Origin of the sequence: Streptomyces sp. NPDC021224, assembly GCF_044332905.1 — a bacterium.
GTDB lineage: Bacteria > Actinomycetota > Actinomycetes > Streptomycetales > Streptomycetaceae > Actinacidiphila.
On record NZ_JBIRPW010000022.1, the window covers coordinates 1 to 109,349 of the forward strand.

Sequence of the window (109,349 nt, forward strand, 5' to 3'; positions counted from 1 at the left end):
ATTCCGAACCCGGAAGCTAAGCCTTTCAGCGCCGATGGTACTGCAGGGGGGACCCTGTGGGAGAGTAGGACACCGCCGAACAAATATTGATGAAGCGTCAGCCCCCGTGCCCAGCACGGGGGCTGACGCTTTTCTGCGTTCAGAACCGCCGAGCGGCGACAGTTTTCCGTGGCGGCCGGTGTCCGTACAGGCGAGGGCGGACGCGCGCGGTGAGGAGGGTCCGGAGATGGCGGCGGAGACGTGGCGGGACGGCGAGGCGGTGCTCGCGCGGGCGCGGGCGGGGGACGGGGACGCCTTCCGGGAGCTGACCGAGCCCTACCGGCGGGAGCTCCAGCTGCACTGCTACCGCATCCTCGGCTCCCTCCAGGACGCGGAGGACCTGCTCCAGGAGACGCTGCTCGCGGCGTGGCGCGGGCTCGACGGCTACCAGGAGCGGGCGTCGGTACGGACGTGGCTCTACCGGATCGCCACCAACCGCTGTCTGAACGCGCTGCGTGCGGGGGAGCGGCGGTGGGCGCGGCCGGAGGTGACGGTCGTGCTGCCCGAGCCGTCGCGGCGGCCCGCGGAACCCGCATGGCTGGAGCCGTACCCGGAGCCGCTGCTGGCGGCACTGCCGGACCGGGAGCCAGGACCGGAGGCGCGGTACGAGGCGCGGGAGGCGGTGTCGCTCGCGTTCGTCGTGGGGTTGCAGCAGCTCGTACCGCGGCAGCGGGCGGTGCTCGTGCTGCGGGACGTGCTGGGCTTCCGGGCCGCGGAGGTCGCGGTGATGCTCGGGACGACCGCGAACGCCGTGCACCTGGCGCTGCGGCGGGCCCGGGCCGTACTCGACGCGGCGCTGCCGGGGCGGGACCGGGAGGGGGCGCCGCTGCCGGGGTCGGCGGAGGAGCGGCGGGTGGTGGACGCGTTCGCGCGGGCCTTCGAGGCGGGGGACGTCGCGGCGCTCGTGGAGCTGCTCACGGCGGACGCGCGGCTCACGATGCCGCCGCTGGAGGCGACGTACGAGGGGGTGCCGGCGGTCGCGGACTTCCTGCGGACGGTCGTCTTCGCGGACGGGCGCGGCTATGTGCTCCGGCCGGTGCGGGCGAACGGGCAGCCGGCGTTCGCGCTCTACCGCCGGGACCGGGGTTCGTCGATCGCACACGCGCACGGCGTGATGGTGCTGGGTCTCGCCGGTGGCCGGGTGGCGGACATGACGCGGTTCGTCGACACCGGGCTGCTCGGAGCCTTCGGGATGGCACGGTCCCTGCGCGAGAGGTGACCTGCGGGACGGGGGCCGTCAGGGCAGGCGGCGGACGCTGGAGCGCAGGACGGAGTGGGTGCCGAGCAGGTGGCGGGACTGGGCGGTGGAGCGGGGGCCCGCGGACTCCTCGGCGAGAGCGAGGCGGACGGACTCGCGGCCGAGTTCGTAGGCGGGGATGTTGACCGTGGTCAGCGGGGGGTTGAGGTCCTGGGCGAGGCCGTCGTTGTTGTAGCCGACGACGGAGATGTCCTCGGGTGTGCGCAGGCCGTACTCGCGCATCGCGGCCATCGCGCCGGCCGCGGCCTGGTCGTCCCCGGCGAAGACCGCGGTGAAGTCGGGCCGTCCGGCGCAGTCGGCGAGGATCTGCCGCATGTTGGCGTAGCCGTGGGCGCGGCCGACGCCGATGCCCTCGACGCGTTCGGCGGACGGCGGCAGGCCGTGGTCGGCGAGTGCCCGGCGGTACCCGGCGATGCGCGGCTCGATGGTGGTGTGGCCGGGCATGGTGCCGAAGAAGAGGATGTCGCGGTGCCCGGCGGACAGCAGGTGGCTGGTAATGGCGTAGGCGCCGGCCTCGTTGTCGTACTCGACGACCAGGACGGGCATGTCGGGGCTGGGCGCGGGGCGGCCGCACAGCACGAGGCGGGAGCCGGCCGCGGCCAGGCCGTGGGCGTACTCGCCGAGCCGGGCCTGGTAGCGCTCGTCCTCGACGGCGCCGCCGACCAGGACGACGAACTCGCAGCGCTGCTCGCGCATCATCTGGACGAGGGCCAGTTCGCGTGCCTCGTCGCCGCCGTGGCTGCACACCATGCACAGGCGGCCGCGGGCGGCGGCCTCCTGCTCGACGCCCTGGGCGACGGAGGCGTAGAAGGCGCTGTCGACGGAGGAGACGATGACGGCGATGGTCTTGGGCCCGGTGCCGGCGAGGGCGCGGGCGCGGCCGTCGATGACGTAGTCGAGGTCCTTGACGGCCCGCAGCACCTTGGCGCGTGCCGCGGCCGACGTCGGGTAGTTCCCGGCGAGGACGCGGGAGACGGTGGCGACCGAGACGCCCGCGCGGTCAGCGACGTCGCGGATGGTGACGCGGCGCGTGCCGTTGCCGCCTGCCGTGCTGCCCGGTCCTGCCGTGCTGCCCGGCCCTGGTGAAGTCTCCGCCATCCCCGCCATCCGATGTCCCCGGCGCACCGGTGTGCCCGGTGCTGCCGGTGTCCGCCCCGGCCGTGCGCCGCCGCCCCAGCGTAGTGGGCCGGGTGCGGCGGCGCGGGGCCGGTGCGCGTCCGTGGTCGTCCGTGGTCTGCTGCCCGTCCCGGCGGTGTGCCGGGTGCGGGTGTCAGTGGTTCGAGGCGTAGTCCTTCGCGTAGTCCTCGGCGATCTGGTCCAGGCCCTGGTTGCGCATCTTCTTCACGGTGTCGTCCCAGGCGCTCAGGGGCTTGCGACCGCTGACGATGTCGCCGATCGTGTCGGTGCGCAGCTGGTCGACGGCGGCGCCGACGCGGCTGACGGTCTGGGACTGGAGGCCGAAGCGCGGGTTCTTCACCAGCATCGGGGCGACCTTGAGCTGCCAGGCGTGGTTGCGCTGGACGACGTCCGGGCGGCCGGGCAGGTAGAGGACCTGCGGGGCGTCGCACAGGTACTTGATCGGCAGCTGCACCGGGTTCTCGACCTGCCCCAGCTCGGTGGGGATGGGCGAGCCGTTCTTGTCGCGGGTGAAGTGGGTGCCCTCGACGCCGAAGTGGTTGAGCTCGTACTCCTTGGTGCCGAACGGCGAGGCGAGGTAGTCCAGGACGCGCAGGATGAGCTTGATGCGGTCGGGCGTGGTCTTCTTCAGCACCGTGTAGCCCCACGCGCCCTTCGCCCGCTGCATGCCGGGCTTGGCGCCGTTGGAGGGGATGTACGGGACGGCCGCGTCGAGCACGAAGGCGTCCTTGATGCTGGGGATGGAGGTGCTGAGCGCCCCGAAGCCGTCCACCATGGAGCCGACGGTGCCGTTGTAGAAGAAGGTCTTGCAGTCGACCGTCGAGGTGCCCAGGACGTTGGGGTTGTAGAGGTTGGCCTGGCGCAGCTTGAGCATGTACTCGATGGAGGCGCGGTACTCGTCGGTGGTGTACGCGCTGACGAAGGCGCCGCCGTCGAGCTTCCACTCCTGCGGGGCGCCCCACGCCATGGAGTGCATGGTCTCGCCGAACAGCAGCGGCGCCGACGAGCCGAGGCCGTACTTCCTGCCGTGCGTGGCGGCCTTGGCGACCTCCAGGAAGTCGTCCGAGGTCCAGCCGTCCTTCATCCCGGCGGCGGTGAAGACGTCGTTGTTGATCCACAGGCAGTTGCCGGGCGCCGAGCGCTGGACGGGGATGCCCCACAGCCGGCCGCTGATGTGGCCCATGTCCTGCCAGACGTACGTGGGCAGGTTCGCCAGGTTCGGGTAGGCCTTGATGGCGTCGCCGGAGATGTAGTCGGACAGGTCGGCGCACTTGGAGACGACGAAGTCGGCCTCGCGGGGGAGGGTGTGGCCGCCGCCGAAGTTGATGACGTCGGGCAGGTCGTTGCCCGCCATCATGGTGGCCATCTTGGTCATGTAGTCGGAGTCCGGGACGACCGTGAACTCCAGCTTGATGCCCAGCGCCTCGTTGATCGCCGTCCAGAACTTGTTCTCGCCGGCCGGCTTGGGCGGGGTGCCGTAGGTGATCGTCATCACCTTGATCGTCTCGCCCTTGCCGGGCTTGTCGTGGACGGCGGTGGCGAGTTCCTTGGGGTAGCTCAGGTAGCCGGGCTGGATGCCGTCGGCGGTGCCGGGCAGGTCGGGGGCGGGCCCGGAGAAGGGCACGTACGCGGGCCAGGGGGCGAGCTTCTTGCCGGCGTTGCCCACGTCGTGCTTCTTGCCCGAGGTGGAGCAGGCGGCGAGAACGGACGGCGCGGCCACGGCGGCACCACTTGCGGCGATCGAGCGCAGGAGGGAGCGCCGCGAGAACGACGGGGTACTCACGGGAGGTCCTTTCGGAGAGGGGTTTGTTGCTCTAGCTCTTGATGGCGCCGGTGAGCACGCCCTTGGTGAAGTACTTCTGGAGGAAGGGGTAGACGAGCAGGATCGGTACGGTCGCCACGACCAGCACCGCCATCTGGATCGTCTGCGGCGCGGCGACCTGCGAGGCGTCGCCGACACCGGAGTCCGCGAGCTGCGCGCCGCCGATGACGTACGTGCGCAGCACCTGCTGGAGCGGCCACTTGCCGGAGTCGAGGTAGATCGAGGCGTAGAACCAGGCGTTCCAGTACGACACCGCGTAGAACAGGCCCACCACGGCGAGCGCGGCCTTGGACAGCGGCAGCACGATGCGGCGCAGGATCAGCCACTCGCTCGCGCCGTCCAGCCGGGCGGCCTCGTACAGCTCCTCGGGCAGCGACTGGAAGAAGCCGCGCAGCACGACCAGGTTGAAGACGTTGATGAGCACCGGGGCGACCAGCGAGCTGTAGCCGTTGAGCAGGTGCAGGCCCTTGACCAGCAGGAACGAGGGGATCATGCCGGGCGGGAAGAGGAAGGTGAAGAGGATCAGCAGCAGGATCGGCCGGCCGCCGAAGACATCGCGGCGGCTGAGCGCGTAGGCCAGGCCGATCGTGCAGACCATGCTCGCCGCGGTGCCGACGATCGTGATGCCGGCGCTGACCCACAGGGCGTGGGTGACGATGCCGCCGTCGAAGAGCTGGTGGTAGGCGCGCAGCGTGGGGTGCTGCGGCCACAGCACCCAGCCGCCGTTGGCGACGACCTCGTCGGTCGAGGCCAGGCTCGTCGCGACGATGATCAGGAAGGGCACGCACACCAGCAGCACGACCGCGACCAGCGCGACGGCCTTCGCGGCCTGCGTGACCGGGCGCGGGCGCTCCATCCACGCCGGGCGGGCGGGGCGGCGGGCCGCCGGACGCGGCCGGCGGCGGCCCTGGGCGAAGCTGCTCACTGGTAGACCCCCTGCTCGCCGAGGCGGTGCGCGACCTTGTTCGCGGCGAAGACGAGTGCGGCGCCGACGACGCCCTTGAACAGGCCGGCCGCGGCGGCGTACCCGTAGTCGCCGCCGACCAGGCCCTTGAAGTAGACGAAGGTGTCGATGACCTCGGCCGCGCCGGTGCCGACGGAGGCGCGCTGCAGCAGCATCTGCTCGAAGCCGACCGACAGGATGTCGCCGAGCCGCATGATCAGCAGCAGCACGATGATCGGCCGGATCGCGGGCAGCGTGACGTTCCAGAACCGCCGCCACGGGCCCGCCCCGTCGAGCGCGGCGGCCTCGTACTGCTGCTCGTCGACCTGGCCGAGCGCGGCCAGGAAGATGATCGTGCCCCAGCCGCAGTCCTTCCAGATGACCTGGGCGATGACCAGCGGCTTGAACGCCTCGGGGTTGCCGATGACGTTCACGGTGTGCAGGTGCGCGTCGCCGAGGACGTTGTTGAGCAGGCCCGTCTCGCCGAGCACCTGCTGGAAGACCGCCACGACGATCACCCAGGACAGGAAGTGCGGCAGGTAGGCGACCGACTGCACGAAGCGCCGGACGCTGTCCCGGGTGAGGCTGTGCAGCAGCAGCGCCAGCGCGATCGGCACCGGGAAGAAGAAGACCAGCTGGAGCAGCGCGATCACCACGGTGTTGAGCAGCGCGTGCCAGAAGTCCGGGTCGCCGAACATGGTCTGGAAGTTGTCGAAGCCCACCCATGCGCTGGCCCACAGGCCGTCGAAGGGGACGTAGTCCTTGAACGCGATGACGTTGCCCGCCAGCGCGCCGTAGTGGAAGACCAGGAAGTACGCCACGCCCGGGGCCATCAGCACCAGCAGTGCCCAGTCCCTGCGCAGCCGTTTGAGGCGCGTCCCACGCCCCGCCCGTCCGGCCCGTCCGTCTGCACCGGACGCACCCGCCGCCCCTGTGCGGCCGGTGGCGTCCCGTTCGGCTATCGCCATTGCGTCCTCCTCGACGCCTTGAGGTGGGGGGAACCTAAACCGGTTACTACGACAGGGTCAAGCCCTTGTGCACGGGAAAGCGTTGACCCATGGGGTTCACGCACTTAATGTGAGTGCATCAGGAAGTAACCGATTACACGGCGATCACACGCAAGGGGCAGACATGGCGGAGCGTCCGAAGCTGGTGCTGGCGATGCAGCAGGACATCGTGGACCTCGTCCTCCCGGCACCGCTGCGCGCCCGGCTCGACACGCTCGCCGACGTCCACCCGCTGCTCGTCACCGACGCCGCCGACCCCGCCTCCGACACGGCCCTCACCGCAGCGGAGATCCTCCTCACCGGATGGGGCGCCCCCCGGATCGACACCGCGCTGCTCGCCCGCACCCCGCACCTCGCCGCCGTCATCCACGCCGCCGGAACGGTCAAGCACCACGTAGGGCCCGAGGTGTGGGAACGCGGCATCGCCGTCTCCTCCGCCGCCGACGCCAACGCCGCACCCGTCATCGAATTCACCATGGCCGCGGTCACCCTCGCCGCCCGCCGCACCCTCGGCTACGCCGCCGGCTACCACCACGGGCAGCAGCCCGCCCACGCCGAACGACGCGGCGCCGACGGAGCCGTCGTCGGCGTCATCGGCGCCTCCCGCATCGGCCGCGGCGTCATCGCCCGGCTGCGCGCCGCCGACGCGCACTTCCAGATCCTCCTCGCCGACCCGTACGTCACGCCCGACGACGCCCAGACCCTCGGCGTACGGCTCGTCGACCTCGACGAACTCTGCGCCGCCTCCGACATCGTCACCATCCACGCCCCCGACCTGCCCGAGACCCACCACCTCCTCGACGCCCGCCGCCTGCGCACCCTGCGCGACGGCGCCGCCGTCATCAACACCGCACGCGGCCGCCTCCTCGACACGGAAGCGCTGGCGCGCGAATGCGAGAGCGGGCGGATCGAGGCGTACCTCGACGTGACCGACCCCGAGCCGCTGCCGGAGGAGCACGTGCTCCACCGGCTCCGCAACGTGCTGCTCACCCCGCACATCGCCGGCTGCCAGGGCTCCGAGGTCGCCCGCCTCGGCGCGTACGCGGTGGACGAGGTCGAACGCTTCCTCTCCGGCGCCCCTTTGCGCGGCGCTGTCGCCGCGGAAGACCTCGCGCGTATCGCTTGACCTCCCCCTTGCCGGGGGCTGAGCGCGCAGTCCCCGCGCCCCTTTGCGCCAGGGGGTGCCTGTTGCGGTAGGCGTCGCGATCGTCCGCCCGGTGGGGGCTTGTCGCTCCGTTCTCCCCCAGAGCTGCGCCTGGGGGTACCCCCACGCAGCCCCTAAAAACGGGTGCTCTCCCACGCAGCCGCGCCCCGAGAAACGGGAACTCTCTCCCGGCGGGCAGCCGCTGAACCGGCCTGGAGGGGGACGGTGCGGGGTGCCCCCGCAGGAATGCGCTGGGAGTAGCTCACCGACTCGGTACGAGGGTGAAGGCGCATTCCGAGGAGGTGCCCCGTGGCGGCCCCCGACCCGCCCACCGGCGCGCCGCGAAAAGGGGCGCGTGGGGGTACCTCCCAGGCGAAGCTCTGGGGGAGAACGGAGCGCTCAGCCCCCACCGCAGGGAAGGTCGCACACCGCACCGCACCACGCAGAACGGAGCGCCCCCTCCGCTAGCGCAGCGGCAGCGCGTCGGGGACCACGGACGCCGTCGACGACGGGTCGAGGGTGAGGCGGAGATCGGCCGCGGGCCAGAGCGGGGTGGGCCAGCGGGCGGCGGCCTGCTCGGGGGAGCGGAGGACGGCCAGCGTGGGGAGGCCCGCCGCGGTGCCCTCCGCGAGGAGGACGGGGAGGTCGGGCGCCGGCGCGAGCGCCGCGACGTCGTCGAGGACGAACGTCAGTGGTGGGTCGAGCCGGCCGGCGGGTGACCCTGCGGCCATGCGCCGGCCGTGCTCGACCACGCTGGAGACGAGTGCGGTGAGCAGGGGCATCGCACCCAGATGGGCCCGCGGGTCCTCGACCCGCTCACCCACCACGTAGAGCGTTCCCAATTCCGCGGCCCACGACTCCACGTCGAGCCCCCCGGTCCGCGGCGGATTGCAGGCGTCGCGGATGTGCACGGAGCCCAGCGGCTCCAGGATCTGCCGGATGAGCGCCTGCGCGGCGTCCCGCCGGTCGGGGTGCGCGTGCAGCACCGACTCCAGTTCGCCGCTCCAGCCGGAGGCCGCGCGCGGGTCGGAGCGCAGGATGCGCACCGCGTCGGCCGCGGCCTGGCCACCCGCCGCCCAGCGGTGGACCTGGCGGAAGGGTCGGCCGTCGACCGCGGCGGCGTGCAGCCAGCAGCGCAGCAGCGTCACGGCGGTGGAGTGCACGATGGCCTCGTCGGCGCGCGACGTACGCAGCGGGGCGAGCAGCGCGGCCGCCCGTGTCCCCGCGGTCGCGGGCTGCTCGCAGCCGCCGTGCGGCGCCCACCGCAGCCGTCCGGGCACGTCCAGCAGGTGCGCGGGGTCGTAGACGTGGACGGGCCCGAGCTTGCTGCGGTTGCCGACCGTCTGGTGGTACGTGTCGGGGTCCGCCGTGGTGACCAGGACCGGGCCCGCGGCTGCGAGGACGGCCGGCTGCACGACGCGCTTGGCCTGGTCGCCGCGCGGCCCGGCGAACAGCGCGTAGGTGCGCGTCACCTCGCCGCCGTCCAGGGCCGCCGGGCGCGGCTCGGGCGCGGCGGCGACCGGGGGCAGTTCGGCGGTGACGGGGTCGGCGGCGCGCGGCGGCGCCGCCTGCGGCACCGTACGGAACCACGCGTCCAGCCCGTCGCCCTTGCCGTGCGCGTCGCCCGGTGTGCGGCCGCGGCGGCGCGGCGCGGGCACGTCCCCCGGGGCCTCCGCCGGGCCTGCGACCGGCTCGGGCGCGGGCCCCGGCTCGGCGGCGGCCACGGGCACCGGCCTGGGGACGGGGCGGCGGCCCTTGCCGCGCAGCCGGGCCGTCACGTTCATCGTCCACACCGCGACCGTGAACAGCACCATGAACTGCCCGACGAAGATGCCCCAGAACAGCCCCGGGCCCGAGAGCCCGCCCGCTTCGGTGTCCGGCCACGCGGCGGGGATGTCGTGCGGTTGGCCGACCAGCGCCCGCATCGCCCGCGGGGTGCGGGTGAAGTGCAGCCCCGCGGGCCACGAGCCGTGCGCCAGCAGCCCCGCGATACCGGTGGCCGTCCACACCAGCAGCGTGACGCCCAGCAGGAACGCGATGATGCCGACGACCAGCCCGTCCGGCAGGCCGCCGCCGTTCTGCTCCCGCTTCTGCGCCGCCATGCCCCCGCCTCACGCCACCGCGTCGTCGGCCATTTGCTTGGCGAGGGCGACCTGGGCGGCGGCGTGCGCCTCCGCCCGTGCCTCGGCCTCGGCTTCCGCCTCCGCCATGTCGGCGGCGTGCTCCGAGGAGGACTGGGTCATGGCGCGGTCGGTGAAGACCAGGGGGCGTTCGGCCTCGGTGATCAGATGTTTGACGACCTGTACGTTGCCGTTGACGTCCCACACCGCGATGCCCGGCGTCAGCGTCGGGATGATCTCGACCGCCCACCGCGGCAGCCCCAGCACCCGTCCCGTCGCGCGCGCCTCGTCGGCCTTCTGGGCGTAGATCGTGCGGGTCGAGGCCATCTTCAGGATCGCCGCGGCCTCCTTGGCCGCGGCCCCGTCCACGACGTCCGACAGGTGGTGCACGACCGCGACGAAGGACAGGCCGAGGCGACGGCCGAACTTCAGCAGCCGCTGGAAGAGCTGCGCGACGAAGGGGGAGTTGATGATGTGCCAGGCCTCCTCGACCAGGAAGATGCGTTTCTTCCGGTCGGGCCTGATCCAGGTGTGCTCCAGCCACACGCCGACGATCGCCATCAGGATCGGCATCGCGATCGAGTTGCGGTCGATGTGCGAGAGGTCGAAGACGATGAGCGGCGAATCCAGGTCGATGCCCGCGCTCGTCGGCCCGTCGAACATGCCGCGCAGGTCGCCGTCCACCAGCCGGTCGAGCACCAGCGCCACGTCCAGGCCCCAGGCCCGTACGTCGTCCAGGTCGACGTTCATCGCCTCGGCGGACTCCGGCATCGGGTGCCGCAGCCGCTCGACGATGTCGGTCAGGATGGGCTGGCGGTCCGTCACCGTGTCGGCCACGTAGGCGTGCGCGACCTTCAGCGCGAAGCCCGAGCGCTCGTCCAGGCCGCGGCCCATCGCGACCTCGATGATGGTGCGCAGCAGCGCCAGCTGGCCGGTCACGGTGATCGCCGGGTCCAGCGGGTTGAGCTTGATGCCGCCGTCCAGCGCGGCCATCGGGTCCAGCCGGATCGGGGTCAGGCCCATCGCCTGCGCGATGAGGTTCCACTCGCCGACGCCGTCCTCGCCCTGTGCGTCCAGCACGACCACCTGGCGGTCCCGGAAGCGCAGCTGGCGCAGCACGTACGTCTTCTCCAGCGCCGACTTGCCGTTGCCGGACTCGCCCAGCACCAGCCAGTGCGGCGCGGGCAGCTGCTGGCCGTAGAGCTGGAAGGGGTCGTAGATGTAGCCCTTGCCCGAGTAGACCTCGCGGCCGATGATCACCCCGGAGTCGCCCAGGCCCGGCGCCGCCGTCGGCAGGTAGACCGCCTGCGCCTGCCCCGTCGAGGTGCGCACCGGCAGCCGGGTGGTCTCGACACGGCCGAACAGGAAGCTGGTGAACGCCTCGGTGAGCGCCGCGAGCGGATCCAGCATGGGCATGGCGACGGCCTCCTCAGGACGGCGACTAGCGGCGGATGCCGGTGGCGAACGGCAACGTATTGACGAATGCCCGGTGGTGCTCACGATCGCACCACTCAAGCTTCAAATACGACTTACCGGCGGAAGCGCGGATGGTGCGCTTGTCGCGCGCCAGCGCTTCCGGGGAGCGCGAGGACACCGTGAGGTAGCCCACCAGGTTCACCCCGGCCGCACCGCTCGCCAGGTCCTCGCCGCGCTGGTCGATCCGGCCGTGGTGCGCGATGTCGCGCGGGTCCACGGTGCGGTTCATCTTCGCGGCGCGGCTCGCCTCGGCGTCGTCGTTGGTCTTCTCCGTCAGCATCCGCTCGATCGCGACATCGGTCGGCTCCAGGTCCATCGTCACCGCGACCGTACGGATCACGTCCGGGGTGTGGACCAGCAGCGGCGCCAGGAAGTTGACGCCCACCGGGGTCATCGGCCACTCCTTGACCCACGCCGTGGAGTGGTGCCAGGGCGCTCGCGTCGTCGACTCGCGCGTCTTGGCCTGGAGGAACGTCGGCTCGGTCGCGTCCAGTTCGGCCGGCCACGCGTTGCGCCGGGTCATCGCCTGGATGTGGTCGATGGGGTGGTCCGGGTCGTACATCGAGTGGATGAGCGACGCCAGCCGGGCCTGGCCCAGCGGCTGCCGCACCCGGATGTCGGCCTCCGCCAGCCGCGCACAGATGTCGTTGAGCTCGCGCGCCATGACCGCCGCGAGCCCCGCGTCCTTGTCGACCTTGCGGCCGCGCCCGCTCGACGCCCGAGCCAGCGCGTTGCCCTCGGCCGCCAGTTCACGGGTGAAGTGCATGCACGCCACTAGGTAGGCGCGGTGCTGCTCGGAGGACGTCGACACCATCGACTGGAGCTGGTCGTAGGAGTCCTTGAGCCACCGCTCGGCCTCCGGGTCGCCGCGCTGGGCCACGTCCTTGGCGTGCGCGTCCGGATCGGCGGGCAGCGTACGGGCCAGCATCTGCAGCCGGGTGACGAAACCGTCGCCGTTGGCCACATGCTTCAGCAGCGTGCCGAACCGCTCGACCAGGGCCTCCTGGTCCTCGCTGTCCCGCAGGCCCACGCCGGGGCCCTCGATCTCGATCGCCGCCGTCACCGTCCGCCGGTCCACGTGCAGCAGCACCGCGATCTCGTCCGGCCCGAAGGGCGCCGCGAGCCAGCTGATCCGTCCGATCCCCGGCGGCGGCCCCACCTCGACCTCCCGCCCGTCCAACGCCGTGCCCGCCTCCTGCACCGACGAGCGGTACGTCGGCGCGACGCGCAGCGTACGGCGGTAGGTGCGGTTGATCTCGAACCAGCGGTAGAACGTCCGCCTGCGGTACGGCAGGAAGACCGCGGCCAGCGCCAGCACCGGCCAGCCGATCAGACCGACGATGCGCAGCAGCAGGAACGGCACCAGCAGCCCGTTGAGCATGCCGAGCCCCGCGCCGAGCACGATCAGCACGATCTCACCGGTCTCGCGGTTCTTGCCCACGATCGCGTTGGGCCGCGCCTTGCCGATCAGATACGTGCGCCGCGGCTGGGTGAAGGACTGGGTCGTCACCCGCGATCACCTCCCTGCGAAGTGCCGTTGTCCGTTCCCCGGTTCGCCCGGAAAGGCGCCCCCAAGCCGCCGCCCCCGCCACCCGGGCGGGGTGGCGTCGCGCCGCCACCGCCCTGGCCGCCGCCGCGCGCGCTGTGCGCCGCGATGCCGCCCGCCACCGGGTTCGACGGCTGCGGGCCACCGCCCTGGGCCTGCTCCTGCGGGCCGCCGCGGGCGCTGTGCGTCTTGATGCCCTGCTTGACGAGCGCGGCCGGCGACGAGATCACCGCGGCCGCCTGGCTCTGGCCGCTCGCCTTGCGGCTGTTGCGCAGGTTGACCACGTCGTCGCCGAAGCCCGGCACGAAGCGGTAGATCATGAAGCTCGCGAAGATCGCCAGCAGGATGATCGCCAGACCCGACACCACGGCCGAGAACGAGTCCGGCCCGTTGTCCGACGAGGACAGCGCGCCCGCCAGGCCAAGCACGATCACGATCACCGGCTTGACCAGGATGACCGCGATCATCACCCCCGCCCAGCGCCTGACGTGGTGCCACATGTTCTTGTCCACCAGCCCCGCGTACACCGCGGTGCCCAGCATCGCGCCCACGTACAGCAGCGCCGCCCGGATCACCAGCTCCAGCCACAGCACACCCGCCGCCAGCACCGACACCATCGACACCACGATCAGCATGATCGGACCGCCGCCGATGTCCGTGCCCTTGGTAAGCGCGGCGGAGAAGGAGCCGAAGAACACGTCGGTGTCGGACTTCGTGCCCGACGACATCACATCCGTGACGGCGTCGGTCGCCGACACCACGGTGTAGAGGATCAGCGGCGTGAACGCGGACGCCAGCACCGTCAGCCACAGGAAGCCGACCGCCTCGGTCAGCGCCTCCGTCATCGGCACCCCGCGCACCGCCCGCTTGGCCACCGCGAGCAGCCACAGGATGAGCGTCAGGATCGTGGACGCGGCGAAGACGACGGCGTACTGGCGGAGGAAGGAGGTGTTGGTGAAGTCGACCGCGGTCGTCTTCGTCACCGCGGCCGACAGCTTGTCGATCGTCCACCCGGCGGCGTTGCCGCAGCCCTTGGCGAGGGAGGAGAGGGGGTCGAGGGAGTCGGTGATGCCGTTGGAGCCGCCGCTCCCGCTCCCGCTGCCCTTGTTGTCCTTCTCGCAGAAGTCCTTGGCGGAACCGACCAGGAGCCGGCATTTCTCGTTGCCGGCGGCGGCCGTCGCTGTCGCGCTCGGGGTGGCTGTCGCCGTCGCCCCCGGCGTCGGCGTGTCGGCCAGGGCCGCGGAGACGGGGCCGAGGCTCAGTGCGAGGACGGCGGCGGTCACGAGGGACCGGCGCAGGAGGCGGCTACCTGGCATACGTGAACCCTCCGTAGTCCCGGACCGCGCCGGCGATTTCGTCGGCGGAGGCGGCCTGGTTGTCGGCGGCGACGGGGGCGGGGCCGTCCTTCTGGGAGGAGGAACGGAGCTTCCAGTCGCCGCCCGACCAGACCAGCTGCTCGGTGATGGTGAACCAGGCGGTGCTGACCGGCTTGGTGGAGCCCGTGCCGGCGAGGCCGACGAGGTCGGTGCACCAGACCTCGACGGTCGTGGTGCCGGAGCCGGCGGCGCCGCCCGCGGTGACCTTGGTGCCGATCGGGACGGTGCGGGAGACGAAGGTGAGGCCGTCCGGGGCGGTGCCGTCGGCGTCGAGGCCGAGGTTCTTGAGCGCGTCGCCGGAGTAGGCGCTGTCCAGGTCGTGCTGGAGGGTGGCGCGGACGGACGGGTCGTAGATGGCGGTGACGATGGCGTGCCGCCGGGTGGCGTTGAACATGTCGGCGGAGCCGAGCGCGACCGCGTAGTTGGCCGCCGCGGACTGGGCGCCCTGCTCGGTGTGGGCGAAGCCGGCCGGGATGCCGGCGGCGCTCTTGCCCTGGACGGGCTGCTGCCCGGTCGGATCGGTGGGCGCGGTCTTGGCCCCGTGGCTGCCGGTCGCGGTGCCCGTGGAGCTGCCCGTGGAGCCGCTCGAGGAACTGCCCGGGGTGCCGCCGCTGCCGTCCGCGTTGTCGTGCGCCGCGGACGGGTGGTCGCCGCGGTTGGCGAAGGCGAGCGCGGCGATCAGCAGGACGACGATGCCGACGACGGTGACCAGCGCGCGCCGCGGCTGCGGGCGGCGGGTGCCGCCGTGCGCGGAGTGGCCTTCCGGCAGCCGGGTCCTGGTCGGGGGTCCGTCCTGGCCGAGACTCATCGCGCGACCGCCCCTCGGAGCGTTGCGGGCGTGCGGATGCCACGGTTCGGGCGGACGGCTCCGCTGCTTGGTCGAGTGGGCATCAGCACGCAGCCTCGGGTGGGAAGTGGAGCCGGGACGGGCTCCGCGGGACGTTGCTCGGATCGGACGGGAGAGGCGGGAGGAACCGGCGGGAGGGAGGAGGCGAGAACGGAACGGGGCCCGGATCCGGCGCTGCGGGGCCGGGCGCGTGAGCGGGCTACACGGCCATGCCGTAGACGATGGTGAACAGCGTGCCGAGCGAGCCGATGATGAACACGCCGGTCAGTCCGGCGATGATCAGTCCCTTGCCCTGCTCGGCGCTGAAGGTGTCGCGCAGCGCCGTCGCACCGATCCGCTGCTTGGCCGCACCCCAGATCGCCATGGCCAGGCACAGCAGGATCGCCACCGCCATGACCACCTCGATCATCACACGGGCTTCCTGGCCCAGTGACCCGAAGGGTCCCCAGTCGGGCGCGATGCCGCCGATGATGGTGTTGATATCGCCCTTGGGGGCTGCCACGAACATGTAACTCACCACCCCGCTCTGTCAGTTGGCTCCCCTGCCGGGGCGCAAGGGGCCAGCATCTATCTTGACGGACGTTTCCGCTGTTGCGCGTCGCTCGGCAACTTTCTCGGCGGATCGTCCGTGTGATCCGGCCCGGAGCCGTCAGACTGGTGGACGGACCGGTGTTCGATGGGACATGCTTGACTACTCTGTGTATCACGAGCATAACCGCTGGGCAACGAGGGGAACGCACGTTCCCGCGTGGTGCGGCGGCGGACGTCCGAGAAGATGACGGGGCGACGATCTGACGAGCTGACAGAAGGGGTCCGGCGAAGGGCCGGAGGCCGGTGACCGGCGGAAGGGGAGGGGTGACTGATGGGGCGTAAGCTCTGGATGGGCTTCGGCATCGGCGCCGGCCTGTTCTTCTCCTTCCTGGCCCTGCTGGTCGTGGGCACCTTCTCGGCGGCCGCGGGCCTGGCGAGCCGCGGGACGAACGCGGTGGGCCTGGCCAAGGGCGCGGTGCCGGACGTCTACCAGTCGCTGGTGCGCGACTGGGGCGATCTGTGCCCGGCGCTCAACCCGGCGCTGCTGGCCGCCCAGCTCTACCAGGAGAGCGGCTGGAACCCGCGCGCCCAGAGCGGGGCGAACGCCCAGGGCATCGCCCAGTTCATCCCCGGCACCTGGGCCACCCACGGCATCGACGGCAACGGCGACGGCAAGGCCGACGTGTGGGACCCGCAGGACGCGATCCCGTCGGCCGCGCAGTACGACTGCGACCTGGCGTCGTACGTGAAGAACGTGCCGGGCGACGTCACCGACAACATGCTCGCGGCGTACAACGCGGGCGCCTACGCCGTCATCAAGGCCGGCGGGGTGCCGCCGTACGCGGAGACACAGAACTACGTCAAGCGCATCCGCACGCTGGAGAAGAGCTTCGCCGCGCCGATCGGGGCGGTCGCGCCGTCGCAGCAGGCGGCGGGGGCGATCTACTTCGCGCAGCAGCGCCTCGGCACCCCCTATCTGTGGGGCGGTGAGGGCACGGCGGCGCAGGACGGGCGGTTCGACTGCTCCGGGCTCACGCAGGCCGCGTACGCGTCGGTGGGCATCACGCTGCCGCGGGTGGCCGCCGACCAGTGGAACGCCGGGCCGCACCCGGCGCGGGACGAGCTGCTGCCGGGCGACCTGGTCTTCTTCGCCACCAACCTGAGCGACCCGCGCACCATCCACCACGTGGGGATCTACGTCGGCGGCGGCCATATGATCAACGCCCCGCACACCGGCGCGCTCATCCGGTTCGACCCGATCGACGGAGCCGACTACATCGGCGCGACCCGGGTCACCCAGGACGGCGCGCGGGCGCTGCCGGCGGCCGCCACGTCCTGACCCCCGGACGGCGCCCCGGTTCCTGAAGGCTGCTGACGGCTACAAACAGCTGCTGATGGCTCCTGACGGTTCCCGACGGCTCCTGACGCAGAGTGTCCGGCGGGTGGACAGGGCTGCCGCCGGGGCCCGCGGGTTCGCTCGCCCGTCATCTGAGCGTCACCCTCTGGCCTACGGTCGGCCGTCAAACGGCCTGCGCGGTCACCCTTGCATAACAGCATGGTGATCTTCTGGCGAAGACCGGAACGCTACGTACAGTGCCGGGCGTTGTACGGGCGACAATGGCCTGGTACGCAAGCGACGGGGGTTGCAGACGTGCCGTGCCGCTGAGACACGGTCAGTTGCTAGTTGTTAGAGGGGCACCACCGCCATGGCACAGGGCGCCAACGACAGCGCGAACCCCGACGTCTCCCTGCTCCGATCGATCAACGACCTCGCCAAGCAGGCCCCGCACGGTGTGGACCGGGCCGTGGCGTTCGCCGGCGAGTACGGGCTGGTGGCGCTGGCGCTGCTGCTCGCCGGGTGGTGCTGGTGGCGGGTGGCCCGGCGGTCGGCCGACGCCCCGGCCGCGGTCGCCGGCGTGCTGTGGGCGGTCCTCGCCGCGGGCCTCGCGGTGCTGCTGGACTTCCCCGTGCGCGCGCTGGTCCGGCGCCCCGGCCCGTATGCCGACCACGACGGCATCGACGTGCTCGTCTCCGGCCACCACGGCACGTCCTTCGTGAGCGACCACACCGCGCTGGCCGCGGCGGTCGCGGTCGGGCTGTTCATGGTGAGCCGCAAGGCGGGGGCGGCCGCCCTCGTGGTCGCGCTCGCCGAGGGCTTCACCCGGGTCTACCTGGGCACGCACTACCCGACCGACGTCATCGGCGGCTTCGCCCTCGGGGCCGCGACCGTGCTGCTGCCGGCGCCCCTCGCGCTCGTCGGCCTCACCGCGCTGACCCGGCGGGTGGCCGCGACACGGGCCCGGTTCCTGGTGGTGGCGCCGCGCCGCGAGCCGCACCGCCGGACGCGGGCGGCCGCCGCGCACCACCACCGGCACCGCGCGGACGACAAGGACCTCGCCGCCTGACCCCGCCCTGACCCGGCGTCAAGGCGCTTTCCGGCCGCCTCCGGCCCGGGATCCGCCCCGCCGCCCTCCCGCAGGGGCGGTCTCACACCGCCTGCGGGAAGTCGAAGAGCCGGTCCGGGTCCAGGCGGCGCTTGAGGGCGGACAGCCGGTCGGCGTTCGGCCCGTAGTAGGCGGTGCGCCAGTCGGTGAGGGCCGGGTCGGTGTAGTTCTGATAGGCCGCGCCCGAGGCGTAGCGGCGCATCGCGTCGTGCGTCGTGTTCAGCCAGCCGGCCGTCGACAGGGCGCCGGAGGCCAGGTACTGGGCGAGGAAGCGCGAGCGGCGGTGGCTGAAGGCGGTCGCCGTCGGGTCCACCCGGTTGACGGCGCCGCCCAGCGCGGTCAGGGCGACGCTGCCCGCCCCGCCGCCCTTCGTCCCGGCCAGCCGCTGGACCTGTGAGAGCAGCGCGCTGATCCCGGCCGCGGACAGGTCGGTGTCGTAGAAGTCGGAGCGCGCGGTGTACGTGTCGCGCCCGAGCCGCCCCGCGGGGGCCAGGTGGCACTGGGCGGCGGACCAGGAGCCGCAGCCCGCGTAGGAGAACATCGCGTCGTGGTAGCTGTGCTGGTGCAGTGACACGGAGGAGGCGTCCGCGCCCACGGCCGAGGCGAGCTTGTCGGCCGCGGCGGCGAGGTCGGCGCGCGAGCCGCTGGAGAGCATCGGCACGGACACCGTGGGGGAGCCGCCGGGCGCGCAGTCCAGGTGCAGCGCCGACCATATGTGGTCGGGCTGGTCCGGGCCCCAGCCCTGCCAGCCGGCCACCACGTCGGCGGCCCGGCTCCACGGCCAGGTCAGGTACCCGGTGACGACCGCGGGCGCGGGGTGGGTGGTGAAGCGCAGCGAGGTGACGACGCCGAAGTTGCCGCAGCCGCCGCCGCGCAGCGCCCACAGCACGTCGGGCTCGCTGTCCTCGGAGATCTCGTGGACGGTGCCGTCCGCCGTCACCAGGGTCGCGCCGATCAGGTTGTCGCACGTCAGGCCCATGGAGCGGCTCATGACGCCGTGACCGCCGCCGAGCGCGAGACCGGACACGCCGACGGTGGGGCAGGAACCGGCCGGGACGGTCCGGCCCTGCCGCCCGAGCGTGTCGTAGACGTCGATGAGCTTGGCGCCCGCGGCGGCGGTCGCGACCGTGCCGTCCAGCCGGACGGACTTCAGCCGCGAGACGTCGACGACGAGCCGCCCGTCGCCGGAGGAGTAGCCCGCGTACGAGTGGCCGCCGCTGCGGATCGCCGGGGTCTTGCCGGTGCTGCGGGCGAAGTCCAGGCAGCGGGCGATGTCGTCGGTGCCGGTGACGTACGCGATCGCCGCCGGGCGCAGGTTGTCGAAGCGGGTGTTGTACAGCCGCCGGTCGGTCGCGTAGGCGCTGTCCTTGGGGAGCACCAGGGTGCCCCGGAGGGCCGAGCCGAGCGCGGACCAGTCCGCGGCGGACGGCGGGCGGACGCTCGCGGACGGGGTGGCGGGCGTGGCCGTGGTGGTGGCGGGGGTCGCGGACGGGGTGCCGGTGCCCGTGCTGCCGCTCGCCTTGCCGTCGTCGGAGGGGCCGCAGCCGCTGAGCCAGGCCGCGGCGAGGGCGCCGCCGGCCGCGAGCGCGCTACGCCGCCGCAGTTGCCGGGAGCCGGGGACCGGGTCGTTCACGCGATTCACCGCCGCATCCCGCCGGGGTCGCCGGCGACCGGAACTGATCAAGGGCTGTCTGCACAGTCCTAGACGTGACCGGGCGGGCGCCGGTTGCGGTCGGCGGCGGGCGGTACGCGATCAGCCGTCGGTGTGCTCCCGGGCGTCGCGCCGGGCCCGGTCGCGCGACCTTCGGGCGGGGCCGTGCCAGCCGCACGTGCAGCGCGCGGTGGCGAACGAGCCGCGCTCGGTGACCGACGTCCGGTGGCCCTCGGCGGCGTGTGTCTCGTCGTGGGTACGAAGCTGCGGCACCCCACCACGGTAACGGGCGTGACGGGCCCCTTCCGACCGTCGTTACGGAGAAGGGGCCGAGGCGACGACGGGGATGGTTGAGGGATGACGGCGGCGAAGTCCACGGCGCTGCGGACGCTGACCGCGGTGGCCGTGGCCTGGTGCGCGACGGTGCTGCCGGCCGGCTGCGGCGCCGCCCACGGCGACACCGGCCGGGCCGCCCCGGCCCCGGCCGCCGACCCCGCGGCGGTGGTCCGGGGCGCCGCGGACGCGCTGGTACGGGCGGGCGGCTCGCTCGTCGGCACGTCCCTGCGGATGGCCAGCGGCGGCACCTGGGTCACCGTCACCGGCAGCGGCCGGTACGACTACGCGCAGGCGCGGGGCACGCTCACCCTGGTCCTGCCGCGCGACGCGGCCGGGGCGCAGGAGCACGCGCCGGTCACCGAGCTGCTCACGCCGGGCGCGCTCTACATGAAGAACCGGGGCGCGGGTGTGCCCGCGGACAAGTGGGTACGCGTCGACGTCGCCGCGCTGCCCGACGGCGATCTCGTCACCGGCGGCGCCACCGACCCGCTCGCCGCGGCGCAGCTGCTCCGCGGGGTGCTCACCGCGCGGCTCGCGGGGGAGCGGACGCTCGACGGGGTGCCCGTACGGCGTCTGACCGGGACCCTCGCCATCGCGCGGGCGGCGCGCGCGTACGGGCCCCGGCCGCCGGTCGCGCTGTCCGCCGCCGCGAAGGGCTTCGCGGTGGGGCGGGTGCCCTTCGAGGTGTGGGTCGACGCGGAGGGCCGGCCGGCCCGGGTGACGCTGCGGTACGCGTACGGGCCGGCCCGGCACACGGTGGAGGTCGTCTCCACGACCACGTACTCCGGGTTCGGCGCGGCCGTCCCGCCCCTGGGGCTTCCGCCGGCGGCGGACATCTGGGCCGGCAAGATCGTTTCTCCCCCCGCGTCCGGCTGACCCGGCGGTCGCGCCGCGGGCTGCCCCGGGGGTGCGTTGCGCGGCCTTCCGCCGGTGGTGGGCTTGTCGCGCAGTTCCCCGCGCCCCCAGAAAACGCTGACCCTCCGCGCAGAGGGCGCCCCCGGCGGAACCGCCCACCCGGCGGGAGGTCGCGCGGGTCACCGCAGCAGGCACCCCGGCGCGCCCCCGGAAATGGTCATTACGTGCCATGCGGCGGGGCAAGGAGTGTCCCTACGCTGGAGGACGGCCGCATGTGCGGCCGCAGGCATGCGCGGCCGCAACAGGACGCACACCCGGCGAGGAGGGGGAATGGTGCCGTCGCCCGGCGCTACGCTCCAGGACGATCCGGTGGCTCTCGCCGAGATCGAGCTGACCTGCGAGCTGATGATCGCCGCGTCCACCGCCGTCGAGGACCGGCTGAGCTTCGCCCGGATCGACGAGGTCCTGGGCGTCCACCGCCCGTAGCAGGCGGCTGCGTGCGGCTAGGTGCGGCTATGTGCGGAGCAGCCGCGCTATCGCCGCCGTCGCCTCGGCGACCTTCTCGTCGATCTCCGGTCCGCCGCCGACCGCCGCGGCGGCGACGCAGTGCCGCAGGTGCTCCTCCAGGAGCTGGAGCGCGAAGGACTGGAGCCCCTTCGTGCTGGCGGACACCTGGGTGAGGATGTCGATGCAGTAGACGTCCTGCTCGACCATCCGCTGGAGTCCGCGGATCTGGCCCTCGATGCGGCGCAGCCGCTTCAGGTGCGACTCTTTGTCATGGCTATAGCCATGCGGGCCCTGCGGCGCCACAATCTCGTCTGCTGCCGAAGCCGCTGGTTCCGCCACCGGTTCCGTCACCGCCGCCCGTTCCGTCGTCGCGTCCGTCATCCCGCCATCCGCCCTCTCTGTCCCCTTATACCCCTAGAGGGTATATCTTACCGAATCGATATCGTGTGCGAGGCATCCCCCGTCCGGGGGACTGTGTCCCATGGGCGACACTGGATGCGCCGGTTAGCTGTGGCCGGATGTTGCGCCTAGCATCAATGAGACGACTCCCATGTATCCCGAGGAACCCACGTGCGCTTTCGTCTGACCCCCAGGGAGACGAGCTTCTACGACATGTTCGCCGCCTCCGCGGACAACATCGTCACCGGTTCGAAGCTCCTCATGGAACTGCTGGGAGCCGATTCGGCCACCCGCGTCGAGATCGCCGAGCGCATGCGGGCGGCGGAGCACGCGGGGGACGACGCGACCCACGCGATCTTCCACCAGCTGAACTCCTCGTTCATCACGCCCTTCGACCGGGAGGACATCTACACTCTCGCCGGTTCGCTGGACGACATCATGGACTACATGGAGGAAGCCGTTGACCTGGTCGTCCTCTACAACGTGGAGGAGCTGCCGAAGGGCGTCGAGCAGCAGATCGAGGTGCTGGCGAGGGCCGCGGAGCTGACCGCGGAGGCGATGCCCAACCTGCGCACGATGTCCAACCTCACCGAGTACTGGATCGAGGTCAACCGGCTGGAGAACCAGGCCGACCAGATCCACCGCAAGCTGCTCGCACAGCTCTTCAACGGCAAGTACGAGGCCATCGAGGTGCTCAAGCTCAAGCAGATCGTGGACGTCCTGGAAGAGGCGGCGGACGCGTTCGAGCACGTGGCCAACACCGTGGAGACCATCGCGGTCAAGGAGTCCTGACCCACGTGGACACCTTCGTGCTGGTCGTCACCATCGCGGTGGCGCTCTTCTTCACGTACACCAACGGCTTCCACGACTCCGCGAACGCCATCGCCACCTCCGTGTCGACCCGGGCGCTGACCCCCAGGGCGGCGCTGGCGATGGCCGCGGTGATGAACCTGGCGGGCGCCTTCCTGGGCAGCGGCGTCGCCAAGACGGTCAGCAAGGGCCTGATCGACACCCCCGAGGGCCGCTCCGGGATGGGCATCCTGTTCGCCGCGCTCGCCGGGGCGATCGTATGGAATCTGGTCACGTGGTATTTCGGTCTGCCGTCGAGTTCCAGCCATGCGCTGTTCGGCGGTCTGGTGGGCGCGGCGCTCGCCGGGGGCATCGCGGTGCACTGGTCGGGAGTGGTCGACAAGGTCGTCATCCCGATGTTCGTGTCGCCCGCGGTCGGCCTGGTGCTGGGCTATCTGGTGATGCTGACGATCCTGTGGTTCTTCCGGCGTGCCAACCCGCACAAGGCCAAGCGCGGCTTCCGGATCGCGCAGACGGTGTCGGCGGCCGGAATGGCCCTCGGCCACGGCCTGCAGGACGCGCAGAAGACCATGGGCGTCGTGGTGCTGGCGCTGGTGATCCACGACCCGGGCAAGGGCTTCGGCATTCCCATCTGGGTCAAGCTGGTGTGCGCGGCGATGATGTCGCTGGGCACGTACGCGGGCGGCTGGCGCATCATGCGCACGCTGGGCCGCCGGATCATCGACCTGGACCCGCCGCAGGGCTTCGCGGCCGAGACGACCTCGGCGTCGATCCTCTACGCGACCTCGTACATCTTCCAGGCGCCGATCTCCACGACCCACGTCATCACCTCGTCGATCATGGGTGTCGGCGCGACCCGCCGGGTCAAGGCGGTGCGCTGGGGCGTGGCCAAGAACATCGTCGCGGGCTGGTTCATCACGATGCCGGCCGCGGCGCTCGTCGCTGCCGGGTGCTACTGGATCGTCGCGCTGGTCTTCGGCTGACGCACGGCGCCCGGCCCGCAGCACGGATCAGGCCCCGCCCCCCTTCGGGGAGCGGGGCCTGCGCCTTGCGGTGGCACCGCCATGCAGCACCGCACGGCGGTCTTGATCACCCGAAGCGGCCCGAGATGTAGTCCTCGGTGGCCTGCACTGACGGGTTGGAGAAGATCCGCTCGGTCTCGTCGATCTCGATGAGCTTGCCGGGCTGCCCCACGGCCGCCAGGTTGAAGAAGGCGGTGCGGTCGGAGACGCGCGCGGCCTGCTGCATGTTGTGCGTCACGATGACGATGGTGAAACGGTTCTTGAGCTCGCCGATCAGGTCCTCGATGGCGAGGGTGGAGATCGGGTCGAGGGCCGAGCAGGGCTCGTCCATCAGCAGCACCTCGGGCTCGACCGCGATGGCGCGGGCGATGCACAGCCGCTGCTGCTGGCCGCCGGACAGGCCCGAGCCGGGCTTGTTCAGCCGGTCCTTGACCTCGTTCCACAGGTTGGCGCCCTTGAGGGAGCGCTCGACGATGGTGTCCAGCTCGCCCTTCCTGCGGATGCCGTTGAGCCGGAGGCCCGCCGCCACGTTGTCGTAGATCGACATGGTGGGGAACGGGTTGGGGCGCTGGAAGACCATGCCGACGGTGCGCCGGACGGTGACCGGGTCGACGCCCGAGCCGTACAGGTTCTCGTCGTCCAGCAGCACCTTGCCCTCGACCCGGCCGCCGGGGGTGACCTCGTGCATACGGTTGAGGGTGCGCAGGAAGGTGGACTTGCCGCAGCCGGAGGGGCCGATGAAGGCCGTCACCGAGCCGGGCTCGATGGTCATGGAGATGTCGTCGATCGCCTTGTGGGCGGAGTAGTACGCGGACAGGCCGCTGACGTCGATGCGCTTGGCCATGGCTTGGATCACTTCTCTTCTGGGACGGTCTGGCTGACTGGTTGCGTGGCCGCGTCAGCGACCGGCCTTCGGCGCCTTCCATCGGGCGACGGCCCGGGCGACGAGGTTCAGGATCATCACGAAGGCGATGAGCACCAGGGCGGCCCCCCAGGCCCGCTGGTAGCTGGGGTCGTTGCCGTTCTGGTACTGCTCGTAGATGTAGTACGGCAGCGACGACTGCGGGTCGTGGAACGGGTCGGTGTTGATCAGGTTGCTGCCGAAGACCAGCAGCGCGATCGGGGCGCTCTCACCGGCGATACGGGCGACGGCCAGCATCACACCGGTGGTGATACCGCCGATCGACGTCGGCACGACGACCTTGACGATCGTGCGCCACTTGGGCACGCCGAGCGCGAGCGAGGCCTCGCGCAGCTCGTTCGGGACGAGCTTGAGCATCTCCTCGGTCGAGCGCACCACGACCGGCAGCATCAGGATCGCCAGCGCGAGCGAGCCCGCGAAGCCGTTCGCCGGCGCCTTGCCCAGCAGCACGAACCAGATCGACAGGATGAACAGACCGGCCACGATCGACGGGACGCCGGTCATGACGTCGACGAAGAAGGTCACCCACTTCGCGAGCGCGCCCTTGCCGTACTCCACCAGGTAGACGGCGGTCAGCAGGCCGAGGGGGGCCGCGATGACGGTCGCGATGCCGACCTGCTCCAGGGTGCCGATGATGGCGTGGTAGACGCCGCCGCCGGGCTGGATGGTCAGCACGTTGTTCATGGAGTGGCTCAGGAAGGTGCCGTCGATGACGCCGGCGCCCTTGCTGATCGTCGTCTCCACCAGGGAGTACAGCGGGATGACGGCCAGCACGAAGCTGGACCACACCAGGCTGGTGGCCACCCGGTCCTTGGCCTGGCGGCGGCCCTCGACCCGGGCGGTGATGACGTAGGAGCCCAGCACGAACAGCAGCAGGGCGATCAGACCCCACTGGATGTGGCTGCTCAGCCCGGCGCCGGCGCCGATGCCGCAGCCGACCGCGATGGCGCCCGCGGCGATGGCCAGCGGGGTCCAGCGGGGCAGGTGTCGGGTGGACAGGCGGACGGGGGCGGGACGGGCGGCGGGCGCCTCGTCGATGGTCGCGTCGGTCATGCGTTGGCCCCCGAGTACTCCTTGCGCCGCTGGATGATGATCCGCGCGGCACCGTTGACCAGCAGGGTGATGAGGAACAGCACCAGACCGGAGGCGATCAGGGCGTCCCGGCCGAATTCGTCGGCCTCGCCGAACTTCGACACGATGTTCTGCGAGAAGGTGCCGCCGACCGGGTCGAGGATGTGCGCCGACAGCTCGGGCGAGGCGGACAGCACGGTCGCAACCGCCATGGTCTCGCCGAGCGCCCGGCCCAGGCCGAGCATGGAGGCGCTGATGATGCCGGAGCGCGCGAAGGGCAGCACCGACAGCCGGATGACCTCCCAGCGGGTCGCGCCGAGCGCGAGCGCCGCCTCCTGGTGCATCCTGGGCACCTGGTTGATCACCTCGCGGCTGACGTTGGTGATGATCGGCAGCACCATGACCGCCAGCAGGATGCCCACGGTGAACAGCGAGCGGGCCGCAGAGCTGGGGTCCTCCTTGTGGAAGACGACCGTCCAGCCGAGGTAGTCGTCCAGCCAGAGGTTGAGCCCGCGCAGGTGCGGCACCAGGAAGAGGGCGCCCCACAGGCCGTAGATGATGCTGGGCACGGCGGCGAGCAGGTCGATCACGAAGGCGATCGGGCCGCCGAGCCTGCGCGGCGCGTAGTGCGTGATGAACAGGGCGATGCCGAGCGCGATCGGCACCGCGATGAGCATCGCGATGACCGCGCTGACGACCGTGCCGTAGGCCAGGACGGCGATACCGAAGACCGGCGGGTTGAGGCTCGGCGTCCACTCGAAGGTGGTCAGGAAGTTTCCGTGGTCCTTGGAGATCGCGTGGACCGCGCGGGTGGTGAGGAAGAGTGCTATCGCGGCCATCACCGCGAGGAGCAGGATGCCGGAGCCGCGGGCGAGCCCCGCGAAGATCCGGTCGCCCGGCCGCGTCACGGGCCCGGTGGCCCGGTGCGGCTCGGGTTTGGTGGGGGGTGGGGCGGTGGTTGTCATGTGATCGTTTCTCCGGTCTGGGTGGGGGACGCGGTACGGGCGTCCCCCGGCGGCGGTGCACCGGATACGCGACAGGCCCCGCGACCTCAGGGCCGCGGGACCCGTCGCGCGAGGTCAGGAGAGCGAACCGATGGTGGTGCGCACCTTGGTCGCGATCTCCGTCGGGAGCGGGGCGTAGCCGGCGGCGGACAGCTTCTGCTGGCCCTGCTCGCTGGCTATGTAGTTCAGGAAGGACTTGGTCAGCGCGAGCGTGTCGGCCTTGTTGCCCTTGTCGCAGGCGATCTCGTAGGTCACCAGGACGATCGGGTAGGCGTTCGGCTCCTTGGTGGTGTACGCGGCGCTCAGGTCCAGGGCCAGGTCGGAGCCCGTGCCGACGACCTTCGCGGCACCGATGCCCGCGGAGGCGTTGGCCGTGGTGGCCTCGACCGGCTGCGGGGCGCCGGTGTTGATCTTGACGGTGGGGATGCTGTTGGCGGTCGCGTAGGACAGCTCGAAGTAACCGATCGAACCCTCGGTCTGCTTCACCAGCGCGGCGACACCGGAGGACTTCGGGGCGGCCTGGCCGCCCTTGGCCGCCCACGCCTTGGCGTGCTCGTACGGCCAGTCGGCGGGGGCGGAGCCCTTGAGGAACTTGGTCAGGTTGTCGGTGGTGCCGGAGTCGTCCTGGCGGTGCACCGACTGGATCTTGGTGCTCGGGAGCTTGGCGCCCGGGTTGAGCTTGGCGATGGCCGCGTCGTTCCAGGTGGTGACCTTGCCGTTGAAGATCTTCGCCAGGGTCGAGCCGTCCAGGACCAGGTTGTCCACGCCGGGCAGGTTGTAACCGATGGCGATCGGGCCGCCGACCATCGGGATGTTGATGCCCTGGCCGCCGGTGCAGACCTTCTTCGACGCGTCGACCTCTTCCGGCTTCAGCGGCGAGTCGGAGCCCGCGAAGGCGTCCGTGCCCTGGTTGAAGTCGACGATGCCCTCGCCGGACGACGACGTCTTGTAGTTGATCGTCGCGCCCTTGCAGGACTGCTGGTAGTCCTTGACCCAGGCCTCGATCGCGTTCTGCTGGGCGCTGGAGCCGGACGCCTTGATCTGGCCGGTGGCGCAGGTGATGCCCAGCGCGTTGGCGTCACCGCCCGAGCCGCCGGTGGTGCTGGCCGCCGAGGTCGACGTGTCCGAACCGCTGCTGTCGCTGTTGTCGTCCGAGCCGCAGGCGGACAGGACCAGCGCACCGGTAATCGCGACCGCGCCGACGGTCAGGGCCCGCAGCCCGCTCTTACGCTGAAGCTTCACCTTCGTGTGTTCCTTCCGAGAGCCCGCCGGTGCACGGCGAAGCAGAGGGTTGGTGTTTCCGCGTTGGCGGCCGATGGCCGCCGGTAAGGCCGAAATTAGGCAGATCAGGTGAAGCGACCTGCGGGGGCGAGTGAACGCCGGGTGAACCTCACCCGTCAGCCCGGTGATGCCCCTTTGTGCCCCTGAGGGCACGCCCCTCCAGCCGCGCCGGGCGCCCGTTTGTTCTTTCAGGGGCGCGGGGAACTGCGCGAGCAACCCACCACCGGCCGGTGGTCCGGATCGGACCGAAGAGACCCTTTGGGTCGGTATCCGACCCGCGCCCCGGTGGGGGCTGGGGGCGCAGTTCCCCGCGCCCCTGAAAACGGGTGCTGGGCGGCGCAGGCGTGCCGTGACGGGCCCCGCGGCGCAGGCGCGGGCTAGGGGTGCTCGCCCCGTGGGGGGAGGTCAGCTCTCGGGGAGGCCAGCGCCAGCAGCAGTGCATCGATGAGCGGGCGGTCCCGGTCGTGGGTGAGGCGGTGGCGGGCGGCGGCCGGGGGGAGCCACACCATCGCGTCCACCTCCGCGTTCGCGGCGAAGCCGCCCGCGTCCGCCGCGCGGGCCGCCCAGTAGCGGACCTCCTTGGGGCGCCCGGCGACGAGGTAGTGGCGGGCGGGCAGCGCAGCGCCGAGTTCGCAGTCGAGGCCGGTCTCCTCGCGGGTCTCGCGCAGTGCCGCCGCCGCGTAGCCCTCCCCGCGTTTGAGCTTGCCCTTGGGCAGGCTCCAGTCGTCGTAGCGGGGGCGGTGGATGAGCGCGATCTCGATGCCGCCCGGCGTGGCGCGCCACAGGACGGTGCCCGCCGCGCGTACGGCGGGGCTGTCCTGGCCGGGAGGGGGCGTGGTCATTCCCGGCGCGCCCCCGGGAGGGAGGGCTGCCACAGCCGGGAGAAGGCGAAGCGCGCGGCCTCGACCTCGTGCCGCTGGTCGGCGTGCAGGACGCCGAGGGCGTACGCGGTCGCCGGCGCTATGCGCGGGGTGCGGGCCGCGGAGGCGACGGCCGCGGCGGACTCGGCGGCCTCGCGGTGGCGTTCGAGCAGCCGGGCGGCGTCGGCGAGCCGCTGCCGGTCGGTGCCGTCGTCCTCGGGGCCGGACACCTCGGCGGCGTAGCGGCTGAGCCGCAGCAGGATGCGGACCTGGTGCCAGGGCGCGTCCTGGAGGTCGGCGGTCAGCTCGGCGCCGAGGGAGGCCTGGACGGCGTCGGCGTTGTACGGGTGGGCGGCGCGGTGCAGCGGCAGTGCGCCGACGGCGTCGGTGAGCCGCAGGTAGGCCTGCCCGGAGAGCTGCGGCAGCACGTTCGTCGCGGGTCCGGCGGCGGCGGGCGAGAGCGGCACCTCGGAGACGAGTACGGCGATGGCGTCGGCCAGCGCGTGGAACCGGCTGGAGCCCATGGCCTGCAGGGACGCCGAGTGGGCGCGGGTGCGGGCCAGGGTGAGCTGGCGTTCCAGCAGCGCGCCGGCGCGGGCGGCGCCCAGCGCGAGCGGCCCGCCGCCCGCGGCGGGTGCGGCCGGTGGCGCGGACGGCCCGGCCTTGGCGGTCCTGGTGGCGCCGGAGCCCCCCGCGAGCACCGGCTCCTGCCCCTCGGGCGCGGTGATGGACAGCCGGCGTAGCGCGTCGAGCAGTCGGGCCAGCCGCCCGGCGTGCTGCGGCTCGCGGCCGAGCGTGCTGGACAGCCAGGCCAGCTCGGCGCGCAGCGGCTCGGCCCACGCCGGGTCGGTGAGCGACCCGAAGGTGTGCAGGGCCCCGCCGATCCGCCGGGCGTTGCCGCGCAGCAGCGCGTCGGCCTCGGCCTCGTTCTCGCCGCGCAGGCTGAGCCCGCGCAGGAAGCCCGCGGCGCGTTCGTGCAGGTAGCGGGTCAGCACCTCGCCGGCGGTGGCATCGGCCTGCGGCATGACGTCGTACGGTTCGGCGTTCATGATGGTGCTGGTCCCCGTGTCCCCGTTGTCTGCCGGTGCCCTGCCGCCACGGGCGGACAGCAGGCGCGGTTGCCTGTTCCTGCTCGGTGCTGCCGCCGCCTGTTCAGGCGGCGGATGCGTCGCCGACTCACCGGCCGCGGGTGCGCCCGCGCGCCGTGCGGCCTGCGGTCCCGTCCCACCGGTGCTCCCGCCGTGGCCGGGGTCCGCGTGGCCGGGGTCGGCGGCGCCCGGCGCGGCAGGGGCCGGGGGGACGCGGTCAGGTTGCTGCTGACGGGCCACGCCGGCGCCTCCGGGCGTCGATGAGCATCTCCTGGACGTTGCGCAGCGGGCGCCCTTCGGCGTCGGCGCTGTGCCGGGTCCAGTTCCCGTCGGCCGCCAGGTGCCAGGACGCCGTGGTGTCGGACATCCCGGTTTCCAGCAGGCGGTTCAGGGTGGCGCGGTGGGCCGGGTCGGCGACCCGGACGAGCGCCTCGATGCGGCGGTCGAGGTTGCGGTGCATCATGTCGGCGCTGCCGAACCACACCTCGGGCTCGCCGCCGTTGCCGAAGGCGAAGATCCGGGAGTGTTCCAGGAAGCGCCCGAGCACGCTGCGTACCCGGATGTTCTCCGAGAGCCCCGGCACCCCGGGGCGTACCGCGCAGATGCCGCGGACCCAGATGTCCACCGGGACACCGGCCTGCGAGGCGCGGTAGAGCGAGTCGATCACGGCCTCGTCGACGATCGAGTTGACCTTGATCCGGACGAAGGCCGGGTGGCCCGCCCTGTGGTGCTCGATCTCGGCCATGATGCGGGTGACCAGGCCGTCGCGCAGGCTGCGCGGGGCCACCAGCAGCCGGTTGTACGTGGCCCGGCGCGAGTAGCCGGACAGCCGGTTGAACAGGTGCGAGAGGTCCGCCCCGACCTGCGGGTCCGCGGTCAGCAGGCCCAGGTCCTCGTAGAGCCGGGCCGTCTTGGGGTGGTAGTTGCCGGTGCCGACGTGGCTGTAGCGGCGCAGCGTGTCGCCCTCCTGCCGGACGACCAGCGAGAGCTTGCAGTGCGTCTTGAGGCCGACCAGCCCGTAGACGACATGGCAGCCGGCTTCCTCCAGCTTCCTGGCCCATTTGATGTTGGCCTGCTCGTCGAAGCGGGCCTTGATCTCGACCAGCACCAGGACCTGCTTGCCGGCCTCGGCGGCGTCGATGAGCGCGTCGACGATCGGTGAGTCGCCGGAGGTGCGGTACAGGGTCTGCTTGATGGCCAGGACATTCGGGTCGGCGGCGGCCTGGTCCAGGAAGGCCTGCACGGACGTCGAGAAGGAGTCGTACGGGTGGTGCAGCAGGATGTCGCGCTCGCGCATCGCCGCGAAGATGTCCGGCGCGGACGCCGACTCGACCTCCGCGAGGTCGCGGTGCGTGCCCGCGATGAAGCGCGGGTACTTCAGCTCCGGCCGGTCCAGCCCGGCTATGGCGAACAGCCCGGTCAGGTCCAGCGGGCCGGGCAGCGGGTAGACCTCGGTGTGCTTCATCTTCAGCTCGTGCACCAGCAGGTCCAGCACGCGCGGCGCGATCGACTCCTCGACCTCCAGCCGCACCGGCGGGCCGAAGCGGCGCCGCATGAGCTCCTTCTCCAGGGCCTGGAGCAGGTTCTCCGCGTCGTCCTCCTCGACCTCCAGGTCCTCGTTCCTGGTGACGCGGAACATGTGGTGGTCCAGCACGTCCATGCCCGGGAACAGCTCTTCCAGATGCGCCGCGATCACGTCCTCCAGCGGCACGTACCGCTGCGGGCCCGCCTCCAGGAAGCGCGACAGGATCGGCGGCACCTTGACCCGCGCGAAGTGCTCGTGCCCGGACACCGGGTTGCGCACCACGACCGCGAGGTTCAGCGACAGGCCGGAGATGTACGGGAAGGGGTGCGCCGGGTCCACCGCCAGCGGGGTGAGCACCGGGAAGATCTGCTGGCGGAAGAGCGTCGCGAGCCGCGCCTGCTCCTTGTCGGTCAGCTCGCCCCAGCGGATGACGTGGATGCCCTCGTCGGCGAGCTGCGGGGCGACGTCGTTCTGGAAGCAGGCGGCGTGCCGGGCCATGAGCTCGCGGGAGCGGGTGAGGATCAGGTCCAGCACGTCCCGGGGCTGGAGGCCGGACGCGGAGCGGGTCGCGACGCCCGTCGCCATCCGGCGCTTGAGGCCCGCGACGCGGACCATGAAGAACTCGTCCAGGTTGCTCGCGAATATCGCCAGGAAGTTCGCCCGCTCCAGCAGCGGGGTCGACGGGTCCTCGGCGAGCTCCAGCACCCGCTCGTTGAACGCGAGCCAGCTGCGCTCGCGGTCCAGGAAACGGCCCTCCGGGAGGGCCTCGCCGAACTCGCCCTCTCCGGCGATGCCGCTCGCCTCCGGGTCGGGTTCCAGATCCGGTACGACCCGGGGGCGGAAGGCGCCGAAGCCGTCGGTGTCGTCCTCGCCCTGCCCCGGCTGGGGCTGGACGGGGACGCTGGGATGATTCGTCTGGGCCATGATGTGCGAGCCCTCCTCCGGATCCGGCACGTGGTACGCGCGGCCGACACCCCCCGTCAGGCGGCCTCCAGCCGTCGCTCCATTGTCTCGTGCGGAGGTGCCTTCCGGCAGGTCGGGGGAGTTCGGCCGGTGGGGGGCGGCGGGTTGCATCCTGCGATGCTGGCGGTTGCGGTTGAACCGCTGGTAACGAGAGTCTTGCCGTCAGGCAAGCGCAGCGCCTCCGGCGGGGTTGCCGTCACTGCGCGGGGTGACCCCCTCGGACCTCCGTTCCCTTACGCCGGGAGGGTGACGCTCCGCCCTGCCGGGCGGGGGGTACGCCGCGACCGTCCGCCGGTGGGGGCTTGTCGCGCAGTTCCCCGCGCCCCTGAAAAACGAGTGCCCTCGCCCGCAAAGCCTGCCCCCGCAGGGGCTCTCGCACGTGCCGCGCAGGGCGACACCCCAGAGGCGCGTGGGGGTACCCCCAGGCGAAGCTCTGGGGGAGAACGGAGCGCTCAGCCCCCACCGGGCGGACAGGCGGCATGTCACGCCAGGTGGCGATCACCTGGGGGCGCGGGGAACTGCGCGACCAGCCACAGCGCGCGGAAGATCGCGTAAAGCACCCCCGGGGGGCAGCCCGGGGCGGACCCCGCCGGCCGGCGGTCAGCTTTCCGTGCGGTACATGAGGTCGACCTCGTGGGTGGTGAAGCCGAGGCGTTCGTAGACGGAGACGGCCGCGGTGTTGTCCGCGTCGACGTAGAGGAGGACGCCGGGGAGGCCGCGGTCCGCGGCAAGGTGGCGCAGTCCGATCGTGGTGAGGGCGCGGCCGAGGCCGCCGCCCTGCTCGCCGGGGGCGACGGCCACGACGTACACCTCGCCGAGGCCCAGGTCGGCGTGCACCTTCGTCCAGTGGAAGCCCACGAGGCGGTCGCCGCGGAAGGCGAGGAAGAAGCCGTCGGGGTCGAACCAGGACTCGGCCTTGCGGTCGTCGAGGTCGCGCTGGGTGAGGGAGCCCTGCTCGGGGTGGTGGGCGAAGGCGGCGGCGTTGACGGCGAGCCATGCCGCGTCGTCCTCGCCGGGGCGGAACGTGCGGACGGTGACGCCCTCGGGCAGCACGGGTGCGGCGAGCCCGGACAGCTCCGCGTCCAGGGACCTGCGCATCTGCCGCAGCTCGCGGAAGAGCTGGAGGCCGAGCTGGACGGACAGGTGCCGGGCGGCGGGGTGGCCGCCGTGCGCCCAGACCCGCAGCCGCCGGGCGGTCGCGCCGAGCAGCGCCTCGCCGAGGGCCCGCCCGTGGCCGTGCAGCCGGTGCCGCGGGTGGACGAGGAATTCCGCGGCGGGTGCCTCGACGGGGTCGGTGTCCTCGATCTGCGCGTATCCGGCGAGTACGTCCTGTCCGCCGTCGCCCTCGGGCGCCCACAGCAGCAGGTGGCGCACCCCGGGGCGGCCGGGGTGGCGTACGTGCAGCCGGCCCTGTTCGGACACCGCGGGCTGGCCGTCGGCCGTCGCGGCGTCCGCGATCAGGTCCAGCACCGCGCGCGCGGTGCCGGCGGGCAGTTCGGTCAGGGTGTCGATCCGCCGGGCGCTCATGCGGGAATCGTACGGGGCCGGTCCGCGCGGTCCGCGGCGGGCACGGCTCGGGCCACCGGAATCAGCCCGGCGGAGGCGCATGTGGCGGCCGCGGCGAGGGCGAAGCCGGGCCAGTAGCCGGCGGCGCTGATGAGCGCGGCCATGAGCGGCGGTACGACGGCGGCGGTGAAGTTCTGCCCGGTGTTGTGGACGCCCAGCGCGCGGCCGGACCACGCGGGCCCGGCGTGCTCGGCGGTGGAGGTGAAGGACAGCCCGTTGGTGCTGGAGGTGATGGCGATCGACACGACCAGCAGCGCGGGGGTGAGCGGCGAGGGGAAGGCGATGCCCAGTGTGGTGGCGGCCACGACGGCCCCGGTCACCAGCGCCAGCTGCCGCATGGGCCGCAGCCTGCTGCCGACCCGGTCCGACCAGCGCCCGACCAGGATGCGCGACAGCGCCCCCAGGGCCTGTCCGGCGGCGATGAGCTGCCCGGCGTGCACGGGTGTCCAGCCGCGTACGTCCACCAGCAGCACCAGTGCGAAGGCACCGGCGGTGAACTGCGGGACGACCAGCAGGGCGGCGGAGCCGTGGATGCGCCACAGCAGGCTGGACCCGCGGTAGGGGTTGGGCGCGGGCTCGGCGGCTGCGGCCTGCGGGCGGGCCGGGTCGGCGGCGAAGACGGCGATCAGGACGGCGATGACCCCGCACGTGACGGCCAGGAAGCCGAAGGCGCCGGTCAGCCCGTGTCCGCTCGCCAGCGGCGGCATCGCGAGCGCGGCCACGCCCATGCCCAGGGGCGTGGAGGTCTGCCGGATACCCATGGCGAGCCCGCGCTGCTCCTTGCCGAACCAGCCCATGACCAGCCGTCCGCTCGCGGAGTAGACGGACGCCCCGGCGGCCCCGGCGAGCGCCAGCAGCGCCCCGAGGGCGACCATGCCGTGCACGCCCCACGCGGCGGCGGCCAGTGCCCCGGCGGCTCCGCCGAGTCCGGCGGCGATGACCACCCGCTCGCCCCAGCGGTCGGCGGCGGCGCCCCACCCGTACAGCGCGAGCACCAGGCCCACGGTGGGGCAGGCGACGAGCACGCCGACCTGCGTGAGTGTGAGCCCCTCGCGTCCGCGCAGCTCGTCGGCGAGGTAGGGCACCCCGTAGACGAAGGCGCAGGCCGCGGTCTGCGCGGCGGTCCCCAGGCCCAGCATGATCCAACGCCGCATGTCCGGCGCACCTCCCTGATGTGGACGGTGCGACCGAGTATTCTCCGTCCGCCGGGATGTGAGACGGGTATTTCGTATGGTGAGACGGCTCAGGTGTCCGGAAGCGTCTCCGGCGGGGCCGTGGGGGCGCCGGGGAGCTGGACGGTGGCGAGCGTGCCGCCGCCCTCGGCGGGGGCCAGGGTGATGGTGCCGCCCGCCTGCTGGACGGTGCGGGCCACGATCGACAGCCCGAGCCCGCTGCCCGGCAGCGAGCGCGCGGTGGGGGAGCGCCAGAAGCGCTCGAAGACGTGCGGCAGCTCCTCCGCCGGGATGCCCGGCCCGTGGTCGCGCACGGTGAGCCGCCCCTCGTGCAGGGCCACGTCGACCGCGCCCGACGGCGGGCTGAACTTCACCGCGTTGTCCAGCAGGTTGACGATGGCCCGCTCCAGCGCCGCCGGCTCGCCCCGGACGTACCAGGGCGCGAGGTCCGCGCCGATCGTCAGGCCGGGGCCGCGCAGCCGGGCGCGCCGCAGCGCCGTCCCGGCGATCTCGTGCAGCGGCACCACGGTGAGGGAGGGCGTGGCGGAGTCGGGCCGGTTCAGCTCCTGGAGGTCGCCGATGAGCGCGGCCAGCTCCGTCATCTGCGCCTTGACGGACGCGAGCAGCTCCCGGCGGTCCTCGGGCGGCAGCGGCCTGCCGGTCGCCTCGCTGCGCTCCAGCAGCTCGATGTTGGTGCGCAGCGACGTCAGCGGGGTGCGCAGTTCGTGCCCGGCGTCGGCGATGAGCTGCCGCTGGCGGTCCCGCGAGGAGGCGAGCGCCGCGGTCATCGCGTTGAAGGACTGCCCGAGCCGGGCGATCTCGTCCTCGCCCTCGACGGGCAGCCGGACGTTCAGGTCCTCGGTGGCGGCGACGTGCTCGACGGCCTCGGTCAGCCGGTCCACCGGCCGCAGCCCGGTCCGCGCGACCCACAGCCCCGCGGTCGCGGCGCCGACGACGCCGATCCCGGCGACGGCCAGCAGCAGCCAGGCGAGGTGGTCCAGGGTCCGGTCGATCTCGTCCAGCGGACGGGACACCGTAATCGCGAGGTTCGTCCGGGTGTTGCCCTGGAGCAGCGGCAGCGTCACGGCCCGCACGTGCTGCCCGCTGTCGGTGCGGGCGTTGTGCTTCGCGGCGTCCCGGGTGCCCTCGGCCACCTGCACGTCGGCGTGCTGCACCTTGAGCGCCACGGCTCCCGCGCCCACGCAGCGCTGCCCGTGGGAGTCGACGATCTGCACGCTGGTCAGGCCGGGCGGCAGGTTGCTGTTGCTGGGCGCGTTGGTCTGGCAGCGGGCGAGGATGGAGTCGATGTACGCGCTGCCGTCGCGCGGGGTGAGCTGGTTCTCCAACTGGGAGGTCAGCGTGGAGTCCAGCTGCGCGACGAGCTGGTCGCGCGTGATGAACCAGCACGCGAACGCCGCCGCCGCGACCGCGACGGCCACCGCCGCGGCCGTCAGCAGGGCCAGCCGCGAGCGCAGCGGGAGCCGTCTCACGCGTGACCGCCGTCCGGCGCGCGCAGCACGTAGCCGACACCGCGCACGGTGTGGACCAGCCGCGGCATGCCGCCGGCCTCGGTCTTGCGGCGCAGGTACATGACGTAGACGTCCAGGGAGTTCGAGGACGGCTCGAAGTCGAAGCCCCAGACGGCCTTGAGGATCTGCTCGCGGGTGAGGACCTGCCGCGGGTGCGTGAGGAACAGCTCCAGCAGGGTGTATTCGGTGCGGGTCAGCTCGACGGGGGCGCCGCCGCGGGTGACCTCGCGGGTCGTGACGTCCATCCGCAGGTCGGCGAAGGACAGCGCCTGCTCGGCGCCGCCGCCCGCGGCGGCCGCGGTGGCGTAGGAGCTGCGGCGCAGCAGGGCGCGCAGCCGGGCGAGCAGCTCGTCCAGCTCGAAGGGTTTGACGAGGTAGTCGTCGGCGCCCGCGTCGAGGCCGGTGACCCGGTCGCCGACGGTGTCGCGGGCGGTGAGCATGAGGATGGGCGTGGTCACCCCGGTCGCGCGCAGCCGCCGGGCGGTGGTCAGCCCGTCCATCCGCGGCATGAGCACGTCCAGCACGATCGCGTCCGGGTGGTAGGTGTCGACGGCGTCGAGCGCGGCCAGGCCGTCGGCGGCCAGCGCGGTGTCGTAGCCCTCGAAGGCCAGGCTCCGGCGCAGTGCCTCGCGGACGGCGGGTTCGTCGTCGACGACCAGGACGCGGGCGGCGGTCTCGCCGGCGTCGGCGGTACCGGGGGCGGTGCCGGGACCAGGGTTCATCTGCATCCTCGCGAGGGGAACGGGGCCGGGTCGGGGGAGGGCGGTGCGGGGGCGGGGCCGGCTCGGGGGGAGCCGGATCCCCAGCCTCGCACGCCGCCGCGGGCGTCAGCTCGTGCCGGTCGTCCCGCTCGTGCTGTCGGTGCCGCCCGCGCGCAGCGTCGGCAGGTCGGCCTTGACGGTGTTGACGGGGATCGCGAAGCCCAGGCCGACGCTGCCCGACGACGACGAGGAGGAGCCGTCAGAGGAGGAGTCGGAGTACATGGCCGAGTTGATGCCGATGATCTGCCCGGACATGTTGATGAGGGCGCCGCCGGAGTTGCCGGGGTTGAGCGAGGCGTCGGTCTGGATCGCCTTGTACGTCGTGGTGGAGCTGCCGGTGTCGCCGTTGTACTGGTTGCCGCCGAAGGAGAAGGGCCACTGGTCGCCGCCGCGGCCGCCGTTGCCGCCCTGGCCGAAGCCCTGGCTGTTCTGGTTCTGGCCGGTCTCGACCGGGACGGTGACCTCGCGGTTGAGCGCGGAGACGATGCCGCTGGTCACGGTGTTGCTCAGGCCCTCGGGGGAGCCGATGGCGACGACCTGGTCGCCGATGGCCACCGAGGAGGAGTCGCCGAGGCTCGCGGCGGGCAGGTTCGAGGCGCCCTGGATCTGGATGAGCGCGAGGTCCTTCTTGGCGTCGGTGCCGACCACCCTCGCGGTGGCCGACTTGCCCGAGGCGTACGTGACGCTGATCTGCTGGGCGCCGGCGACGACGTGGTTGTTGGTGACGACCTGGCCGTCCGCGGTGATGATGACGCCCGAGCCGGTCGCCTTGCCCTGGCCGGAGGTGGCGGTGATCTCGACGACGCTGGGGTCGACGGCCTTCACGACGCCCGCCACGGTGCCGTCCAGCGCGGCGGCGTTGACGGCGGCGGAGCTGGTGGCGCTGACGTGCGCCGCGCTGCTCGCGGAGTCGTCGGTGGCGTGCCCGATGAAGGCGCCGACGCCGCCGCCGATCAGCCCGGCGGCGACGGCCGCGGTCGCCATGAGCGCGACGGGCCGCCGTACCCGGCGCCGCCGTCCCGCCGCCTCGCCGGGCGCGCCCGGGGCGGGGTGCCCGGCGGCGGCCTGGGCGTAGGGGTCGTACGGGGGCGGCGGCGGGAAGCCCGCGTGGCCGCCGGGGTGGACCGTGCCGGACAGGACCGGGTTCTCCGGCGCCGGGGGCCCGTACGGTGCCGGGGCGCCCTGCGGGTGCGGCGCGGACGGGGTGGCGTCCGGTGCCTGGGACTCGGAGTAGAGCGGAAGCTGCGGGTCGTGCGGGTGCTGGGGGTCGCCGTTGCGGCTGCTCTCGTCGGTCATGTCTACGACTGTGCGGCCGGATTATGAGAGCGGGCTGAGCACACGCTGAGAAGCCCGACAGAACCCCGTATGCCCGATATAAAGATGAGCGCCCGGCCGAGCGGGGTCGCCCCGAGCGGACGCCCCCGGACCACCGGGGCCCGTCACGTATCCCCGGGGTCAGTGGCAGCCGCAGGACTGCCGGACGACCAGCCGGGACGGGAACTGCCGCAGCCGCTCGCGGCGCGCCCCCGGCACCCGCAGCGAGTCGTCCAGCACCGCGTCCACCGCCGCGCGCGCCATGCCCTGCCGGTCGGAGGCGACCGTGGTCAGCGGCGGGTCGGCGAGCGCGGCCTCCTTGACGTCGTCGAAGCCCGCGACGGCGAGCTGCTCGGGCACCTCGATGCGCAGCTCCCGCGCGGCCCGCAGCACACCGAGCGCCTGGTCGTCGGTCGCGCAGAAGATCGCCGGCGGCCGGTCCGGGCCGGACAGCAGGCCGAGCGCGACCTGGTAGGCGTCGTAACGGTTGTAGGGGGCCTGGAAGAGCCGGCCCTCGGTGCTGCGCCCGGCCTCCTCCATCGCCCGCCGCCAGCCCTCGACATGGTCGGTGACCGGGTCGCCGACCATGGGCGTGACCTCGGTGCCGCCCAGGCACGCCACGTACGGGTGGCCGTGCTCCAGCAGGTGCCGCACGGCGAGCTGCGCGCCGCCGATGTCGTCGGTGCGCACCGCGATGTCGTCGATCGCCTCGGGCCGCTCGTGCAGCAGCACCACCCGGGCGTCCCACGCGTCGATCTCGGTGGCCGCGTTGTCGCTGAGGCCCTGGCTGATGAGGATCAGCCCGGAGACCCGCATGCCGAGGAAGGCCCGCAGGTAGTGCGTCTCGCGCTCGTCGAGGTAGTCGGAGTTGCCGACCAGCACCATCTTGCCGCGCTCGGAGGCGGCCTGTTCGACGGCGTGCGCCATCTCCGCGAAGAAGGGCTGGCGCGCGTCCGGCACGATCAGGCCGATCAGGTCGGTACGGCGGCTGGCCATCGCCTGGGCCACACGGTCCGGGCGGTAGCCGAGCTGCTTGATGGCCGCGAGCACGCGCTCGCGGGTGGCCGGGGCAACCGGCCGGGGTCCGTTGTTGATGACGTAGCTGACGACCGCGGTGGAGGTCCCCGCCAGCCTGGCCACGTCGTCGCGCGTCACCTTGGGCACGACGGGAAGTCTACGCGTGTCTATCCGTTCGTCACACGGATTGTCATACCGTCTGCTCTGTGGACGAACGACTCCCGCGCCGGACCGCCGGTTCGGACGTCCCGGACGGCTCCTCGGCCGTCCGCTCCGCCTTCTCCGGGGTGACGAAACGGTAGCCCACGTTGCGCACCGTACCGATCAACGACTCGTGCTCGACGCCGAGTTTCGCCCGCAGCCGCCGTACGTGCACGTCCACCGTGCGGGTGCCGCCGAAGTAGTCGTAGCCCCACACCTCCTGGAGCAGCTGCGCGCGGGTGAAGACCCGGCCCGGGTGCTGGGCGAGGTACTTCAGCAGCTCGAACTCCTTGAAGGTCAGGTCCAGGACCCGGCCCTTGAGCTTGGCGCTGTAGGTGGCCTCGTCGACCGACAGGTCGCCGTTGCGGATCTCCATCGGGCTGTCGTCCCCGGCGATCTGCTGGCGCCCCATGGCGAGCCGCAGCCGCGCCTCGACCTCGGCGGGCCCCGCGGTGTCCAGCAGCACGTCGTCGATGCCCCAGTCCGCGGTCACCGCGGCCAGGCCGCCCTCGGTGACGACGAGCACGAGCGGGCAGCCCGGTCCCGTCGAGCGCAGCAGCTGGCACAGGCTGCGGACCTGCGGCAGGTCGCGGCGCCCGTCGATGAGGATGACGTCGGCGCCCGGGGTGTCGACGAGGGCGGGGCCCTCGGCGGGAGCGACCCGCACGTTGTGCAGCAGCAGCCCGAGCGCGGGCAGCACCTCGGTGGACGGCTGGAGTGCGTTCGTCAGCAGCAGCAGAGAACTCACACGGATCTCCCGTCGGTCGGACTGGTGCGAAAAAGCACGAAAGGACCCGGGGGCGGCATTGCCCAGGTCCTCTTGCACGGAAGAATAGCCGACATGACCACCGCTGCCGAGACCGACGACCGGCGTTTGTGTGTTTCCGCGCTCACTTCGGGTGGCCGGCGTGCCGTTCTGTTGACGTCCGACGGTATTCCGATCGAAGCCGAACACCGTCCGGCGCCGGGCGGGGCGAAGGACCTCGCGGTGGTCGTCGCACACGGGTTCACCGGCGCCCTGGAGCGTCCCGCGGTGCGCCGGGCGGCGGGCGTACTGGGCGCCGAGGGCGGTGTCGTGACCTTCTCCTTCCGCGGCCACGGCGGCTCGGGCGGGCGTTCCACAGTCGGCGACCGGGAGGTCCTGGACCTCGACGCGGCCGTGGGCTGGGCCCGCCGGATGGGCTACGCGCGGATCGCCACGGTCGGCTTCTCGATGGGCGGCTCCGTGGTGCTGCGGCACGCCGGGGCGGGCTCGGGCGCCGGACTGCGGCCGGTCGACGCGGTCGTGTCGGTCAGTTCGCCCGCCCGCTGGTACTACCGCGGGACGGCGCCGATGCGGCGGGTGCACTGGGTCATCACCCGGCCCGCCGGGCGGCTGGTCTCGCGGGTCGGCCTCGGCACCCGCATCCACACCCGCGACTGGGACCCGGTGCCGCGCTCGCCCGTCGAGTCCGTGCCGTACATCGCGCCCGTGCCGCTGCTGATCGTGCACGGCGACCAGGACACGTACTTCCCGCTCGACCACCCGCTCTCGCTCGCCGACGCGGCCGGCGAGGGCGGCGCCGAGCTGTGGATCGAACGCGGCTTCGGGCACGCCGAGAACGCCGCCGACGCCGCGCTGCTCGGCCGCGTCGGCGCCTGGATCACCGCGCACGGCGCGGGCCGGTGAGCGGCCGGTGGGCACGCCGGGCGGCGCGAAGGGCCATCATGGACGGCGCCGCACCCCGCACGGGACCGCGGTGACGTACCAGCGACACCCGCACCACGACGCACGATGAGGGACGGAGCCCCGATGGCCGCAACCGACACGGCCGCTCGCCCGGCGGCGGGCACGATCCGCTACTGGGCCGCCGCCAAGGCCGCCGCGGGCACGGCGGAGGAGGACTACCACGCGGCGACGCTCGCGGACGCGCTGGACGCCGCCCGGCAGCGGCACGCCGCCCGGCCGGACTTCGCGCACGTGCTGCGCCGCTGCTCCTTCCTCGTCGACGGCCGCCCCGTGGGCACCCGCGACCACGCCGAGGTGCCGCTCCCGGACGGCGCGACCGTCGAGGTGCTGCCGCCCTTCGCGGGAGGCTCGGCATGAGCGACCACCGCGACGGCGTCCCGTACGGCTACGGGTACGGCCAGGGCGACGCGCAGGGCCGCGGCCACGACGAGCAGGCCCACGGCGCCCCCGCCCCTTACCCCGCGGACGGCGCCTACGTGCCCGAGCCGCTGCCCACCGGCCTGCCCCCGAACGCGGACCAGGGCGGCACGCCCTTCGGCGCCCCGCCGCCCGGCGACGACTGGTCGGCCCACGCCCCGGGCCCGGACGGCGCCGCCTACGGCGTACCCGCCGCGGGCGACGGCTGGGGCTCCACCCCGCCCTCCGCCCACCCGTGGACGACCTCGCAGCCCCCGTACCCGGACGGCCGGGCGGGCTACCCGGAGGCGGGCTACCCGGAGGGCGGCTACGGCACCACGCCGGACTACGGCACCACGCCGGACTACGGCACCGCGCCGGACTACGGCACCACGCCGGACTACGGCACGCCCGGCTACACCGGCGCCGGCTACGGCACCTCCGGCTACGGCCCCGACCCCGCCGCCGGCCACGCCCCCGGTTACGGCGCCGACCCCGGCTACGGCCCGGACCAGGTCACCCCCGGGCACGCCGTCGGCCACGGCCCGCTCGGCTACGACGCCACCGGCGTGGACACCGGCGCCCCCTGGCAGCCGCAGTCCCCGCACCCCCACCAGCAGGCGGCCCCGCACGCGTACGCCACCGCGCCCGCCGAGGCCGAGCCGTACGCGGCCGAGCACACCGCCGTGCTGCCCCCGGTCCCGGCCGAGGGCTCCGACGCCCCCGGCCCCCGGGCCTCCCGGCGCGGCGGGTCCGCACCCGTGCGGCCGGACGGGCGGACCGGTTCGCCGATCATCGCGCCCGGCATCCAGCCCGCCGCCCTCACCGCGGCGCTCGGCCTGCTGCTCGCGGGCGGCGCGGCGGTCGGCAAGCCGGGGCTCGCGGTCGTGCTGGTGCTGCTCCAGGCGGTCACGGCCGCCGGGTGGTTCCGGCTCAACGGCATGTGGCCCGCCCGGCAGGGCATCGTGCTGGCCTTCCTCGCGGGGGTGACCGCCGACGTCGGCATGCTCGCCGCGGACGGCGGCCACGCGCCCGCCGTGGTGCTGGGCACGCTCGGGGTGTGGCTGCTGCTCGTGCTCGTGCTGCAACTGCGCCACCACGGCAGTGCCGACGAGCGCCTGTCGTCCCTCACCGCGACCTCGGCCTCGACCCTGATCACTGTGCTGGCCTGCGGCTATCTCGCGACCCAGGTGTCGGACGCGGGCCACGGCCCGGTCGTCGCGGGCGCGGTCGCGGTGGCCGCCGCGACGCTGGTGCGGGCCCTGCCGCTGCCGGGCGGCGAGCCGGTCTCGCTCGGTGCCGCGCTGGCCGTGGCCGCGGCGACGGGCGCGCTGACCGGCCCGGCGGTGGACCTGGGCGCCGGGAAGGGCGTGCTGCTCGCGGTCGCGGCCGGGGCGTGCGCGCTGGTCGGGCTGCGGGTGGCGAGCTACGACTTCCCGTCGCGCTTCGTGCACTTCACCGCCGGGGTGGCCCTGCCGCTCACCGCCGCCGCACCCGTCGTCTACGCTCTGGGCCGCGCGCTGACCTGAGGTAACGGTTCGGAGCCGGGGGGAACCGCGGCACCCCCCTGGCCCGTCAGGCGATGCGGGAAGTGTCAGGGGCGGGACCGAGTGGGGAGTGTGGCGGGCGCATGGGTTCGTGGCGGGTATGGCGGACGATCCTGATCATCGTGGTGATACTCGGCGGCCTGTTCTACGCCGCCGACTGGTTCGCGGTGCGCGTGGTGGAGGACCGGGCCGCGGAGAAGGCCCGTACGTCCGAGGGCCTGGAGCACAAGCCGAAGCTGTCGATAGACCACTTCCCGCGGCCGTTCCTGACGCAGGTGCTCTTCGGCAAGATCAAGCACGTCTCGATCAAGGCCGAGGACGTCAACGCGGACGGCGGCCGCCAGGACGTCCGCATCACGACCTTCACCGCCGACCTGTACGGGGTGAAGCTCACCGACAACTTCTCCAGGGCGACCGCCGACCGGGCCACGGGCGACGCCTTCGTGAGCTACGACGACCTGTCGAAGTCGGCGCCCCCCGGGGTCAAGGTGAGCGCGGCCCCGCCGGCCGCCGACGGCACCGCGCGGGTCAAGCTGTCCGCGTCGCTGCCCGGCCTGGGCAGCGGTGGCCTCAGCGTCTTCAGCCGGGTCCAGGTGAGCGGCCAGAAGATCACCCTGCACGCCGAGAGCATGCCCAAGGAGATCACCGCGCTGGGCCTGGAGAAGTCCGTCCGCGCCGGGATCGACTTCGACACGAACCTGACCCACCTGCCGTCCGGCATCTCGCTGACCAAGGCGGTGGGCACCGCGACCGGGATGGACATCAAGGCCGCGGGGCGGAACGTGGAGCTGGTGTCGGGCTGAGCGGCGGGTCCGGCCGGGTCCGCCCGGGCCGGGGACGATCACCGCGGAGGCGGGCGGGACGCTGTGGCGCCCGCCCGTTTTCCACTATATGGACAATCTTGTCTCGTCATGTGACACGCCGGTGACACTCGCGGGTCCGCTTCCCTACGATCGGGACCATGAAGCGACAGGCGGATCTCACGAAGCGGCGGGCAGTCGATCTGTGCCGCGTCGCCGCCATGCTCTGTCGCATGCCCTGAGGGGCGGCAGCTCTCCCGCACCGCGCGTCCGGCCGCAAGGCGTCAGCGCCCCTGCCTGCCCCGCGCCGTGTCGCGCGCCCACGGAGCCGCCGGCCGTACCGCACCCCCGCACCTCGCACCGCAACCGCATCGCGCGCCGCGTACCGCGCGGCCACCGCACCATCCGCACTGCCCCGGAGGAGAACAGCATGAGCCGCAGTGACGTCCTGGTCGACGCCGACTGGGTCGAGGCCCACATCGACGACCCGAAGGTGGTCATCGTCGAGGTGGACGAGGACACCTCGGCGTACGACAAGAACCACATCAAGAACGCCGTCCGCATCGACTGGAAGCAGGACCTCCAGGACCCGGTCCGCCGCGACTTCGTGGACCAGGCCGGCTTCGAGGCGCTGCTGTCCGCCAAGGGCATCGCCAACGACGACACGGTCGTCCTCTACGGCGGCAACAACAACTGGTTCGCTTCCTACGCCTACTGGTACTTCAAGCTCTACGGCCACGACTCGGTCAAGCTGCTCGACGGCGGCCGCAAGAAGTGGGAGCTGGACTCCCGCGACCTGGTCGCCGCCGTGCCCGAGCGCGCCGCGACCGAGTACAAGGCCAAGGCCCAGAACACCGCGATCCGCGCCTTCCGCGACGACGTCGTGGCCGCGATCGGCTCGCTGAACCTGGTCGACGTGCGCTCGCCCGACGAGTTCTCCGGCAAGCTGCTCGCCCCGGCCCACCTCCCGCAGGAGCAGTCGCAGCGCCCCGGCCACGTGCCGAGCGCCCGCAACATCCCGTGGTCGAAGAACGCCAACGACGACGGCACGTTCAAGTCCGACGACGAGCTGAAGAAGCTCTACGAGGACGAGAACGTCGACCTGGCCAAGGACACCATCGCGTACTGCCGCATCGGTGAGCGCTCCGCGCTCACCTGGTTCGTGCTGCACGAGCTGCTCGACCAGGGCAACGTCAAGAACTACGACGGCTCGTGGACCGAGTACGGCTCGCTGGTCGGCGTGCCGATCGAGCTCGGCGCCAACTGACCCCGGAACCGATCGACCCCCAGCGACAAGGCGAGGACTGAACGTTATGTGTGGAGCGAAGGCCGGCGGCCCGGAACTGGCGGGCATCGACGTGGCCAAGGAGACCATCATCCAGGGCTCCGTCACCCGTGACGGCGAGCCCGTCAGCGGGTACGTGCGACTCCTGGACGGCGGCGGCGAGTTCACCGCCGAGGTGCCGACCTCGGCGACCGGGCAGTTCCGCTTCTTCGCGGCGCCCGGCACCTGGACGCTGCGCGCGCTCGTTCCCGGCGCGACGGTGGACCGCACGGTCGTGGCCCAGCAGGGCACCCCGTCCGAGGTGGCCATCGCCGTCTGAGACGGCGTGACCGGCATACGGTCGCTGTACGGCGGAGGGCCGCATCCCGCGCGGATGCGGCCCTCCGCCGTGTCCCCGTACGGGCGCGGTCCGTTCCGTCCGTTCTGTTTCGGTATCCGCGTGGCGGACGTACCGTTGAGTTGTGGACGCACACCGCCGTCACTGGTACTTCGCCATGATGGGCACCTGCGTGGTGCTGTTCGTCATGGCGTGGGCGGTGGTGCGCCTGTGGTCCGTGCCCGCGGCGATCGTGATGTGCCTGGTGGCGATGACGATCCCGCCCTTCGCCGCGATCGTCGCCAACAAGCGCCGCCCCGGCGAGCGGTGGTTCGACGAGCAGGACGGCGACGAGGACGACCAGGGCGCGGACGGCCCCCACGCGAAAGGCCGCGGGGGCGACCCCGCCCACACCGGGGACCCGGAGTCGGACGCCTGGTGGAACGAACTGGAGGGGCGGGGCCGCAAGGACCACCGCAGATGAGACCGGGGCCGCGAGGCCCCGTTTTTTACGCGCCCCCGGCGGACGTCAGTAGACGAGGGCCTGCACGCCGTCCGGCATGATCTCGCTGACGAAGACCTGCGCGCCCGCGATGCGGACACCCTCCAGGACATCGCGCTCGCCGATGTCGCGGCGGGCGGCGCACTGGCTGCACAGGGTCACCTGCCCGGCCCCGATCACCGCGTCGAGCAGGTCGGGCAGCGGCGCCGCGTGCGGGAGTTCGAACTCCGCGGCCCTTCCCGGCAGCGCGAACCAGGCCGACTCGCCCGTCAGCCACAGCGACACCTCCACGCCGCTCGCCACCGCGACCGCCGCCACCGTGAAGGCCTGCGAGCACCGCTCGGGCGCGTCCGCGCCCGCCGTCACTTTGATCACCAGCTTGTTCGCCATCCGACCAGCGTAGGCGCCGCGCGTATGTGGCACACGTCACGTCGGGCCTGTGCATATTCGGTGGGGACGCGGTGTGGCGGCTGGACATAATACGAGTCCGTGTGTGATCGGTCGCACACGTGTGCGTTCACATGCCTGGGGGGGCATTCATGGAAGAAGCGGGCGGCGACGTGCGCCGCGACGACGGCGAAGCCGTCGGGGACCCGGCCCCGCACCTCACACCGGAACCGGCACCTGAACCAACATCTGAACCGGCGCCGGAATCGACACCCGAGCCGACGGAGGCCCCGGTCGCGGCGCCCGCGGCCGCCGAGCGGCCCTACCGGCCGATGGCCCGCCGCAAGCTCACCCTCGTTCTCGCCGCCGCCCTCGTGCTCGGCGTGCTGGCGGGCGGCGGCGCGGGCTACGCCGTGCAGAGCGGCCGGCCGGCCACGCCGCTGCCGCCGCTCGTCGCCGCGGGCCCGACCCAGCCCGCGGGCCCCGGGCCCACCGCGCCCGCGCCCCAGGCCGCCGACGACCGCGACGCGGTCTACGAGGGCAACCTGCTGAAGCTGCTGGTCCCGGTCCCCGCCGGGGCGAAGAACGGCGAGCGCGGCTGGCTCACCCAGTCCGAGCTGGCCGACCAGCTCGGCACCTACCGCGCCTTCGAGAACCTCAACGAACGCGGCTTCCGGCGCGCGGTCGAGGCCACCTGGGACACCGGGCACGACGAGGCGGTCAACACCGACGTCACGCTCACCCAGTACCGGGACGACACCAGCATCTACACCGAGCAGGCGCTCCGCGACGCCGCCGGCTCGACCGACCACGGCCACCAGCAGCACGGCGTGCCGCTGCCCGGCACCGTCGACGGCACGGTCATGGCCTCGGCGGAGCCCTACGACGAGGACGACATCCGGGTCTACGTCGGCCAGGCCTTCGCCCGGGTCGGCAACATCTTCGTCGAGGTCTACATCTCCTCGCTGGACCCGGTGCACGAGAAGGACCTCCGGACCGTGATCACCGAGCAGCTGGAGCGGCTGTGAGCGACGAGACCCCGCGCCCCGCGCAGCCCACCCCGCCCGCAGAACCGGCCTCCGCGCCCGAGGTGCCCGCGGTGCCCGCGCCGCAGGAGCCCGCGGTGGACGTGCTTCCCGTGCAGCCCGCGGCCGTACCGCCGCCCCCTTCCGCGTACGGCTACCCGGGCGCGCAGCCGTACGCCCACCCGGCGTGGGGGGCGCCGGTGCCGCCGGTGCCGCCCGCGCGGAGGAAGCGGCGTACCGCGCTGCTCGTGGCCGGTGTCCTCGTGGTGGTCGCCGCGGCCGGCGGGGGCTACGCGCTCACCCGGGACGGCGACGGCAAGAGCACACCCCTGGCGAAGCCCTCGGCGACGGCCACCCCGACACCGACCCGCACGTACGCGGTGACCGCGGGCGGCACGCACGTCGGCGACCTCGGCCAGATGCTGCTGCCGATGCCGCAGGGCATGCGGCCCGGCCCGGACCTCGAACAGTTCGGCAACGACACCGTGCTGGACGCAGCGGGGGCGAAGAAGCTGCTCATGGGCGGCGACACCGGCTCCCGCTTCCCGTCCGCGCAGCGCCGTGCGCTCGAATCCCAGATCGACGCGATGCACGTCAAGGGCGCCGCCGTGCGCACCTACCGCACCGCGGACAACAGGCAGACGTACCAGATGGTGCTCGTCCAGGTCGGCAACAAGACGGCCGCGGGCGCCCAGCCCGAGGCCTTCCGCGGCCTGACGGCGGACTCGAAATACCTCTCCAAGGGCCCGGAGGTGCCCGGCTACCCGCACGCGGTGTGCGTGCAGCCCACGGCGCCCGACGACTCGGACGACTCCAGCGGTGACGACTCCTACGACGACTCCTACGACGACCCGTCCGTCGACATGATGTTCTGCCAGGCCACGGAGGGCGACCTGATGGTGCAGTTCCAGGCGGTCGGGGAGGGCTCGGTGGACTGGGACGAGATCCCCGCACTGCTGCGTCGCCAGCTCGACCGCGTCAAGGCACCGGGGGAGGGCGTCTGATGTCCGACCTCTCCGCGACCCCCGCCGCAGAACAGCCCACCGCGCCGCCGCCTCCCGGGTACGCGCCGGCCGCCGGGCCCGGCCACCCGTCGCCCGGCTACCCGCAGCCCGGCTACCCGCAGCCCGGCTACCCGCCGGTGCCGGTCGTCGCGCCGCGGCGGATGAGCCCGCGGACGCGGGTGACGCTGCGCTGGACCGCCGTCCTGCTGGTCTTCGCCGTCTTCGGCGCCGGTACGGCCTACGCCGTGACGCGCCCGGAGCGTACGAAGATCCCCGGCCTCGGGACGCCCGACGACGGCCGCTGGACGTACCCCGCGCTCGCGCTGCCGCGGCTGCCGGGCGGCAGGCCGCGCCCCTTCGACACCCCGCGCAACCCCGCGGCCGTGCACTACGCCGACCTGCGGGCCCTGCTCCTGCCCGAGCCGGAGGGCGCGGTGGATGACACCGCGTTCCCGGGCGCGAAGGGCTGGCTGCCGACGGCCGCGTACCTCGCGACGCGCCCGGGCGGCGACGGCCCGCAGCAGGAGGCCGCGCTCAAGGAGGGCGGTCTGCGGCACATCGCGGCCCGCGGCTGGACGATGCCGGACGGCACCCGCGGACAGGTCTACCTGCTCCAGTTCATCTCCCGGGCCTACGCGGACCGCTACCTGCAGAACCAGGGGGCGACGCCTCCCCAGGGCGTGTCCGCGGGCGAGAAGGACACCGCGCCGAGCGACCTCGCCCATCCCCAGGGCACGGCCGTCCACGCGTTCGCCGAGAAGACGCCCTACGGCCCCGAGATGACGCGGTACGCCGCGGTGGGCGGGGGCGACACCGTCGCGGTCGTGATGCTGACCCGTAAGGGCGGCGCCGCCCCGGAGCAGGCCTTCGCGCAGACCGTCGCCCTCCAGGCGCAGCTGCTCGGCTGACCCTTCCCCCGCCCGTCCCCACGGGAACCCCGGCCCCCGCGCCCCGCCCGGCGCGGGGGCCGGTGCGCTTCCCGCCGCGTCCCACGTCAGACGGCCTGCCCGCGCCCGCGCGGGGCCGCGCACTAGACTTGGCGGCGGCCCTGCCCGATGCCCTCACGAGGAGCACGTCCCGTGCACATTGAGTACTACTTCGACGCCCTGCTCGTGCTGGTGTGCGTCGCCGTCGCCGCGTTCGCGCTCTACGCGGTCAAGAAGCTCTACCAGGGCCAGCGCTGACATGATCGAGATCCCGTCCGACCTGCACCCCGACCTCGTGCCGCTGGCCTTCCTGCTCGGCCGCTGGGAGGGCGCGGGGGTGTTCGACTTCCCCGGTGCCGAGAAGTGCAACTTCGGGCAGGAGGTCGTCTTCCGCCACGACGGCCGGCCGTTCCTGGAGTACGCCTCGCACACCTGGGTGCTGGACGCCGAGGGCAAGAAGACCCGCCCGCTGGAGAGCGAGACCGGCTACTGGCGGATCGGCGCCGACCGCAAGGTCGATGTCACGACCACCCGTGACGAGGGTGTCGTCGAGATCTGGACCGGCGAGCTGGCCGAGGGCAAGCCGCAGATCGACCTGGTCACGGACGCGGTCGCCCGGCTGCCCGTCGCCCCGGAGTACAGCGGCGGCAAGCGGCTCTACGGTTATGTGAACAGCGACCTGATGTGGGTCGGCGAGAAGGCCACCCCGTCCGTCCCGCTGCGCGCCTACATGTCCGCGCACCTGAAGAAGGTCGTGGACCCGCGCGAGTGGGCCGCCGACCTCAAGGACCTCCCGGACGACGGGATCGCCTTCTTCAAGTAGCGGCGGGCCGCGGTCCTGGCGGGCGTCCGGGTAGGGGTCACACCCCTGTCCGCGGGTCCGGAGCGGCGGCGCACGGGTGCCTCCGCCCTACACTGGCCCCGTGGTCACCACCGACTGGAAGAGCGACCTGCGCCGCCGCGGCTACCGTCTCACGCCGCAGCGGCAGCTGGTGCTGGAAGCGGTCGACACCCTGGAGCACGCCACCCCCGACGGCATCCTGAGCGAGGTGCGCAGGACCGCCTCGGGGATCAACATCTCCACCGTCTACCGCACCCTGGAGCTGCTGGAGGAGCTGGGCCTGGTCAGCCACGCCCACCTGGGCCACGGCGCTCCCACCTACCACCTCGCGGACCGGCACGACCACATGCACCTGGTGTGCCGCGACTGCGACGTGGTCACCGAGGCCGACGTCTCGCTCGCCGCGCCGCTCGGCGAGGGCCTGCGCGAACACTTCGGCTTCGAGACGGACATGAAGCACTTCGCCATCTTCGGCCGCTGCCGGGACTGCGCGGCCAAGGCCGCGGCCCGGCAGGCGGCGGAGGACGCCGCGGAGTCCGCGCGGGGCGGGTCGTAGTCTTGACGGCATGACGACGAAGAGCCCTTTGCTGTCGCTGCCCGGCGCTGTTCCGGCGGAAGGCCCCGACGAAGGCGTGGCCGCGCACTACGGCGACCTCTTCCGCGAGCAGCGCGCGCTCGCCGACGGCCGCGGATTCGTGGACCTCTCGCACCGCGGTGTCGTCACCGTCACCGGCGACGACCGGCTCCCGTGGCTGCACCTGCTGCTCACCCAGCACGTCGAGCAGCTCCCGCCCGGACAGGCCACCGAGGCGCTCATCCTCTCCCCGAACGGGCACATCGAGCACGCGCTCTACCTCGTCGACGACGGCACGACGACGTGGATCCACGTCGAGCCCGGCACGCAGGGCGACCTGCTCGCGTACCTGGAGAGCATGAAGTTCTTCTACCGGGTCGAGACCGCCGACGCGACGGAGCGCTTCGCCCTCGTCCACCTCCCCGCGGGCTCCATCGTCCCCGTCCCGGACGACTGGGCGGTGCGCGAGACGCCGTACGGGCGGGACGTGTTCGTGCCGCGCGAGAGCCTGGAGGAGTTCGCCGTCCAGGCCGGACCGCCCGCCGGGGTGCTCGCCCACGAGGCGCTGCGCATCGAGGCGCACCGGCCGCGGCTCGGCCTGGAGACCGACCACCGCACCATCCCGCACGAGCTGGGCTGGCTGGAGACCGCCGTCCACCTGCACAAGGGCTGCTACCGCGGCCAGGAGACGGTGGCCCGCGTGCAGAACCTCGGCCGCCCGCCGCGCCGCCTGGTCTTCCTGCACCTGGACGGCAGCGAGGTCCGGCTGCCCGGCCACGGCACCCCGCTGCGGGTCGCGGAGGAGGGCGGCGAGGGCCGCGTCGTCGGCACCGTCACGTCGTCCGCGCGGCACTGGGAGCTGGGGCCGATCGCCCTCGCCGTCGTCAAGCGCAACACCCCCGAGGGCGCGACGCTCGTCGCCGACGAGACCGCCGCGACACAGGAGACCGTCGTCGCGCCCTGAGCGGCCCCGGGCGCTCACATCTCCAGGACGACGGTGAAGGGTCCGTCGTTGGTGAGCGACACCTTCATGTCGGCGCCGAACACGCCCGTCTCCACGGTCGCGCCGAGCACCCGCAGCTCGGCCACCACCGCGTCCACGAGCGGCTCGGCGACCGCCCCGGGCGCGGCCGCGTTCCACGTCGGGCGGCGGCCCTTGCGCGCGTCGCCGTACAGCGTGAACTGGCTGATCACCAGCAGCGGCGCGCCGATGTCCGAGCACGACGTCTCGTCCGGGAGGATGCGCAGCGTCCACAGCTTGCGGGCGAGCTGGGCCGCCTTCTCCTTGGTGTCGTCGTGCGTCACCCCCACCAGCACGCACAGGCCGGGCCCCGCGACGGCCCCGACCGTCCGCCCGTCGACCACGACCTTCGCCTCGCTCACCCGCTGGGCCACCGCACGCATGCGGCCATTGTGACGTGCGCGCCGGGGGCGCCGAGCCGGGGGTGGGGCGTACGCGAGGGGGCGCGCGGCACCTGCTCCCTGCGCCGGGGCAGCGGCTTCGCACAACTGTTGCGAGGTCCGTTCGGGTGCAGAGTCGCTGCGGGGCGTCGGGCCCAGGTGGCAGCATCGACGCAGGGATCCCGGCCCGCGGCAGCCCGTCGCGTACCGGGGAACGACCCGCACCCGGCGTACGCGGCGGCCCGTTGGCGTACCGGGGCACCCGCGCACCGCGCGTGCCCCGGCCGCAGCGGGGCGTTCGCACCGCGCGTGTGCTGCGTGCGGGGGACGACACGCATGACCGCAACCGACGCCGGACAGACTCCCGGCACCGCCGCGCACACCGGCCGGCGGCGCCCAGGAAGCCCACGCCCACCAGGAAGGGCCACCCCATGCTCAAGGCCGACGCACCCGGGCCGTCCGGCCCGCCCGCGCCCCGTGCCCCGCTCGCCGACACCGCCGAGCCCGACCTGGGCGCCCTCGACCTGCCCGCGCTGCGCGCCCTGCGCCGCGAAGCCCAGCGCGAGGAGGCCGACCTGTCCTACCTGCGCCGCCTGCTGCACGGACGGATCGACATCCTGCGGGCCGAACTGCGCGGACGCGCCCCCGCCGGGACCCCCGGGCAGGAGCCCGGCCCGGACGCGCCCGTACCCGTCCTCGACCGCCTCCCCGAGATCCTCGCGGACGGCCCCTCCCGGGTCCGCACCTCCGCCCGCCACGTCACCCTCGGCACACCGCTCACGCCGCGCGTGCAGCGCCTCGCCGAGGAGATACTCGCCGAGGTGGAACTCTCCGACCTGGAGGCGCGCACGGACGCCGAACTCGACGAGGCGATGGCGCGCCTGGCGCGCCACGAGCAGGAGGTGTCGGGGCGCCGACAGCGCCTCCAGCACACCGTCGACGGCTGCTCCGCCGAGATCACCCGCCGCTACCGCGAGGGTGAGGCCCGCATCGACGATCTCCTCTGCGACGGCTGAGGGGGTGCGCTCCGGGGTGCCCCCGCCGGGTGCTTTGCGCGACCGTCCGCCGGTGGGCGGTCGCGCGAGCAGTTCTCCCCCAGAGCTTCGCCTGGGAGGTACCCCCACGCGCCCCTGGTGGGTGCCCTCTGCGCGCAGGGTGAGCGTTTTTAGGGGCGCGGGGGAAACTGCGCGAGCAACCACCCACCGGCGGGAGGCCCGGCGACCGCCGTCATCGTTCACCCCGGGCGGCAGCCCGATCGCGGCGGGCGTTTAACCGGATGCGGCGCCCTGCACGGAGTGCATACCGTGCACCGATGGGGACAGAGATTCGTACGTTGGGCGACGACGACGTCGCAGAGTGGCTGAACGCACTGAACACCGGGTTCCACCGGGCGGTGGAGGTCACCCCGGAAGAGGTGCCGCTGCGCCGCGCGACGCTGGAGCTCGACCGTACGCGCGGCGCCTTCGAGGGCGGCAGATGCGTCGCGACCTTCCGCAGCATGCCGCGTGAGCTGACCGTGCCGGGCGGCGGCACCGTCAGCGCCGACGCGGTCACCAACGTGTCGGTCACACCGACGCACCGGCGGCGCGGGCTGGCCAGCGCGATGATGGCCGCCGACCTCGCCGCGGCGAAGGACCGCGGGGACGCGGTGGCGATCCTGGTCGCCGCGGAGTACCCGATCTACGGCCGCTTCGGCTTCGGGCCCGCGACCTGGGTCACGGACTTCGAGGTGGAGATCCACCGGGCGGGGCTGGACCGGCGCTACGCCGGGCCGGACCCGGCGCAGGGCACGGTCGAGCTGGTGGACGGCGCCGGGGTGCGGGCCGTCGGGCCCGCCCTGCACGAGCGGGTGCGGCGCGCGACGCCGGGCGCGATCAGCCGCAGCAAGGCCTGGTGGGACCAGAACACGGGCGCGGTGGTCTATCCGTCGAGCGGCTACAGCGCCCCCTTCTTCGCCGCCTACCGCGACACCGCGACGGGCGAGGTGGACGGCCTGGTGGCGTACCGCGTCAATGACCCGCACTGGCCGAACAAGCTGCCGCACGCGGACGTGACGGTGGTGAGCCTGACCGCCGCGACGCCCGCGGCGGAGGCGGCCCTGTGGCGGCACGTGCTGTCCCTGGACTGGCTCAGGAAGCTCACCACGGACCACCGCCCGCCGGACGACGTGCTGCCGCTGCTGCTGGGCGACCCGCGCGCCGCGAGCGTCGAGACGTACGCGGACTTCATGTGGCTGCGCGTGCTGGACGTGCCCGTGGCCCTGAGCGCCCGCGAATACGCCCCGCTCGCCGCGGACCTGGTGCTGGAGGTGCGCGACCCGGCGGGCCTGGCGGGCGGCACCTTCCGGCTGGAGACCGCGCCGGACGCGGCGGCGCGCTGCACGCCCGCGCCGGGTGCCGCGCCCGATCTGAGCCTGGACGTCGCCGACCTCGGGCGGCTCTACCTCGGCGACGAGTCCGCGCTGCGGCTGGTCACGCTGGGCCTGCTGGCCGAGCACCGTCCGGGCGCGGCCGCCACGGCGGACGTGCTCTTCCGCACCGCACGCCGCCCGTGGTGCCCCGAGGTGTTCTGACATCTCACATCTGCTTAACGGTGTACCCGAGAACATTTCACTGGACCTACCACGTTGTTCCGGGTGAGACTCGGGGCATGACCGCAGCCCCGCCCGTGTACGTCCCCCTCGTGACCCCCTTCACCGCCTCCGGCGCCGTCGCCCTCGACGCGCTGGAGGCGCTGGCCCGCGGGCTGCTCGCGGACGGGGCGGCCGGTCTCCTCGCGCTCGGCACCACGGGGGAGCCGGAGAGCCTGGAGCCGGACGAGCGCGTCGCCGTCGCCGAGCTGGTCGGACGGGTCTGCCGCGAGGCGGGCGCGTACTTCGCCCTCGGCGTCGGCGGCGGGCGCGACCTCGGGCCGTGGCCGGTCGAGCCGGACGCGCTGCTCGCGACCGTCCCGGCGTTCGTCCGGCCCGGCGAGGCGGGCGTGGTCGCGCACTTCACCGCGCTCGCCGCGCGCAGCCCGCTGCCGCTGCTCGTCTACCACGTGCCCTACCGCACCGGGCAGCCGCTCACCGCCCGCGCACTGCGCGCCCTCGCCGCGATCCCCGGCGTCACCGGAGTGAAGTACGCGGCCGGCGGCATCGACGCCGACACCGTCGACCTGCTGGGCGACCGCCCCGCGGGCTTCGACGTCCTCGCCGGGGACGACGTCTTCGCGCCCGCGCTGCTCGCCCTCGGCGCGACCGGCGTGATCGCCGCCTCGGCCCACCTGGACACCGCCGCCTGGGTGCGCCTGGCCGCCACCGGCGACCGCGCCCTCGGCCACCGGCTCGCCGCCCGCGCCGCCGCGCTCTTCCGCGAGCCCAACCCCACCGTCATCAAGGCCGCCCTGCACGCGGAGGGCCGTATCCCGACCGCGGACGTACGGCTGCCGCTGCTGCCCGCGAGCGCCGCGTCGCTGGCCGCGCTGCCGCCCGCGGTACGTACCTCCGGACGTCTCGGCACCTGAAACCATTCGCCGCCCGCCACCGCCTGCGGTGATACTCGAACGGCGGGCACCCCCACAGACCACGACAGCCCCCGAGAGCGGAGAGTAGCGGCCATGAGGATCGGAATCGTCGGAGCGACCGGACAGGTCGGCGGAGTCGTACGCCAGGTGCTGGCCGAGCGGAAGTTCCCGGTGGACGAGCTGCGGCTGTTCGCGTCCGCGCGCTCCGCGGGCCGCACCCTGCCCTGGAACGGCACCGAGGTCACCGTCGAGGACGCCGGCACCGCCGACTTCTCCGGCCTCGACATCGTCATCTTCTCCGCGGGCGGCGCCACCAGCCGCGCCATCGCCGAGAAGGTCGCCGCGCAGGGCGCCGTCGTCATCGACAACTCCTCCGCCTGGCGCCGCGACCCCGAGGTCCCGCTCGTCGTCTCCGAGGTCAACCCGCACGCCCTCGCCGACCGCCCCAAGGGCATCATCGCCAACCCCAACTGCACGACGATGGCCGCGATGCCCGTGCTCAAGGCGCTGCACGCCGAGGCCGGGCTCGTCTCGCTGGTCGCCACGACCTACCAGGCCGTCTCCGGCTCCGGGCTCTCCGGCGTCGCCGAGCTGCACGGGCAGGCCCGCGCGGTCGTCGAGTCCGCGGACAAGCTCACGTTCGACGGCTCCGCCGTCGCCTTCCCCGAGCCCGCGGTGTACGCCCGCCCCATCGCCTTCAACGTCCTCCCGCTCGCCGGGAACCTCGTCGACGACGGCAGCTTCGAGACCGACGAGGAGCAGAAGCTGCGGAACGAGTCCCGCAAGATCCTGGAGATCCCCGAGCTCAAGGTCTCCGGCACGTGCGTGCGGGTGCCCGTCTTCTCCGGGCACTCGCTCCAGCTGAACGCCCGCTTCGAGCGGCCGCTCGGTGTGGAGCGCGCGTACGAGGTGCTCGCGGGCGCGCCCGGCGTGGAGATCTCGGAGATCCCCACGCCGCTGCAGGCCGCGGGCGGTGACGTGTCGTACGTCGGCCGGATCCGCGTCGACGAGACGGTCGAGAACGGGCTCGCGCTCTTCGTGTCGGGGGACAACCTCCGCAAGGGCGCTGCGCTGAACGCGGTGCAGCTCGCGGAGTTGGTTGCGGCGGCGCTCTGAGGGGTCGCTCCGGGGTGCCTTGTTGCGGTTCGCCGCGCGACCTTCTGCCGGTGGGGGTTGCTCGCGCCGTTCCTCGCGCCCCTTTCGCGGCGCGCCGCGGGGTGGGGCGGGGGCCGCCACGGGGCACCTCCTCGGAATGCGCGTTCGGCCTCTTGCCGTGTTGGTGAGCCACCGACAGCGCATTCCTGCGGGGGCACCCCGCACCGTCCCCCTCCCGGCGTTTCGTCGGCGGCTGCCTGCCGGTGGGGTGGATGTGTGAGGGACTGCGGTTCGCCCCCGACGGCGGCGCACCCCCACAGGAAGGCGTGCACACGCCCACTAATCTGCACGGGTGACTGGGGGTGGGAAACACCCCGCGCCGCCAGGCGCGGGAACCCCCCCCACCGGCGGGGAGCCGGAAAGCGGGCTCAGTCGAGGAGGAGGCGGGCCGTGGCCAGGACGGATTCGGACTGGGTGTCGACCTGGGTCGGGACCGGGAGCCACCGGGTGGCGTGGGCCGTGGCGAGGTCGGCGGACCAGGTGGTGAGGAGCCGGTCCGCCTCCTCCGCGAGGGCGCCCCGCGCGGGGGTGAGGCGGCGGAGGGTGCCCGCGGCGCGCAGGGGCATGCGGCGTGCGGCGATGTCGAGCGCGGCGACGTGCGCGCGGGTCAGGGGGACGGGCGGCGCGGCCTCCAGCGCCTCCCATTCGTCGGCGACCCGCGGGGCCATGGTGACGAGGCTTTCGGTGATGCGCAGGAGCTGGGGGTCGTCCGCGGTGGCGCGGGCGCGGTCGAGGAGTGCGGCGGTCGTGCGGTTCTGGGCGCGCAGCCGTGCGGCGGCGGCGGTGAGGGCCCGTCCGGGGTCGGGGTGCGGGGTGGAGTCGGCGATGCCCGCGCTCGCCCACATGGGCACTTCGAAGAGTGCGGTCATGCCGCCGTACGCGTGCGGCCGTATCCATGTGGAGCCGGCGACGTCCTCGGGCAGGCTGTCGAACTGGCTGCGTTCGCCGGGGCCGGGCATCGCGTAGACGCCGGGTCCTGACACCCGCCAGTACAGCGCGTCGTACGTGCCGGTCTGGACGGGGACGTCGCGTTCCGCGCAGATCTTGCCGAGTGCTTCGGACAAGCCGGGCAGTTCGCGGGTGACCTGTGCCCAGGCGCCGCCGATGTCGTTGCCGTGCAGGGAGCACTGGAGGGCGGGCCGCAGGTCGTCGATGAGGGCGAGGAGGGCCTCGGACTCGGGGAGCGGGTCGTGGGCGGGGCGGATGGACGGCGCCCATTCGGGCTGCTCGTCGGCGGGCGGCCGGTAGGCGTACCGGAAGTGGTCGGCGGGGGTGCGGCGGACGGCGGGGCCGTCCTCGGTACGCAGGGCGCCGTCCGGGTCGAGGCAGAGGACGAAGTGCCAGGCGGCTCCGGCTCCGGCGTGCAACTGCGGGTCGCGGGCGACGCGTTCGGCGATCCGCAGGGCGCTCGCGCCGCCGATCCGTTCGTCGGCGTGGGCCCCGGCGACGACGAGGATGTTGCGGACCCGGGGCCGGTCGTGCCCGACGGTGAGGACGTAGAGGGGCCGTCCGTCGCGGGAGCGGCCCGCGACGCGCAGCGTGCACAGTCCGGGCCGGAAGCGGACGAACGCGGAGGCCGCCGCAACGACCCCCGCGACGCCCGGATACGCGTCGACCGTGGGATGGCTCACGTTCCGTTGGAGTTGCTGGCGCCGGTGGTTTCCTTCTTGTTCAGCCGTCGTACGACGAGGCGTTTCGTCATGGTGGCTCCCCCTTTTCTCGTGCTCACTGGCACTAGCGCACGGGAGTCGAGCACTCACCCCGGGTGACTCCCGCGTCCTGTCAGATTCCGGCGGACCCGAGGGGCTGTCAAGGCGCCCGGCAGCAACGGTTTGCGGCTCTTGTCCGGGGCCGGGTTCCGGTTCGTCCGGCGCGGGTGTCACAGCAGCCGGTCCACCGTGGCCAGGACGGTGCGGGCCTGGAGTTCGACCTGTTCGTAGACCGGGACCCAGCGCGCGTCCGTGCCCATGACCAGCTCGCGGGCGCCCGCGTCCAGGCGGCGTTCGAGCCGGGCGCGCAGCCGGCCGGGTTCGGCGACCGGGTCGGGGTCGGTGAGCGGCTGCGCGTCGAGCAGCCGCAGCAGCATTCCGGCGGCGCGCAGCGGCAGGCGGCGGGCGGCGAGGTCGAGGGCGGCGAGGTGCGCCACGGTGAGCGGTACGGGGGTGTCGGCGGCGAGCGCGTCGTAGTCCGCGGCGAGCGCCGCGAAGGCGCCGACGGCCTGTTCGACGCCGCGCAGCAGCAGTGCGGCGCAGCCGTCCGGTGCGTCGGGGGCGGCCGCGTCGCCGAGCAGCGGCAGCGCGCGGTCCAGGCTGCCGGTGAGCGCGGTGCCGTCCTTGCGCAGCCGGTCGGCGAGCGCGTGCAGGGCGGTCGCGGGCTCGGGGTGCGGCGCCGGGTCGGCGACGAGCCGGGTGGCCCACATCGGCACCTCGACGGCGGCGGTGAGCCCGCCGTGCCGGTGCGGGCGCGACCAGGTGGAGCCGTCGAGCCGCTCTCGCCCGGGGCCGTCCGGGAGCTGGTTGACGCCGGGGCCGGCGCAGTCCCAGAAGAGCGCGTCGTAGCTGCCGGTCTGCACGGGCACGTCCAGCTCGGCCGCGTACTTCCCGAACGGCTCGGCCAGGCCCGGCACTTCCCCGGTCAGCTGCACCCGGGCGCCGCCCACGTCCGTGCCGTGCAGGGTGCACTGCACGAAGGGCCGCAGTTCGTCGATGAGGTCCAGGAGCGCGTGGGTCTCGGGGAGTTCGTCGCCGGGGGCGCGGAAGGTGCTCGCCCATTCCGGCTGGTCGCGGGCGGCGGGGCGGTAGGTGTGCCGGAAGTGGACGGCGGGCGGGCGGCGCCCGGCCGGTCCGGTCTGGTTGAGCACGGTGCCGTCCGGGTCGAGGCACAGCAGCAGGTCCCAGGTCAGGTCGGCGTCGGCGAGGCGTTCCCGGTCGGCGACGGCCTGCTCGGCGAGCCACAGCGCGGTGCCGCCGCCGGCCTGTTCGTCCGCGTGCGGCCCGGCCACGACGAGCGCGTGCCGCCGCCCGTGCCCCACCGACAGCAGCCACAGCGGGCGGCCGGTCCGCGACTCCCCGGCCAGCCGCATCCGGACCAGGTCGGGGTGCCGTGCGCTGAGCAGTCGCGCCGCCGCCGCGACTCCTGAGACGGTCGGATACGCGTCTGGCCCGCGCATGACGGCTCCTCCTCGGCTGTGCGGCTCCGCGGCGGCCCGCCCGCCCGCGGTGCGGCTCCGCGCGGCCTTCCCCCGAGCACCGCCCGAACCCCCCTGGCGCGCGCCGGATGTGATGCTGCGCCGGCTCATGCGCCCCGGGGCACGCCCTGCTCAGACTCTGCGGCCACCCGCCACGTGTCAAGGCCGCCCCCTGCCGCGCGGCACGCTCCGGGAAGCCGCTGCGGGCGCCCCCGCGTCCGGGGGCGTTCGCCTCAGTGGCCCGCCGAGCGGACCTGGCGCACCGCTTCCTGCGTGCCGCCGTTCCAGGGGGTGCCGTGACCCGGGAGGACCCAGGTGGCGTCCAGGGCGGCGAGGCGGTCGAGGGAGGTGAGGGCCTGGTCGGGCTCGTCGGTGAAGGGGGCCGGCTGGGGGCCGTGCTGTCCGGTGAGGACGTGGCGGGTCGTCAGGCCGTCGCCGACGAAGACCGCGTCGGCGAGGGGCACGTGGACGGCGATGCTGCCGGGCGAGTGGCCGGGCATGCCGACGATCCGGGGGGAGCCGGGCAGGTCCAGCACGTCGCCGTCGGCGACCTCCGTGACCTCGGTCAGGTACGTCGTGCGCAGGCTGCCCTTGCGGGCCGCGTACCAGAGGAAGCCCGCGGTGGCGCCGACCTTGGCGTGCCCCCATTCCGGCTTGGTCTTGACCTCGCCGCGGGCGCGGGCGGCGTCGGCGGCGTGCACGTACACCGGGACGCCGTGGTCGCGGCGCAGGCGCTCGGCGAAGCCGATGTGGTCGGTGTCGCCGTGGGTGAGGACGAGGCCGCGGATGTCGTCGGGGGTGCGGCCGAGGGTGGCCAGTTCGGCGGTCAGCTCCCCCCAGTGGCCGGCCAGCCCGGCGTCGACGACCGTGACGCCCTCGTCGGTGACGACCAGATAGACGGCCACGATGTCGTTGCCGATGCGGTGCAGGTGCTGACCGAGCTTCATGTGCGTCTCCTCGTGAGCCGTTCTTGATGGCTACGATACATAGCCATCATGGCTACTGTCCATAGCTATGATGGAGAGCACACGACGGGCGGGCCGCACGGGCGCGGCCCCGCCGGAAGGAGCAGCACGCATGCCGACACCCGAACGCACCTCGCTCGACGCCATCGTCGCGGCGGCCCGCGACATCCTGGAGACGCAGGGCCTCGACCGGCTCACCATGCAGGCCGTCGCCGAGCGGGTCGGCGTCCGCGCGCCCTCCCTCTACAAGCGCGTCCGCAACCGCGACGCCCTCGTCCGGCTCGTCACCGAGGCCACGCTCGCCGACCTGGAACGCACACTCCAGGCCGTGCTGCCCGCCGCCGACCCCCGCGAGACCCTCGCCGCGCTGCTGCGCGCCTTCCGGGCGTTCGCCCACGCCCGCCCCGCCGCCTACCGGCTGGTCTTCGCCGACACCCCGGCGCCCGCCCGCCCCGACGTCGCCCTGCTGGCCCGCGCCGCCGCCCCCGTCCTCCAGGTCACCGAGGTCCTGGCGGGCCCCGAGTACTCCCTGGAGGCGGCCCGTACCGTCACCGCGTGGGCGCACGGCTTCATCAGCATGGAGCTGGCCGACGCCTTCAACCTCGGCGGCGACGTCGACCGCTCCTTCTCCTACGGCATGTCCCGGCTGGCCGCCGCACTCACCCCCTGAGCGCGTCGGCCGCACCCGCCAGGCGGGAGCGCTCGATGTCGGGGCCGCGGTACATCCGCTCCGGGATGCGCGCGAGCGTGGACTCGCGCAGCCGCGGCCCCAGCCCGTACAGCTGCTGGAAGCTCATGATCAGCGGGCGCCAGCGGTCGGGGTCGATGTGGTCGTCGGTGCCGGGGACACGGATCGCGTCGTGCACCAGCACCCGCTGGATCCGCACCTCGAAGACGAGGATGCCGCCGCGCTGCTCCGGGTCGTCCTCGGCGAGCGGGTGCACGGCCTCCACCACGGCCTCCATCGCGACCGGGCACTCCGCGGCCCGCGGCGGCGCGACCGTCTCCGAGGGCACCGGGGTCAGCCCCGCGCGCCCGAACTTGTCGCCCTCGTGGCGGTATCCGCGCAGCGCCTTGCCCTCCGGTACGGGATTCCGCCCGGTGGTCAGCGCCAGCCGGTCCACCGCGTCGGCGAGCGTGTCGTCCGGCAGGTTCAGTACGCACTCCCGCTCCCGTAGCAGGTTCATCGACGTGTGGGACCGCGCCCCGAGCCCCAGCATCCCCCGCCAGCCCAGCCAGAAGGCCGACGACATCGGCGCGAGGTTCGCCGTCCCGTCCTCGTTGCGGGTGGAGAGCAGCACGACCGGCGTGCCGCAGTAGAGGATGCCGGGCTCGATCCGCCCGTGCAGGTCAGTGCGTGTGTCATCAGTGCTCATGCCCTCCACCCTGCCGTCGCGGAAGCCCGCTTTCCGGCGGCTTTCGGACACCGCGATGGGACCGGGCGGCGCGCCCGACGGGGGAGTGGGAACGCGCCGCCCGGCCGTCCGGGGGAAGCTGGGCGCCTGGGGCGACCGGCCGTGGTCCGACAGTAGGACCATGCGTACGGCATATGCCAGCGACACGGGAAAGGATCACCCGGCGGGGTGGTGCTGGGTCACTCCCGGCGCGGACAGGGGGCGCCCGGTGACGCCGTGCGCGCCCCCTCGGACGGTCGGCCCAGGGCGCCGGCGGCGCGTTTCGCGGTCGCGGCCGGGCCGCGTCACGGGGTACGGAGCCGTGGCCGCGCCCTGGCGGCTGCGGGCGCTCCGGCCGGCCCTGTTCCCCGTGGACGCGGCCCGAGGGCCGGACCGCGCGGCCTCAGCGCACCAGTTCGGCCAGGAAGTCCTCCCACGTGCGGGTGCCGAGGTCGGCGCCCTCCAGGGTGAGGTTGACGCCGTCGCGGTAGGCGCGGCCCGCCTTGCCCGGCATCGGCGCCGGAAGGACCAGCCGGCGCTTGCCCGTCGCCCTGAGGTAGTCGCGCAGCAGGTCGTTCAGCGGGTGCACGGCCGGACCCGCGAGGTCGGGGGCGCGGCCCGCGGGCTCGCCCAGCGCGAGGGCCGCGACACGCTCGGCGCAGTCGCGTACGTCCACGGTCTGCGCGCGCATGATGCCCGGCAGCGGGATGACCGGCGACTTCGCCAGCGTCTTGAACATGTTCGTCGCGAAGTCGTGGAACTGCGCGGCCCGCAGGATCGTGTACGGCAGCCCCGAGGCGATGACCGCCTCCTCCGCCGCGATCTTGCTGCGGAAGTAGCCGAACGGGACCTGGTCCGCGCCGATGACCGACATGTACAGGAAGTGCCGCACCCCGCCCGCCGCGACCGCGGCCTTCAGCAGGTGACCGGTCGTCACCTCGTCGCCCTTCGGGTTGCCCGCGAGGTGCACGACGGTCTCCACACCCTCCAGGGCCCCGGCCGTCCCCGGGTCGCCGTCCTGCGACAGGTCGCCGGTCACGTACACGACGCCGTCGTCGTCCGACGCGTGCGCCGACCGGCTCAGGACGCGCACGGTACGCCCCGCCTCACGCAGCAGCGGCAGTACGTGCCGCCCCAGGTTGCCGGTCCCGCCGGTCAGCAGGATCGGGGCCGCGGGGGTCTTCTCGGTGTTCGACATGTGGACGTCACTCCTCTTCGGTGGGCCGCCGTGCGGCAGGTTACCGTGATGACCCGCGGCAGAAGGGGAATGTGACCGATGGACCAAAGCGCCCTGTCGGCCGAGCAGTTCGAGGCGGAGCGGCCCCGGCTGCGGAGCGTCGCCTACCGCATGCTCGGCTCCGCCGCGGAAGCCGACGACGCCGTGCAGGAGGCGTGGCTGCGGCTGAGCCGTGCGGGCGCGGACGGCATCGACAGTCTGCCCGCGTGGCTGACCACCGTCGTCGGCCGGATCTGCCTCAACGTACTGCGCTCGCGCGCCACCCACCGCGAGGACCCGCTCGACGACGCGCTGCTGCGGGAGCCCGCGGCGGCCGGTGACGAGGCGCGCGACCCCGAGGAGGAGGCGGTCCTCGCCGACTCCGTCGGCCTGGCCATGATGGTCGTGCTCGACACGCTCACGCCGCCGGAGCGGGTCGCGTTCGTGCTGCACGACATGTTCGCCGTGCCCTTCGACGAGATCGGCGCGCTCACGGAGCGGACACCGGCCGCGGCCCGGCAGCTCGCGAGCCGCGCCCGGCGCCGGGTCCGCGGCGCGTCCACGCCGCCGCCCGCGACCGGCGGGCAGCAGCGGCTCGTCGAGGCGTTCCGCGCCGCCTCCCGTGGCGGCGACCTGCAAGGCCTCCTCGCGGTCCTCGACCCCGACGTCGTCCTGCACGCCGACCGTGCCGCGGGCCCCACGCCCGAGCCGGTCCACATCCGGGGCCGCGAGCGCGTCGCCCACGGCGCCTCCGCGGCCGCCGCGCGCGTCGCCTTCACGGAGATCGCCCTCGTCGACGGCCGCCCCGGCCTCGTCATGGCCCCCGCGGGGCGGCTGCGCCTGGTGCTCGCCTTCTCCTTCACGGAGGAGGACGCGACGGGCCCGGCCCGCATCACATCCATCGACGTGATCGCCGACCCCACCCGCCTCCACGAGGTGACGATCACGCTCCTGTGAGCCCACCCCTCCCCGCGGAGGGCCTGCGGCCCGCCCCCACCGGCCGGTGGTCCGGATCGGACCGAACTGCTCCCCCGGGTCGGTTGACTACCCGCGCCCCGGTGGGGGCTGGGGGCACCTCCCAGGCGAAGCTCTGGGGGAGCGCAGTTCCCCGCGCCCCTGAAAACGAGGGCCCCGCGCGGCGGCGCGACGCTCATCCCTGGGCGAGGGTGTCGCCCAGGGGGGTGCGGCGGTAGTGGACCTCGTGGTGGTGGCGGGTGGAGGTGACGAGCCCGGTCGCGCGGAGGACGGCGAGGTGCTCGGAAACCGTCGCGGCAGCGACCCCGTGGTGGTGGGCGAGCCACGCCGTGGAGGCGGGTTCGGTGAGGGCGGTCAGGAGGCGCGCGCGGGTGCGCCCGATGAGGCGGCCGAGCGCGGCGGCCGCGTCCGCCGAGGTGCCCGGCGGCTGCCACAGCGTGCCGATGCCGCGCGCGGGGTAGATGAGGGTGGGCTGCCAGGGCGGGTCCAGGACGATCACGACCTGGTCCCATTTGAAGGCGCTGGGCACGAGGACGAGGCCTTCGCCCACGAGGTCGCGGTGGTCGGACCCGCCGTGTTCGCGGGTGAGCACACCGTCGTGCCAGCGCACGGACGGGTGAAGTTCGGCGAAGAGCCGGTCCAGGCCTCCGGCGGCGAGCCGTCCGCTCTGGTAGGCGATGTCCGCCTGGAGCAGCGCCCGGGTCCGGGCCCAGTACGGCTCGACGAGGGCCTGCCACGCCGCCCGGACGGTGTCCGCGAGCATGCGGACGACGTCGGCGGGCTCGCCTCCGAGCAGCAGTCGGCCGGTGGCGGTGCGGGCGGCGCCCGGGGTGTCGGCGAGGGAGCGGGCGATCTCGGTGCGGGCCTGCTCGGGCGGGGTCGCGGCGATACGGGCGAGGTCGGCGGCGAAGGAGTCGACGCCGGCGTCGGGTGGTGGGGAGAGGAAGTCGGGGGTGTAGCCGCGGCGCGGCTGGAGGAGGGTGAGGGGGCGCAGGTCGAGTCCGGCGAGGCGGGGTGCGGTCTCGGCGAGCCAGCGTGCGTGGTGCCCGGGGGGCTGCGGCCCGGTCGCGACGCGTACGGCGGCGAGCGTCTCGAAGGCGGGGGAGTAGGCGAAGCGGCACCGCAGCAGGTCGTCGGGTCCGAAGCGGAGGGTGGTCACGGCGGGCACCTCCTCGGGTGTGCGGTGGGCCCGGGTCGGGCGGGGACCCCGGAGGGCCCCGCGCGGCGGCGGCAGGGAACCGGCGCGCGGACGGGGACGGCGCTCCTACCGTACAAGAAGTGATTCGGCGAGGGCCGAATGAGTGGTGGGCCGTGCGGGCGGGCTCGCAGGATGGCGGCGCCGGGCCCGGTGAGGGGCGGCGGACACCGTGAACTGGAGTGTGAGCAGCGATGAACGACTACCCGGGCAGCCCCGCCCCCGCGCCTGCCGAGGAGTGGGAGCGGCGGGACGTCGCGTTGTGGGCGGAGATCGACGGCTACCCGTCGGCGGAGGACTTCCGGGCGGCGGTGGACGCGCTCGTCGCCGAGCTGCCGGACGGCGATCCCACGGGGCTCTTCGAGCGGGCCGCGGCCTGGGACTCCACCGGGCACTCCGACAAGGCGGTCCCGCTCTACCGTGCCGCGCTCGCGGGCGGTGTGCCCGGGGAGCGCCGCCGCCGGGCGGTGATCCAGATGGCCAGCTCGCTGCGGAACCTCGGCCGCGCCGAGGAGAGCGTCGCGCTGCTGACCGAGGAGCGCGAGCGCACCAGCGACCACCTGGACGACGCTGTCGTGTGCGTTCTCGCCCTCTCCCTCACGGAGGTGGGGCGGGCCCGGGAGGCGGTCTCGCTCACGGTCGGCGCGCTCGCGCCCCATCTGCCGCGCTACCAGCGCTCGATGGGCGTCTACGCACGGCTGCTGGTGGAGGACGAGGGCTGACGGGGAGCTGCGGGGCCCTCCGCGCACGCGCGGAGGGCCCCGTCGTTCAGCCGAACACCTGCATCTCGTAGAGCGAGTAGCCCCACTGCCCAGACAACTGGCTGCCCTGCATGCGGACGTAGCGTGCCTGCCCGCTGACGGGGATCTTCTCCGTTCCGCCGCCCGAGGTGGGCTGGCTGTAGAGGGTGTGCCAGGTCGTGCCGTCCGTGGAGCCCTGGATCGTGTAGGACTTGGCGTAGGACGCCTCCCACGACAGATCCACCTCGGACAGGTTCTGCGTGCTGCCGAGGTCCACCTGGATCCAGCTGTTGGGGTCCTGGTTGGCGCTCCACCGTGTGGCCTGGTCGCCGTCGAAGGCCTTCGCCGCGGACTGGTCGGCGCTGGACTGCGACGACGCCGAAGCGGGCTTGTTCAGCGCCAGATTGGCCCTGGGCGCGGCCATCGTGAGGTTGACGGTGACCTGCTTGCCCGCCTGGAGCGGCAGCACCCGGGCGATGGTCCCGAGCGGCGAGTTCTGCACGGTCGTGCCGGTCGCCGTGATCGAGGTGATGCCCGCGCGCTGGATGAGCGTGAGGTTCTGGTCGATCTTCGAGGTGAGCGTGACCTTCGCGGTGTGCGCGGCGGTGTCCCACGTCAGGTTGTCGATCGTGAACTGGCTCTTGCCGAGCATCCCGGAGATGGAGCCCTTGTCGAGGCCCTTGGGCAGGGCGGGCAGCAGTTCCAGGGTGCCGGGGCTGGTGGCGGCCAGCATCTCCATCATCACCGTGGGCACGGAGTTGACGACGTCCGTGGCGAAGGTGTTGTGGCCGTTGTAGTGGGAGGTGGCCATGCTGCTGTAGTAGTAGTCGTCCTTGGCGAAGCGCAGCAGCTTGGCGCCGACGGAGTCGGCCTGGTCGAGGTCGGCGGCGATGAGCGCGCCGTGCAGCAGTCCGTGCCCGGCGTTCTCGTAAGCGCCCTGGTCCTTCTTCGCCAGGAAGACCTGTGCGGCCTTGAACTGGGCGGGGTTGGACTCCGGGGTGATCTCGCGGTAGGGCCACACCGGCATGAGGCCGCTGCTGTGCCGGTGCTGGTAGTTGTTCTTGTTCTCCAGGTCGGGCCATGCCCATTCGGCGAGCGCGCCGTCGTTGTTGATCAGGTACGGCGGCAGGTGGTCGAGCTTCTCCTGCCACACCGGGATCTTGTCGGCGTCGCGGCCGAGGGTCTTCGCGGTCTGGATGAGCGTGCTGAGCGCGAACTTGGCGCCGGAGATGTCGTAGACGGAGTTGACGGCGAGCGGTGTCCCGCCGGGCGGGGTGTTCTCGGGCGAGATGGACCCGGCGAAGATGTACTTGCCGTTCGCGTCCTTCTTGACGAGGAAGTCCTCGTAGAAGTCGCCCATGTCGCGGATCAGCGGGTAGTACTTGTCGGCGAGGAAGGTCTTGTCGCCGGTGACCTCGTAGTACTCCCAGAAGGGTTCCAGCAGCCAGGACTCCCCGCCGGTCACGTACTGGTAGGGGTAGTCGTAGTTGATGTTGGAGATCAGGCCTTCCCCGTTGGGGGTGTTGCCGCCGGTGAGCATGCCGCGGGTGCCGAGCAGCTTCTTGGCGTTGGTCTCGAAGTCCTTCTGCCACTGCTGGTTGAGCCAGAAGTAACCGGCCATCGCCTCGGGCATGTTGCCGATGTTGCCGCTGGAGATCTGCAGGTTGAGGTTGGCGTCGAGGTGGTAGTAGCCGTCCCAGCCGACGTTGCTGTCGCCCGTCCAGTTGCCGAGCAGGTCGGGGGCCTCGGTGGGGCCGCTGGAGCCGAGCAGGTGGTAGCGCCCGGCGTAGAACATCCGCTCGTAGAGGGCGGGGATCGGCGTCGCGGACGACTTCTGCTCGGCGAGCAGCTGCTCGGTGGACTTGGCGCGGTCGGCGGGGGTGGCGCCGAAGTCGATCGAGACGCGGCCGAAGACCGAACTGTGCGCGCCGGTGTGGCGGTTGAGGAGTGTCGGGTAGTCGGTGCTCAGCCCGGCCAGCTTCTGCTGGAGCAGGTTCCGGTTCCACTCCTGCTCGGCCGGGACCCCGCCGTTGTAGGTGCCGTTGTAGCGCTGGGTGAGCGACAGCAGCAGCACATAGCTGGCGTTGGCGACCGTCACCTGGCCGTTGCTGATGCTGCGGGTGCCGTCGCTGACGATGCGGGTGACGCCCTCGTAGCCCGCGTTGTAGCTGCCGCTGGGGTACTTGGCGCGGATGTCGAGGTAGTCGGTGGTGGAGTTGTCGGTGAAGGTGACGCCCTTGTCGAGCAGGTGCATGCCCGGGTCGACGGACAGCCCCAGCGTCATCGTCTCCTTCTGGCCGGGCGGGGCCGCCTGGTACTGGACGGTGGCGCCGTCGGTGCGGGAGACGAACGAGTCCCGCTCCCACGCGCCCTTGCTGTCGCTCCAGTTGACCTTGACCACGCCCGCGCTGTAGTCGGTGGAGCGGACGTAGTTGCTGATCGCCCCGGCGTCGGGCATCTGGATGGTCATCTTGTAGCCGGGGTGTTTGCTGCCCTCGCCGCCGCCCTGGTAGCCCTGCACGTTCGCGGCGAGCGTGTTGGCCTGCTGGTACTGCCCGGCGATCAGCTCGTTGCGGATCGTGTCGATGTCGCCCTGGCTGACGGTGTTGAAGGTGCGGTGCGGGTGGGCCTCCGTCCGCGCCATGAAGAAGTCCTTGTCGTCGAAGACGACGGTGTCGTTGCGCGGGTTGCCGAAGACGATGACCCCCTGCTTGCCGTTGCCGGCGAGCAGCCCGTCCTGCCAGTCGTCGTAACTGGCCGGGTAGGTCGTGGAGGGCGCGACGGTCGGCGAGCCCACGGCGCCGGAGCCGCCGGTGGTGGCGGTGCCGTAGACGGCGAACTCCCACAGCGAGTAGCCGTACGAGGTGGCCGGGGTGACGCCCTGCATCCGGACGTAGCGGGCGCTTCTGTTGACGGCCGCGGTCTCGGTGCCGCCGTGGCCGCTCGTGGTGGAGTAGGCGTCCGTCCAGTGCACGGAGTCGTCCGAGACCTGGACCCTGTACGCGCTCGCGTAGGCCGCCTCCCAGTTGAGGGTCACGGACGTGACGGCGTAACTGCCCGCCAGGTCCACGTAGATCCAGGCGTTCGGGTCGTTGCTGTGGTCGCTGGACCAGCGGGTGGCGGTGCTGCCGTCGATGGCGTTCGCGGCGGTGTAGGCGCCGTCCTGGTAGGAGGCGACGGCCCGGGTGCCCGGGTTGCGGGAGAGGTTGACGGGGGAGTCGGCGTGCGAGACGGACGCCTGGAGGGCGAGCGCCAGCAGCAGGAAAAAGAAGGTCACGGCGACGCCGAGCAGCCTTCTCCCGCCGGGCGTCCGGTGGGCGGGTGGGGGATTCATGGGGGGCTCGCTCCTCAGCTGCCGGAGGTGACGCGCAGGGACGAGATGAGGTCGTTGTTGCCGGTCGCGGTGAGGTCGGGGGTGTCGGCGGTGAAGGTCCACGCGGTGCCGGAGAAGCCCGCGTCCGCGTAGCCGGTCACGGTGCTGCCCGCGGGGACGCGGATCGAGGAGATGCTGTCGTTGCCGATGCCCCTGGCCTGGAGGGCGGCGAGGTCGTAGCTGCCGGGGGCGAGGACGGCGGACGGGCCGCCGTAGTTGGCGTCCCCGTAGACGGTGGCGCCGCCCGCGGCTCCCGTGACGGGGGTGCCGTAGACCGCGAACTCGTAGAGGGAGTAGCCGTACTGGGTCGCCGGGGTGACGCCTTGCATGCGGACGTAGCGGGCGTTGCGGTTGACGGTGGCGGTCTCGGTGCCGCCCTGGCCGGTGGTGGTGGAGTACGCGTCCGTCCAGTGGCTCCCGTCGTCCGAGACCTGGATCTTGTACGCCTTCCCGTACGCCGCCTCCCAGTCCAGCCGCGCGGTCGTGACCGCGTACTCCGCGCCGAGATCGACCTGCAGCCAGGCGTTGGGGTCGTTGCTGTGGTCGCTGGACCAGCGCGAGGCGCTGTTGCCGTCGATGGCGTTGGCGGCCAGGTAGGTGCCGTCCTGGTAGGAGGCGGTGGCCTTGGCGTTCGCGCCGAGCGAGAGGTTCACCGGGGTCCCGGCCGGCGGTGCGGGCGGGGTCGGGACGGTCTGCCCGGCGGGCGGCCACAGGGTGAAGGTGTTGCTGCCGCCGTGCGCGGCGGCGAAGGGCCCGGCCATGGTGTTGGTGGAGGCGACGGGCTTGCCGAAGAAGTCGGTCGTCACGTCGGCGGCGATCTGCTGGTTGGCGAGCGGGATGGTGCCCACCCGGGCCCGGGTGACCGGGGTGTTGCCCTGGATGCCGGACGCGTCGAGGTCGAAGCTCAGCGACATGCCGGTGTTGGTGGCCGTGTAGTGGACGTTGCTGAGCGTCCCGGTCGAATTGCCCTCCTTCACCTGGGTCTTGTCGGCGGCGTTGTCCGGGAGGGCCGAGCCCTGGACGAGGTTGTTGAGCCAGAAGAACTTCTCCGGCGAGGTGAGCGCGGTCGTCTCGTTCATCGTGCCGGGCTGGAAGTAGTACGCGTCGCGGCCGCTTCCGTCGTTGTGGATGGTGCCGTTGTCGAGGAAGAGGTTGTTCGCGAAGACGACGCCGGTCGCGTCGAGGGTGCGGATGTCGCTGTTGCCGATGAAGACGTTGTTGTCGACGAGGACGGGGCCGAACACCGCCTCGGCGTAGTAGCCCCAGGGGCTGTTCATCACGACATTGCCGGTGATGCGGACGTTCTGGTTGCCCCAGTCGGTCCAGATGCCCGCGGAGTTGCTGCCCTTGGAGTTCTTGACGTAATTCCCCTTGATCAGGCCCTCGTTCATGTAATGGACCTTGATCGGGGCCGTCTCCGCGCCGCTGAACTCGTTGCGGTAGTCGGTGTCCTCGATCATGTTGTAGAGGATCTGCGAATGCCACGAGAAGACGCCCGCGATACCCGACTGCCCGCATTTGGCGATGTAGTTGTTGCGCACGATGTGCGAGCCGTAGGCGCTGGTGTTGTGGAAGTCGGTGCGCGGGGTGCCCGGCCGGTTTCCGGCCCAGGTGTCGTTGCTCAGGCCGATGTCGATGCCGATGGTGCGGGCGTTGATCACGATGTTGTTCTCGATGATCCACTTCAGCCCGCCGTAGACGCTGATCGCGCCCGCCTGGCGGCGGTCGGGGCTGTCGGGGAAGTCCGAGTAGGTGTTGGCGGCGTGCTTGATCGTGAAGCCGTTCACCGTGATGTAGCCGAGGCCCCACACGTCCGGGGCGAAGACCTGCCGCCGGACGTTGATCTCGGCCAGGCGCGCGTTGGGGTCGGCGCCGCTGAAGTTGGCCCAGACGGTGGTGCTGGACGAGCCGACCTCGGAGTACCAGGTGCCGGGCGCGCTCTGCACGTTCGCGAGCGAGGGCTTCTCGTAGTACGCGGTCTCGTCGAGGTAGACGTCACCGGCGGTGTAGCCCGCGAAGGTGCCCCCGCCGCCGCCGTTGGGCTGGCCCTGGGCGTACGGGTTCCAGTCGCCGAAGTAGCTGTTGGGCAGCGTCACGCTCCACACGTCACCGCTGCCGTGCGTCCAGGAGTTGATCTCCTCGGAGCCCTTGACGGTGACCTCGCCGTCGCCCGCGTCGGTGTACGTGATGCGGTGCTGCTCGTCGGTGCCGCCGCGGGCGGGCTTGACCGTCTCGCGGTAGAGCCCGGCGTGCACCACGACGGTGTCGCCGGGCTGGGCGACCTGCGCGGCGTGGTTGATCGTCAGATACGGCGACGTCTGCGTGCCCGCGTTGCCGTCGTTGCCGTTCTTGGCGACGTGGATGACGCGCGGGGCGTCGGCGGCGTGCGCGGGGCTCGCGGCGGGCAGCGCGAGCACGGCGAGGGCGGCTGCCCCGAGCGTCGCGCATATCCGGGTGAGGGTCCTGACCAGGCCCCCGGCCTGGTGTTTCCTGCGGGTGCGTCCCGTTCTCACAGGAACTCCTGACTTAGTTTCTTAATTAATCTATTGAAGTCACGGCCGTCGTCCGGCGGCAACGTCTGGCGGTCGTGCACCGTACCGGCGCCCCGAAGGCGCGGCAATACATCGGACGAAAGTGCCCGCTGTTGGGGGGCTGCGGGGATACGGCCGCGGTCTGCGCGGGGGGTACGGCCGTGATCCGCGCGGGGATACGGCCGCGGTCTACGCCTGGCCGCGCGCGGCCAGTTGCGGCCCGTGGCCCGGCGCCACCGAACCCTGGAGCACCAGCGCGGCCCCGCCGATCGCGGCGGCGTCCCGCGGGTTGCTCGACAGATGGACCCCCACCCCGTGCACGTCCCGGGTGTACGCCCGCTCCGCCAGCCGCTGCCGGATCGCGCTCACGTAGATCGACCCGGCGACCGCGAAACCGGGCCCGGCCAGCACCAGGGTGTCCAGGTCCCAGAGGTTGGCGAGCGCCACCGCGCCCTCGGCGAGCAGCGCCGCCGACTCGTCGACGAGTGCGCGGGCCGGCTCGTCCCCGTAGATCGCCGCCCGCGCCAGGACGTCGAAGGCGCGCGCGTCCGGGTCGCCGGCCCGGATCCGCAGCCGCTCCGCCAGCTCCGGCACCGCGCGGGCCCGTGCGACGACCGCCCGCGGTGCCGCGTACAGCTCCAGGCAGCCGCGGTTGCCGCACGGGCAGGGTTCGCCGTCCCGCTGGACGGCCACATGTCCGATCTTTCCCGCGTTGGAGCTGGCCCCGCGGTGCAGCGAGCCGTCCAGTACGACACCGGAGCCGATGCCGGAGTTCATGTAGAGGCAGCCGAAGGTGCGCTCCCGGGAGACCTGCCGCCCCCAGAACTCGCCGACCGTCGCGGCCGCCGCGTCGCTGTCGACCAGCACCGGCACGCCCAGCTCGCCCGCCAGCGCGCCCGCGAGGTCCAGCCCCGCCCACTGCGGCAGGCCGGGCGGTGCGAGGAAGCCGCCGCGCGCCACGTCCACCGGCCCCGGTCCGACGACCGCGAGCCCGGCCACGCTCTGCGGCTCCAGCCCGAGCCCCTCGGTGACGTCCCGGTAGAGCCCGGCGAGCCGCCCGGCCGCGTCGCCGCCCTCCCCCTCCGGCGCCGCGCCCGGTCCCGCGACGAGCTGGCGCCCGACCGTCCCGCCCCGCGTGTCGGTGACGACGCAGGTCAGCGCGTCAGCCCCGACGTGGATGCCGACGCCGTACGCGGCCCGGGAGTTGATGACCAGCATCGCGCGCGGCTTGCCGCGGGTCGCGACCGTGTCGCCGGTCTCGCGCACCACACCGTCGTCGATGAGCCGCCGCACGATGTTGGAGATGGTCGGCTGGGTGAGGCCGGTGGCGTTCACCAGCTCCACCCTGCTGATCGGGCCGGACGACCTGATGAGGTCGACGATGAGCGCGCGGCTGCCGGGACCCGCGGCCGCCGACTCCCGTCGGGCCACCCTCGACCACCTCTCGCCTCGCCGTACGCTGTCGCACGACTACGTTACCGGCGAGGTTATCCGTGCCGGAGGGGCCGACCGACCAGGAGGACGCCATGGCCGCCGACGCGGAGCGCACGGAAGAGCCCCGGGGGCCGCGGCGCGGGGTGCCGGTGGGCCTGGCGCTCGTGCGGGACGCCGAGGTGCTGGGCGCCGAGCCGTTCTTCCACGAGTTCATCGCCGGGATCGAGCGCGTGCTCGTCCCGCTCGGGGTGCCGGTGCTGCTCCAGGTCGTCGCCACCGTGCAGCAGGCCGCCGACCGGATGCGGGCGTGGGCGCGGCTGGGCCAGGTGCAGGGCGTGGTCCTCATCGACCTGCTGCCCGGCGACGAGCGGGTGGAGCTGGTGCGCGAGCTGGGCCTGCCGTGCGTCGTGATCGGCGACCCGGTCACCGCGGGCGGGCTGCCCGCGGTGTGGACGCAGGACGACGTGGCGATGCGGGGCGTGGTCGCCGAACTGGTCGGGGCGGGGCACACCCACCTCGGGCACGTCGCCGGGCCCGCGCCCATGGCGCACACGATCATCCGCCGCCGTACCTTCGAGGCCGCGGCCGCCGAGCACGGGGTGCGCACCACCGCCTTCGAGGGCGACTACTCGCAGGGCGCGGGGGTGCGGGCGCTGGCGGCCGTGGCCGCGCTGGAGGACCGGCCGACCGCGGTGGTCTTCGACAACGACGTGATGGCGCTCGGCGCGCTGCACGAGGCCGCCCGCCTCGGCCTCGCCGTCCCCGCGGACCTGTCCCTGGTGGCGTGGGACGACTCCGCGCTGTGCCAGCTCGCCGCCCCGCCGCTGAGCGCGGTCAGCCATGACGTGCAGGAGCTGGGGGAGCTGGTCGGGGCGACGCTCGCGGGCGCGCTGGCGGGGGAGCCCGCGACGACGGTACGGGCCGCGCCCGCGCGCCTGGTGGTCCGCGGCCGCCTCTGAGGCTCCCTTACGCGGCGGCACGCAGCGTTCCCTGTGTTCACCTGCGGGTATCCGGCTCTTTAATAGATTACTAATCTTTCTTATTGACACCGCCCCCGGCCTCCGCGACTCTGTGGGTCAGCCCGGCCGCCGCAGGCCGCGCACGCTCGTACGTTCCCAGCAAAGGAAAGCTCTATGGACCACCGCACCAGGCCCCGGGCCGCCGTGCGCGTCGTGGCCGCGTCCGTCGTCAGCGCCCTCGCCCTCGCCCTGAGCGCGTGCGGCACGAGCGGCGACCAGGCGGGCGGCGACACCGGCAAAAGCAACTCGATCGACGTCGTCACCCGCTGGACGGCGGGCAACTCCGCGGCCGCCGCGCAGTCCCGGGTCTTCCAGGACTTCACCGAGAAGACCGGCGTCAAGATCAACGCCACCGACGGCCTGGAGACCATCGACGACCAGGTGGAGAACGCGGTCGCCGCAGGCAAGTCGCCGGACGTCGTGATCGTCAACCTCTACGACAAGACGCTCGGCTGGCTCGACGCGGGCGTCACCGTCCCCGTCGACGACTACGTCACCCAGTGGGGCCTGGCCGACAAGCTCAAGCCCGCCGCGCTCGACGAGTGGCGGGTCGGCGGCAAGCCCGGCGGCAAGCTCCAGGGCCTGCCGTTCTCCGGCTTCAGCTGGCCGGTCTGGTACAACACCGACCTGCTGAAGAAGGCGGGCGTCGACAAGATCCCGGCGACCACCGACGAGCTGATCGACGCGGCGAAGAAGCTGCGCGCCAAGGGCATCCAGCCGCTCACCGTCGGCGGCAACGACTGGACCGGGCAGAAGCTCTTCTACCAGCTCGCCGAGTCCTACACGGACGCCGCGACCATGGAGAAGGTCATGCAGAGCGGCGGCTACTGCGCCACGCCGTCCGTCATGAAGGGCATCCAGCTCTTCACGCAGCTGCGCGACGCGGGCGTCTTCGCCGACCACGCCGCGGGCCTGAACGCCGACGCGATGTACGCCTCCTTCTACTCCGGCAAGTCCGCGATGATGTCGGCCGGTTCCTGGGCGTACACCGAGGCCAAGGGCTCCAAGACCGGTATCGAGACGCACACCACGCTGGCCGGCCTGCCGATACCCGCCGGTTCCGTCCACCGGCAGCCGACCGCCCTCCAGGGCTTCACCGGCGTCGGCTTCATGATCACCAAGCGCGGCGCGTCCAAGGACCGCATCGACAACGTCAAGAAGTTCATCACCTCCTTCTACGCGGACGCCACGGTCGGCGACTTCGTCAAGGACGCGAGCATCCTGCCGCCCACCACCGGCGACTTCTCCTCCTACGCCACCGACCCGCTGCTGTCGCAGTCGCTCAAGCTCGACGGCTCGGTCGACTACGCGGTGGTGCCCGACGTGTGGATCGGCGCCGCGTCCGACCCGATCATCCAGGTCCTGACCGGGGCGTACGGCAAGTCCTCCGCCGACAAGATCTGCAAGGGCCTCGACGACGCCACCAAGAGCTGAGCCCCGCGGGAGGGGCCGCCGCCACGCACCGGACGGCGGCCCCTGCCGCGCGAAGCCCGCTCCCGTGAGACGCCCGCTCCCGCACGACGCCGCCCGCCCCCGTACCGCCCGGCATCCGCCCCGGCCGAAAGAAACGCCTGCTCATGACATCCACCAGCATCCTGGCCGGCGGCACCCGCGCCGCACCGCCGTCCACTTCCGGCCGAGCCCGCCGCCGGCGCCCCGGCGGCCTCAACACCCCCCGCCTGCTGTGGCTCACGGTCCCGTCCCTGGTGTGGTTCGCGGTCTTCTCCGTCGGCCCGCTGGTGGCGATGTTCGTCATCGCGACGCTGCGCTGGAAGGGGCTGATCTACGACCCGAGCTACGTCGGCGCCGAGAACATCCGGCACGTCTTCGGCGACGAGGTCTTCCACGACGCGCTGCGCAACAGCGCCGTGCAGGTCGCCGTCGTCATCCCGGTGATGATCCCGCTGGCCTTCATGCTCGGCTACCACCTGAGCACCAAGCCGCGCGGCTACCGGGTGCTGTCGATCCTCTACTTCTCGCCCGGCCTGATCTCCATCTCCGTGACCGGCATGATCTTCTACGGCGTGCTGTCCCCGGACGGCGGCGCCAACGGCGCCCTCAACGCCCTCGGCCTGGACTCCCTCGCGCACTCCTGGCTCGCCGACCCGGCCACCGCGCTGCCCAGCCTCATCGCGATCGACCTGTGGCGCGGCGTCGGCTGGACCGCCGTGCTGTTCGCCGCGCGCCTGTCCAGCGTGCCCGGCGACGTCATCGAGGCCGCCCGGCTCGACGGGGCGGGGCGCTTCCGCATCATGTGGCAGATCACCTTCCCGATGGTCAAGGACTACGTCCGCACCCTCACGATGCTGCAGTTCCTGTGGACGCTCTTCACGTCCGCCGCGCTCATCCTGCTGCTCACCAAGGGCGGCCCCGGCACCTCCTCCACCACGCTGTCCTACCTGGTCTACGAGAAGGCGTTCTCGCAGAGCGACCTCGGCTACAGCCAGGTGGTCGGCGTCGTCCTGCTGCTGATCGGCGTCGCCGGGATGCTGCTGATCCGCGCGCTGCTGCGCAGCCCCCTGGAGAAGACCCGATGACGACGACCTCCGCCCGCCCGCACGCGCACGCCCGCAGCGCCGCGACCACCCGTACCGTCCGCCGCTCCCGGCGGCGCGGCGGCGGACTGCTCGCCGTACCGCTGTCCTGGGTGTACGCGCTGCTGCTCGCCGCCCCGCTCTACTACCTGCTGGTCAGCGCGCTCAAGACGAACATCGAGATCTTCACCCACCCCTTCGCGCTGCCGAAGGACTGGCTGTGGGGCAACTTCCGCACCGCGTGGCGGACCGCCCACCTCGGGCAGGCGCTGCTGAACTCCGCGCTGATCTCCGCCGTCGCCATCGTGCTGACGCTCGGTCTGGCGCTGCCCGCCGCCTTCGCGCTCGCCCGCCTCGACAACCGGCTCAGCCGGATCGTGACCGGCGCGTTCTCCGCGGGCTTCCTGATCCCGCCGTTCGCCGCGCTGATCCCGACCGTGATCCTCGCGATCAAGCTGCACATGTTCTACACGCGCGAATTCCAGATGCTCTTCCTGCCCGCGAGCGCGCTGCCGCTGTCGGTGCTGCTGCTCACGCAGTTCATGAGGACCGTGCCGCCCGCCCTCGTGGAATCCGCGGCGCTGGACGGCGCGGGCAACTGGCGGCTGCTCGTCAACGTCTTCGTGCCCATCGCCATGCCGGGCGTCGTCAGCGTGGCGATCCTCCAACTGCTCACCTTCTGGAACGAATACCTCTTCTCACTCACCATCACCGGCACCGCACCGGACCTGCGCACCGCCCAGGTCGCGCTGCCCACGCTGGTGTCCGACGCGACCGACTTCGGCGTCCTCACCGCCGGCACCGTGCTGACCCTCCTGCCGGTGTACGTCGCCTACTCGCTCGCCAGCCGCCGTATGCAGGAAGCACTCACCGCAGGGGCAGTCAAGGGATGACACTCAGCACGCACACCTCCACCACCCCCGACCGGGCCGCCGCCGTACGGCACGACCTCGGCGGGACCTGGCAGCTCAGCTGGACCGGCGGCCCGGACACCGCGCCCGCCGCCGTCCGCGGGGCGGCGCTGCCCGCGCGGGTGCCCGGCGAGGTGCACACCGCGCTGCTCGCCGCGGGCCTGCTCGCCGACCCCGACGTGGGGCTCGGCGAGGCCGCGCAGGAGTGGGTCGGCCGCTCGCAGTGGGCCTACCGCCGCACCTTCACCTGGACCTCGGCTCCCGGCGCGCGCACCGACCTCGTCGCCGACGGCCTCGACACCGTCGCCGAGGTGTACGTCAACGGGCGGCACGCCGGGTCCGCCCGCTCCCAGCACCTCGGCTACCGCTTCCCGCTCGACGGCCTGCTGCGCGCGGGCGAGAACGAGATCGAGGTCCGCTTCGCCTCCGCCTGGGACGCCGCCCTCGCCCACGAACGCGCGCACGGCCCGCTGCCCTCCCCGTACGACGAGCCCTACGCCCACGTCCGCAAGGCCGCCGCCAACTTCGGCTGGGACTGGGGCCCGCACTACGTCACCGCGGGCATCTGGCGCGGCATCCGGCTGGAGACGTACGCGGGCCGGATCGACCACGTCCGCCCGCTCGTCGCCCTCGCGCCCGGCCACGACAGCGCCGAGGTCACCGTGCACGTGGCCGCCGACGCGCCCGCCGGGGCCCGGGTCCTGGCCGAGCTGACCGACCCGGCCGGGCGCCCCGCCGGAAACGCTGCCGGTTGGGTCGGCGAGGACGGCGAGGCCGTCGTGACCTTCTCCCTCGACGCCCCCGACCTGTGGTGGCCGGTGGGCCTCGGCGCCCAGCCCCGCTACGGGCTGCGCGCCCGGCTGGAGCTGGACGGCGAACCGCTCGACGAGACGTCCGTACGCTTCGGGGTCCGCTCCGTCGCCCTCGACGAGACCCCCGACGCGACCGGCGCCCGCTGGGCGCTCGTCGTCAACGGCCGCACCGTGCGTATCCGCGGCTACAACTGGATCCCCGACGACACCCTCGCGAGCCGCGCCACCCCGCAGCGCGTCGCCACCCGCATCGACCAGGCCCTCGCGGGCAACGCCAACCTGCTGCGGATCTGGGGCGGCGGCCACTTCGCCACCGAGGACTTCCTCGACGCGTGCGACGAACGCGGCATGCTCGTCTGGCACGACTTCCTCTTCGCGTGCGCCGCCTACAGCGAGGACGACGACACCGCCGCCCTCGTCACCGCCGAGGCCGAGCAGGCCGTCGCCCGCATGGCCCCGCACCCCAGCCTCGTCCTGTGGTGCGGCGGCAACGAGACCGTGCTCGGCCACCGGCACTGGGGCTGGACCGACCAGATCGGCGAACGCGGCTGGGGCGCCGCCTACTACCTCGACGTCCTCCCCGGCGTCCTCGCCCGCCTCGACCCGACCCGCCCCTACGTCCCCAACTCGCCGTGGTCCGGCAGCCTCGACGCCGACCCGGCCGCCGTCACACACGGCCCCAGCCACCTGTGGGACGCCTGGAACGACGCCGACTACGTCCACTACCGCGACCACGACCCGTCCTTCGTCTCCGAGATGGGCTGGTGCGGACCCGCCGCCTGGACCACCCTCGAACGCGTCCTCGACGGCGAGACCCCCGGCCCCGCGTCCCCCCTGACCCGCCACCACCTGCGCGCCATCGACGGCATGCACAAGCTCACCCGCGGCCTCCAGCCGCACTTCCCCGCCCCCGCGGAGGGCGCCGACTGGCACTTCGCGACCCAGCTCGTCCAGGCCCGCGCGGTCGCCGCGGGCGTCGAATGGCTGCGCTCCCGCGACCGCTGCGCCGGCGCCGTCGTCTGGCAGCTCAACGACTGCTGGCCCGCCATCAGCTGGTCCGCGGTCGACTCCGCGGGCGTCGAGAAACCCCTCTGGTACGCGCTCCGGCACGCCTTCGCCCCGCGGCTGGCGACCGTCCACCCCGCCGTCCCCGGCCCCACCCACGACCCGACCGGCCCCGCCGGTCTCGAACTCACCCTGGTCAACGACTCGTCCGCGGCCTGGCACCCGTCGGTGCACGTCCGCCGCGTCACCCTCGACGGCACGGAGCTGGCCGCCGCCCTCCTCGACCTCACCTGCCCCGCGGGCGGCCTCCTCCACGTCCCCCTCGGCCCCGAACTCGCCGCGCCGACGGACCCCCTGGGCGAGCTGCTCGTCGTCGACACCGACGCAGCCCGTACGACGTGGGCCTACCGCCCCGACCGCGCGCTGACCGCCCCGCCCCCCGCCCGCACCGTCATCGCCTCCACGGGAGACGGCGCGGTGCACCTGACGGTGACGGCGCACACGCTGCTGCGCGACGTGTGCGCCTTCCCCGACCGGCTGGCCGGTGCGCTCGGGGTCTCCCCGTCCGACCTCCTCGTCGACGAGTCCCTCGTCACCCTCCTCCCCGGCGAGACCCGCGTCTTCACCCTCCGAACCCGCTCAGGCCTCCCCCTCCCCCCGGTGGCCCTCCCGGAGGCCCTTCTGACGTGGGCGATCCGCTCGGCGGGCGAGCTGACGACGTAGGTCGGCGCCCGACAGGGGCGCGGGGCACGCGTTTTCAGGGGCGCGGGGGACTGCGCGGCCAGCCACGACGGTGGCACGGGCCGTCACCGGCCCGAAGGGGCAGTTCGATCCGATCCGGACCACCGGCCGGTGGGGGCGGCCCGCGCAGTTCCCCGCGCAGTTCCCCGCGCCCCTGAAACGGGCGCCCTGTTACGTTTTCCGCCCCTGCCACGTCGCAGACGTGAACGCACTTCGGCGGAAGGTGAGGCCATGACGGGACCAGCCCCGGAGGGCGACGCGTTGGCGCGGCTCTTCGAACAGGAGCGAGCCAAGCTCACAGCCGTGGCCCACCGCATGCTCGGCTCACGACCGGACGCCGAGGACGCGGTCCAGGAAGCATGGATCCGCCTCGCCCGCCAGAGCGACCCGCAAGGCATCGGCAACCTCGCCGCGTGGCTGACCACCGTGGTCGGCCGCGTGTGCGTGGACATGCTGCGCGCCCGCAAGGTCCGGCCCGAGGAGCCGTACGGCGCCCACGTACCGGAGTTCGAGGTCGTGGACGACGGCCCGGCGGCGGCGCCCGAGGCCGACGCGGTGCTCGCGGAGTCCGTGGGCGTCGCCCTCCTCGTGGTGCTGGACACCCTCGGGCCCGCCGAGCGCCTCGCGTTCGTGCTGCACGACATGTTCGCGGTGCCCTTCGACGAGGTCGGGCAGATCCTGGGGCGTTCGACGGACGCGGCGAAGATGCTGGCGAGCCGCGCCCGGCGCAAGGTGCAGGGCCCGCACGGGACGGCGGAGGGGCGGGTCCGGCGGCGCGCGGTGGTGGACGCCTTCCTGGCCGCCGCCCGGGCCGGGGACTTCGCGGGGCTGCTGGAACTGCTCGACCCGGAGGTGGAGTGGCGCTCGCTCTCCGACCAGGGTCTCGTCACGGCCCGGGTGGAGGCCGCCGAGCTGGCCGTCCGCGCCCAGCGCGGGGTCCGCGCGGTGGCGGTGTCCCACCCGGTGCTGGTCAACGGCGACCCGGGCGTCGCGGTGTGGGGCCCGCAGGGCAAGCTGCTGGGCCTGGTGGCCTTCGCGGTGTCGGACGCGGGCCGTATCACCGGAACGGTGACCGTGCGGAACCCGGCGCGGCTCGCGGCCCTGGACCTCCCGGCGGTGCTTACGGGCGGCGCCCCCACGCGGTGATCATCGGCGAGGTGCCGGTCGATCACCTCGTCCGTGGCGAGGCCCGCGGCGTCCGCGGTCCAGGACACCTCGACGTCCCAGATGCGCCGGGCGCGGCCGGGGGCCTGTCACACCCCGGGGATACGCTGCCGGTGACTGCCGGGTGACCGGCCCGCGGTCGTACGGAGGTGCCCCATGGCCCCGCAGCTGCGGATGAGCGCGATCACGCTCGACTGCCCCGACCCGCTCGCCCTCATGGCCTTCTACCAGGCGGCCACCGGCCTGCCCCCGCACCCGAAGTCCGACGCCGAGTTCGCCGGGATAGGCGGCACGGACGGCGAACTCCTGCTCGGCTTCCAGCGCGTCGACGACTACCGCGCCCCGCGGTGGCCCGGCCAGGACTCCCCGCAGCAGCTCCACATCTGCTTCACCGTCGACTCCGACCTCCCCACCGCCGAGGCCCGCCTCCGCACTCTCGGCGCCGCCCTCCCCGCCCATCAGCCGCACGGCGACAAGGCCCGCGTCCTCACCGATCCTGCGGGTCACCCCTTCTGCATCGTCCGGGGCTGAGCGCGCCCGGCTGCCGCCCCGGGGTCAGCGCGGGCCGATGGTGAAGCGCAGGACGCGGGAGTCCCGGGCGCGGAAGCCGAGCCGTTCGTAGAGGCGGTTGGCGGCTTCGCGGGAGGGGCGGGAGGTCAGGTCGACGGTGCGGGCACCGGCCTGTTCCGCGAGGCGCAGGGCGTGTTCGGTGAGGGCCGCGCCCACTCCGGCGCCGCGCGCGGCGCCGTCCACGACGACGTCCTCGATACGCGCCCGCAGGCCCGTCGGCAGCGGGAACATCACCAGCGTCAGCGTCCCGACGATCTCCCCGCCGAGCCGCGCGACCAGCACGGTGTTGGCCTCGCTGCCCACGACCCGCGCGACCCCGTCCGCGTCCAGTACCACCGCGCTGCTCGACAGCTGCGGCAGCAGCCGCGCGAGCGCCCCGACGACGTCCGGGCCCGCCTCGCGTACCACTTCGGTCTCCACACCCATGCTCCGAGCCTAGGGCCTGTCGTTGCTCAGAAGCGGCCCGCCGCCACGAAGACGCAGGCGAGCAGGATGACCAGGTTGATGCCGAAGACCCGTGAGTATTCGCGCAGGCTCCAGTGCGCGGCCCCGGCCCCGACCATGACCGCGACCAGGCCGACCGCGGCGAGCGGGGTCAGGACCGGGGCGACGCCGGTCAGCCGCGGGGCGACCAGCCCGATGCCGGCCAGCAGTTCGAGGAGCGCGACCACCCGGATCGCGGGGAGCGGGAAGGGGGCGACGCCCGTCTGGCCCGTCGCGATCATCCGCTCCTTCGACTGTGTCGACTTCATGGTTCCCGAGGCCAGGAAGACGGCGGCGAGCAGACCCTGCGTGATCCACAGTGCGGTGTTCATCGTGACCCTCCGTCAGGTGTGTTGACGATCAACTGCTCGGCGAGATCGACGAAGGCCGCGACCCAGCGGTCCTCGTCCAGGCCGCTGGGGTGCGCGCCGAAGACGTCCCGCAGCAGCCAGAAGTGCGAGACGGACCCGACGAGGACGACGGCGAGCGCGTCCCAGTCCCGCGTCCCGGCGCCCTCGGCGTCCCCGGGCCCGGCCTGCATGCGCAGCCACTGTGCGACCGCCGCGTGGATGCGGCGCATCTCGCCCTCGCGGACCTCGTCCAGCAGCGCGGGGAAGGCGGCCAGGTCCCGCACGATCATCCGGTTGAGGTCCCGCTCCTGCTCCAGCCGCCGCAGCCCGGCCCGCGCCAGCCCCGCGAGCCGCTCCCGCAGCGGCAGCGCCGCCATCGCCTGCGGGTCACCGATCATCGCCAGCAGCCCGGCATTCTCCGCGACCTTCGCGCGCACCCCCTCGGCCAGCAGCTCCTCCTTCGACCGGAAGTGCCGGTAGAGCGAGCCGGATCCGGGCGACAGCCCCGCGGCCTTCTCGATCTCCGCGACCGTCGTCCTCGCGTACCCCTGCGCCCCGAAGAGCCGCATGGCCTCGGCCACAACCCGCGATCGGGTGTCCATCGCGCCCCCTCTGCAAGTAAGTGCTTACTTGCAAGCCTAGCCGACACCCCACCGCCCGACCACCCCCGCCGCCCCGTCCCCTTCACCCTGAGCGGCTGCTGCCGCTTTCCCGTGCGCGCTCCGGCCGGGCCGGCCCGCGGTGAGGCCGGTGCCGGACGTCAGGAACATGAGAGCGCTCTCGGGTCTAAGCTCCCTGCACGCGGCGGCGGGTGACCACCGTGGAGAGTGCAGGCGCGATGAGCAGAGCCACGCCCACGATCGAGGACGTCGCGCGCAGAGCAGGGGTGTCGCGCGCGACGGCTTCCCGCGTGATCAACAACGCCCCGGGGGCGTCGGGCCCGCTGCGCGCACGTGTCCGGGCGGCGGTGGCCGAGCTGGGCTACCGGCCGAACGAGGCGGCCAGGGCGCTGGCCTCCGGCCGGCTGCGCGTCGTGGACGTCGTCGCGGTGACGTACGGGCCCGGCAGCGGACCGCTCGGAGCCCATCCGTACTTCAGCCGTGTCCTGGCCGGGATGATGCCGGTCGTGGAGGAGGCCCGCGCGCAGCTCAGGCTGCACGCGGTCGGCCTCGGGACGGCCGCTGACGCCATCGACGAGCTCGCCGCCAACGCCACGGTGGGAGCCGTCCTCGCCGACATCACCCCCGAGCTCGCCGACCGCTTCCACCGCCGGTGCCGCCGGGCGGTGTCGATGGTGCCGACCTCACCGTCGGTCCCCGCGATGCAGGCCGACAACATCGGCGGGGCCTACGCGGCGGTCCGGGAGCTTCACCGGCTCGGCCGGCGGCGTATCGCGGCCATCCACGGTCCCGCCTTCAACCCCTGCGCCATCGACCGGCGTACCGGCTACCGACGCGCTGTCCAGGACCTCGGACTCCCCGAAGCGGGTGCCTGCGGCGACTTCCACCGTGACGGCGGCCACCAGGCGGCCGGGCAGCTCCTGCGGGACGACCCCGGCATCGACGCGATGTTCGTCGCCTGCGACCTGATGGCCGCCGGTGCCGTACAGGCCGTCACGGCCACCGGCCGCCGGATCCCCGACGACGTGAGCATCATCGGCTTCGACGACAGCATCGCCGCGGTCTGCTCCAACCCGCCGCTGACCACGATGCGCCTGCCGGTCGAGGACATGGCCGCGGCGGCCACCCGTCTGCTCCTCCAGGGCGCCCCCGCCACCGGTCACCGTCAGCGCTTCCCGGTCGGACTCGTCACGCGCGCCACCACCGCGGAACCCGTCCCCGGAAGGCGCCGTCGATGACCCTGCCCGATCACGCCGAGGGCACGGACCCGGCGCTCGGCGAGGCTACGGCGCCCCCGTCCGCCGTACGCGTGACGCTCACCTCGCCGCTGTACCGCGGCGCCACCCTCGCGGTGTTCCTCGGCGCCGTCGGGTTCTCGGCGGCCGCACCGCAGATCGCGTCGTTCCTGGTGGACGACCTCGGCGCCTCCCTGCGCGCGGCCGGCCTGTTCTACCTCACCAACCTGACCGCACCCGTGGCCGGCTACCTCGTGGGACGCAGGTCCGACCGCACCGGGCGCCGGCTGGGCCTGTTTCGGTGGTGCGCCGTGCTGGGCTTCGCCGGCTGGATCGGCATCGCCTGCTCGACACACCTGTGGATGCCGTACGTCATCAGCGCCGTCGTCGGGGCGTTCGGCGGCGCCGCGACCTCCCAGCTGTTCGCCGCGATACACGACCAGCTCACGGCGGAGGCCCACCCCAACAGCGACGGCGTGGTCTCCGTCGTGCGGATGGCCCTGACCGGCGGCTGGGTCGTCGGCCCCGTCTCCGGCTCCTTCCTCGCCGCGCAGACGTCGCTGCGCACCATGCTGGTCGTCACGGCCTTCTGCACGCTCGCGCAGATCGTCCCGCTGGGAACCCTGCGCCTCGCGCCCGGCCCCGGCGGCTCCTCGCAGACACCTGGCCAGCGGCCGGGCGCCCCCACCGCGCGGGCGATGCTGCCCCTGCTCACGTTCACCGGACTGTACGTCCTGGTGTATCTGGGCGAGCCCGTCAAATACGCCTATCTGCCGATCTACATGACCGACCGCCTGGACCTTCCCGCCGGGCTCAGCGGGGCGGTCATCGCCGTCCAGCCGCTGGTCGAGATCGTCCTGATGCCGCTGGCCGTCCTCGTCGCCCGCCGGATCGGCATGACGCGCCTCATGACGATCGGCGCCTGCTGCGGAATCGCGGCGAACATCTGCTTCGCCGCCACCGGAACCGCCGCCGGACTGTTCGCCGGGCAGATCCTCATGGGAGCGGTGTGGGGCGTGTTCGCGGCCCTCGGCATAATCGTCGCGCAGCGGCTCCTCCCGACAGCCGTCGCGACGGCCTCGGCCGTGTTCATCAGCTCCACCGCCCTGGCCTCCGCGCTGGGCGGTGCCGCCGGAGGACTCGGCGCCGCGTCCATGGGCCTTCCGCACGTCTTCCTCATACCCGCCGCCGCGGCGCTCGTCGCCGCCCTCGGCCTCGCCGCGATGACCAGGACCGAGCAGGATGCCGTCGGGACGACGGGTTAGCTCCGCGCTAGCGGGTGCTTGCAAAAGTTAGCGCGAGGGTGCACTCTCGTACGTATGGCGTCACTGAGAGTCGGCAACGTCGGCGAGTATCTGCGGGAGCAGCGGCGCAGCGCGCAGCTGAGCCTGCGGCAACTGGCGGAGGCGGCCGGTGTGTCGAATCCGTATCTGAGCCAGATCGAGCGCGGGCTGCGGAAGCCTAGTGCGGAGATCCTGCAGCAGCTCGCGAAGGCGCTGCGGATCTCCGCGGAGACGCTGTACGTGCAGGCCGGGATGCTCGACGCGCGGGAGCGGGACGAGCTGGAGGTGCCGGCGGCGATCCTGACGGATCCGGCGATCAACGAGCGGCAGAAGCAGGTGCTGATCCAGATCTACGAGTCCTTCCGGAAGGAGAACGCCGCCGCGGGGGAGCCGAAGGCGGCGGCACCGGCGGAAGGGCTGGACGGACCGGACGGACCGGACGGGCCGGACGAAGGCGTGGAAGAGCGAGGAGTGGCGGGTGGCCCCGGGCCGTCCGCCGCCGTACGGGAGGAAGACGGGAAATGACCATCACCGACGACATCGTGAAGAGCCTGCGCAACCCGACCCCGCTGTACGCGGTCGCCGGGACCGCGGACCTGGCCGCAGAGAAGCTGCGCGAGGTGCCGGCGCTCTTCGAGCGGCTGCGGGAGCAGGCACCCGGGCACATCGAGAAGATCCGCGGCACCGACCCGAAGACCGTGCAGGAGCGGGTCGCCGCGGGTGCCAAGGACGCGCAGACCCGGCTGTCGGAGACCTACCGCGACCTGGACCTGAAGTCCTTCCGCGAGATGCCGGACTTCAAGAAGCTCGGCGAGTCCGTGCAGGACCTGGCCCTCCAGGGCGTCGGCCGCGCGACCGGCTACGCGGTCAGGGCGCGCGAGACGTACGACGAGCTGGCCGAGCGCGGCAAGGGTGCCGTCGCCCAGTGGCGCGGCGAGGACGGGGAGAAGGACGGCGACGGCGCGGACGTGCGGCAGATCGCCGACGCCACGCCGAAGAAGGCCACTCCCGCTGCGGCCACTTCCGCCCCGGCCGCGCCCGCCGCCCGCAAGCCCGCGGCGAAGAAGGCCCCGGCGGCCAAGAAGGCGCAGAGCAAGGACTGACGTGATCGGGCCGGGCACGCATCGCGCGCCCGGCCCGTTGTACGCGTACGGCCGGTACCGTGGAGTGGCCGACGGCGACCGACGGACAAGGGATGGGTGGACGGCGTGCTGATCACAGGATTCTTCGGGGTGGTCGCCCTGATCTCGTGGGCGCTCCTGATCTTCGCCGTGTTCGCGTTCGTCGACGCCGCGACCTACCGCGAGGACGCCTACCGCGCCGCGAGCAAGAACAACAAGGGCTTCTGGCTCATCATCCTGGGCCTGGCCGGCCTGGTGATGAAGTTCTTCTCGATCATCTCGTTCCTGCCGATCATCGGCCTTATCGCGGTGATCGTGTACATGGTCGACGTCCGGCCCGCCCTGCGCCAGGTCAGCGGTCGCGGCCAGGGCCGCAGGCGGGGGATGCCGCGCCGCGGCGGAAGCAGCAGCCGCGGCAGCAGCAGCGACGGGCCCTACGGCCCGTACAACGGCCGCCGCTGAGCCGTTGAGCAGTTGAGCAGTTGAGCCTTTGAACCGCTGAACCTGTGAGCTGCTGGACCGGGATCCGGCCGGGCGGGACCGCGACCACGCCGGGTCCGCCGCCCCCGCCCGTCAGTGCGTCACACAACGCTCCAGCAGCACCACGGCCACGTCGTCCGTCAGCTCGCCGCCGTTGAGTTCGCGTACCTCCGTCACGGCCGCGTCCAGCAGCGCGTCGCCGTGCAGGCCCGCCGCGAGCAGCCGGGAGACGAGCCGCAGCATGCCGTCCTGCTCCAGGCGCTGGGTGCCGTTCCCGACGCGGCCCTCGATGAGGCCGTCCGTGTAGAGCATGAGCCGCCACTCGCCGTCGAGCGCGACGGACACCCGCTGCCAGTCGGCCAGCTCGTCGGGAAGCAGGCCGAGCGCCGGGCCGCCGTCCTCGTACGGGAGCAGCCGCGGGGCGCCCCCGGTGCAGGACAGCAGCGGGGCGGGGTGGCCGGCGAGGTAGAGGTCGGCGGTGCGGCCGTCGGCGGCGATGTCGAGCGTGCACAGGGTCGCGAAGATCTCGTCGTCGGACCGTTCGTGCACCAGCACCTGCTGGAGCGTGCGCAGCAGCGTCTCGCCGCCGAGTCCGGCGAAGGTGAGCGCGCGCCAGGCGATCCGCAGTTCGACACCGAGGGCGGCCGCGTCGGGGCCGTGGCCGCAGACGTCGCCGATCATGGCGTGCACGACGCCGTCGTTCGTGCGGACGGTGTCGTAGAAGTCCCCGCCGAGCAGCGCGCGGCTGCGGCCGGGCCGGTAGTGGGAGGCGAAGCGCAGTCCGGCGCCCTGCAGCAGCGGGGTGGGGAGCAGGCCGCGTTCGAGGCGGCGGTTCTCCTGGGCGCGCAGCCGGGTCTCGGTGAGCTTGCGCAGCGCGAGGTCGGCGCGTTTGCGCTCGACCGCGTAGCGGACCGCGCGGGTCACGCCCGCGGCGTCGACGTCGCCGCGCGGGAGCTGGTCCTGGGCCCCGATGCGTACGGCCTCGGCGGCGGTGCCGTCGTCGGTGTCGTCGGTGAGGACGAGGACGGCGGTGCCGGGCGCGACGCGCAGCACGTGCCGGACGCCCTCCAGGACGTCGGGCAGGTCCAGCAGGATGCAGTGGACGTCGTCGGTCAGCAGCCGTCCCGCGGCGGTGAGGTTGCCCGCGCGCAGGACGCGGATACGGGGGCCGCCGCCGTCCTGGAAGTAGGGGGCGGTGAAGGCCCCCGCCGGGTCGTCACCGACGACCAGCAGGTTGAAGGTGACGGGGGCCTCGGCGGTGTCCTTGCGCTGCCTCGGCAGGCTGACGGACGCCGGGGCGGAGGCGGACGCGGGGGCCGACGTGGGGGAGGCAGAGGCGGCGGGCGTCGTGTGCTCGGGGGCCACGGGGGCGGCTTCCGGAGCGGCGGCGGCCGGCACGGGAGCGGGTCGTCCGGGCCCGTGTCCGGTGGCCGTGGGCCGTTCGGTGCCGCGCTTGGCAGCGGACATCAAGCGACTCCTTTCCGGTCCCCTGAACGATCGACGGTCTTTCCTTTGCCTTGCTTTGCCATCCCCGGCCCCAGGAACCCTAGTGGCTGGAGCGGACGTCACGGGAGGGGCAGTTGTAAACCGTCACCGTCATATGCGGTGGCCAGGGCGGGATTTCGCCATCGATGTGGGGATCCGCACATGACGTATGTCACGCGGTTCCACTGCAACCATGCCCCGTATCCGGCCCACTCGCGGAACCGTTCCCGGGTGAATGGCGGGGGATTACGGGAATGTGCGCGCCCCGCGTAATTGGCGGCGAAATCAACCCGCAAGGGCTATTTGTACGGGTGGTGCGCCACCCCGGGGGAGTCGCGCGCCGGGTGCACGCCTGTGTACGCCCGCGTGCGCCGCTGTCCGAGTTCTGCCCCTCCCCGCGCCCGTCCATGCGCACCCGCCCCTGTGGGCCACGTCGCACCCGCGGTCGTACGCGGCCGTACGGCCCTGTGCTCTCCCGGCCACCGCGCGCGCGTCGCCTCAGCGCGGGGCCGCGCCTGCCACGCCACCGTGACCGCCTCAGCGCGGGGCCAGTGCCTCCCACGCCACCGTGACCTCGCCCTGCCGCCAGCGCGCCGGGCCGTCCGTCACGGGCCAGCCGTCCGCCCGCAGGGCCCGTACCGCCGCGATCCAGCGCTGCCGTGCCCCCAGCGCCGACAGCGGCGCCGCCGCGGCCCACGCCCGGTCGAAGCCGGTCAGGAACGCGTGCACGCCCTCGCCCGGCACATTGCGGTGGATCAACGCCTTCGGCAGGCGTTCGGCCAGGTCGGACGGCCGCTCCAGCGAGCCCAGCCGGGTGGCGAAGGTCACCGTCCGCGGTCCCTCGGGCCCGAGCGCGACCCATACGTGCCGCCGCCCGATCTCGTCGCACGTCCCCTCGACCAGCAGCCCGCCCGGCGCGAGCCGCCGCGTGAGCCGGGCCCACACCGCGGGCACCTCGTCCTCCCCGTACTGCCGCAGCACGTTCGCCGCGCGGATGAGCACCGGCCGCCGCCCGTCCGGCAGCGGCACCTCGAAACCGCCGCGTACGAAGCCCAGCCCCTCGCGGGCGTACGGGAGCGCGGCGGCGACCCGCGCCGGGTCGATCTCGACGCCGACCACCTCCGCGTCCGGCCGTACCCGGCGCAGCCGCCCGAGCAGTTCGACGGCGGTCCAGGGCGCGGCCCCGTAGCCGAGGTCGACGGCGAGCGGGTCGGCGGCGCGGCGCAGTTGGGGGCCGTGCGCGGCGGCGATCCAGCGGTCCATGCGGCGCAGCCGGTTGGGGTTGGTGGTGCCGCGGGTCACGACGCCGACCGCGGCACCGGCACCCCCGCCCGTACCGGCACCCCCGCCCGTACCGGCACCCCCGCCCGTACCGGCACCCCCGCCCGTACCGGCACCCCCGCCCGTACCGGCACCCGCACCGCGCGCCGCCCGCGCCCGTCCCGTACCGCCCATGACTGCGAGCGTAACCGCCCCGCGGTGGGGTAGGTGCGCGTCCACAGGGCCCGGCCGACGGGCGCGGACGGCTCGGGGTGAGGGCAGGCGCCGCACCGTCAAGCGGTTTCATCACGCTTCGGCAAAGGTGGAAATGGAATCCCGGCTTCCGGTGTTGGCCACGGTTGAACGCGGGGGTACGGCTGCCGGAAGGATGGAAGGGTGACGACCCAGTACACGTCCCGGTTCGGCGGGCTGCGCAGCGCGGCCGGTGCGGCCGCCGCGGCGTACCGCCCGCACCGCAGGGGAGGCCGGCGGGTTCGCAGGATCGCCATGCTGAGCGTCCACACCTCGCCGCTGCACCAGCCCGGTACGGGCGACGCGGGCGGCATGAACGTGTACATCGTCGAACTGGCCAGACGGCTGGCCGAGCGGGACATCGAGGTCGAGATCTTCACCCGCTCCACCACCGGCGCCCGCCGCCCGCACGTCGAGCTCGCGCCCGGCGTCCTGGTGCGGCACATCGACGCGGGTCCCTACGAGGGCCTGGCCAAGGAGGAACTGCCCGCGCAGCTGTGCGCCTTCACGCACGGCCTGATGCGCGCGTGGGCCGGGCAGCTCCCCGGCCACTACGACCTCGTCCACTCCCACTACTGGCTGTCCGGCCACGTCGGCTGGCTCGCCGCCGAGCGCTGGGGCGTACCGCTCGTGCACGCCATGCACACCATGGCCAAGGTCAAGAACGCCGCCCTCGCCGAGCACGACACGCCCGAACCCGTGGCGCGGGTCATCGGCGAGACCCAGGTCGTCGCGGCCGCCGACCGGCTCATCGCCAACACCGACGAGGAGGCCGACGAGCTGGTACGCCACTACGCCGCCCCTCCCGGCAAGGTCGCCGTCGTCCACCCCGGGGTCAACCTCGACCGCTTCCGCCCCGACCCCGGGGGCCGGGCCGCCGCCCGCGCCCGCCTCGGCCTGCCGCAGGACGCGCTCATACCCCTGTTCGCCGGCCGCATCCAGCCCCTCAAGGCGCCCGACGTGCTGGTCCGCGCGGTCGCGGTGCTGCTCGCCGAACGCCCGGGGCTGCGCGACCGGCTGCTCGTACCGATCGTCGGCGGCCCCAGCGGCACGGGCCTGGCCAAGCCGGAGGCGCTGCACAAGCTCGCCGCCCGGCTCGGCGTCTCCGACGTCGTCCGCTTCCAGCCGCCCGTGCCGCAGGAGCGGCTCGCCGACTGGTACCGCGCGGCCACCGTGCTGGTCATGCCCTCGCACAGCGAGTCCTTCGGCCTCGTCGCGATCGAGGCGCAGGCGTGCGGCACGCCGGTCGTCGCCGCCGCGGTGGGCGGCCTGCCGGTCGCCGTCGCCGACGGGCGTACCGGTTTCCTCGTCCCGGGCCACGACCCGCACGACTACGCGCGCGCACTCGCCCGCTTCGTCGACCACCCACCGCTCGCCGACACCCTCGGCGCCGCGGCCGCCCGGCACGCCCGCGCCTTCGGCTGGGAGGCCTCCGCAGAGGACACGGCCGAGGTGTACGCGGCAGCGCAGTGGGAGCACCGCCGTCGCCTACGATCGCCCCATGGCTGAGCCTGAGCAGACCGGCGCCGCCGACGGCGCGAGGGGTACGGACGACGGGCCCGCCGCGCAGGCCGCGCGGCGGGTGGTCGAGCAGGTGCTGCGCGAGTCGGAGCTGCCGTGGGAGTCGCCGCGCCCCGGCACGTACGTCACGCAGCTGCCCGGCACCCGCAAGCTGTCCACCACCTGCCAGCTCATCGTGGGGCGGCACACCCTGTCGCTCAACGCCTTCGTGGTGCGCCGCCCGGACGAGAACCACGAGGCCTTCCACCGCTGGCTGCTGGAGCGCAACCTCAAGCTGTACGGCGTCGCGTACGCCGTCGACCAGCTCGGCGACGTCTACCTCACCGGCCGTTTCCCGCTCGCCGCCGTCACACCCGACGAGATCGACCGGCTGCTCGGCGCGGTCGTCGAGAACGCGGACGGCTCGTTCAACACGCTGCTGGAACTGGGCTTCGCGACGGCGATCCGCAAGGAGTACGCGTGGCGGGTCTCGCGCGGCGAGTCGACCCGCAACCTGGAGGCGTTCAGCCGGCTGACGGGCGAGGACGCGTAGCGCCGCACGGCGGCGGGCCGTACGGGGCGGGCCGCGCAGGCGGGCCGTACGGGGGGCTTACGCGGGCGCGTCCGCGGTCTCCGCGGCGACGTCGTCCGTGCCCGCCGCCACCACCCGCTCCGTCCCGGCCACCGCCGACGCCGTACCCGGCTTGAGCAGCACCCAGTAGCCGACCGACGCGACCGTACCGACGACCGCGCAGCCCAGCCACACCGTCGCCCGCCCGGCGTATTCGAGGGTGAAGCCGCCGACGAGCGGTCCGACGAAGGCGGCGGCGGCCCAGGCCAGCGTGGAGACGCCCTGGTAGCGGCCGCGGGCGTGCTGCGGGGCGAGGTCGGCGACCGCCGACATGGAGGCGGGCGCGTGGATGATCTCGCCGAGCGTCCAGATCACCACGGTCAGGGAGTAGAGCGCGACGGTCGTCGCGAAGACGGTGAGCCCGATGCCCCAGGAGAGCACGAAGCAGCCCGTGGCCAGCAGCATCGCGTTGCTGCGGGTGCGCAGCGCGCGGGTGACCGGGATCTGGAGCACCACGATGACCACGCCGTTGATGCTCGCGACGAGCCCGAACTGCTGCGAGCTGAGCCCGTGCTGCCCCATGTCGACGGCGAGCGTGGAGTTGGCCTGCTGCATCACCGCGGCGAAGACGAAGATCAGCCCGGTGAGGATCATGAAGCGCCGGTCGCGCAGCACGTCCAGCAGCGTCGTACGGCCGCCCTCGGCTTCCTGCGCCGTGCCCTTCGCCGCCTCCGGCCTGGTCTCCGACACCTTCGCGTAGACCACGACCGCGCACAGCACGGTGGTGAGCGCGTCGCCGAGGAAGAGCCACAGGTAGCCCTCGGCGGCGATGAAGCCGGCCGCGGCCGCCGAGACGCCGAAGCCGATGTTGATCGCCCAGTAGTTGAGGGAGTACGCCCGCACCCGGTCGGCCGCCGGGACCAGGTCGGAGATCATCGCGGACAGCGCGGGCCGGGAGGCGTTGCCGGTCAGGCCCACGAGCAGGGCGACGGCGGCGATGGCGACGGCCCCGTCCACGAAGCCCAGCACCGCGGTCGTCACGGCGGTCGCGAGCTGCGCGGCCAGCAGCGTCACGCGCCGCCCGAGCCGGTCGGCCAGCACCCCGCCGACCACCGCCCCCACCGCGCCGCCGAGCCCGAAGAGCGCGGCGACCAGACCGGCGTACGCGGCGGAGTAGCCGCGGTCCACGGTGAGGTAGAGCGCGAGGAAGGTCACGACGAAGCCGCCGAGCCGGTTGACCAGCGTGCTCGTCCACAACCACCAGAACTGCCCCGGCAGGCCGCCCGCCGTTTCTCGTACCGCTCGGCTGATGGCCGCCACGGGTCTCTCCCAGGTCTCTTGTAAGAGGCGCAATCGCATTGCGGATCTTACAGAGCCCGGTCGCGAGGGGCGACGGGATTTCTCTTAGACTCGATGCCATGGCTGCTGCTGCGTACAAGCTGATCCTCCTCCGCCACGGCGAGAGCGAATGGAACGCGAAGAACCTGTTCACCGGCTGGGTGGACGTCAACCTCAACGACAAGGGCGAGAAGGAGGCCGTCCGCGGCGGCGAGCTGCTCAAGGACGCCGGCCTGCTGCCCGACGTGGTGCACACCTCGCTCCAGAAGCGCGCCATCCGCACCGCCCAGCTCGCCCTCGAAGCCGCCGACCGCCACTGGATCCCGGTCCGGCGCAGCTGGCGCCTCAACGAACGCCACTACGGCGCCCTCCAGGGCAAGGACAAGGCCCAGACCCTCGCGGAATTCGGCGAGGAGCAGTTCATGCTGTGGCGCCGCTCCTACGACACCCCGCCGCCGCCCCTCGAGGACGGCACCGAGTTCTCCCAGAGCGACGACCCGCGCTACGCCACCATCCCCCCGGAGCTGCGCCCCCGCACGGAGTGCCTCAAGGACGTCGTCCACCGGATGCTCCCCTACTGGTACGACGCGATCGTCCCCGACCTCCTGACCGGCCGCACCGTCCTCGTCGCCGCCCACGGCAACTCCCTGCGCGCCCTGGTCAAGCACCTCGACGGCATCTCCGACGCGGACATCGCCTCCCTCAACATCCCCACGGGCATCCCCCTGTCCTACGACCTCGACGCCGACTTCCACCCGGTGACCCCGGGCGGCCGCTACCTCGACCCGGACGCTGCCGCTGCGGCGATCGAGGCGGTCAAGAACCAGGGCAAGAAGTAGTCTTCCGACGCCACCATGCCCCCTGCCTGCGGGTTCTCCCGCGGGAAGGGGGCATGACTGCGTTCTGGGCCGTCTATGGGCCGTGGGCCGTGACGTGCTCGCACGGGCACCGTCGCAGGTGGCGCTGTGAGCGCAAAAAATTCTCGACACTAGATGTAGTGGTGAGGTCGTTCGGGGGCGATCAGCGATGTGCGTGGTCAGCACCACCGGCACCCAGTTGTAGTACGCCAGAGCTAGACACCACATCTAGTGATTGCGTCTGGCGCGGCCACAAGCAAGTGCCCCAAGCGCGCCAGATCTACCAGTATGCTTTTCCTGCTTCACCCTCTCTCCCCTGAACTTGCCTTCCAACGAGGCAAGTTGGCAGGCACCGGCTCGTCGAGCGGCGGCCGGTCGAGAGAGAAGGGAGGTGGTAGGGATGAGTCTGCCGAAGGACAAGTCCCGCAAGCCGTGGACCGGCGCCGAAACGTGGCAGGTCTGGCTCGCAGGAGCAAGTCTTTTGGTGGCTGTCGCTACTAGCGTCGCGCAGTTCGCCAGGTGAGTGAACGACGCACGAGTCCGGGAGGGACCGGGACCGGTGGCCGTACATGCGGCGAGCCCGGTCTGCGGAGAGGCGACCGGGCTCGGTGACGCAGCTAGGGCCTGGTTCCGGGGGCAACCGGAGCCGGGCCCTCTGTGTACCGGCACATACAATGCGCCGAACACTGCGCTACTTACACACAGAACTCTACTCCAAATAATAGCCAGTTATTCAGAGGCTTGAGGCGCCTTGGGGTCTAGCGCGCAGGAGAATGAGCCCGTGGCGGGCGATACACCGAGGCCACAGCCTTTCGGGTTCGCTCCTGGCTGCTTGGCATCAGGTGCGCGTACACCCTCAGCGTCAGCCCTGGATCGGAGTGGCCCAGGTACTCGGCCAGCGCCTTGACGCTCTCGCCCGCGTCCAGGAGCACGGACGCGTAGAAGTGTCGCAGCGCGTGCATCCCGTGCTCCCGCGCGGAGGCGTACTCCGCCCCCTTCTCCCGGGCCGGGATGACGCCAGCCGCAGCGAGCGCCCGCTTCCACGTGTCCGGGTTGAACGAACTGCGCCAGACGTGCCCACCCTTGGGCCCCGTGAAGATGAGCTTCCTGGTCACCAGCGGCCCACCCGCCACCTTCCACGGCAGCGTGATGTCCACCGGCGGGAACCGTTCCATGTGCGCGCGTAAGGCGTCCGCCACGGGACCAGGCAGAGGGACGTCCCGCAGCTTGCCGCCCTTCGGCGGAGCGAAGACCGCCTTGCTGCGGCTGAGCTTCAGCTGCTGCACCACGTGCACCGTATCCGCGTCGAAGTCGATCGCATCCACCGCGATGCCCAGGATTTCGCCCTGTCGCAAGCCGCATCCCGCTCCCAGGTCCACGGTCGCCTGATACCGCTCCGGTAGCGCGGCCCGCACGGCGAAGACCCGCTCAGCCGTCCACGGCGTGACGCGCTTCACCTCCACCACCGGCGCCTTGACCGACCGCGCCGCACACGGGTTCTTCGGCAGATGCCCGTCATCCACGGCCGCGCTGAGCACGCTCCGAACGTTGGAGTAGATCACCCGCGCGTAGGAGCCCGTCACGTCGGCCGCCGCCAGCTCACCCACCCAGTCCCGGATGTGCACGGGCTGGAACGACCCGAGCGGCCGAGACCCGATGTACGGGAAGGCGTGCAACCGGAGCTGGCTCTCCATGGAGAAGCCCGTGTTCGGGTTGGCCCCGTGGTTCTTGAGCCAGCGCTCCGCGTACTGCCGGAACGTGACCCGGCTTGCCTTGGGGTCGATGTACTGGCCCCGCTCCATGTCCGCCTTGGTCTGCACGAGCCACGCCTCAGCGAGACGCCGCTGCCGGTCGGGGAAGCTCTTGCTCTTCTCCGTCCCGTCCGGCCCGACGTAGCGGGCCCGGTAGCGCAGCCCCGAGCCGTAGCGCTCGGACTTCACCTTGCGACTCTTGCCGTCCGCCCCGACCTTGGTCTTGTACCAGCGGTCCTGGATGTGCCCGGCCATCAGGCAGCCACCCCTTCACGCCGACGATCGACCCAGGCCCGCACATCCGCGGGATCGAACCGCAGGTGTCGGCCGACGCGGAAACCCAGGGGCCCGGTCCGCTTGCGGCGCCACTGGTAGACCGTCTCAACGCTGGGCAGCTCGAACATCTCCACCAGGTCCTCAGGCGTGAGATACCGGGTGGGAAGGGCCCGCGGCTGCTCAGTCGTCTCCGCAGTGCTGCGCCGTCGCTCAGCCATGGGTGGGTTCTCCTTCCGTTCCCGGGGCGGGTTCGAGGGATGCGGCGAGCCAGCTTTCGGCGCGGGTGAGGCCGGTGCCGGCGAAGGTCCAGTGGGCGAGGACGTACGTGGTCTCTTCGGGGTGAGGGCCGGTCTGGGCGCGGCGGTATTCGGCGCGGGCGTCGCGGAGGGCGCCGAGGGTGGTGGAGTAGCGGCGGGTCTTGGTGGAGAAGTGGCCGCGGAAGCCGAGCATGTGGGCCCAGGCGCGCAGCCGGAGGTGTTCCAGGTCCTTGCGGGCGCCGAGGGCCCAGGCGGCGCGGATCATGCGGCGGGCGTGGTCGGAGAGCTGGAGGTGCGCGAGTTCGGCGAGGAAGCGGATCGGGCGGTCGAGGGTGCCGGTCGCTGTCTCGGCACCTTTGGTGGCGTACTTGGCGATGTACGCGGCCACCGCCCGGTCGGTGAGGTCGACGCCGTGGAAGTCGTTGCTGCGGATGGTGCGGACGTCGAGCTGGCGGCCGAAGGCGAAGGTGTGAGCGCGCCCGTCGATCACGGGCCCGGTGACGCGGGCGGTGGAGGCGGCGGCGCGGATGGCGTCGGTGAGCAGCTCGGCGGTGGCCCAAACGGGCGGCGGGGTGGTCCCGCCTTCCGGGCCGTCGAGGCGGATGACGGCGTGGAAGTGGACGGCGCCGCGCCGCTGGTACTCGGCGACCTTGGCGAAGGAGACGCGGGCGTGCTGGCGGAAGGCGCGTTGGCCGAGTCCGGCGCGCTTGGCGATCTCGCGGCGCAGGTAGATGGAGAAGCGCCGCCACAGGGCCCCGGCGTGCGCGTTCCAGAGGACAGCGGCTTCGTAGTCGTACGCGTCCGGGTCGAGGGGCGTTCCGAGTTCGGGGGCGTCGGCGGGGTGGGTGACCCCGCAGCGGCAGCACCCCGAGTCGGGGCGGTTGTGGACGGGGCCGAAGCCGGGTGCGGTGAAGGTGGCGAAGACGCGGGGGTGCTGGGCGACGTCCTCCGGGGTGCCCTTGCCGCCACGGAGCCCAGCAGTGATCAGGTGGAAGGTGTCGCGGCGGTAGGTCTCGGCGCAGGCCGGGCAGCGGGTGGTGCGGCGGTTGTTGCAGCGGACGAGGAGGTGACCGGCGGGCAGCCGGTCGGAGATCATCCGGTGCAGGACGGCGCCGATCTCGCCCGTGGTGGTGTCGAGGGCGTGTTCCGTGCGGTGGCCGTCGAGCCGGATCGGGTTCGTGCAGCCGCCCAGCCCGGAGAGCTGGCGGACGAGTCCGGGCAGGGTGCCGAAAGCGGCCAGCGTGCCGAGTTCGGGCAGCGGGGGCGGGGTAGCCGGGGTGATGATGGGCTCCTTCGCGGGCTGAGGTTCGTGGAGGTTGGCTGCCGGGGCGGCGGATGCTTGGCGGTATCGGTGCCGCCCCGGCAGTTCGATGTGACGGTCAGCGCTGGCGCGGCGGCGCGAGCAGCGAACGCGCGACCAGGGCGACGAGGGCGACCGAGACGGCCGCGACGGTGACAGCGACCAGCAGCGCGGTCAGGACGACGCCGACCGTGACGACCGCGGCCACTGCTCCAGCGGTGACGCCGAGGGTGGGCGCGACCCGGCGGCCCGGGGCGACGGCAACGGGCTGGGTCTGCTGGCAGGTGCAGACGGGTGCGTGCGCGTGCTGCGTGATTGCAGCCGAGGTGATGACGGGCGCAGCCGGAGTGGTCGGCGCGGGCGGGTACTTGGGGTTCAGGAACACGACGGACCTCTCTCGACTACTCGTCTAGGTGTGTGTGCCGTTGACGACGTCCACGCCGGTGCGGGTGCTGTCGTCGATGGCGGGGGCGAGGAAGGTGTGGGCGAGGTAGAAGCCGAACAGGGCGATGACGACGGCGACCCAGAGGCGGATGCCGAGGAACTTGATCGCGGCCCAGGCGATGATCCCGAGGACGGCGACCAGGGGCAGGCTGACGGTCACGAGCGAGGACTTCCTTTCAGCGGACCGGGCAGCGGTGGGTTCGTGCGGCCAGCTCGGCCGCGGCGCGGGAGTCGTAGTCGGCGGAGAAGCCGCAGCGAGGAGCGGTGCAGGCGGTGGTGTGCTTCTCGGCGCCGCGAGTGTCGTTGGAGGTGCCGATCTGGACGGGCCCGATGCTGGTCAGGTCGCGGAAGCGGCGGTTGGCGGGCAAAGCGAACTCTCCTTTTCTTGGGCTTGATTGCCTGGTGAGGTCGGGCGCTGCAAAGTAGTTGGCGTGCCTGAGAACGTCCGGGGGCGGCCTGGATGCTCGGACGGCGGGGGGCTGGGATGAGCGCGCGAGTGCGCCTGTTGTTGACGGCTGTCTTCTGGGGCGTGTGCGGCGCTCTCGGTATGGCGGCGTTCCACTGGTGGGGCAACGAGACGTGGCGTCAGGTGGCGCCCTTCCCCGTCGTCATGGTGGCGGCCGGCTGCTTCACGGAGTTGAGGTACTTGCGGCGGGAGAAGCGTTCGGCGCCGCTGCCGCCACCTCCGCCTTTGTGAGTTCTCCATTCAGGGCGGAGGCGATGACGTCGGCGAGGGGTGCCGGAACGCCGAGGCGAGCGCGGAGAGTTGGGGCGTCGATGGCGCTGCCGGTGCGGGTGCGATGCTCGGTGGCGACCTTGCGGGCGTGCGCGAGCAGGGCGGCCGGGACGGTGGGTTGACCGGGCACAGGTGCGGCTTCGGGCGCAGGGTCCGGTTCGGCGGTCACCGTGACGGGGGAGGGCTCCCGGTTCACCGGATCAGCGCCATGGACGAGGAGCGTCCCCCCGAGGAAGGCCAGGGCCGGCCATCCGGCGACGAGGAGGCGCAGCCACGCCGGTACGGACGCGGCGTCTAGGAGTCCTGCGGTGGCGACGTTGGCTCCGAGGGAGGCGACCAGCGCCACGACGAACCAGCACCAGGCCGCCGCCTTCCCCGTACCGGAGCGGAGCCGCCGCCATGCCGCGACGAGCAGCAGGTCGACGGAGACCGGGTAGGCCCACGCCTTCCATCCCTGTTGTCCTGCGGCGTCGGCGACGTCGTGCAGGTGGGCGAAGGACAGTGACGCGGCGATGAGCGCTTGGACGAGTACCGCGTCGACGCGGGCGAGGCGAGCACGCACGCGCGGGACCTCCTTTCCGTTTCCGGGCATGACGGGGTAGGGACGTGGCGCTGCACAGAAAAGGGGAGAGGGTCAGCCGCTGACGGGCCGCGGCTTGGCCAGGGGCACCGGCGGACCGGCCGGACGAGCCGGAACAGCGGGCCGGAAGGGTGCGAGGGCGGGCAGTTCAGGCACGCGGTCGGTGCTGGCGTCGCAGACGGCTGCGGCGTCGGCGAGGGAGAGGTACGGGGTGCGGATGCGGGACCAGCCGCCGGAGATGTCCCCGGCGACGGCGAGGCCGGGGCGTTCGGGCGGGATGGCGCAGGCGGCCAGGACCGCTTCGGGTGCGATGTCGCCGAGGGCCATCTTGGCGGAGGCTTCGTCGTTCACGCGGTGGCAGACGCGTCCGGTGAGCTGTGCCCGCAGCATGGTCGCGCCCTTGCCGAGTTCGGCGCCGAAGCGCTGCCCGCACACTTCCAGGTAGATGCCGGCGGCGCGGCCGAGCTGGGCGAGGCGGATGAGGTGGGTGACCATCTCGTCGCGCCGTTCCTCGTCCTTCTTCGTGGCGACGAGGAAGAGTTCGGCGACCTCATCGACGAACAGCACGATCGGCACGGGCCGTTGTGCCTCCGGCAGGCCCCACACGTCGGACGTGATGTCCTCGGTCGGTGTCGCGGGCGCGAAGCCCTGCCGGGCTTTGATCAGGTCGTAGCGGTCCTCCATCTCGCGTACGAGTACGGGCAGCAGTTCGGCCGCCTGCTGAGGGTCGGTGGCCAGGGCGGACAGCCGGGCCGCGAACGGCGCCAGCTCCACGCCCCGCTTGCAGTCGATCCCCACCAGCGCGACCCGTTGCGGGGCGAGCCCGGTGACCAGGTGCCGCAGGTACATGGACTTGCCCGACAGGGTGGCGCCGAGGGTGAGTTGGTGGGGGATCGTGCGGTAGTCCCGTACGAACGCGGTCGCATCCTCCCGCAGCGCCACCGGCACCTTGAGGAACCCGCCCGCGACCTTTCGGGGCATGCGGACCTTGCGCAGTACGTCGAAGCCGACAAGCCGCAGTTCGACCACGCCCGGCTTGACCACCGACACGTACACGGCGTGCACGCCCCACGCATGCCGCAGCCGTTCCGCGGAGGCCGCGACGTCGGCGGGTTCCTGACCGGGCGCGAGCCGCAGCCGGAACCGCAGACCGGTCGATGTCGGCCGGACGATCCCGCGCCGCGGAGGCACCGGCCGCACCTCCCGGCGAGTCGTCACCTGTACGGCCAGGGCCCGCAGCCGCGACGGCGGGACGGCCAGCCCGCAGGCGCCCATGACCGAGGCGTACGAACTGAGCAGACGGGCGGTCGAGACGGGAAGCCCGACCAGGGACCAGTACGCGGCCGGTTGCTCGGCCCGGAGGTAGGCAGCGCCACCGCCCACAGCGGTGACAGCGCCGCCCACCTCCAGCAACGTCATCAGGTCCGGCATCGGGCTCAGGCCCCCACCTGCGCGGGGAAGGCGGCCGGGGTGACGGCGGCAGCGCGGAAGGCGATCCCGTGCCGCTGCTGCCCGTTGAACATGCTCTCCCACGGCCGCGCCACCAGACCCGGCAGCGCGACCGGCGCCCCGAGGGCCAGGCCCTCACTCACCCCGCTCTGCGGAACGGTCACCTTCACGAGCGAGGACTCCCCGTCCTCGATGTACACGACCCCGAGCGTCATCAGCGGCTCACCGCTGACGGTGTCGGTGGCGACCTCGCCGGTCTGCCGGTCCTTGATCTTCGTCTCGGGCGCCTCGGTCAGCAGGATCGTGGCCGCCGAGGTCTCCACACGGATGGAACGCAACGCTTTCTCCTTCACCAGCGACAGCTAGTCGTCTATATGAGTGCCATTCGACGCCCCGGAAGGAGCGGGCACGCGTACCACTGTGCCACAGAACCTAGCTACTCGTCTATACGAGTTTGCCGGTGAAGGCGTACGAGTCCGCGAGAGCGCACGCATCACGACCCGTCCGTGCAGGTCAGGTGGCTGGAAGCTGATACGCGAGAACGTACGCGTCTGCCGCCATCACCGTGTCGCAGACCTCGACGGCACGTCCCTCGGTGTCGAAGGCGGTGCGGACGAGGTGGATGACGGGCACGCCGGCGGCCAGGTGCAGGGTCTTGACCTCGCCGGGCGCGGGCATCCGGGCCCGGATCTCTTCCTCGAAGTGGTCGAGCCGGTGCCCGAGGTCTTCCAGCCGGGCGTAGATGCCGCCGGGGCCGGGGTTTGGCTCGGCGATGGGGGTTCCCCGGGCGAGGTCCAGCGGCAGGTACGAGGTGGCGAACTCCACCGGGCGCCCGTCGAGGAGGTAGCGGCGGCGCCGTGCCAGCACTTTGCGGGGGCCGCCGAGGCGGGCGGCGACGTCCTGACTCGGCCGCTCCTCCTTGATCTCCAGGCTGTCGACGGTCGGGTGGCTGCCTGCGGCGTCAGCCTCCACGATGAAGGCGGACTTCCCCTGCTCCCGGTGCCGACGCGCGAACCGGTCGGAGGCCAGACGGCGCACGGGCGGCCGGGGTCGTACGAAGACACCCTTGCCGTGCTCGGAGACCACCAGGCCCTCACCCTGGAGGACGGACAGCGAGTTGCGGACGGTCATCCGCGAGACGCCGTAGTGGTCGACCAGCTCCGTCTCGCTGGGCAGCTTGTCGCCCTCGGCGAAGCGGCCCTTGTCGATGGCCTCGCGCAACTGGTCGGCGATCTGGCGGAACACCGCTCGGTCACTGGTCGGGTCCAGCGCCCCGAGCACGCCGGAAAAGGAACCAGGCATGATTACTCCTTTGGATATCTAGACGAGTGGCCGACCCTTGTTGCTACGGTGGGCAGCCTAGCCAGTCGAAGGGATCACGTACGTGCCGATCGAGCGCCCGCACTCGGTGAGCGTCGCCGGAGTCATCGTCGACGACGCCGGCCGGGCCCTGCTGATCCGCCGCCGGGACAACGGCCACTGGGAGCCACCCGGCGGTGTGCTCGAAGCCGGGGAGACCATCCCCGACGCCCTCCAGCGCGAAGTCCTGGAGGAAACCGGAATCAAGATCGCTCTCCCGGCGACCCTGACCGGCGTCTACAAGAACATGACCGGCCTGATCGTCTCGCTCGTCTTCCGCTGCGAAGCGATCGACGGCCACCCCTCCACCGGGGCCGAGACCAGCGCCCTGCGCTGGGCAACCCGCGACGAGGTTTCCGAACTCGCCGACGAGGCGTACGCAATCCGCGTCCTGGACGCCCTCGACACCGCGTCCCCGCCGGCCGTCCGCGCCCACGACGGCGTCAAACTCGTCTAGCTCGCAACACCCATCCATGGCCGCCCACCAGCAGAAAGCAACTTGTATGCACGAGTATATGAGTAGTCCGCAGATCTGGGGGCTGAGTTGCCCAGGTTCACCCGAAGACGTAGGCCGCGCCCGCCGCTGGACCCGCGACGTCCTGCGCGAATCCCCGTGCGCGGATGACGCGGCACTGATCGTCACGGAGCTGAGCACGAACGCCGTTCTCCACACGCACACCGACGCAACCGCTGACCAGCCGCCCGGAACCTTCTACGTCAGCCTGTCCGTCTCCGAGGCCCTGGTGTCCATCTCGGTGACCGACTCCGGAGCCACGAAGACCGCCCCGACCGTCGAGCACCCCGACGCCGACGAGACCCACGGCCGCGGCCTGGCGATGGTCACCACCCTCGCCCACCACGTCGAAACCCACGGCGACCAGCACGGCCACACCGTGACCGCCCACCTCACCACAGCGAAAGACGCCTCATGACCCCACCCACCCCAGCGACCGGCGAACCACCCAGCACCCACAGCTTGTGGACGGTCGCCCGCATCTGCCGAGCCCTGAACCACACGGTCCTGGAACGCCGCTTCCTGACAGACCTCACCCACGCCCCCGAGCCCGAAGTCATGTCCGTCTTCACGGCCTGGCGCAAGATCGCCGCAACGATCGAGCAGCACGCCCCCGGCGAGTCGCACCTTGAGGACCTGGCCTTACCCGCACGAGTCCAGCCCTTGGCCTCAGAAGGGCAGTGACCGTCCACCGCGACGCCGGACCGAGACATGCCCCAAGGGCCCCGACGCCATGAAGCTCCAGGCGGCCGGGGCCCTTTCACACGCCCACCCGAGCGAGCCCGAAGTGAGTAACAACCTTCTCTACGGGTTCAAGGCGGCTCGCTACCGCTCGCCGCGCGCTCCCCGGCTCACCGCCGGGGACGCCGCTCCTGTCTCCGCCCCGCTCCGTCCCCGGCTCCGCCGGTCGCGCACCAGCAGCGAGCCACATGACCAGGCTCAGACGAGGCCGGCCGGGGCTGGGGCGGTCGGCTCCGCGGCTTTACCACCTACCCGGTCCGGGACCCGCGTCGAGCAAGGCCAGGGCCACTCGGACACACTGCGGTCAGGCCCGCAGATCTGCCTGAGTTGCCAACGAGCGCACGGCCCCCTGCCCATGCTCGAACCCAGCCCAGGCAGGCCATCCGGCCAAACCCGCTCCGCCGCTCGGCTCGCCCTCTCCTCCTTGTAGTGATTTTTGCAGACTGCTACCCCGGAGCAGCCCACAAATGAGATCATCCCCACTATGGAGCAGCGGGACTTCGCGGTGGCGGACTTAACTCTCGACGGTCACAACCCTCGGCATGCTGTGCCGACACCAACGGCGCGTGACGCCATCGCAGCTCTGCTTGGTAAGGATCCCGAGAAACTATTGCGGCTGGCTCAAGACATCGCTCAAAAGGGGATCAACCCCACCGAGTTCCCTATCGTCGTATACGAAGACGGGCGCCCAGTTGTAATAGAGGGAAACCGCAGGGTCGCTGCACTCAAAGCACTCGCCGACCCGTCATTGGTAGACCAGCCGCGCATTCGGCAATTATTGGCAATTGCCGCACGTCGCCACTCCTTCCCGAGAAACGTTCGCTGTGTGGTCGCGGAAAATCGAGAAGCAGCGCGGCACTGGATTACGCTAAGGCATACCGGTGAAAACGAAGGCGTTGGAATCCAGCCCTGGACGACTGAGCAGAAGACGCGATTCGCCGAGAAAAAGAACCCTACAGAAAAAGCGCTGCGTTTCATGCAGCAAGTCTCAGAGTGGTACGGCGAAGACGAAAAGCTTTTGCAGGATATTGAATCTGTTCGCTCGATGCGACTCACTACGCTCGCTCGAATGCTCGCCGATCCCAAGGTCAGGAATTCCCTAGGGATAGACTTCCAGGATGACGGGATACTAGCTGAGTACGAGCCGGAAGTCATGCACAATTCGATAGCTCGCCTGTTTGCCGACCTGGCTACCCACCTCTCAGTATCACAGGTGAAAAGTAAGGATCAGCGGCGCGAGTACTTGGGTACCATCAAAGACCATCTGCCACAGAATTCACAGCGCCTGACTCAACCTCGGTTCATACAGGGGCTGAAAACCACAGCCACATCACTGCCAGCAACTCCGGCGCAGAATCAGCTAGCGACTCCTGCTCGCCCACCAGTCTCAGGTTCAATTAGGGCACAGCAGGATAAGCGCGTCTTCCAAAATGTTGTCATGAGAAACATTAGCCCGCGAACGGCCAAGGTACTCAATGAGGCGAAGAAGATAGTTATCGCCGAGTCACCGAATGTTGCGGCCATTATGATTCGAGCGGTCATCGATATCGCCGTAACTGAGGCGGCCGAAAAGCAGGGTTGGCGTCGGCGTCAAGATAAGTTGCGCGATCGAATCGGTGTAGCCCTACGTAATATCGACCCAGAGAATAATGACAGGACATTGGACGAAGCCCGCAGGATGTCACAGAATGATGGAGCCTTGTCTGTAAAGAACCTGCACAGCTTCATGCATCAATGGGACGTACATCCCATGATTGTGGACGTCACGACCCTCAGTGTCGTTTATTCACCGATGCTTCTAAAGCTGGACGCGTACTTGGGAGTCAATCCCAAATGAGATACATAAGTCCCCTCCGCTACCCTGGGGGGAAAGCGCGGCTCGCTACATATATCAAACACCTTATCGACTCCCAGGAACCACGGCCATCGCACTATGCGGAGCCATTCTGCGGGGGTGCCGGAGCAGCACTCAAACTACTCACCGACGGCACCGTAGAGCACATACATCTAAACGACGCCGATCCAGGGATCGCTGCCTTCTGGCGGTGCGTCTTCACCCTGACTGACGATTTTGCGGAGATGGTTCGTACCGCTGACGTGTCGGTCGACAGTTGGCGTAAGGCCTCAGATACGTACGCAAGCCCGCTAGGAAAAAACGACCTTGAATTAGGGTTCGCGACTTTCTTCCTAAATCGATGTAACCGTTCAGGAATCCTCCGCGCTCGTCCCATCGGCGGTTTCGAGCAGGAAGGTAAATGGAAGATCGACGCCCGATTCAACCGCACGGCTCTGGCAGAGCGCATAGAATTCCTTGGTCGATATCGAGATAAAGTCTCTTTGTCTCAAGAGGACGGACGGCAGCACATTCGAGATTTGGAGACGTTGGGCGAGAATGTCCTAGCGTATGTAGATCCTCCGTATTTGATTCAGGGTGACCGACTCTACATGGACTCTCTCAGCTCAGAAGACCACACCGAACTGGCGTCAGTCCTTTCGGTAAGTCCCATTAAGTGGTTTCTCACTTATGATGCCGAGAGTCGGATTACCGAGAGCCTGTACGTAAACCACCGCTGCATCCAATTCGAGATTGCACATAGTGCGCAGATTCGGCATCTAGGTGTCGAGTATGCCGTCTTCAGCAAGGCCTTGAGTCTTCCGGAGTTCGATGGCGTTATCGGTAAGGGTGACTATCTTTGGCTAACAGTCTGAGAGGGAAAGCGTGAGTATCATACATTTTCCCGAGTACCGCGCATACGACGCGGAAAGAGTCAAGGCTAGCGATGCAATGATGGCACTGCTAGCAGGCTCGCGACTGGCAGAAAATACACTGCGCCTAACCGACGGCAGTACCCGTCTTCTGCCCGAGATATTCCCGGCAGTACCCCATATTCGACGCATGAACCTGACGACAGCGAAGGCTCGCTCCCTACTCTCCCAGGCTGAGCAACACCTAGGAGCCATGGCTGTACCCTACGCCCTCGCAATCCATGAGGACTATGTGAAAACGTGCTTCAGTCTCTTACGTAGGGACAGGCGGATCACTTCGGCAGAAATCCAAGGCGCCAAAGCGTCAAACATGCATGGGCTGTTTGAGCAGAAAGTGGGGAATCAACTTCCCGGCGATTCCATAGAGCAGTTCCATCTCATACGTGGTATGCGTAATGCTGTAATCCACGCAGGCGGAAAACCCAAGAGTGGTCTCGTTGCCGCAGCCAATAGCTTGTCTGCTAATGCGCTGGCGCAGTGGATGAAACTAACTGGTGAGCATCCAGCTGCTCGCATTGCGCTCGGAGTCCCTGTAACGCTTTCGCACGGTGAGCTAGTTCTAGCATTGGCAGTGACGAAGCGCATATCGCAGGAGATGAACTTTGCGCTTAAGGATACTCTTTCACGTGATACATGGGCCGACGTTGCACTTGAGGATTTCGTCTCCGAGCATCCGCAGCTCGTCCACATAGCACAACGTAAGAGAAAGTTGGCCGGCTTTCTGCACAGCTACTACCAAGCTCTCGATTTGAGTGAGGCTGAGACGACGTCAGCGATACAGAGAGCAAGTTGGTAAAAGTGAAAAGAGGGCGCTCTCCCAGTTAAGCTACCCGCCGGGACTCGAACCCGGACCTCCCTCTTCTGCGGATGCCAGCGGTCATGAGCCGCAGCGGGCTTCTTTAGCCTCGCATCCCTCCACCGCAATGAGCCTAGCAGACACTGCTACAAGCTGACAGGTACTCACGTCAACTGTGACGTGTGGTGATCTTGCTTGCGGAGCGGGTGCCCGACTCGGAGCATGTTCGGGCACCGAGGCTGACGTCACCCGATCGTGCACCAGACCCTTCCTCGTCGTACAAATGATGGGTGTGGCCCTGTGATTCCCAAGCTCAGGGTCCCGGCGCCGCTGTCACGCAGTAGCTCGCTGGTGTTGCTCGGTTCGCCGGTGCCGACAGCGTGGCGGGGGACGGTGGGGCCAGGCGAGGCATACGCGCGCCTGATCGGTTCGCTGGCCCGCCGTCGTGGCTGGCTGTCGTTGGCTGAGGCTCGGACGGGCTGGGTAGTGGCCCTGCGCTGATCAACTCTGGGCCGTCGCTGGGCCGTGCGAGGGTGCTCACGGGTACCCAACGGCGACCAAGGACGACGGCAGGATAGTGGCCGGCAGATGCCCTGAGCAGGGATGACGCAGGTGGCCGCCTCAGCCAGCAAGAACCAGGGCAAGAAGTAGCCCTTCCCCGCTTTCCGCGTGCCCCCTCCCTTCACGGGGGAGGGGGCACGCGGTGCTTTGCGGGTCAGGTGGCGGGCAGCCGGTACGCGAGGACGTACGCGTCGGCCGCCAGGGCGGTTGCAAGTTCCTGGATCGCGTGGATCGTCCGCGTTGAGTGGGAGTTGACGTGGCAACAGGACAGGCACGAGACCG

At 72.3% G+C, this 109,349-nt stretch carries 103 protein-coding genes and 1 rRNA gene; 50 read left to right on the forward strand and 54 right to left on the reverse strand.

The features are described from left to right. A 5S ribosomal RNA gene (gene rrf / locus ACH4PY_RS33645) occupies positions 1–81 on the forward strand; the annotation flags it as partial. Between the two features lie 145 nt (positions 82–226). Further along, positions 227–1,258, forward strand: a complete 1,032-nt coding sequence (locus ACH4PY_RS33650; RefSeq protein ID WP_398191957.1) for an RNA polymerase subunit sigma-70 — start codon at positions 227–229, stop codon at positions 1,256–1,258. 18 nt (positions 1,259–1,276) lie between these two features. Here the strand turns inward: ACH4PY_RS33650 and ACH4PY_RS33655 are convergent, their stop codons facing one another. The 4 genes from ACH4PY_RS33655 to ACH4PY_RS33670 all read right to left on the reverse strand — a co-directional run bounded on the left by ACH4PY_RS33655 (position 1,277) and on the right by ACH4PY_RS33670 (position 6,032). Continuing rightward, the gene (locus ACH4PY_RS33655) at positions 1,277–2,395 is read right to left on the reverse strand and encodes a LacI family DNA-binding transcriptional regulator (RefSeq protein ID WP_398191958.1); all 1,119 of its coding nucleotides are present in this window, start codon (positions 2,393–2,395) and stop codon (positions 1,277–1,279) included. Positions 2,396–2,567: 172 nt separating this feature from the next. After that, on the reverse strand, positions 2,568–4,217 hold the full coding sequence (locus ACH4PY_RS33660) for an extracellular solute-binding protein (protein ID WP_398191960.1): 1,650 nt from the start codon (positions 4,215–4,217) through the stop codon (positions 2,568–2,570). Positions 4,218–4,248: 31 nt separating this feature from the next. Then, complete coding sequence (locus tag ACH4PY_RS33665; RefSeq protein WP_398192139.1) at positions 4,249–5,112, reverse strand: carbohydrate ABC transporter permease; 864 nt, start codon at positions 5,110–5,112, stop codon at positions 4,249–4,251. 65 nt (positions 5,113–5,177) lie between these two features. After that, positions 5,178–6,032: an ABC transporter permease gene (locus ACH4PY_RS33670; RefSeq protein WP_398192141.1), complete on the reverse strand. Its 855-nt coding sequence runs from the start codon at positions 6,030–6,032 to the stop codon at positions 5,178–5,180. A 298-nt stretch (positions 6,033–6,330) separates the two neighbouring features. On the opposite strand from ACH4PY_RS33670, the gene ACH4PY_RS33675 reads away from it, so the two are divergent. Further along, complete coding sequence (locus ACH4PY_RS33675) at positions 6,331–7,332, forward strand: hydroxyacid dehydrogenase (RefSeq protein WP_398191962.1); 1,002 nt, start codon at positions 6,331–6,333, stop codon at positions 7,330–7,332. A gap of 482 nt (positions 7,333–7,814) precedes the next feature. On the opposite strand, the gene ACH4PY_RS33680 is transcribed toward ACH4PY_RS33675, so the two are convergent. From ACH4PY_RS33680 to ACH4PY_RS33705, 6 genes are all read right to left on the reverse strand, one after another. Continuing rightward, entirely contained in the window at positions 7,815–9,452 is a 1,638-nt protein-coding gene (locus ACH4PY_RS33680; RefSeq protein WP_398191964.1) for a type VI secretion protein, read from the reverse strand. 9 nt (positions 9,453–9,461) lie between these two features. Further along, positions 9,462–10,880, reverse strand: a complete 1,419-nt coding sequence (locus ACH4PY_RS33685) for an ATP-binding protein (RefSeq protein WP_398192143.1) — start codon at positions 10,878–10,880, stop codon at positions 9,462–9,464. 31 nt (positions 10,881–10,911) lie between these two features. After that, positions 10,912–12,456, reverse strand: a complete 1,545-nt coding sequence (locus ACH4PY_RS33690) for an SCO6880 family protein (RefSeq protein ID WP_398191966.1) — start codon at positions 12,454–12,456, stop codon at positions 10,912–10,914. Next, the gene (locus ACH4PY_RS33695; protein WP_398191968.1) at positions 12,453–13,808 is read right to left on the reverse strand and encodes a hypothetical protein; all 1,356 of its coding nucleotides are present in this window, start codon (positions 13,806–13,808) and stop codon (positions 12,453–12,455) included. Before ACH4PY_RS33695 ends, ACH4PY_RS33690 begins: the two co-directional genes overlap by 4 nt. After that, positions 13,798–14,676: a hypothetical protein gene (locus ACH4PY_RS33700; protein WP_398191970.1), complete on the reverse strand. Its 879-nt coding sequence runs from the start codon at positions 14,674–14,676 to the stop codon at positions 13,798–13,800. The genes ACH4PY_RS33695 and ACH4PY_RS33700 overlap by 11 nt, the downstream gene beginning before the upstream one ends. Positions 14,677–14,914: 238 nt before the next feature. Beyond that, on the reverse strand, positions 14,915–15,223 hold the full coding sequence (locus ACH4PY_RS33705; RefSeq protein ID WP_031524459.1) for a hypothetical protein: 309 nt from the start codon (positions 15,221–15,223) through the stop codon (positions 14,915–14,917). 354 nt (positions 15,224–15,577) lie between these two features. Here ACH4PY_RS33705 and ACH4PY_RS33710 point away from each other — a divergent pair, with 354 nt between their 5' ends. Both ACH4PY_RS33710 and ACH4PY_RS33715 read left to right on the forward strand, forming a co-directional pair. Continuing rightward, positions 15,578–16,585, forward strand: a complete 1,008-nt coding sequence (locus ACH4PY_RS33710; protein WP_398191971.1) for an NlpC/P60 family protein — start codon at positions 15,578–15,580, stop codon at positions 16,583–16,585. A 367-nt stretch (positions 16,586–16,952) separates the two neighbouring features. After that, entirely contained in the window at positions 16,953–17,651 is a 699-nt protein-coding gene (locus ACH4PY_RS33715) for a phosphatase PAP2 family protein (protein WP_398191973.1), read from the forward strand. A gap of 82 nt (positions 17,652–17,733) precedes the next feature. Here ACH4PY_RS33715 and ACH4PY_RS33720 read toward each other — a convergent pair whose 3' ends face one another. Then, positions 17,734–19,323, reverse strand: a complete 1,590-nt coding sequence (locus ACH4PY_RS33720; protein WP_398191975.1) for an FAD-binding oxidoreductase — start codon at positions 19,321–19,323, stop codon at positions 17,734–17,736. Positions 19,324–19,443: 120 nt separating this feature from the next. Further along, positions 19,444–19,614 carry a hypothetical protein gene (locus ACH4PY_RS33725; RefSeq protein WP_398191977.1) on the reverse strand — a complete coding sequence of 57 codons (171 nt, stop codon included), beginning with the start codon at positions 19,612–19,614 and terminating at the stop codon, positions 19,444–19,446. Between the two features lie 84 nt (positions 19,615–19,698). Between ACH4PY_RS33725 and ACH4PY_RS33730 the strand changes: the two genes are divergently transcribed. After that, positions 19,699–20,553, forward strand: a complete 855-nt coding sequence (locus tag ACH4PY_RS33730) for a hypothetical protein (protein ID WP_398191979.1) — start codon at positions 19,699–19,701, stop codon at positions 20,551–20,553. Between the two features lie 309 nt (positions 20,554–20,862). Beyond that, a complete protein-coding gene (locus ACH4PY_RS33735) occupies positions 20,863–21,018 on the forward strand; it encodes a hypothetical protein (RefSeq protein ID WP_398191980.1) in 156 nt (51 codons plus the stop codon). A gap of 27 nt (positions 21,019–21,045) precedes the next feature. Here the strand turns inward: ACH4PY_RS33735 and ACH4PY_RS33740 are convergent, their stop codons facing one another. Continuing rightward, on the reverse strand, positions 21,046–21,420 hold the full coding sequence (locus ACH4PY_RS33740; RefSeq protein WP_398191982.1) for a metal-sensitive transcriptional regulator: 375 nt from the start codon (positions 21,418–21,420) through the stop codon (positions 21,046–21,048). A 189-nt stretch (positions 21,421–21,609) separates the two neighbouring features. On the opposite strand from ACH4PY_RS33740, the gene ACH4PY_RS33745 reads away from it, so the two are divergent. Continuing rightward, entirely contained in the window at positions 21,610–22,230 is a 621-nt protein-coding gene (locus ACH4PY_RS33745; protein WP_398191984.1) for a DUF47 domain-containing protein, read from the forward strand. Between the two features lie 5 nt (positions 22,231–22,235). Next, a complete protein-coding gene (locus ACH4PY_RS33750; RefSeq protein ID WP_398191986.1) occupies positions 22,236–23,231 on the forward strand; it encodes an anion permease in 996 nt (331 codons plus the stop codon). A gap of 106 nt (positions 23,232–23,337) precedes the next feature. On the opposite strand, the gene pstB is transcribed toward ACH4PY_RS33750, so the two are convergent. From pstB to ACH4PY_RS33820, 14 genes are all read right to left on the reverse strand, one after another. After that, on the reverse strand, positions 23,338–24,114 hold the full coding sequence (pstB, locus tag ACH4PY_RS33755) for a phosphate ABC transporter ATP-binding protein PstB (protein ID WP_398191988.1): 777 nt from the start codon (positions 24,112–24,114) through the stop codon (positions 23,338–23,340). A gap of 54 nt (positions 24,115–24,168) precedes the next feature. Continuing rightward, positions 24,169–25,245 (reverse strand): phosphate ABC transporter permease PstA, encoded by a 1,077-nt coding sequence (gene pstA, locus ACH4PY_RS33760; RefSeq protein WP_398191990.1) that lies wholly within the window; start codon positions 25,243–25,245, stop codon positions 24,169–24,171. Beyond that, positions 25,242–26,228 (reverse strand): phosphate ABC transporter permease subunit PstC, encoded by a 987-nt coding sequence (gene pstC, locus ACH4PY_RS33765; RefSeq protein WP_398191992.1) that lies wholly within the window; start codon positions 26,226–26,228, stop codon positions 25,242–25,244. The genes pstA and pstC overlap by 4 nt, the downstream gene beginning before the upstream one ends. A 114-nt stretch (positions 26,229–26,342) precedes the next feature. After that, the gene (pstS, locus tag ACH4PY_RS33770) at positions 26,343–27,509 is read right to left on the reverse strand and encodes a phosphate ABC transporter substrate-binding protein PstS (protein WP_398191994.1); all 1,167 of its coding nucleotides are present in this window, start codon (positions 27,507–27,509) and stop codon (positions 26,343–26,345) included. A 416-nt stretch (positions 27,510–27,925) separates the two neighbouring features. Further along, on the reverse strand, positions 27,926–28,390 hold the full coding sequence (locus ACH4PY_RS33775) for an NUDIX hydrolase (protein WP_398191996.1): 465 nt from the start codon (positions 28,388–28,390) through the stop codon (positions 27,926–27,928). Continuing rightward, positions 28,387–29,457, reverse strand: a complete 1,071-nt coding sequence (locus tag ACH4PY_RS33780) for a CHAD domain-containing protein (protein ID WP_398191998.1) — start codon at positions 29,455–29,457, stop codon at positions 28,387–28,389. Before ACH4PY_RS33780 ends, ACH4PY_RS33775 begins: the two co-directional genes overlap by 4 nt. 256 nt (positions 29,458–29,713) lie before the next feature. Beyond that, on the reverse strand, positions 29,714–31,945 hold the full coding sequence (locus ACH4PY_RS33785; RefSeq protein ID WP_398192000.1) for an RNA degradosome polyphosphate kinase: 2,232 nt from the start codon (positions 31,943–31,945) through the stop codon (positions 29,714–29,716). 639 nt (positions 31,946–32,584) lie between these two features. Next, positions 32,585–33,511 carry a mycothiol synthase gene (gene mshD, locus ACH4PY_RS33790; RefSeq protein WP_398192002.1) on the reverse strand — a complete coding sequence of 309 codons (927 nt, stop codon included), beginning with the start codon at positions 33,509–33,511 and terminating at the stop codon, positions 32,585–32,587. Continuing rightward, positions 33,508–34,704: an MFS transporter gene (locus tag ACH4PY_RS33795; RefSeq protein WP_398192004.1), complete on the reverse strand. Its 1,197-nt coding sequence runs from the start codon at positions 34,702–34,704 to the stop codon at positions 33,508–33,510. The genes mshD and ACH4PY_RS33795 overlap by 4 nt, the downstream gene beginning before the upstream one ends. A gap of 89 nt (positions 34,705–34,793) precedes the next feature. Further along, on the reverse strand, positions 34,794–36,212 hold the full coding sequence (locus ACH4PY_RS33800) for a sensor histidine kinase (protein WP_398192006.1): 1,419 nt from the start codon (positions 36,210–36,212) through the stop codon (positions 34,794–34,796). After that, on the reverse strand, positions 36,209–36,973 hold the full coding sequence (locus ACH4PY_RS33805; RefSeq protein WP_398192008.1) for a response regulator transcription factor: 765 nt from the start codon (positions 36,971–36,973) through the stop codon (positions 36,209–36,211). Before ACH4PY_RS33805 ends, ACH4PY_RS33800 begins: the two co-directional genes overlap by 4 nt. A 105-nt stretch (positions 36,974–37,078) precedes the next feature. Further along, a complete protein-coding gene (locus ACH4PY_RS33810; protein WP_398192010.1) occupies positions 37,079–38,308 on the reverse strand; it encodes a S1C family serine protease in 1,230 nt (409 codons plus the stop codon). A gap of 159 nt (positions 38,309–38,467) precedes the next feature. Continuing rightward, positions 38,468–39,490 carry a LacI family DNA-binding transcriptional regulator gene (locus ACH4PY_RS33815; RefSeq protein ID WP_398192012.1) on the reverse strand — a complete coding sequence of 341 codons (1,023 nt, stop codon included), beginning with the start codon at positions 39,488–39,490 and terminating at the stop codon, positions 38,468–38,470. Positions 39,491–39,533: 43 nt separating this feature from the next. Continuing rightward, positions 39,534–40,292, reverse strand: a complete 759-nt coding sequence (locus tag ACH4PY_RS33820) for a response regulator transcription factor (protein WP_398192014.1) — start codon at positions 40,290–40,292, stop codon at positions 39,534–39,536. 93 nt (positions 40,293–40,385) lie between these two features. On the opposite strand from ACH4PY_RS33820, the gene ACH4PY_RS33825 reads away from it, so the two are divergent. The 8 genes from ACH4PY_RS33825 to ACH4PY_RS33860 all read left to right on the forward strand — a co-directional run bounded on the left by ACH4PY_RS33825 (position 40,386) and on the right by ACH4PY_RS33860 (position 46,101). Beyond that, positions 40,386–41,213: an alpha/beta hydrolase family protein gene (locus ACH4PY_RS33825; RefSeq protein ID WP_398192016.1), complete on the forward strand. Its 828-nt coding sequence runs from the start codon at positions 40,386–40,388 to the stop codon at positions 41,211–41,213. A gap of 123 nt (positions 41,214–41,336) precedes the next feature. Further along, positions 41,337–41,630, forward strand: a complete 294-nt coding sequence (locus tag ACH4PY_RS33830; RefSeq protein ID WP_398192018.1) for a MoaD/ThiS family protein — start codon at positions 41,337–41,339, stop codon at positions 41,628–41,630. Then, on the forward strand, positions 41,627–43,198 hold the full coding sequence (locus ACH4PY_RS33835) for a hypothetical protein (protein ID WP_398192020.1): 1,572 nt from the start codon (positions 41,627–41,629) through the stop codon (positions 43,196–43,198). Before ACH4PY_RS33830 ends, ACH4PY_RS33835 begins: the two co-directional genes overlap by 4 nt. Before the next feature lie 101 nt (positions 43,199–43,299). Further along, positions 43,300–44,019: a DUF2993 domain-containing protein gene (locus ACH4PY_RS33840; protein ID WP_398192022.1), complete on the forward strand. Its 720-nt coding sequence runs from the start codon at positions 43,300–43,302 to the stop codon at positions 44,017–44,019. Positions 44,020–44,177: 158 nt separating this feature from the next. Further along, on the forward strand, positions 44,178–44,258 hold the full coding sequence (locus ACH4PY_RS33845; protein ID WP_355342331.1) for a putative leader peptide: 81 nt from the start codon (positions 44,178–44,180) through the stop codon (positions 44,256–44,258). Positions 44,259–44,446: 188 nt separating this feature from the next. Then, positions 44,447–45,283, forward strand: coding sequence for a sulfurtransferase (locus tag ACH4PY_RS33850; protein ID WP_398192024.1), 837 nt, complete (start codon positions 44,447–44,449; stop codon positions 45,281–45,283). A gap of 46 nt (positions 45,284–45,329) precedes the next feature. Beyond that, positions 45,330–45,620 carry a DUF1416 domain-containing protein gene (locus ACH4PY_RS33855; RefSeq protein WP_398192027.1) on the forward strand — a complete coding sequence of 97 codons (291 nt, stop codon included), beginning with the start codon at positions 45,330–45,332 and terminating at the stop codon, positions 45,618–45,620. Positions 45,621–45,795: 175 nt separating this feature from the next. Beyond that, on the forward strand, positions 45,796–46,101 hold the full coding sequence (locus tag ACH4PY_RS33860) for a DUF3099 domain-containing protein (RefSeq protein WP_398192146.1): 306 nt from the start codon (positions 45,796–45,798) through the stop codon (positions 46,099–46,101). 45 nt (positions 46,102–46,146) lie between these two features. Here the strand turns inward: ACH4PY_RS33860 and ACH4PY_RS33865 are convergent, their stop codons facing one another. After that, entirely contained in the window at positions 46,147–46,509 is a 363-nt protein-coding gene (locus ACH4PY_RS33865) for a DsrE family protein (RefSeq protein ID WP_398192028.1), read from the reverse strand. A 149-nt stretch (positions 46,510–46,658) separates the two neighbouring features. On the opposite strand from ACH4PY_RS33865, the gene ACH4PY_RS33870 reads away from it, so the two are divergent. The 6 genes from ACH4PY_RS33870 (at position 46,659) to ACH4PY_RS33895 (ending at position 51,840) form a co-directional block, all read left to right on the forward strand. After that, positions 46,659–47,534, forward strand: a complete 876-nt coding sequence (locus tag ACH4PY_RS33870; protein WP_398192029.1) for a hypothetical protein — start codon at positions 46,659–46,661, stop codon at positions 47,532–47,534. Further along, positions 47,531–48,535 carry a hypothetical protein gene (locus ACH4PY_RS33875; RefSeq protein ID WP_398192031.1) on the forward strand — a complete coding sequence of 335 codons (1,005 nt, stop codon included), beginning with the start codon at positions 47,531–47,533 and terminating at the stop codon, positions 48,533–48,535. The genes ACH4PY_RS33870 and ACH4PY_RS33875 overlap by 4 nt, the downstream gene beginning before the upstream one ends. Next, positions 48,535–49,443, forward strand: coding sequence for a hypothetical protein (locus tag ACH4PY_RS33880; RefSeq protein WP_398192033.1), 909 nt, complete (start codon positions 48,535–48,537; stop codon positions 49,441–49,443). The genes ACH4PY_RS33875 and ACH4PY_RS33880 overlap by 1 nt, the downstream gene beginning before the upstream one ends. Before the next feature lie 277 nt (positions 49,444–49,720). Beyond that, a complete protein-coding gene (locus ACH4PY_RS33885) occupies positions 49,721–50,284 on the forward strand; it encodes an FABP family protein (protein ID WP_398192035.1) in 564 nt (187 codons plus the stop codon). 100 nt (positions 50,285–50,384) lie between these two features. Beyond that, positions 50,385–50,858: a Fur family transcriptional regulator gene (locus ACH4PY_RS33890; protein ID WP_398192037.1), complete on the forward strand. Its 474-nt coding sequence runs from the start codon at positions 50,385–50,387 to the stop codon at positions 50,856–50,858. A 10-nt stretch (positions 50,859–50,868) separates the two neighbouring features. Next, entirely contained in the window at positions 50,869–51,840 is a 972-nt protein-coding gene (locus ACH4PY_RS33895) for a YgfZ/GcvT domain-containing protein (protein ID WP_398192038.1), read from the forward strand. A 14-nt stretch (positions 51,841–51,854) separates the two neighbouring features. On the opposite strand, the gene dtd is transcribed toward ACH4PY_RS33895, so the two are convergent. Further along, the gene (gene dtd, locus ACH4PY_RS33900; protein WP_398192040.1) at positions 51,855–52,280 is read right to left on the reverse strand and encodes a D-aminoacyl-tRNA deacylase; all 426 of its coding nucleotides are present in this window, start codon (positions 52,278–52,280) and stop codon (positions 51,855–51,857) included. 428 nt (positions 52,281–52,708) lie between these two features. Between dtd and ACH4PY_RS33905 the strand changes: the two genes are divergently transcribed. From ACH4PY_RS33905 to ACH4PY_RS33920, 4 genes are all read left to right on the forward strand, one after another. Further along, complete coding sequence (locus ACH4PY_RS33905; protein ID WP_398192042.1) at positions 52,709–53,293, forward strand: hypothetical protein; 585 nt, start codon at positions 52,709–52,711, stop codon at positions 53,291–53,293. A gap of 296 nt (positions 53,294–53,589) precedes the next feature. After that, the gene (locus ACH4PY_RS33910; RefSeq protein ID WP_398192044.1) at positions 53,590–54,849 is read left to right on the forward strand and encodes a GNAT family N-acetyltransferase; all 1,260 of its coding nucleotides are present in this window, start codon (positions 53,590–53,592) and stop codon (positions 54,847–54,849) included. 77 nt (positions 54,850–54,926) lie between these two features. Then, complete coding sequence (locus ACH4PY_RS33915) at positions 54,927–55,781, forward strand: dihydrodipicolinate synthase family protein (protein ID WP_398192046.1); 855 nt, start codon at positions 54,927–54,929, stop codon at positions 55,779–55,781. A gap of 93 nt (positions 55,782–55,874) precedes the next feature. Further along, positions 55,875–56,897, forward strand: coding sequence for an aspartate-semialdehyde dehydrogenase (locus ACH4PY_RS33920; protein ID WP_398192048.1), 1,023 nt, complete (start codon positions 55,875–55,877; stop codon positions 56,895–56,897). Between the two features lie 407 nt (positions 56,898–57,304). Here the strand turns inward: ACH4PY_RS33920 and ACH4PY_RS33925 are convergent, their stop codons facing one another. The 3 genes from ACH4PY_RS33925 to ACH4PY_RS33935 all read right to left on the reverse strand — a co-directional run bounded on the left by ACH4PY_RS33925 (position 57,305) and on the right by ACH4PY_RS33935 (position 61,070). Beyond that, on the reverse strand, positions 57,305–58,567 hold the full coding sequence (locus ACH4PY_RS33925; protein ID WP_398192049.1) for a M14 family zinc carboxypeptidase: 1,263 nt from the start codon (positions 58,565–58,567) through the stop codon (positions 57,305–57,307). A 248-nt stretch (positions 58,568–58,815) separates the two neighbouring features. Next, positions 58,816–60,105 (reverse strand): M14 family zinc carboxypeptidase, encoded by a 1,290-nt coding sequence (locus ACH4PY_RS33930; RefSeq protein ID WP_398192051.1) that lies wholly within the window; start codon positions 60,103–60,105, stop codon positions 58,816–58,818. A gap of 251 nt (positions 60,106–60,356) precedes the next feature. Further along, positions 60,357–61,070: an MBL fold metallo-hydrolase gene (locus ACH4PY_RS33935; RefSeq protein WP_398192053.1), complete on the reverse strand. Its 714-nt coding sequence runs from the start codon at positions 61,068–61,070 to the stop codon at positions 60,357–60,359. Positions 61,071–61,200: 130 nt separating this feature from the next. Here ACH4PY_RS33935 and ACH4PY_RS33940 point away from each other — a divergent pair, with 130 nt between their 5' ends. Next, complete coding sequence (locus ACH4PY_RS33940) at positions 61,201–61,758, forward strand: TetR/AcrR family transcriptional regulator (RefSeq protein WP_398192055.1); 558 nt, start codon at positions 61,201–61,203, stop codon at positions 61,756–61,758. On the opposite strand, the gene ACH4PY_RS33945 is transcribed toward ACH4PY_RS33940, so the two are convergent. Then, on the reverse strand, positions 61,748–62,464 hold the full coding sequence (locus ACH4PY_RS33945; protein ID WP_398192057.1) for a flavin reductase family protein: 717 nt from the start codon (positions 62,462–62,464) through the stop codon (positions 61,748–61,750). The genes ACH4PY_RS33940 and ACH4PY_RS33945 overlap by 11 nt on opposite strands. A gap of 421 nt (positions 62,465–62,885) precedes the next feature. Beyond that, on the reverse strand, positions 62,886–63,680 hold the full coding sequence (locus tag ACH4PY_RS33950) for an SDR family oxidoreductase (protein WP_398192058.1): 795 nt from the start codon (positions 63,678–63,680) through the stop codon (positions 62,886–62,888). Between the two features lie 78 nt (positions 63,681–63,758). On the opposite strand from ACH4PY_RS33950, the gene ACH4PY_RS33955 reads away from it, so the two are divergent. After that, entirely contained in the window at positions 63,759–64,655 is an 897-nt protein-coding gene (locus tag ACH4PY_RS33955; protein WP_398192060.1) for a sigma-70 family RNA polymerase sigma factor, read from the forward strand. Between the two features lie 193 nt (positions 64,656–64,848). Here ACH4PY_RS33955 and ACH4PY_RS33960 read toward each other — a convergent pair whose 3' ends face one another. Then, a complete protein-coding gene (locus ACH4PY_RS33960) occupies positions 64,849–65,832 on the reverse strand; it encodes a DUF5937 family protein (protein ID WP_398192062.1) in 984 nt (327 codons plus the stop codon). A gap of 230 nt (positions 65,833–66,062) precedes the next feature. Here ACH4PY_RS33960 and ACH4PY_RS33965 point away from each other — a divergent pair, with 230 nt between their 5' ends. Then, positions 66,063–66,590 (forward strand): tetratricopeptide repeat protein, encoded by a 528-nt coding sequence (locus ACH4PY_RS33965; protein WP_398192064.1) that lies wholly within the window; start codon positions 66,063–66,065, stop codon positions 66,588–66,590. A gap of 46 nt (positions 66,591–66,636) precedes the next feature. On the opposite strand, the gene ACH4PY_RS33970 is transcribed toward ACH4PY_RS33965, so the two are convergent. The 3 genes from ACH4PY_RS33970 to ACH4PY_RS33980 all read right to left on the reverse strand — a co-directional run bounded on the left by ACH4PY_RS33970 (position 66,637) and on the right by ACH4PY_RS33980 (position 73,943). Then, positions 66,637–69,942, reverse strand: a complete 3,306-nt coding sequence (locus ACH4PY_RS33970) for a glycosyl hydrolase family 95 catalytic domain-containing protein (RefSeq protein ID WP_398192066.1) — start codon at positions 69,940–69,942, stop codon at positions 66,637–66,639. 14 nt (positions 69,943–69,956) lie between these two features. Beyond that, positions 69,957–72,494: a discoidin domain-containing protein gene (locus ACH4PY_RS33975; protein ID WP_398192069.1), complete on the reverse strand. Its 2,538-nt coding sequence runs from the start codon at positions 72,492–72,494 to the stop codon at positions 69,957–69,959. A 207-nt stretch (positions 72,495–72,701) separates the two neighbouring features. Continuing rightward, positions 72,702–73,943: an ROK family protein gene (locus ACH4PY_RS33980; RefSeq protein WP_398192071.1), complete on the reverse strand. Its 1,242-nt coding sequence runs from the start codon at positions 73,941–73,943 to the stop codon at positions 72,702–72,704. A 62-nt stretch (positions 73,944–74,005) separates the two neighbouring features. Here ACH4PY_RS33980 and ACH4PY_RS33985 point away from each other — a divergent pair, with 62 nt between their 5' ends. From ACH4PY_RS33985 to ACH4PY_RS34015, 7 genes are all read left to right on the forward strand, one after another. Then, positions 74,006–74,905 carry a LacI family DNA-binding transcriptional regulator gene (locus ACH4PY_RS33985; protein ID WP_398192073.1) on the forward strand — a complete coding sequence of 300 codons (900 nt, stop codon included), beginning with the start codon at positions 74,006–74,008 and terminating at the stop codon, positions 74,903–74,905. Positions 74,906–75,079: 174 nt separating this feature from the next. Continuing rightward, positions 75,080–76,399 (forward strand): ABC transporter substrate-binding protein, encoded by a 1,320-nt coding sequence (locus tag ACH4PY_RS33990; protein WP_398192075.1) that lies wholly within the window; start codon positions 75,080–75,082, stop codon positions 76,397–76,399. Positions 76,400–76,542: 143 nt separating this feature from the next. Next, entirely contained in the window at positions 76,543–77,502 is a 960-nt protein-coding gene (locus ACH4PY_RS33995; protein WP_398192077.1) for a carbohydrate ABC transporter permease, read from the forward strand. Further along, a complete protein-coding gene (locus ACH4PY_RS34000; RefSeq protein WP_398192079.1) occupies positions 77,499–78,392 on the forward strand; it encodes a carbohydrate ABC transporter permease in 894 nt (297 codons plus the stop codon). The genes ACH4PY_RS33995 and ACH4PY_RS34000 overlap by 4 nt, the downstream gene beginning before the upstream one ends. After that, positions 78,389–80,950: a glycosyl hydrolase 2 galactose-binding domain-containing protein gene (locus tag ACH4PY_RS34005; RefSeq protein ID WP_398192081.1), complete on the forward strand. Its 2,562-nt coding sequence runs from the start codon at positions 78,389–78,391 to the stop codon at positions 80,948–80,950. Before ACH4PY_RS34000 ends, ACH4PY_RS34005 begins: the two co-directional genes overlap by 4 nt. A 249-nt stretch (positions 80,951–81,199) precedes the next feature. After that, a complete protein-coding gene (locus ACH4PY_RS34010; protein ID WP_398192084.1) occupies positions 81,200–82,114 on the forward strand; it encodes a sigma-70 family RNA polymerase sigma factor in 915 nt (304 codons plus the stop codon). A 174-nt stretch (positions 82,115–82,288) separates the two neighbouring features. Further along, the gene (locus tag ACH4PY_RS34015; protein ID WP_398192086.1) at positions 82,289–82,663 is read left to right on the forward strand and encodes a VOC family protein; all 375 of its coding nucleotides are present in this window, start codon (positions 82,289–82,291) and stop codon (positions 82,661–82,663) included. A 24-nt stretch (positions 82,664–82,687) separates the two neighbouring features. Here the strand turns inward: ACH4PY_RS34015 and ACH4PY_RS34020 are convergent, their stop codons facing one another. Genes ACH4PY_RS34020 through ACH4PY_RS34030 form a run of 3 tightly spaced genes read right to left on the reverse strand, consistent with a single transcriptional unit; the run spans position 82,688 to position 84,137 of the window. Then, entirely contained in the window at positions 82,688–83,128 is a 441-nt protein-coding gene (locus ACH4PY_RS34020; protein ID WP_398192087.1) for a GNAT family N-acetyltransferase, read from the reverse strand. A 26-nt stretch (positions 83,129–83,154) separates the two neighbouring features. Continuing rightward, positions 83,155–83,517, reverse strand: coding sequence for a DoxX family protein (locus tag ACH4PY_RS34025; protein ID WP_398192089.1), 363 nt, complete (start codon positions 83,515–83,517; stop codon positions 83,155–83,157). After that, positions 83,514–84,137, reverse strand: coding sequence for a TetR/AcrR family transcriptional regulator (locus ACH4PY_RS34030; protein ID WP_398192091.1), 624 nt, complete (start codon positions 84,135–84,137; stop codon positions 83,514–83,516). The genes ACH4PY_RS34025 and ACH4PY_RS34030 overlap by 4 nt, the downstream gene beginning before the upstream one ends. Before the next feature lie 236 nt (positions 84,138–84,373). Between ACH4PY_RS34030 and ACH4PY_RS34035 the strand changes: the two genes are divergently transcribed. The 5 genes from ACH4PY_RS34035 (at position 84,374) to ACH4PY_RS34055 (ending at position 88,256) form a co-directional block, all read left to right on the forward strand. Next, positions 84,374–85,393 (forward strand): LacI family DNA-binding transcriptional regulator, encoded by a 1,020-nt coding sequence (locus ACH4PY_RS34035; RefSeq protein ID WP_398192092.1) that lies wholly within the window; start codon positions 84,374–84,376, stop codon positions 85,391–85,393. Beyond that, positions 85,390–86,655 carry an MFS transporter gene (locus tag ACH4PY_RS34040; protein ID WP_398192094.1) on the forward strand — a complete coding sequence of 422 codons (1,266 nt, stop codon included), beginning with the start codon at positions 85,390–85,392 and terminating at the stop codon, positions 86,653–86,655. Before ACH4PY_RS34035 ends, ACH4PY_RS34040 begins: the two co-directional genes overlap by 4 nt. Positions 86,656–86,709: 54 nt before the next feature. Beyond that, positions 86,710–87,198, forward strand: coding sequence for a helix-turn-helix domain-containing protein (locus ACH4PY_RS34045; RefSeq protein WP_398192096.1), 489 nt, complete (start codon positions 86,710–86,712; stop codon positions 87,196–87,198). Continuing rightward, positions 87,195–87,776: a hypothetical protein gene (locus tag ACH4PY_RS34050; protein WP_398192098.1), complete on the forward strand. Its 582-nt coding sequence runs from the start codon at positions 87,195–87,197 to the stop codon at positions 87,774–87,776. Before ACH4PY_RS34045 ends, ACH4PY_RS34050 begins: the two co-directional genes overlap by 4 nt. A 105-nt stretch (positions 87,777–87,881) precedes the next feature. Then, entirely contained in the window at positions 87,882–88,256 is a 375-nt protein-coding gene (locus ACH4PY_RS34055; RefSeq protein WP_398192100.1) for a DUF2516 family protein, read from the forward strand. Between the two features lie 111 nt (positions 88,257–88,367). Here ACH4PY_RS34055 and ACH4PY_RS34060 read toward each other — a convergent pair whose 3' ends face one another. Then, positions 88,368–89,741: a PP2C family protein-serine/threonine phosphatase gene (locus ACH4PY_RS34060; protein WP_398192102.1), complete on the reverse strand. Its 1,374-nt coding sequence runs from the start codon at positions 89,739–89,741 to the stop codon at positions 88,368–88,370. 555 nt (positions 89,742–90,296) lie between these two features. Then, a complete protein-coding gene (locus ACH4PY_RS34065; RefSeq protein WP_398192105.1) occupies positions 90,297–91,214 on the reverse strand; it encodes a class I SAM-dependent methyltransferase in 918 nt (305 codons plus the stop codon). Positions 91,215–91,415: 201 nt separating this feature from the next. On the opposite strand from ACH4PY_RS34065, the gene mshA reads away from it, so the two are divergent. After that, positions 91,416–92,780, forward strand: a complete 1,365-nt coding sequence (gene mshA, locus ACH4PY_RS34070; RefSeq protein WP_398192107.1) for a D-inositol-3-phosphate glycosyltransferase — start codon at positions 91,416–91,418, stop codon at positions 92,778–92,780. Further along, a complete protein-coding gene (locus tag ACH4PY_RS34075) occupies positions 92,773–93,324 on the forward strand; it encodes a YbjN domain-containing protein (RefSeq protein ID WP_398192110.1) in 552 nt (183 codons plus the stop codon). The genes mshA and ACH4PY_RS34075 overlap by 8 nt, the downstream gene beginning before the upstream one ends. A gap of 57 nt (positions 93,325–93,381) precedes the next feature. On the opposite strand, the gene ACH4PY_RS34080 is transcribed toward ACH4PY_RS34075, so the two are convergent. Beyond that, positions 93,382–94,701, reverse strand: a complete 1,320-nt coding sequence (locus tag ACH4PY_RS34080; protein WP_398192112.1) for an MDR family MFS transporter — start codon at positions 94,699–94,701, stop codon at positions 93,382–93,384. A gap of 59 nt (positions 94,702–94,760) precedes the next feature. Between ACH4PY_RS34080 and ACH4PY_RS34085 the strand changes: the two genes are divergently transcribed. Further along, on the forward strand, positions 94,761–95,519 hold the full coding sequence (locus ACH4PY_RS34085; RefSeq protein WP_398192114.1) for a phosphoglyceromutase: 759 nt from the start codon (positions 94,761–94,763) through the stop codon (positions 95,517–95,519). A 776-nt stretch (positions 95,520–96,295) separates the two neighbouring features. Here ACH4PY_RS34085 and ACH4PY_RS34090 read toward each other — a convergent pair. From ACH4PY_RS34090 to ACH4PY_RS34135, 10 genes are all read right to left on the reverse strand, one after another. Next, positions 96,296–97,543 (reverse strand): tyrosine-type recombinase/integrase, encoded by a 1,248-nt coding sequence (locus tag ACH4PY_RS34090; RefSeq protein ID WP_398192116.1) that lies wholly within the window; start codon positions 97,541–97,543, stop codon positions 96,296–96,298. Next, on the reverse strand, positions 97,543–97,782 hold the full coding sequence (locus tag ACH4PY_RS34095) for a helix-turn-helix domain-containing protein (protein ID WP_398192117.1): 240 nt from the start codon (positions 97,780–97,782) through the stop codon (positions 97,543–97,545). The genes ACH4PY_RS34090 and ACH4PY_RS34095 overlap by 1 nt, the downstream gene beginning before the upstream one ends. Next, entirely contained in the window at positions 97,775–99,079 is a 1,305-nt protein-coding gene (locus tag ACH4PY_RS34100) for a replication initiator (protein ID WP_398192147.1), read from the reverse strand. The genes ACH4PY_RS34095 and ACH4PY_RS34100 overlap by 8 nt, the downstream gene beginning before the upstream one ends. A gap of 121 nt (positions 99,080–99,200) precedes the next feature. Further along, positions 99,201–99,506: a hypothetical protein gene (locus ACH4PY_RS34105; RefSeq protein WP_398192119.1), complete on the reverse strand. Its 306-nt coding sequence runs from the start codon at positions 99,504–99,506 to the stop codon at positions 99,201–99,203. Positions 99,507–99,530: 24 nt separating this feature from the next. Beyond that, a complete protein-coding gene (locus ACH4PY_RS34110; RefSeq protein ID WP_398192120.1) occupies positions 99,531–99,725 on the reverse strand; it encodes a hypothetical protein in 195 nt (64 codons plus the stop codon). 16 nt (positions 99,726–99,741) lie between these two features. Next, positions 99,742–99,933 (reverse strand): mobile element transfer protein, encoded by a 192-nt coding sequence (locus tag ACH4PY_RS34115; RefSeq protein ID WP_398192122.1) that lies wholly within the window; start codon positions 99,931–99,933, stop codon positions 99,742–99,744. 261 nt (positions 99,934–100,194) lie between these two features. Then, positions 100,195–100,863, reverse strand: a complete 669-nt coding sequence (locus tag ACH4PY_RS34120; RefSeq protein ID WP_398192124.1) for a DUF2637 domain-containing protein — start codon at positions 100,861–100,863, stop codon at positions 100,195–100,197. Positions 100,864–100,935: 72 nt separating this feature from the next. Continuing rightward, positions 100,936–102,312 carry an FtsK/SpoIIIE domain-containing protein gene (locus tag ACH4PY_RS34125; protein WP_398192126.1) on the reverse strand — a complete coding sequence of 459 codons (1,377 nt, stop codon included), beginning with the start codon at positions 102,310–102,312 and terminating at the stop codon, positions 100,936–100,938. A 5-nt stretch (positions 102,313–102,317) separates the two neighbouring features. After that, positions 102,318–102,668, reverse strand: a complete 351-nt coding sequence (locus ACH4PY_RS34130; RefSeq protein WP_398192128.1) for a hypothetical protein — start codon at positions 102,666–102,668, stop codon at positions 102,318–102,320. Positions 102,669–102,843: 175 nt separating this feature from the next. Then, positions 102,844–103,632, reverse strand: coding sequence for a GntR family transcriptional regulator (locus tag ACH4PY_RS34135; protein WP_398192129.1), 789 nt, complete (start codon positions 103,630–103,632; stop codon positions 102,844–102,846). A gap of 106 nt (positions 103,633–103,738) precedes the next feature. Here ACH4PY_RS34135 and ACH4PY_RS34140 point away from each other — a divergent pair, with 106 nt between their 5' ends. The 5 genes from ACH4PY_RS34140 (at position 103,739) to ACH4PY_RS34160 (ending at position 108,506) form a co-directional block, all read left to right on the forward strand. Then, positions 103,739–104,146 (forward strand): NUDIX hydrolase, encoded by a 408-nt coding sequence (locus tag ACH4PY_RS34140; protein ID WP_398192149.1) that lies wholly within the window; start codon positions 103,739–103,741, stop codon positions 104,144–104,146. A gap of 46 nt (positions 104,147–104,192) precedes the next feature. Next, positions 104,193–104,621, forward strand: coding sequence for an ATP-binding protein (locus ACH4PY_RS34145; RefSeq protein ID WP_398192131.1), 429 nt, complete (start codon positions 104,193–104,195; stop codon positions 104,619–104,621). An 807-nt stretch (positions 104,622–105,428) separates the two neighbouring features. Next, positions 105,429–106,781 (forward strand): ParB/Srx family N-terminal domain-containing protein, encoded by a 1,353-nt coding sequence (locus tag ACH4PY_RS34150; protein WP_398192133.1) that lies wholly within the window; start codon positions 105,429–105,431, stop codon positions 106,779–106,781. After that, positions 106,778–107,653, forward strand: a complete 876-nt coding sequence (locus tag ACH4PY_RS34155; RefSeq protein WP_398192135.1) for a DNA adenine methylase — start codon at positions 106,778–106,780, stop codon at positions 107,651–107,653. The genes ACH4PY_RS34150 and ACH4PY_RS34155 overlap by 4 nt, the downstream gene beginning before the upstream one ends. A 187-nt stretch (positions 107,654–107,840) precedes the next feature. Then, complete coding sequence (locus tag ACH4PY_RS34160) at positions 107,841–108,506, forward strand: hypothetical protein (RefSeq protein ID WP_398192137.1); 666 nt, start codon at positions 107,841–107,843, stop codon at positions 108,504–108,506. The last annotated feature ends 843 nt before the right edge of the window (positions 108,507–109,349 follow it).

Coding starts and splice junctions, on each gene's coding strand:
- ACH4PY_RS33650 (WP_398191957.1), top strand. CDS start 227: ATGGCGGCGGAGACGTGGCGGGACGGCGAGGCGGTGCTCGCGCGGGCG.
- ACH4PY_RS33655 (WP_398191958.1), bottom strand. CDS start 2,395: ATGGCGGAGACTTCACCAGGGCCGGGCAGCACGGCAGGACCGGGCAGC.
- ACH4PY_RS33665 (WP_398192139.1), bottom strand. CDS start 5,112: ATGGAGCGCCCGCGCCCGGTCACGCAGGCCGCGAAGGCCGTCGCGCTG.
- ACH4PY_RS33670 (WP_398192141.1), bottom strand. CDS start 6,032: ATGGCCCCGGGCGTGGCGTACTTCCTGGTCTTCCACTACGGCGCGCTG.
- ACH4PY_RS33675 (WP_398191962.1), top strand. CDS start 6,331: ATGGCGGAGCGTCCGAAGCTGGTGCTGGCGATGCAGCAGGACATCGTG.
- ACH4PY_RS33680 (WP_398191964.1), bottom strand. CDS start 9,452: ATGGCGGCGCAGAAGCGGGAGCAGAACGGCGGCGGCCTGCCGGACGGG.
- ACH4PY_RS33685 (WP_398192143.1), bottom strand. CDS start 10,880: ATGCTGGATCCGCTCGCGGCGCTCACCGAGGCGTTCACCAGCTTCCTG.
- ACH4PY_RS33695 (WP_398191968.1), bottom strand. CDS start 13,808: ATGCCAGGTAGCCGCCTCCTGCGCCGGTCCCTCGTGACCGCCGCCGTC.
- ACH4PY_RS33700 (WP_398191970.1), bottom strand. CDS start 14,676: ATGAGTCTCGGCCAGGACGGACCCCCGACCAGGACCCGGCTGCCGGAA.
- ACH4PY_RS33705 (WP_031524459.1), bottom strand. CDS start 15,223: ATGTTCGTGGCAGCCCCCAAGGGCGATATCAACACCATCATCGGCGGC.
- ACH4PY_RS33710 (WP_398191971.1), top strand. CDS start 15,578: ATGGGGCGTAAGCTCTGGATGGGCTTCGGCATCGGCGCCGGCCTGTTC.
- ACH4PY_RS33715 (WP_398191973.1), top strand. CDS start 16,953: ATGGCACAGGGCGCCAACGACAGCGCGAACCCCGACGTCTCCCTGCTC.
- ACH4PY_RS33730 (WP_398191979.1), top strand. CDS start 19,699: ATGACGGCGGCGAAGTCCACGGCGCTGCGGACGCTGACCGCGGTGGCC.
- ACH4PY_RS33735 (WP_398191980.1), top strand. CDS start 20,863: ATGGTGCCGTCGCCCGGCGCTACGCTCCAGGACGATCCGGTGGCTCTC.
- ACH4PY_RS33740 (WP_398191982.1), bottom strand. CDS start 21,420: ATGACGGACGCGACGACGGAACGGGCGGCGGTGACGGAACCGGTGGCG.
- pstB (WP_398191988.1), bottom strand. CDS start 24,114: ATGGCCAAGCGCATCGACGTCAGCGGCCTGTCCGCGTACTACTCCGCC.
- pstA (WP_398191990.1), bottom strand. CDS start 25,245: ATGACCGACGCGACCATCGACGAGGCGCCCGCCGCCCGTCCCGCCCCC.
- pstC (WP_398191992.1), bottom strand. CDS start 26,228: ATGACAACCACCGCCCCACCCCCCACCAAACCCGAGCCGCACCGGGCC.
- ACH4PY_RS33775 (WP_398191996.1), bottom strand. CDS start 28,390: ATGACCACGCCCCCTCCCGGCCAGGACAGCCCCGCCGTACGCGCGGCG.
- ACH4PY_RS33780 (WP_398191998.1), bottom strand. CDS start 29,457: ATGAACGCCGAACCGTACGACGTCATGCCGCAGGCCGATGCCACCGCC.
- ACH4PY_RS33785 (WP_398192000.1), bottom strand. CDS start 31,945: ATGGCCCAGACGAATCATCCCAGCGTCCCCGTCCAGCCCCAGCCGGGG.
- mshD (WP_398192002.1), bottom strand. CDS start 33,511: ATGAGCGCCCGGCGGATCGACACCCTGACCGAACTGCCCGCCGGCACC.
- ACH4PY_RS33795 (WP_398192004.1), bottom strand. CDS start 34,704: ATGCGGCGTTGGATCATGCTGGGCCTGGGGACCGCCGCGCAGACCGCG.
- ACH4PY_RS33805 (WP_398192008.1), bottom strand. CDS start 36,973: ATGAACCCTGGTCCCGGCACCGCCCCCGGTACCGCCGACGCCGGCGAG.
- ACH4PY_RS33810 (WP_398192010.1), bottom strand. CDS start 38,308: ATGACCGACGAGAGCAGCCGCAACGGCGACCCCCAGCACCCGCACGAC.
- ACH4PY_RS33825 (WP_398192016.1), top strand. CDS start 40,386: ATGACCACCGCTGCCGAGACCGACGACCGGCGTTTGTGTGTTTCCGCG.
- ACH4PY_RS33830 (WP_398192018.1), top strand. CDS start 41,337: ATGGCCGCAACCGACACGGCCGCTCGCCCGGCGGCGGGCACGATCCGC.
- ACH4PY_RS33835 (WP_398192020.1), top strand. CDS start 41,627: ATGAGCGACCACCGCGACGGCGTCCCGTACGGCTACGGGTACGGCCAG.
- ACH4PY_RS33840 (WP_398192022.1), top strand. CDS start 43,300: ATGGGTTCGTGGCGGGTATGGCGGACGATCCTGATCATCGTGGTGATA.
- ACH4PY_RS33845 (WP_355342331.1), top strand. CDS start 44,178: ATGAAGCGACAGGCGGATCTCACGAAGCGGCGGGCAGTCGATCTGTGC.
- ACH4PY_RS33850 (WP_398192024.1), top strand. CDS start 44,447: ATGAGCCGCAGTGACGTCCTGGTCGACGCCGACTGGGTCGAGGCCCAC.
- ACH4PY_RS33855 (WP_398192027.1), top strand. CDS start 45,330: ATGTGTGGAGCGAAGGCCGGCGGCCCGGAACTGGCGGGCATCGACGTG.
- ACH4PY_RS33860 (WP_398192146.1), top strand. CDS start 45,796: ATGATGGGCACCTGCGTGGTGCTGTTCGTCATGGCGTGGGCGGTGGTG.
- ACH4PY_RS33865 (WP_398192028.1), bottom strand. CDS start 46,509: ATGGCGAACAAGCTGGTGATCAAAGTGACGGCGGGCGCGGACGCGCCC.
- ACH4PY_RS33870 (WP_398192029.1), top strand. CDS start 46,659: ATGGAAGAAGCGGGCGGCGACGTGCGCCGCGACGACGGCGAAGCCGTC.
- ACH4PY_RS33880 (WP_398192033.1), top strand. CDS start 48,535: ATGTCCGACCTCTCCGCGACCCCCGCCGCAGAACAGCCCACCGCGCCG.
- ACH4PY_RS33885 (WP_398192035.1), top strand. CDS start 49,721: ATGATCGAGATCCCGTCCGACCTGCACCCCGACCTCGTGCCGCTGGCC.
- ACH4PY_RS33895 (WP_398192038.1), top strand. CDS start 50,869: ATGACGACGAAGAGCCCTTTGCTGTCGCTGCCCGGCGCTGTTCCGGCG.
- dtd (WP_398192040.1), bottom strand. CDS start 52,280: ATGCGTGCGGTGGCCCAGCGGGTGAGCGAGGCGAAGGTCGTGGTCGAC.
- ACH4PY_RS33905 (WP_398192042.1), top strand. CDS start 52,709: ATGCTCAAGGCCGACGCACCCGGGCCGTCCGGCCCGCCCGCGCCCCGT.
- ACH4PY_RS33910 (WP_398192044.1), top strand. CDS start 53,590: ATGGGGACAGAGATTCGTACGTTGGGCGACGACGACGTCGCAGAGTGG.
- ACH4PY_RS33915 (WP_398192046.1), top strand. CDS start 54,927: ATGACCGCAGCCCCGCCCGTGTACGTCCCCCTCGTGACCCCCTTCACC.
- ACH4PY_RS33920 (WP_398192048.1), top strand. CDS start 55,875: ATGAGGATCGGAATCGTCGGAGCGACCGGACAGGTCGGCGGAGTCGTA.
- ACH4PY_RS33930 (WP_398192051.1), bottom strand. CDS start 60,105: ATGCGCGGGCCAGACGCGTATCCGACCGTCTCAGGAGTCGCGGCGGCG.
- ACH4PY_RS33935 (WP_398192053.1), bottom strand. CDS start 61,070: ATGAAGCTCGGTCAGCACCTGCACCGCATCGGCAACGACATCGTGGCC.
- ACH4PY_RS33940 (WP_398192055.1), top strand. CDS start 61,201: ATGCCGACACCCGAACGCACCTCGCTCGACGCCATCGTCGCGGCGGCC.
- ACH4PY_RS33945 (WP_398192057.1), bottom strand. CDS start 62,464: ATGAGCACTGATGACACACGCACTGACCTGCACGGGCGGATCGAGCCC.
- ACH4PY_RS33950 (WP_398192058.1), bottom strand. CDS start 63,680: ATGTCGAACACCGAGAAGACCCCCGCGGCCCCGATCCTGCTGACCGGC.
- ACH4PY_RS33955 (WP_398192060.1), top strand. CDS start 63,759: ATGGACCAAAGCGCCCTGTCGGCCGAGCAGTTCGAGGCGGAGCGGCCC.
- ACH4PY_RS33965 (WP_398192064.1), top strand. CDS start 66,063: ATGAACGACTACCCGGGCAGCCCCGCCCCCGCGCCTGCCGAGGAGTGG.
- ACH4PY_RS33970 (WP_398192066.1), bottom strand. CDS start 69,942: ATGAATCCCCCACCCGCCCACCGGACGCCCGGCGGGAGAAGGCTGCTC.
- ACH4PY_RS33990 (WP_398192075.1), top strand. CDS start 75,080: ATGGACCACCGCACCAGGCCCCGGGCCGCCGTGCGCGTCGTGGCCGCG.
- ACH4PY_RS33995 (WP_398192077.1), top strand. CDS start 76,543: ATGACATCCACCAGCATCCTGGCCGGCGGCACCCGCGCCGCACCGCCG.
- ACH4PY_RS34000 (WP_398192079.1), top strand. CDS start 77,499: ATGACGACGACCTCCGCCCGCCCGCACGCGCACGCCCGCAGCGCCGCG.
- ACH4PY_RS34005 (WP_398192081.1), top strand. CDS start 78,389: ATGACACTCAGCACGCACACCTCCACCACCCCCGACCGGGCCGCCGCC.
- ACH4PY_RS34010 (WP_398192084.1), top strand. CDS start 81,200: ATGACGGGACCAGCCCCGGAGGGCGACGCGTTGGCGCGGCTCTTCGAA.
- ACH4PY_RS34015 (WP_398192086.1), top strand. CDS start 82,289: ATGGCCCCGCAGCTGCGGATGAGCGCGATCACGCTCGACTGCCCCGAC.
- ACH4PY_RS34020 (WP_398192087.1), bottom strand. CDS start 83,128: ATGGGTGTGGAGACCGAAGTGGTACGCGAGGCGGGCCCGGACGTCGTC.
- ACH4PY_RS34025 (WP_398192089.1), bottom strand. CDS start 83,517: ATGAACACCGCACTGTGGATCACGCAGGGTCTGCTCGCCGCCGTCTTC.
- ACH4PY_RS34030 (WP_398192091.1), bottom strand. CDS start 84,137: ATGGACACCCGATCGCGGGTTGTGGCCGAGGCCATGCGGCTCTTCGGG.
- ACH4PY_RS34035 (WP_398192092.1), top strand. CDS start 84,374: ATGAGCAGAGCCACGCCCACGATCGAGGACGTCGCGCGCAGAGCAGGG.
- ACH4PY_RS34040 (WP_398192094.1), top strand. CDS start 85,390: ATGACCCTGCCCGATCACGCCGAGGGCACGGACCCGGCGCTCGGCGAG.
- ACH4PY_RS34045 (WP_398192096.1), top strand. CDS start 86,710: ATGGCGTCACTGAGAGTCGGCAACGTCGGCGAGTATCTGCGGGAGCAG.
- ACH4PY_RS34050 (WP_398192098.1), top strand. CDS start 87,195: ATGACCATCACCGACGACATCGTGAAGAGCCTGCGCAACCCGACCCCG.
- ACH4PY_RS34060 (WP_398192102.1), bottom strand. CDS start 89,741: ATGTCCGCTGCCAAGCGCGGCACCGAACGGCCCACGGCCACCGGACAC.
- ACH4PY_RS34065 (WP_398192105.1), bottom strand. CDS start 91,214: ATGGGCGGTACGGGACGGGCGCGGGCGGCGCGCGGTGCGGGTGCCGGT.
- ACH4PY_RS34075 (WP_398192110.1), top strand. CDS start 92,773: ATGGCTGAGCCTGAGCAGACCGGCGCCGCCGACGGCGCGAGGGGTACG.
- ACH4PY_RS34080 (WP_398192112.1), bottom strand. CDS start 94,701: ATGCGATTGCGCCTCTTACAAGAGACCTGGGAGAGACCCGTGGCGGCC.
- ACH4PY_RS34085 (WP_398192114.1), top strand. CDS start 94,761: ATGGCTGCTGCTGCGTACAAGCTGATCCTCCTCCGCCACGGCGAGAGC.
- ACH4PY_RS34090 (WP_398192116.1), bottom strand. CDS start 97,543: ATGGCCGGGCACATCCAGGACCGCTGGTACAAGACCAAGGTCGGGGCG.
- ACH4PY_RS34095 (WP_398192117.1), bottom strand. CDS start 97,782: ATGGCTGAGCGACGGCGCAGCACTGCGGAGACGACTGAGCAGCCGCGG.
- ACH4PY_RS34125 (WP_398192126.1), bottom strand. CDS start 102,312: ATGCCGGACCTGATGACGTTGCTGGAGGTGGGCGGCGCTGTCACCGCT.
- ACH4PY_RS34135 (WP_398192129.1), bottom strand. CDS start 103,632: ATGCCTGGTTCCTTTTCCGGCGTGCTCGGGGCGCTGGACCCGACCAGT.
- ACH4PY_RS34145 (WP_398192131.1), top strand. CDS start 104,193: ATGCACGAGTATATGAGTAGTCCGCAGATCTGGGGGCTGAGTTGCCCA.
- ACH4PY_RS34150 (WP_398192133.1), top strand. CDS start 105,429: ATGGAGCAGCGGGACTTCGCGGTGGCGGACTTAACTCTCGACGGTCAC.
- ACH4PY_RS34155 (WP_398192135.1), top strand. CDS start 106,778: ATGAGATACATAAGTCCCCTCCGCTACCCTGGGGGGAAAGCGCGGCTC.
- ACH4PY_RS34160 (WP_398192137.1), top strand. CDS start 107,841: ATGAACCTGACGACAGCGAAGGCTCGCTCCCTACTCTCCCAGGCTGAG.